Consider the following 92,458-nt stretch of genomic DNA (forward strand, 5'->3'; position numbering starts at 1 on the left):
GCGCTGAATAATGTGCAAAGGCACACCGTCCAGAACAATACGCGCACGGCGAGGCATAAAACTCCCCCATCAAATCCGTTTAATGGAAGCATCACGATATCAGGAAATGGGGTCTAAGAAATGGGGAAATGGGGTCTGTCCCCTTTTTCTCTCTTTTTCTGGCAGGAAATGGGGTCTGTCCCCTTTTTCACCGTCCTTTGGTAAATGGGAAATGGGGTCTGTCCCCTTTTTCTCTCAGGGTCTGCCCCCCCCTTTTTCCTCTTTTAAGGCCCAACACCCGCACTGAGCACACATGAGGTGCTTGCATTCAAATTACAACTAATTCCTGTATCACCCGGCGAAACGGGATACGCCTGAATTTCAGAGTTGACCGACAGATTTGCAATGGTGTTGGCATCTGTAATCCAGTCGCAGGCGGACTCATTAGGTACGGGAATAGCAGCAGTACCATCCGTAACAGCGACCAGCACACTCATGGTATAACCCTTTGCCTCACCCAAGCAGGCATTGTTTGCCGCGCTTGTCACGTAATCCAGATAAGCTGGTAGCGCAATCGCAGCCAGAATACCGATGATTACCACCACAATCATCAGCTCGATTAGTGTAAAACCCTTTGCCCTGTTCATAGCCACCCCCGGCATTTGTGGACATCGGTCAAAGACAAAGAAGCCCCGACAGTGCAGGGCTTCCTCAGGGTCAAATCTACTCTGAGCCTTTTCCCGTTAAAGTCCAGCTTTCAGGCTACAGTTTGCATTTACATCACACTGAATTGCATCTGCATCCTGATCACCAGGTGCATTCGGAGTAGCTGTAAAAGCTGTCATTGCTGTAGCGGCAGCTCCTGGGAAAGTGGCATAAGCCGAGCACGACGCTCCAGCCGGCTGTGGCACAGCATCAGCCTCAGCAATTGCGATCAAAGCCGCATTTGCCGCCCCCTTAGCCTCAGCCAAACAAGCATTGTTTGCCGCCTTACGCGTATAATCCTGATAAGCCGGCAGCGCGATCGCAGCCAAGATACCGATGATCGCTACAACGATCATAAGTTCGATCAGGGTGAAACCCTTCTGATTCATCTGTTTTTTCATGGTTATCTCTCCAGCGAGTTAACATTCCTATAAGAGGTACAGCAGTCGGGCACAACTCCTGTTCCCCCGACGCTGAGTTTGATACTAGGCCAGCCTTTACCCACCTGTCCAGCCTGAACGCCAACTTAACGCAAAATTAAGTTGAGCTGAATCAAACGCACGCCATTTTAGAGGGATCTGTTTACAGTTTGACTGCCGCTGTGCTTTGATTGCCCCTATCATAGCCCACTAGTACGTAAGACAGAGCCTCAGCTTACAGGAGTTCCGGTGTCCAGAGGATCACAACCCCTAACAGGGCTGGCCAAGCGGCTGGTCAATGATGGTGTTTTCTCCGCCGAAGTCGCGCAGGATGCGGTCGTACAGTCTCGTGATGCCAATCAGTCGTTTATCAGCTACATCATTGCCCACCGACTGGTGAGCGCCCACCGGGCAGCCACTGCCGCGTCGGAAGAGTTCGGCCTGCCGCTGCTTGACCTTGACGCTTTCAGTGAAGAGTCGGTACCGAAAGAGCTGATCTCGGATACGCTGATCAGCAAGCACCGGGTGCTGCCACTGATGAAGCGTGAGGGACGGGTATTCGTGGCGCTGGCCGACCCGACCAACATCCAGGCACTGGATGAAATCAAGTTTCATACCGGCACCACCACCGAAGCGGTGATTGCCGAAGAGGACAAGCTCAGCCGCCGGCTGGAGCACTACCTCGATCAGTCCAACAGCGCCATGGAGGAGCTGGAAGACAGCGACCTCGACAATATCGAGCTGGGTGAAGACCAGCCCGAGACCAGTGACAAGGAAACCGCTGAAGAAGCCGCCAACGACACGCCGATTGTGCGCTTTATCAACAAGGTGCTGCTGGATGCGATCAAGAAGGGGGCCTCGGATATCCACTTCGAGCCCTACGAGAAGAGCTACCGGGTGCGCTGCCGTATTGACGGCATATTGCAAGAGGTTCACCGGCCACCGCTGAATCTGGCCTCGCGCCTGTCAGCTCGCCTCAAGGTTATGTCGCGTATGGACATTTCCGAAAAGCGTGTGCCTCAAGATGGACGTATCAAGCTCAAGGTATCGGCCAAGCGTGCCATCGACTTCCGTGTGAATACCCTGCCCACGTTGTGGGGCGAGAAGATCGTGCTGCGTATTCTTGATCCAACCAGCGCCCAGATGGGGGTTGAGGCACTGGGTTTTGAGCCTGACCAGAAAGAGATCTACCTGTCTACACTTGAGCACCCGCAAGGGATGATTCTGGTGACGGGCCCAACTGGCTCGGGTAAAACCGTGACACTGTATACCGGCCTGAATATTCTCAATACCGAAGAGCGCAATATCTCCACGGCGGAAGACCCGGTCGAGATCAACCTTGACGGGGTAAACCAGGTGCATGTGAACCCCAAGGTGGGGCTGACCTTTGCCGAAGCCCTGCGCGCCTTCCTGCGTCAGGACCCTGACGTGGTGATGGTGGGTGAGATTCGTGACCTGGAAACCGCCGAGATCGCGATCAAGGCGGCCCAGACCGGCCATATGGTGCTGTCGACGCTGCACACCAACAGCTCACCTGAAACACTGACACGCCTGCGCAACATGGGCGTGCCAGCCTTCAACATCGCCACCTCGGTCAGCCTGATTATCGCCCAGCGTTTGGGCCGGCGCCTGTGTGAAAGCTGCAAGAAGCCGGTCACCCTGCCCGAAGCCACCCTGCTGGAAGAGGGCTTCACGCCGGATCAGATCCCCAACCTGCACCTGTTTGAAGCCGACCACGAGGGCTGCAACAAGTGCAACCGTGGCTACAAGGGGCGCGTGGGGGTATATGAAATGTTGAAGATGTCAGGCGAGATTGCCGAGTGCATTATGGATAACGGCAACTCGATTGATATACTCAGGGTAGCAAAACAGCAGGGATTCAAAACACTGCGCGAGGCCGCACTGATCAAGGTGGCCAGCGGCGTGACCAGTCTGGAAGAGATGAACCGGGTAATCAAAACCTGACAGGGATAGACTATGGCAACGGCAGCAAAAAAACGGGCGGTTAAAGAGCCCAAGCGCATTACCTTTGTCTGGAAAGGCAAGGACAAGAGCGGCAACGAGAGTAAGGGCAAGATCGAGGCCGAAAACCTGGCGGCGGCCAAGGCACTGTTGCGCAAACAGGGGATCAATCCCGGCAAGATCGGCAAGGAAAACGTGTCGATCTTCAGCGCCAAGAACAAGCCGGTCAAAGCCGTTGATATCGCCTTTTTCATCCGCCAGGAAGCGACGATGATGAAAGCGGGGGTACCGTTGCTGCAGGGGCTTGAGATCGTCGCCCAGGGCGCCGAAAAAACCAAACTCAAAAAACTGATCAATGATATCCGTGACGATGTCAACGCGGGCAGTGACTTCTCGCGTGCGCTGGCCCGCCACCCGGAGCACTTTGATGACCTGGTGGTGTCGTTGGTGCACGCCGGTGAGCAGTCCGGTGCACTGGAGACCATGCTCGACCGTATCGCGACCTACAAGGAAAAGGTCGAGTCCCTGAAGAAAAAGATCAAAAAAGCGATGACCTACCCGATTGCGGTTATCGTGGTGGGTGTACTGGTATCCGCGATTCTGCTGGTCAAGGTTGTACCTCAGTTTGAAAGCGTATTCGGCAGCTTCGGCGCCGACCTGCCCGCTTTCACCATGTGGGTGATCGGCATGTCGGAATGGATGCAGAAATGGTGGTTTATTCTGCTGATAGGCGCCGTTGCTGCGGGCTTCGCCTTCGCCAAGGCGCGGCAAAAATCGCAGAAGTTTTCCAACTTTGTTGACCGCGCCGTACTCAGAATACCCGCCCTTGGGCCCATTCTGCACAAGGCGGCCGTGGCCCGTTTCTCCCGCACACTGGCAACCACCTTCGCTGCCGGTGTGCCACTGGTGGAGGCACTTGATTCGGCGGCCGGCGCGGCCGGTAACGTGGTGTACGAAAACGCCATCATCCAGATTCGTAACGGGGTATCGACCGGCCAGTCGCTGACCAATGCCACCAATATGACCGGGGTGTTCCCGACCATGACGGTGCAGATGATTTCGATCGGCGAAGAGGCCGGCTCGCTCGACATGATGCTCGACAAGGTCGCCTCCTTCTACGAGGAGGATGTGGATAACGCCGTCGACAACCTCTCCAGCCTGCTGGAGCCGATGATCATGGTGGTGCTCGGTGTGCTGGTGGGCGGCTTGGTTATTGCCATGTACCTGCCGATCTTCCAGCTGGGCCAGGTGGTTGGCTGAGGCATGATAGAGTTTCTGGTTACAGAGCCGCTGGTTGCGGCTCTTTTTGCTTTGGTCATCTCGCTGCTGGTGGGCAGCTTTCTTAATGTGGTGATTTACCGCCTGCCGGTGATGATGCAGCGCGAGTGGGATGCGATGCTGCAAGCCGATGCCGTGCCGGGTGAAAACGCGGTTGCAGACCAAGAGCCTCAGGAGCGCTTCAACCTGATGCTGCCACGCTCGCGTTGCGGTCATTGCGGTCACCTGATTCAGTGGTACGAAAACATTCCGGTCATCAGCTGGCTGTTTTTGCGTGGACGCTGCAGTGATTGCGGCACACGCATCTCGGTGCGCTACCCACTGGTCGAGCTGCTCAGCGGTCTGATTGGTGGCTGGCTGATCTGGCAGTTTGGCCTGACACCACAGGGCGTGGCACTGGTAGTGTTGAGCTGGGGGCTGATCGCACTGACGTTTATCGACCTGGACCACCAGTTGCTGCCCGACAGCATCACTCTGCCCCTGCTATGGCTGGGGCTGCTGCTGAACACACAGGGCGTATTTACCTCGCTTGAGAGTGCGGTGTATGGCGCGGCAGCCGGCTATCTGGTGCTGTGGGGCGTGTACTGGCTGTTCAAGCTGGTTACAGGCAAAGAGGGGATGGGCTACGGCGACTTCAAGCTGCTGGCCGCCATCGGCGCCTGGGGGGGTATACAGGTGCTGCCGCTGGTGATTCTGTTGTCATCAGTGGTGGGGGTTGTGCTGGCATTCGGCCTGATTGCATTACGCCGCCATAGCGCGCAAAATCCCCTTCCGTTCGGCCCCTATCTGGCGATTGCCGGATGGGTTGCGCTGGTCTGGGGTGATCAGATCATTTCCGCTTATCTGGGGAGCTTTTGATGCTGGTAGCAGGACTCACAGGTGGAATCGGCAGCGGCAAAAGCGCTGCATCCGACTGTTTTATCTCGCTGGGTGTGCCGGTGATTGATGCCGACCGTGTGGCACGGCTGGTGGTAGAACCTGGCAGCGATGCGCTGGGCAAGATTGCGGCACACTTCGGTGATCACCTGATTCAGCCCGACGGCAGCCTCGACCGCGCCGCCCTGCGCCGCATCGTGTTTGACAAGGAGCGCGAGCGAAACTGGCTCGAAGCGCTGCTGCATCCACTGATTCGCGACCATATTCTCGACACGCTGGAACAGCTGGACGAACAGGGCCACGAATACGCCATTCTGGCTTCCCCTCTGCTGCTTGAAACCGACCAGCACCTGCTGATCAGCAAGGTGATCGTGGTGGACTGCCCTGAAGCGCAGCAGATCAGCCGCACCATGGCACGGGACAAGATCGAAGAAACACAGGTGCGCCAGATACTGGCCGCCCAGATGCAGCGCGACGAACGTCTGAAGCACGCTGATTTTGTACTGGATAACAGCGGCAACGAAGACCAACTGCGCGATGCGGTCAACGCACTGCACCCGCAACTATTGCAGTTGGCGCAGGAGGAAACATAAATGGCTGGCACTCTGCTCGACTGCCCCCAGTGCGGTACACCCACGCTTTACTCCACCGACAACCCGGACCGGCCGTTTTGTTCGAAACGCTGCCGCATGATTGATCTGGGTGAATGGGCCAGTGAAGGGTATCAGATAGCGGCAGAGCCAGAGCTGGATGAGTTCAGTTCGGGGATGATGGATGAGATGGAAGCGGGCCTGTACTCAATGCGCCGTGACCACTGAAATATGCTTACTGAACGCACCATTTGCGCCCTGAAGTGAGTTCTGGATCGACAGCGCCACACATCTCTTCGGTCAGCCTTGCCTGATCAATCAACCCCTTAAGGCGACCTGCCCGGCGACCATCCTGCCGCATGGTAAACTCAAAAGCCTGCCATGCGGCCTGACGCTGTTGTTGATCAAGCTGAGGCCAGGCAATAAAGCTGATCTCGGCCAGTGGCGCCTGCACACGCAACCGTGTCGGGCCAAGCTCATCCGCCCGCTGCAACGCCGCATGAAACTCGCTATCAAACTGCAGCAAACGTAACTTGATGAATGCCAACTGCACCCAGGTATAAGGCCACAGCGGTCGCACCTCGACTGAGGCTCGATAGGCATCCAGAGCCTTCAGACGGCTTTCTGAGGCGGCTTCAGCCCCAAACGGCAGCGCTACATGCCGCCATTCATGAACACGCCCCAAACGATCCAGATATTCGCCCTGCTGCCCGGTTACCGAAAACGAAACCGCACGCTCAGCCGCCTGTGCAGCCACATTCCAGGCCTTTTCAGAGGGGAGTTCGCCCTTCTTGCCCCAGTCATCCAAAAACATGCGGGACTGGCTGGCATAGATTGAAGAGACCAGCGTCATAAACGCGATGACCATCAGCCCCAGCGCCAACAGGGCAAGACCTGCCATAAACGGACGCCGGTAACGCTGAAACATGCCTGTATCTGAAGCCGTGTTCATGAACTGAAATGTACCTGTGCCAGGGTCCAGGGATTGAGTGTTACCAGCTCAGCCGCTTTTTTCTCACCAATAACCGCTGCCGCCGCACGCACACCCTCTTTCAGCTGTGGCGGTCGGTGGCGCGTGTTGTGGGCATCGGTGGCCAGAATGGTCACCTTGTCTTCCTGCAGCAGCTCAAGGGCCACTTCACGCGCGGTTTCACCGAAATGCCCCGCTACTGAAGCGGCCGTGACCTGCAGCAGGCAGCCCTGATCCAGAAAGGGTTTCAGCTTGCTGCGCGAGTTCATGATGCCCTTGTTACGCTCAGGGTGTGCGATCATCGGCTGAATATTGCGCCCGATCAGCCAGGCTGTGAGCTTTTCGGCCCCGAAAGGTACTTCGTTATGGGGAAACTCCAGCAGTAGTACCTTTTTGCCCTGCCACTCCCCCAAAAACGGTAGCGTGCCCATAGCGGCCCACTCCATCAGCTCAAGACCAAAACGCACTTCAGCGGCCCAGGCCACTTTCAGAGCGATGTTGTCAGCCTGAAGGGCCTGCTGAAACTGCTTAAAAGCAGCCTGAATGGTCTGCCGGGTGTTGTCATAACGCCCGGTGTGGATATGCGGTGTGCACACGAGATGGGTGATCCCGTCCTCGACCGCAATCCGTGCCAGCTCGATTGACGTGCTAACATCTTCCGCGCCGTCATCAATGCCGGGCAAAAGATGGTTGTGCAGGTCAATCATACCCATGGGTTATGCCTCTTTTGATTTACTGTCACCGCTGTAGCCATAGTAATCGTAGTAACCACCATAGCTGTAGCCGTACTTTTTCGCCTTTTTGATATCAACCTGGTTCAGTACCACGCCGGTAACCGGTGCATTGTTCTGCAACAGCTGGCCGACACCACGCTTGGCCAGCGGGATCGCCGTAGACTCGGACTTGATCACATAGATCAAGGCGTTGGCGTGGGTCGAGAGCACCAGTGCATCGCTCACCGCCTGGGTAGGTGGCGAGTCGATAATGATGCGATCGAATGTTTTCTCCAGTACGGACAAGACTTTTGCAAAGCGCTGAGATGACAACAGCTCCAGCGGATTCGGCGGTACGGTACCCGCCGGGATAACACTGACATTGTCATCCACAACCTTGATGCAGTCTTCCAACCGCGCAGTGCCCGCGACCAGGTTGGCAAGACCAGGCGTGCCCACCGGGAACTCAAAGCTCTTGGCAACTGTGGGCCGGCGCATATCGGCATCGATCAACAGCACCTTCTCCATCTGGCCCATGGCAAAGGCCAGGTTGGCCGCCACCGAGCTTTTGCCCTCACCGGGAATGGAAGAGGTTACCACCAGCACCTTGTGCGGGTTATCGAGCCCGGACAGCACCACCCCTGTACGGATGGTACGAATGGACTCAACGAAGGACTTGTCATCCCCCTTGGTGAACATTCTGGCCACATCCTTGCGCTCCTTGCCCTTCAGCAGGGGTAAAATGCCCAGTACCGGCAGGTTCAGCTTGTTCTCAACATCTTCAGTGCTTTTGAAGGTGTTATTGAGGAACTCAAGCAGCAGCGCCATGGCGACACCGGCCATCAGCGCCAGAATACCCGCCAGCAATACGATCAGGGACTTCTTCGGCTTGACCGGCACTTCAGGGACAACGGCACGGTCTACAATTCGCGCATTCACGGCTTCAAAGTCAGACGTTGCGGAGGTTTCTTTCAAGCGTGTCATGAAGGTATCGTAAAGCGAGCGGTTGGTGTCGACTTCACGCTGCAGCTCTCGCAGCTTGAATTCCTTGCGCTTGATATCCTGAATTTCAACCTTGTTCTGGTCAAAAGAGCCCTGCAGTGAACGCTCATTGGCGGTCGCCAGCTGGTACTCACGCTCAATGGAGGCTACCACCTGCTCAACCTGAGAGCGCAGGTTGGCTGTTGCCGCCTGAAGCTCGCTCTGGGCTGCAATCATGGTCGGGTGTTTGGGCCCATAGCGGCGTGACAGCTCTTCCACCTTGGCACGGGCGCGGCCTTCATCCGCCTTGAACTGCTGTACCAGCTGGTTACTCAGCACAGCCGGAACGGTTGCCAGTCGCCGCCAGCCGCCATCTTTCATGGCCGCCACCTGGCGATACTGGCTTTCAGCGGCTGCACGGTTACGGCGGGCATCAATCAGACGGTCACCGGTCTGTGACAGTTCGCCACCGGCCACGGTCGTGACCCCTTCAAGGTCAACCAGGTTTTCGCTTTCACGAAACGCCTGCAGCTTGCGTTCTGACTCCTGCAGCTTGTCCTTGAGGCCGCTCAGGCGCTCATTCATCCAGTCGGTAGCGGTCTGGGTCATCTGCAGCTTGGACTCAAGCTGGTTTTCGATATAGGCGTTAGCCAGCGTATTGGCTGCCTGGGCCGCCAGCCGCGAGTCAGCCATTTCGATCTCGACCTTCACCAGCTGGGTTTTCATGACCGGTGAAATGATGGTCCGACTCATGAAGTCACGCACGACCTGGTCGAATATTCTCGCCTCAGTCAGTGCTTCGTTCTGCTCCAGATCATCCGGCGTGGTAAAGGGCACCAGACCACTGCTGGTAATGCGATCCAACATCCCCTTGATGTCAATCAGCGGCTCTGGCTGCTGTCGCGGATCAAATTCGGGGTGTGTCGTCAGATTCAGCTGACGCACGACGCGCTCGGCCAGTTCACGCGATTTCAGCAGCTCAAACTGAGTTTGCAGGTATTCATTGCTGCCACCTTCAAGGCCGTACATATCCTGGATCGATACTGCTTTGGCCGTTTTCTGCTCGATCAGCAGAGTCGATACGGCGCGGTAGATGGGCGTCATGCTCATCACAATCAGCGTTGCCAGCATCATCACTACGATAGTAAGGGTGATAATGCTCCATTTGCGGCGCCAGATGGTGTTCCACAATTGCAGCAGATCAATTTCATCATCAGCCATGCGCTGTGCCAGCGAAGTCCGCTCCGGCTGAGTTGTTGTGTTTTCCATAATCAGAAGAAGCTCTGTTCGATAGTGATGATGTCACCCGGAAAAATCGGGGTGTCCATGGTGGCCTTGAACGTCCGCTTGTTGCCGTTTTCTTCACGGATAACCGAAATCTTGCTTTCGGATGCTCGCTCAGTCAGGCCGCCCGCCAGTGCAACTGCTGTACGCAGGCTCAAGCCGGGCTTGAACGGATAGCCACCTGGGGACTTGACCTCACCGTTAACGAAGAAGTCTCGGTATTCGATGATGCTGACCGAGATTTTCGGGTCGATCAGGTAGTCGCCCTTGAGGCCCTGAATCAGGGTTTGCTCAATGTCCGCCGCACTGCGGCCCTTGGCCCTTACCTCACCCAGAAAAGGATACGAAAACGTGCCCGCGTCATTCAGGCGTACTTTGTCAAAGCTCAGGTCTTCTTCACCGAACACGCTGATGCTGATCATATCGCCCGAACCAAGCCTGTACTGACTATCGCCCGCTGCCCAACCACTTGCAGGCGCCGCCAGCAGAGCCAATAAAAACATCACTGGCGCCAAGATACGCTGAAACATTTCGATACCCTTTAAACTTTTTACACAAAAAAGGGGAGTCTAAGCTCCCCTTCCGGACAACCCGCAGGGGGTTAGAGTCCCATAGTCAGCTTCAGCTGATACAGGCTGCGATCGTAGTTTTCACTGGCAACCGTAGACTCAACATCCTGGTACTTGTAGCCAACACCCACATCCACCCAGCGGCGCAGGTTGTAGTTCAGCCCCAGGCCAAACTCGTCGGTTTCATCGGTACGCGCATCTGCTGTGGTGTACTCGTAATCTTCTTCAATGTAGTTGTAGCTCACATCAGTCGACACACGGTTGCTCCAGGCGTGATTCCAGTTGATACCGTAACGTGTGGTATCGATGGAGTCTTCAGCACCCTGAGAGCCCTCTTCCAGGCTGCGGCGGGTATTCAGGCTAATCATGGAGTAGCTGCGCGGCTGCCAGTTGACACCGATCTCCCAGACATTACCACTTACATCTTCACGACCGGCTGAATCAAACTGCTTGTCGGTATAACCGATTTTGGCCGTACCGCTGGTTTTCGCGGTCGCGTCCCAGGTCACACCCAACAGGTAAGACATCGCATCGCTGTCCAGGTCAGAGGTGGACAGCTTGTAATCATAGTCGCTGTAGCGCAGCTCCAGCAACGCACGGGTCTTCGGTGCCACACGGTAGAATGCAGTAGCACTCAGGCTGGTGGTGTCACGATCCAGATCTTCGTTAATGCCATTATCGTTGTCATAGCGCAGCCACTGCTGGTTGGCACCCAGCTCGAACTGCATGGTGGCAGACTCGGCACCGTAACCGTATACACCACCGATGTTGTAGGTGTGGTACTTGTCGTTGACGCCCGCTGTCTCGGTATCCGCCACGTTCTCGATACGGTCATAGCCGGCATTCAGATCCAGACGGCTGCGCGAGCTGAACTCCATGTGCGCATCAGCATCCAGATGATGATCGGTGTTGTTGTCATCGCTGCTGGAGTGGAAGAAGTCGCTGTTGAACGCGTAGGTCAGCTTGTAGATATTCAGGCGATCCTGCGCGGCCAGCTCGAAGCTCGGGTTGATCGTGGTGATCCAGGTTGACTCTTCATTGATACCGGACGCACGGAAGTTGTCGTCATACGTTTCAGTGAGCTGCAGAGTCGGGGTGAACTTCATGCCACCCAGGTTCATCGATGCTGCTTCAATCGCATAGGTGGCCGAAGCACCACTCATTGCCATGGCAGCCACAAGTGCTTTCAGGGGAAATGTATTACGCATTTGCATAGCCTTTAGTATGTCCAGATTCCAGGCTCGCACACCCAGGCGTGCGAGCGGCACGTGGCGATAGAATTATCAGCTTTCGCTTGCGGAGCTACCGCTGGAGCCGGAGTCGCCACCTGAAGGTACGGATGTGGTGGTTTCGGTGGTGGTTTCACCGCTGCTGTCGCCGGTATTACTGTCACCTTCACCGCTATCGGCTACTGCCTGCTGGACAGCCTGAGTAATGGTATCGGCCTGCAACGGAGCGGCTGCAATCGCCGCGTCGCTGATGGCGGCGGCCTGAGCCGGTGCTGCGGCAGCGGCGGCCCTGGCGATAGCCACTGCAAATGCCTGGTTCTGAGCGACTGCCGCCTGAACGACAGCCTGAACAGCCGCTGTGTTATCACCCAATGAGGCAACAACCGCTGCAACCGCTTCAGCCAGTGCGGCTTCGTCAGTTGTAGCGGCTGCCAGCACCTGCTGCAGTGCGGCTTCGCTTGCCTGTGCGCCCTGAAGTGCATTCACCACAGCGTTGTAGGTGTTCTGGTCGGCCATTACAGAACCAGAGCCCAGCAGTGCGGCCAGTGAAATTGCGGTCAATGTTTTGCGCATGATTACGTCCTCATGATTGTATGTCGGGCGCAGCGGGTTGTGCCGTACGCACGTTATAACTAGCGTCAACGTTTGATTTTATGGCCTTGGCAGGCCTTTTTCCAGTGAAACTAAGTTTGAATGTGCACAATTGTACACATTCCTGACCAAACCTGACCTTAATTGGTCCGGCTGATACCTGTACTGGTCGTTCAAAGACAGTAGAATACGCCTTTATTTTCTGCCCCTTGCCTGAAGGAACACCGGCCCATGACTCAGCCGCGCTCTGTCACCGAGAACAGCCTGATCATCGCGACACTTTTGCTGCTGTGCTGGTTGCCACTGCCTGCCGCCAGTAACACCCAGTGGGCTGGTGCGCTGTTCAGTCTGGCAACCGGGCTGTTAACCTTTGTATGGGCACTGACCCAGGTTGGCAAATCCAGCAGTCATAACCGAGCACTGCCCAAAGCCTTGCCGATGTTTTTCCTGCTGCTGTTCACACAGCTCTGGGTACTGCTGCAGTGGCTTGCGGGCATCACTGCCGATAATGCTGAAACCTTTCATTACCTGATGCTGGGGCTCGGCTACAGCTTTCTGTTTATTCTGATTATTGGCCTGTTTCATACTCGGCGCCGTCTTACGGTGCTGGTCTCGACACTGGTTGTCAGTGCGACGCTACAAGCCTTTTATGGCAGTTTCATGACTTTGTCAGGTATCGAATGGCTTCTGTTCGAGCCCAAAACGGTTAACCGGGGCGTGGTAACCGGCACCTTTATCAACCGTAACCACCTGGCCGGCTACCTGGTGATGACATTGGGCTGCGGCATCGGCCTGATGATGGCACTGCGTGATGGTGCACCACTGCGCTGGAAGACGCTGCTGGAAATGCTGATGGGCCCCAAGGCCCGGCTGCGTCTGGCACTGGTGATTATGGTCATCGCACTGGTGATGACCCGTTCGCGCATGGGCAATACGGCGTTCTTCGCCGCTCTGCTGATCATTGGGGCACTGTTTGTACTGTTAAACAAGGAACACCGCCTGCGTAACAGCCTGATTCTGGCCAGCCTGATTGTGATCGATGTATTGGTGATCAGTCAGTTTTTCGGGCTTGAGCAGTTGCGTGACCGCATTGTGTCGACCCAGTTTGAAGACCATGTGGACGGCGATGTGGTCGTACAGCAGAAAAACGTTATTCGTACCGATGTATTCGGTTACGCCATTGACCAGTTCTACGATCGCCCACTGGTTGGCTTTGGCGCCGGCGCGTTTGAGTCAAGCTTTCAGTCATACCCCGGGGCTGAAATTCGGGGCCATTTTGACCACGCCCACAATGATTATCTGCAGTTTGCGATTGAGTATGGTCTGATCGGGGCCCTGCCACTGGCGGCTTTCGTGCTGCTGGCCCTGTATCATGCCCTGCGTGCGCTCTGGCGTACCGAGTCCTGGTACCGCAGCGGCATCGGTTTTGGGGCTTCAATTGCCATACTGGGCCTGTTGATTCACTCGTTTACCGACTTCAACCTGCAGATACCCGCCAACGCGGCAACCTTTGTCGTGATCTGCGCCATCGCCGTGCAGGCCCGTTACCATCGTAAAACACGCAAGCGAGAACACTGACAAGCTACTGACGGGCCACAAAGCATTTTAACGAGTGCGCCTTCAATTGCTCGCACACCTGATCTGCATCGGCCCGATCATTGAACTGCCCAGTGTGAACGCGATAAATCGCCTTGCCATCTTTCATGCGTGCCGAGGTGATATGAATGCTCAGCCCTCCCAGCACATCGGCTGAACGGCTTTGGAAGCGTTTGCCTGCAACCTGCGCTGCCCCCAGCTCGGAAAAAGACCCAAGCTGGACGGTGTAATAGATCAGCTCATCGCTTTGCAGCGCTTGCATCTGTCCAAGCGCAGCCGTTGCATCGGGGTGACCCACCGCCTGCGCCTTGCGCATCCAGAACAGGGCCTGCTCGGTATCCGCTGGCTGATCACCGCCGTTCAGGTAGAGCAGTGCCAGTTGATAGGCCGCCCCGGCATCGCCCTGCTCTGCGGCTTGCCGCCACCAGTGCCGAGCCTGGTCATAATCGGGCTGACCGGAAGGGTCGAAATAGTACAGTGTACCCAGATTAAACTGGGCCGCCCGATGCCCCAGCTCGGCGGCACGGCGGTAAAAGCGCGCGGCCTGTACTCGATCAGGCGGCATGCCCACACCCTTGCGATAAAACTGCCCCAAATTGAACAGCGCCGTGGCATCGCCCTGCTCGGCCTGATGCAGCCAACGTTCAATCTGTTGCTGCACGCGCTGAGCCATTGGCTCGGCCGATCTGCCATCGAGTGTATCCGCCGGTACCACAGCTGGCAGGCTTAGCAGGCTGCACAGCAGCACCCGCCGTACACAGCCGACAAGGCGGGCCGTGTTGCGTGTAGGGTTCGGCTTAACGACTGACGGGCTCAACAACGGCGTGACCAAGGTTAGCCTCCTGACACAGCAGGTCGACAATTGCAGACTCGGGGTTGTAGCCACTGACCGTATGCAGCAGCAGATCGCGCACTGCCGCATGATCCCACTGGCCCAGCAACTGTTCCAGCCGGTCAAGTCGTGGCAAAAGCTCATCCCAGGGCAGCATCTCTTCGGCAGCCCGCATGATCATGGGGTGCTCGGTACCTTTGACATCCCCACCGATCAGCAGCTCTTCGTAGAGTTTTTCTCCCGGCCTGAGCCCGGTATAACAGATCTCGATATCACCTTCCGGATTGGCCTCATCCCGCACTCGCAGGCCGGCCAGGTGGATCATCTCCCGTGCCAAGTCGGCAATCTTGACCGGCTTGCCCATATCCAGCACGAACACATCACCACTGCTGCCCATGGAACCTGCCTGAATCACCAGTGCGGCCGCCTCAGGAATGGTCATGAAATAGCGTGTGATATCCGGGTGAGTCACCGTCAGCGGCCCACCGGCCTCGATTTGACGTCGAAACAGCGGAATGACCGAACCGGACGAGCCCAGCACATTACCGAACCGTACCATGGCAAAGCGGATATCCTGCCCTTGCTGGCGGGTGCGCTCACTGAGCGCCTGCAACACCATTTCAGCCAGACGCTTACTGGCCCCCATCACATTCGTGGGGCGTACTGCCTTGTCGGTCGAAATCAGTACGAAATTCCTTACCCCTGCGGCGATGGCGGCTTTTGCGGTTTTCAGGGTGCCAAACACATTGTTGCGCAGGCCCGCTGCCATGTTGTATTCCACGATGGGCACATGCTTGTAGGCCGCGGCATGGTACACCGTACCCACTGCATAATGACGCATCACCTGTTGCAGGTGGTCCGCGTCCTGAACCGATCCCAGCACCGGAATCAGATCGACCGTCAGATCATGCCGCGCAATATACTCCGACAGCTCTTTTTCAATCTGATACAACACGTATTCCGACAGTTCAAACAGCACCAGCCGTATGGGCCCCTGCTGCACGATCTGTCGGCACAGCTCTGAACCTATCGACCCGCCCGCACCCGTCACCATCACCACCTGCTGGCGAATGCAGGCACCCAGCAGTGCCCGGTTGGGCTCGACTGCATCGCGCCCCAGCAGGTCAACCACATCCACATCGCGGATATCACTGATCTGCAATTCACCGCTGGCGAGCTCGGTTACGCCGGGTACCACTTTTACGGCGACCGGGTAGGCATCAATCCGCTCAACCAGTATTCGCCGCTCGCTCCGGGTCAGGTTCGAGATCGACAGCAGCACAGACTCAACGCCGTACTTTTCAATCAGATCGGGCAACTCATCCAACGGATACACACGAAGCCCACTGATTTCAGTCCCCTGCTTCTGTGCATCATCATCCACAAAGGCAACGGCACGCATTTCAGAGGAGTTGTTCAACGCCGTCGCCAGCTGGTTGCCTGCACTGCCTGCTCCGAAAAGTACAACGGTTTCAGCATTCTGATACCGGTGCTTGCCACCCGGCAGCACATAGCGAATCAACCAGCGCGCATACAGGCGACTGCCCGCCACCAGTGGCACCGCCGTAAACCAGTAGATGAACAGCACCGAACGGGGTACCGGCACCTCAAGCAGCATGATTACCGCCGTCCAGATCACCACCGACAGCGTCACCGCCTTCACCGACACCCACAGGGTGGTGTGGCTCATGTAACGTATCACCGCCCGGTACAGCCCCAGCTTCGCCATAACCGGCACCGAAATAACAGGCACCAGGAGACACGGCAGCCAGTAGCTTTGCAGCGGTGCCCAGACCTCTCCCAGGCGCAGCGACAACGCCATCCAGCAGGCCATGAACAACATGACCAGATCAGACGCGATCAGAACCGCCTGCTTGCTGCGTCGTGATGCATGAAGAAAAGCATGTACAAAGCGTGAGAACATCAGTGATTCATCAACCTGTTAAAGGGGACAGACCCCTTTAATTATTTATTTCAATCACGTGGAATCTGGTCTTCTGGCAGCTGAGGAGGAGGTGGTGGTGGCAACAGGCCGCCTGACTGTGGCGGCTCATCAAACTCACCCAACGTATGAACACCGGCACCGAAAATCGGCTGTCCGTTAATACCCAGCTCGCCGCCCAGATAAACGAGCTTGCCCCTTACGCCCAGCAGCCCAAACGGCTGCCCCTGCACAAAACTGTAACCGCCACCGGCCTCGCCCTGCCAGTCTTCCTTGCCATACAGCCCCACAAGACGAATCTTGTCGAATGCCCCGGCGGCCAGGTTAAAGCTGACACTGGCACCATAACCATCGGTATCACCACCGCTGTCGACATCGGCGTAGCGGTAACCCAGCTCGATTTCGGGCAAGGCGGACTCACCACCGGTGAACCAGGTAAAGCCAAGAAATACCGCTTCATCTGAATGGCTGGACGGTCCTGCCGGCAGGAACGGCTCTTGTGCGTGACTCAAAGCCGAGGCGGACAACGCGGCGCCAGTACAAAAGGTGCAGCATGTTTCATCAGGTATCCACTCCCTGTCTGATCATGAAGATAGGTTGCAGGCAGAGACCAGCACGTCCATGCGTGCCCGATCACCGGCAGCCAGCCCCATGGCTGATGCCTCGCCTGCATTGATTTCCAAAACGGCCATATCCTGGCCTTCCCCCCGGTGTATATACTCACTGCCCGGTACTGCACGGGAAACTACGCGGCTGATTGTACCGGTTTTGTCCATAAAAATAATATCCAGCGGGATATAGGTGTTGCGCATCCAGACAGCTGCCTGGCCTTCAAATGGGTAGATCAACAGCATGCCATGCCCGCTCGGCAACTCTTGCCGGTACATCAATCCTTCGGAGCGCGATATGGCATCACTGGCCACCTCGACCTGAATTTTGCCGATTATCTTTCCAGCGGACTCAAGTGGCAGAATACAAGCCGCCAGTGCTTGAGTGTGTACGCAAAAGGCTATTAAGAACGCCACTACAGATCTCAGACCCCATACTCCTTTAAAGGGGGACAGACCCCTTTATTACTGTGAAACAGATAGCGCTCACTGCCCAAGGTCCCCAGAAACGGGGCCGGTATCCCCAACGCGCCCACCGTATCCAAGACACCCACAAAATGCACCGGGGTCTAATCGGCGACAGCATACTGGTGACGGAAGCGGGCTGACCGGTCGCTGCTCGGCGAAGAAGCACGGTTGCGGCGGCGGTAATGTGAGTAAGCACTGGCTATTGTGTCGACATGCTCGCGGCGCACAATGCCGCAGTTGCCGATCAAGCCCGCCAGCGAGCGCACGGTATAGGCACCGCGGCTGAAGCCGAACAGATAGAGCTGATCGCCCTCGTCGTAGTTGTGTACCAGAAAGCGGTAACAATCGAGAATGTTCTTGTCGATGCCGCTGCCGGTCACGCCGCCAGACAGCGCATCGCCATCAGAGCCTACGCCCCAGTCGTAAAATACCACCTGCTTGTTGCCGGCGGCATCTTCCGGAGCGATGCCGCGGGCGATGCGAAGGATGTGAGTTGCGCAGTCAGATTCCGGCGACTGCCAGGTGCCATCGGCACAGATGACGATCTTTTTCATGTGAACTCCTTCCGTGGAGTGGGTGGGTTAATTCATTTCACGATCATACACAAGTTGCCCCACCCGCTGAATGTGAGCGATCAGTTCCGGGTTATCAATATGGTGCTTGAGTATCAGATCAAGACTGTAGGGCAACACCCGCTCATCCAGTGACGCCGCCAGCTGCAGAAAGCTTTGAAACGGCAGCTCAGGTGCGTCAAGACAGAGGTCAATATCAGAATTATGCCGATGGGTGCCCATGGCGCGAGACCCAAACAAAATCGCACGCTGTACCTCAGGATAACGTTTCAACTCGGCCTGGAGCGTTTCAAGCATACCCGTTGGCAGCCCCGGTAATGCCCTACTGCTGGTCACGCCGCTGTTCCAACGCCACCAACAGGTCTTTAAGCAGAGGGTGGTAGTGATTGAGAATTTGATCCGCTATCAACCGGGCCGTTTCACGGTTGTACGTATGCGATGTCAGCGTGCGGCTTTTGATCATTGCCATCCAGGACTCTCCCGATTCGATCAAGCCGCGCTCAAAGGCCAGTCGAATGGCATCTCGACTGCCCTGTATGCCGGTTTCACCCTGATTCTGATAAAAGTCCTTGATGGTGTTCCAGGCCAGCTCATAGGTATATTCAAAAGCCTGAATCAGCCCCTGTTCTTCCAGCTTGGACAGGCCTCGCTGGTTGCTTAACGCAACCGCCTCATCCAACTCATTGAATGCAGATCGGTAATTCTGTAAGCGTTGATGCCAACGAACATCATCTGTTTGCGTCATGGTTTGCCTCTGTCTGGGCCCGGGGTATTGCGAGTGCCATCGGCACAGATGACTATCTTCTTCATGTGGACTCCTTCCGTGGAGTGATGGTTATTTAGCCGCTGAACCTATTCCTTACCCGGCACCCGATCTCCTGCACCCTTGCCGGCGACGGTCATGAAAATATACTTGAAATACGCACCCACCGTCAGATTCTGCAGCATGGTCTGATCGGTTTCGGCCAGCAGTTTCGGGGTCGACATATCGATATCATTCACCTGTGCCAGACCGGTAATACCGGGGCGGGCATTCAGTACAGCGCGCTGCTCACGCTCGGCAATTAACTCCTCCTGATTGAACAGGCACGGACGCGGCCCAACCAGACTCATCTCGCCCTTAAGCACGTTCCACAACTGCGGAAGCTCATCCAGCTTGGTCCGGCGCAGAAAGTGACCAAAGGGAGTAATGGCGTCGGCACTGGCAAGATGGCTTGCAACCGAAGCGGTGTCCTTGCGCATCGTGCGAAACTTCACCAGCGTGAACGGTTTTTTATGCCGTCCTACCCGTTCCTGCCGGAAGATGGGCGAGCCGGTATCAAAAAAGCCGATCAACGTCAGCAGCAACAACACTGGAAAACCGCACACCAACCCCAGCAGGGAGAACACAAAATCAAAGATACGAATCACTTAAAACACCTCTTCAAACCTTCTTCCACCGATACTGGCGGCTCCCAGCCCAGCAGACTACGCGCTTTGCTGATATCCACCTGGAGCGAACCCAACAATCGCTGCGCGACTGCCTTTTTACCCAACATTGTGGCACCCAGCTTGAGCATCGATGCCGGTACCGGGATTAACCGAGAAGGCTTGCCCATTGCTTCTGCAACACCTCGCAACAGTTCAGTGGTGGAGAGATCGTGGCCATCTCCCGCCAGAAACACCTGATTGGCGGCCGCAGGGTGATCGATGCAGGTAATAATCAGGTCGACCAGATTATCCACAGCCACCAGCGAGCGTTTGTTGTGGATGGCACCCAGGGGGAGCGGAAGTCCCTTTTTCACAAGACTGATCATACTGGCGAAGTTGCCCTTCACACCCGGACCGTACACCAGAGGCGGGCGGATAATTACCACCTCCATACCGGTTTCAGACGCCAGTTGCTGCAAACCTTGTTCTGCTTCCCACTTTGAAATCCCGTAGGCATCCTCTGGCGCAGGTGTGTCATTAGCCGTGAACGGCTGTCCCAAAGGCGTCTGCTCACCATTTACCTTGATCGAGCTGATAAAGACAAAGCGCTTCACACCTGCCGCAGCTGCCTGACGGGCAAGGTTGAACGTGCCGTCCACATTGACGCGCCGGTATTCCGCCAACGGGTCAGGTACTTCGTCTTTCATGATGTGTGCACGGGCGGCGGCGTGGATGACGGTTTGTTGATTAGTCAGGGCGGTTGACCAGTCGGTGTTGGTATCAAGGCCCTGAACTTCAACAATGTGCGCAGCGGGTATTTCAATAAGACAGCGCACAGCGGCGGTTAGACTTACATCCGGCTTGGAGTTTAAAACCTTGGCAAGTCGGCTACCGAGAAAACCGGTGGCGCCGGTTAAAAGAACATTCATGGTGCCTTATGCCCCACAGTTTGTAAGATGTCGGAGGCCATCTCTCGCATAATGCTTTCCCTGGAAAATGTCTCGACAAATGCCTTACGTGGCTGAGTGTTCAACTCCAAGCTCTCAAACGACTCAATCCCCTGCTGAACGTTACAGGGATGAAATACAGCCGCATTAGTCACATGCTCATGTAAAAATTCAGCAGCAAAGCCTGAGACACCAGCCCAAATCGGTTTCCCAACTGCGGCGTACTCAAAGATTTTCGACGGAAGCACTTTAAGGAATGCATCGTAATCATTCAGGTGCAGAAACAAAACGTCGGCCTGTTGATAAATCTTGATCAATTCACCTCTGCTCACGGGTGCAAGTAACTCAACGTTAGTCACCTTGTGTGCCTGCAAAGCAGCTTCAAGCTGTGATTTACGTCCACCATCGCCCAGTAGCTTGAAGTTCAGCTGACCCTCGTAGTATTTTGCCAACTGTGGAATGATCGAATGCAGCCCCTGTCCTTCTCCAAAATTACCGGCGTAGACCACTTCCGGTATATGCGATTTACCATCGCCGGCAGTTTCAGGTTGTGCATTGATGAACTCCTGATCGATGCCATTAGTGAAGTAGCTAAAGTCTTTTCCAGGATAGCGCGACTCGAAATACTGTCGGAAACCACCTGATACAAGGTTGACCTTTTGCGCACGCTTAACCGCCCATTTCTCGACTGCCGAAAACAGCGGCTTCAACGCCCATACCAATTTGCGTGATAGCACATCCTTAATCGTATCCACGAAAATGTCGCGGATATCGAGATACAAAGGCAGTTTCTTCTTCCGTGCGATCAACGCACCCAAAGCCGCTGTCATCAAACGAGACGAGCTGGCATATATCAAGTCATAGTCTTTTAGCTTAGTCAGTTTCACAGCTTCACGAGCGTAGGTTATAAACGCACGAGACTGGTCAAGCATGCCACTTTTATGCCCTGGCAGCGCGATACGCTTAACCGTTACGCCATCAACTTCTTCATTCTGGGGCGCATCAACGCTGAAACTGGCATAGCGAGACGGCAGTGTGGTTATCACATCAATGTGGCTACCTGCAGGTAACTGGTCTTTCAATTCAGAAACCAGCGCAGTGTTGCGGAAAGATCCGGCAGACAGATCAGGATGATAGTAAAAACTTAAAAACAGGATTCTCAATCAGAACTCCATTCGACTTGAGTCTTCAGTGTATGCCCGGACAGTTTTAGCACCAGTTTTTGATTACTGATCGACTTACCAAAACCGGGATGCCAGGTACTCTCACGCACCTCAACATCGGCACCTGTGATATTAAGGCGGGCTACTTGCCTCTGGGGCAGCTTTAGTTCGAAACATGTATCACTCAGTCGTACCAACCCAATATCGGGATGCAGATGCCAGTAAGCAATAGCATGCGTGTACCGGCCAGCAAGCTCATCCGTGATAGTCAGGCTTGCTGACTCTGCCAACCATTGCCGCTGATGCGTAACCTTACCGGCAAGGCGCCGATAACCATCGTGGGCAGCATTCAAGACGACATGTTCATCGCCTTGGCGCATATCCACATCCAATGGTCTGGCCCGTCTTGCCACACGAAACCCGGCCCACACTTCAGACGAGTTCTCGCCATCCACTTCAAGGGTATTATGTGCAGCGGTCGAACGCTGCCTGTGTCGTTCAGCATCCTCGCCATATTGAGAGATGCCAGAATTGACAAACACACGTTGCCCGAAAAGACTCAACTCACAGCTCAAGGTATCGGCATGCGCATGACCGGGCTGGTAATCGGGACCAACACATGCCAAATCAGCAACCAGCCGATGGTTTGCGGGCCAATCAATCACTGCATACCCACTGGCCACCAGCAGCCTGCCTTGAAGTTGGCTAACTGCCGTTGACACGGGAGCCTCTATTCCCAAGTACTCAGCATAACCGGTAAGGTCACTCAGTGTCGGGGCAATTCCCAGAGTTGCATCATTGAAAAACGACAGATCCTGATCTGGGTGAACCATACTCTGCAGCCACTGCAGCCCGGCAGCAAAACGCTGTTTCCATTCTGCAGATCTTTGCTGAAACCATGGCAGTTTTGTGTTTTGCTGCAAACAGATCAGGTCCGCCAAATCCCAGAGCAAAATCGCGTGATACATCGGCGAAAGCTCATAGTGCGCCCCATCTGCCAGAAACTGCTCAGCCACCTCCTGATCAACCAGCTTCAAACCTTTTTGCAACCAATAATCACCCTGCTGTCCACCAAAGAACACACCGGCAAACACCAGCGCCTTGGCATTAGCAAACAGGTGGTTAGCCAAAATATGATACTCAAGCTGCTGATCAAGGGCATCAACCTGGCTTGCAAGCGATTCAACCCACTCTGGCTTGATCTCTTCAGGTTTTAGGCGGCTTAGCCACTTCACCCAATTAACCACACGCAGAGAGATACAATAAGGCTCCCAACCATTTCCCTGCAGCGGCGGGTTCGCTGTAATCCAGCCATCCACTAACTGCCTGCACAACGCACGGTCCTCTTCTGCGCCTACAGAATTCAGATCATCTTGATAATGCAGGTTATATAGCCAGAGTTTGGGAAACTCGGCTGAATTCCAGTCAGCATTTAACTGTGCAGTCGTTCCTAAAAAGGTGAAGGTTTTACCATCATGCGTAGACGGCACCATAAAGGCGGGCGCAGACCAATCAACTAAAGCGTTACGCTGGTATGGTGCAGGTTTGGTGTATGGTTTCGGTTTACGGAAGCGGTAATAAATACGATACAGCACCTGCCGCGCTTTCAAATAACGAAGCGTATGCAGCAATCTAAAGAATTTTTTCATGAATTCCAGATACGCCCGAAGGCTTATTAACTGACGCCTTTCGGAACTTAGTTAGACCAGCAAAGACGGATGTGTCTGACAAACTCTAATAATGCGATCCATTGCCACACTTTGTGCCACTTCGCCGCGCTCGTATTTTGAGAAGGCATTGCGACCACCACCAAGCATCTCGGCGGCTTTTTCCTAGATCAGGCGAGCACAGCCCTGGCCTGATGAATCTCTTCAGGTGTAAGCAGATGGTCGGCCCTGCGCTTGGCGATAATAACAGCACGATCATTGGCAAGAATCTGCTCAGTCGCCACGAATTCCATTCCGCAGGACTGACACAGGGAATACGCCATATCAACAGCCAGCGACTGCCCCTTATAGCCTATTTGCTCCACTGCACTTAAGACATTTATAGAGCATGACTCACATACATAACATATATTACTTTTATGAGACATGTGAAAAATCCATGACAAATAAAAATATTTATTTTTTGTGTATGTTTTTTATTATTGGGGTTGCATTTGCATCCATAATACACTCCATGGCACGGTCATACATAATCTTTATATTCCAATTTTTCTGCACGTGGGAAAGCACTTGCTGTCTCATTTCAGCTGAATTCTCTGAGCACAACAAAGTATCAACCGCCATGGCTAATGCAGAGTTATCATAATCATTAACGATATAGCCGGTAATGCCATCAATGATTAGATCTTTTTCAGTACCATCAGCTGGCCGACTTACAACCGGCGTACCGAATATCATAGCATGGTTAATAACCAAACCGCCTAATCCAGGTACTACAACAACGTCCGCTACTGAAAAATAGGAGCCCACACCATCAAATACCTTCCCAAAGAATCGAACACGATTATCAAGCCCTCGTTCAACGACCCTACGTTTTAAGTCATTTTCAATAGGGCCAGCCCCTACATACCATAGTTCATAATCACGCTCCAACTTATTGACATGTTGCTCCAACATATCAATCAAATCGGCTGGTCGCTTCGTAGATACTAACGCCCCCACATAAAGAATTACCTTTCTTGAGCCTTTCTTTTTAATTAATGAACTAAGCAAATCTGATTCTACTTCACGCAATGCACGCTCATCATCCATGCTGTTGGGAGCGACAATAATTCTTTCATCTGGAATACCCTTATCAAGGTAATATTTTTTTGCTTGACTATTCCTCGCCATAACACAAGAGGAACGAAATAACAAAAAATTCACAAAAGGGTCTAATAACTTATTTATGACATTCTTTTTTCTCGTGATGACCTTACCCAAACTCCACCATACATATTTTTTATCAAACAGTATACAATAGAGCCAAATTGAGAAATTATTTATAAAATTAATCTCCCCCTCTGTAACTATTACGTCTGGCCTGTCTATAATTAAACGAAAAAACAGGAATGGCGAAAAATAAACCGGATATGGCTGCCCTCTGAACTCAAAAACAAAAGATAACGAGATAAACTTATGAAAATTGAAATCCGCATTATTACCAGTGACAGATTTATCATCTTTTTTACTGGAAAAACCACCATCATAAACTATGATTTCATGCTTAGATTTATTAATGAAGTACTCAAGAAATTGAATTCGCCAATTGGCCATGTAAGGCTGAAAAAATGCAATCTTCATTTATTATCTCAGTAAATATTTTCAAAAAGATCATATATACTACGATCTATAGTTCTAATTATTTTTGCAGGGACGCCAGCAACAATAGAATTATCTGGCACATCTTTAATAACAACAGAATTAGCGCCAATTATAACATTATTGCCAACTTTAATATCGCCAAGTATACGAGAGCCAGCAGATATGTATACATCATTACCTATAGATGGCACACCCCTTGGATCAAGTTGACGTCCAATAGTAACATTTTGTCCTATAATAACATTATCACCTATGACAGTACGGCTATGAATCACGACACCGATCGCACCATAAGCAAACTTACTATTTCTGCCTATAACGACAGAATAAGGAACTACGGAGTTGAAAACAAAAAATATCAAATATTTAAATAATACTGGCAATAAAGGTATTTTTTTTCGATACAAGTAATTGGCTAATCTATAGAAAATTATAGCATTCAAAGTCAAAAATCTCCGAATTAAAATATATGAAAAGACAAATGCGCTAAAACCTTTCTTTAATAAATGAACTTTTCTGAAAAAATACCAGAAAAAAAGATATAACTAAAACAAAGAATAACGGTATAAAACCATTGTAAACGCTCCCCCTAGAAAAAAACAATGCAAAATATATCGATGGCCCAATTATAAATATAGAATGATAACGTGTGATCATTATCAAAACAGATTGTCGTATAAATGCTAAAAAAGCAAAGTAAAGCACGCCAAACCAACTGCCGTCTAGAAAGGCTATGCCATAGGATAATGCATGTAAGCTCCCCCTTATTTCAGATGCACCTATTACATAATCCCATATGAGGTATGCTGTACTTTTAACTTCGCCCGCAAAAGGAAAAATTAAATGTATGAATTTATTGAATTCTGACCAACCACCGCAGTTTTCATACCCTATCATACACATTTCAAAAGCAGATTTTGAGTAAACTATTAATGCAAGATCACCCTGACTGAAAAGAATCGAGTAATGGTATCCTATGAAATCATAAAACGCATCAATATTTAATGAGCCATCCCCACTTGACCATCTGTAGGCCTTTATTAAAATAACCAGTGCTAACAACACCGCTCCTGAAAAAACCAAATATAAATATTTTTTCAAGCCTCCCATACGGATGAATAAATAAAATACAACTGGCATTATCATATATGCAATTGAACCACGACTCTTGAACATTAAAACAAACATGATACATATCAGACAAACAACCCAGAACATGCTTTTTGTGTTGTTATAAAAATAGATGATATAAGATGCAGTAAACATTATTATGTAAACCAATAAGACTGTAATGATTGATCTTTTTGGCGACAGTAATGTCTGCATGTTAGTAAAAACAACTATAGAAAAGGTCAGAACTAGGCAATAAAAAAGAAACTTTGAGACGATTTTATTTTTACTGTCCTCGTAGAACATAAAATTAAAACTAAATTTTCGAGCCCTAATAAGCTTGTCACTTAGATATGATAGTAACGCATATGTCAAATTACAAAAGGTTGCGAAGATTGCAAATTCAAAAATAAAAGAATTCCATTCACTATTGAGATTATACCAGTACAGCATTGGCATAAAAACAAATGGAATATTAAATAACCATATGAAAATAAAAGGATGATTTTTTGACTTATCTATGATGTAACAAAGTAAGTTTGAGAATAGGAAGAGCAACAAAGCTATAAAAACCAAGAAACACCTCTTATAAAAATAAAAATTTAAATAGACTTAAAATAAATCAGAGACTTAATATGGTGTGGTGTTTATACTTTCAACATGAGAATTTGTTAAACCGTGAATGCTCTATTTTATCTCTTTGACTCTTTTTAAGTATATTTCAATTGTTGAAGCTCTAAGAACCTTTCTACTATAATCTAAAATATTGTTATTTAGATGTGGCTGAACCCATTTTTTTACAAGATCATCGTTTGTGAATTTTTTATACTCAGATGTTTCATAATTTAGAAGAGATATCAGTTGATTAGCAATGGATTTATCACGTATCCAAATAGGATAATCTGTATAGCTAATAGTAGACTTTATTCCGATCCTGCTTTTAATGATTCTAAGGCCTTTTCGAACTGCCCTATGTAGGATACCATGCTTACGTATAACTGCTGCTGGCTTCCCAGTTTGTTGCCACGGGATATCGCGGAAGTATTTCGGAAAATATTTCTGCAGCATTACAGAGTACAAGCGATTATTTGCACGGTACTCGTCAGGAATCGAAAAAATAAGTTCCACAAGATTATTATCAAAGAATGGTTTGCGCTGATCCAACCAAGGCAAGGCGTTAACGGAACCATAGGCTGTAAACCGCCGCACCCTATTCATATGCAAATTAGGCTCAACATAATTGATGTTGTAAAATTCACTATCGATATCTGTCAACCCAGCGTAACGTCCGTAAAATGATTTTGCAGTTGCTGCAGTAATTCTCTGATTCCAAGGTACACGGCTCAAAAAGCCTCCACCGATAATAGCATCCCCACAATAACCATTCAGGTTAACAGCCATATGCTGAGACACCTCTGGTAAAAATTCGCTTCCATGCATATGCATCATGTCCTGCATACCATCGGTGTTCCAGATTTTCTCTTTACGTGGCTCGAACCAATTATCTGAACTAAAGTAAAACTTCTCATGCTGCCAGTTTTTTGAGCGCGAGATCACTTGCTCGGCAATGGTAATGTCGTCACAACTGGGAATCCCGAAGGTATAGGCATAGCCTTTGTAATCCGGATAAAGGTGATCAACAGCCGCAAAAATCGCCCGTGAATCCAACCCACCACTAAGGGAAATCCCGATACGTTCGCTTGGGTCGAATCGGCGCCGAACAGCTTCTATGAACCGTTTACCTAATTCATCTACCGCCTCATCAAACGTCAGGTTTGATGGTTTGGTCTCAGACCATTTCCAATAGTGGTGCTGGTTTACTGTGTCGGTCGCCAAATCGTACTCAATAGCGGTTGCCGGTTTAATCAGCTTGATGTGCTCGAACCATGTGTGCTCACCCATCAGGTAGCCAAGGTCCATAAAGCAATCATAACTGGTTGGATCCAGCTCTTTATCTACGCCTTCAACAGCTAGAATGGCTTTAACTTCACTGCCCCAGGCAAATACGCCATTTTTGTGGTACCAGTACAGTAAACGCATGCCGAAGCGATCGGATATTAGCTTAAGTTTCCGAGTTTCTGCGTTGTAAAGCGCTGCACAGAAATAACCATCCAATCTGTTCAGGCACTTATCCAACTGTTGGCTAGTCTCAGCGGCTAGAAGTAAATTAGAAAGACTTGTAGCCTCTAAACCAAGTTCATCAGCAACGCCACTCACATTGTAGGCTTCGCCTTCAATCCACAGTACGTTGTTACCATGCCTTGCGGGAGTTGCTGCTTCACCAACCTGACCGGTATGTACTCTCGAAGCGCCCACATGGTCATCATGGAACAGCGAGTCCTGTATAAAATGGTCATACAGGTACATGGCATCAGCCATTTTATCGAGGTTGGCTTTTGCATTCTTGCTATTTGCTACACCGTAGATTCCAGGCATTTATGAATTTCTCTTAAGCATTTGAAACATTGGCTTTTCGAACAGGTACAGATAGAGGCTATAGAACAGGGCGCAAACCAGGCCCCCAACGAAAATACGGAGTAACGCATGGCTCACGCCGATCAGATCTGTTAGTGATGTACCTAGCCAGCCTATACTCATGACAACAACGAACAGCTTTAAAAAGTGCTTCACAATGGGTCTATATTCAACTTTTGCGATTCGTGCAATCAACATATGCCAGATCATGCCCACTGTTAACGACAAACCCAGAAGAACATAAACAGCGGTATGAGCCGATGGAGAGATCAGCAACCCAATGGTCAGCCCAGTGACTATTGAAATAGCCCAGATAACGTTCCACCAGAAGCCGACATCCGCTCGCCCCAGTGCGAGAATAATGGCACCACCCGGATTGCCCAGGGCTTTCATAATTCCTACCAGCGCAAGCGCGGGCAGCAAATCCGCTGTAGCACTCCACCCCTCACCGAAGACAACTCGCACCACTTCTTGAGAGAAGAACAGCAGAAATGCCAGAAGCGGCATAGTGATAATAGAGAGAGCTTTAACATTGAAACTGTAATAACGATTCAGTGCAGCGGGGTCGTTCTGAAGCTTGGAGTAAACCGGGAAAGCCACTTTATTGACGATCGGGTTGATTTTGGCCAAAGGAAAGATGATCAACTGCCATGCGAGGTTGTAAAAACCTGTCGCATTCATTCCCACCAACTTACCGATCATAAGCTTATCGGCATTGGCGCTGATGTAATTGATCGACCGCTCTCCCATCTGATAAAGACCAAACCCGTAAAAACCGCCCAGCTCAGAATGCCGATAGACCAGAGAAGGTTTGTGATAGTGGCGCAAACCAACCCAGAGAAACAGCGCACTTGCCAACCCTGCCTGAGTAAGCATGGCAACGACCAGTGTGAGCACACCAACGCCTTGAACCGCAAGAGTTATAGCAACTGCAAGTGCAGCGATAGCGGCAACAATATTGATAGTTTCCATAGTGCAGAAATCCAGCTCTTTCTGGCACAACACCCTGTACTGGTTTCCTATTGCCACCAGCACGAACACGCTAGACAGTATGGCCATCAGGCCGGTGATTCTGGGCTCGTCATAAAAGTCCGCCACAAGCGGCGAGATCGCTAGCACAATGAGGCAAAGCACTACACCAGAAGCAATGTTCAACCAGTACAAACTGGAAAGCTGCGTGTGAGTGATGTGCTGGCGCTGTATGATCGCATTACTGATGCCCATATCTTGGAACGCTTGGCTGAAGCCTATAACAACCATCATTACGGCCATTAATCCGAAGTCAGCCGGGTCCAGAAAACGAGCCAATATGGCCATCTGGGCGAACTGAAGTGCAGTAACGATGAACATTGAGGCGGTTGTCCACTTTACTCCGCCCAGGGCTTGTTTTTTAACGCTCACACACTGCCTCTTGGCATACGATTGCTTTTATTTGCAAGGCTCAATGCACGCGCTACAAGCGCCTTTGTACGAGCAATACCGGACTCTCTTGACCAGTAATCACTCACTAACCGCTTATTGCGCTCTTTTTCTTCAGTGGATAGCGGTGTGTCTAACAGTGAAATGTCTTTTTCCAGTTCTTGTACTGATGAAATCTCAACGCCTAAATCTTTAAGAAACGGAAATGTCGGGTTCTCTTCACGCAAGAATACACGCGCACCCAGATACAACATGATTACAATATTACCGACCGCTTGCTGGCGTTTATGATTCATAATCACATAACCACATTGCTTGATAGTAGCTACATAATCTTGAATAGGCATAAAGTCTTTCAACGGATTAAAGTCCGAACCGAAATATTTTTTACCCAGCGCTATAATCTTTTCACCATATACTGTATCGCCATAGCTGAGCGGCGCTATAACTTTACGATTTTCAACACCTATTTTAACCAGGAAATCAAATGTTTCTTTATGATTGCAGGTCAATGAAGCACTATTGCCAACCAGGATTGCATTGCCATCTATCTGCTCGCCTTCAAAACCTTTAATGAGATGATCTTCCATGGTACCGTAATTCCAGCGCGCATGTTCCGGGAAGCTCTGCCAGTTACGGGACCTTAGCACCATGTCGTATTCATTCGGAAGAACGGGTGAAAAAAACGAAAGTCTTTCTATAGCCTTTTCCCTGGACTTGGAAATACCAGCGAATTTAAATGCAACCCGAAGCACCTTACTAATTGTCGATCGAATTATCGATTTATAGCTTTGTGCAGCAACCTTTTTTGTTTCACCCAGCAATAGATTAGTTGGATTATCAATTAAATCATAATAATCATAACCCCACCCAATCCATACTGTTGATAATTCATCAGGAACATTGAATATTTCTGGGTATAACAGATCGCCAAATGAATGGAAAATTACTAAATCATATTTTTTATATTCTGGTTTTCCGACTCGCGGTCTTCTTATCTGCGAGACTGTATACTTTATATGGCTGTATTTTTTTAGCTTGGCATATTTTAGATTTTTTGATTTCGATATGATTATAAAGTTATTACTTTCTGGAAATGCTTTCTCAAAAACTGTATAAGCCTGATCTATAAACTTGTTATCTGAAGCAATATGAAGAATCTTCATTCACTTAATCTTGATATTTATAGACACAAAAATATTTTTACCATCATCTCCCTCAAAAAAAGCATTATCATAACCATCAAATGTCATTGCCCGCAAATAATCTATAGCTTCTTTAAAAGTAACTTTTTTTTGGAGATCTATCTCACAAAGTTTTTTAAAATCGGTGATTGAGTTGTAGTTCCCAACCGAATCCAATTTTTTTTCTTCATATTCAAATCTTATAAGCCTATCGATCCACTTATTAAACAACTTAAACTCTTCAGATAGAACACGATCATAGACTGACTTTGATGTATCCCAATCTCTAACATCTACCTCTACTTGATCTATAACCGGGCCATGGTCTATTTCTTTATCCATTCTGTGCAGTGTAGCACCAACCGGTTTACCATTTATTATTGAGAAAACTTGTGGAAACCAACCTCGATTATGAGGATTTAAGCCAGGATGAAAATTAAAACACGGTATAACACTAACAAGGGCTTCAGGAAAAATCTGCTTACAGTGGCATGAAACCCCCAGGTCAAATTCCTCACAAAGAGATCTATAGCTTGACGTTATGTCCAACTCAGAAATAAGACCGCTATCAATTTCATCTTTGAATAAAGACACCCCTTTCGGGGAACAAAAAATTGCAATTTTTTCCGTCCTTTTTTTTCTCCAAGCGTCTAAAAAACTGAACCACTTCCTGTTGTCAGTTACAAAAAAAACATTCATAAGAAAACCCATATAAATTAGGATCGAACCTCTTATCAAAGACGTGCGTCAAAGACCCAAGCCATTCAAGATCATATTTACAATACTTTTTTGGTCCAACTCGGATAATTCAGCATAAACTGGCAAGCACAGAATGCGACTTGCAATATCACGAGAAACGCACATGGATTTTTCCGAACTAATACCAAGATTTACCTGATCAAGCGACGGGTAAAAATAGCGCCTAGCTGTGATGCCGAATTCACTTAGTCTTTTTTTTACCGCTAATGCCTGTGTCTCTGATTCAAAAACTACCGGCATATAGGCATGGTTTACGCTAGCTTCTGCGTGTCGCTTTTGCCGCTGAAGTGAAGATGGCAAACACTCATCGTAACGAGCTTTTACAGCCGCACGCGCATGGAGGTTAGCCTCTATCTCATCCAGCAAACACAAGCCCATCGCCGCCTGGAATTCATTCATCTTGGCATTAATACCCAGCTCTTCAATGCGTTCCGGGCCGGTAATGCCAAAGTTGATCAGCTTTTTGGCACGCTCAAGGTCTTCTTTGTGCTTGAAAACGATCGCACCGCCTTCGATGGTGTGAAACAGCTTGGTGGCATGAAAACTCAGGGTTGCGGCGTCACCATAGCTAAGCAGGCTCTGTTGTTTAAACCTGACACCAAAGGCGTGCGAGGCGTCATACACCACTTTTAAACTGTGGCGAGCAGCAATACTGTCAATCGCTTCCACATCACAGGCATTACCAAACACATGCACAGGCACAATCGCGCGAGTATTGGGCGTGATTGCCGCTTCGATTTCCACAGGGTTCAGGCACCAGCTTTCCGGGTCAATATCCGCGAAAACCGGTTGCACACCCTCCCATTTAAGTGAGCTTGCGGTCGCTATAAAGGTAAAGGGAGTCGTGATCGCTTCAGGTGTAGAATAACGGTTACTGTCGGCAATACCCAGTGCGCGATATGCAATTTGTAACGCCAAAGTGCCGTTGGACACCAAGAGCAGGTTGTCCACACGCAAGTATTCTTCCAGTCGCCGGGTCAGCTCTTGCACCAACGGGCCATTATTGGTGAGCCACTGTCGCTCATAAATGCCATCCAGATATTTATTTAGCTTTTCCCGATCTGGCAGATAGGGCTTCGTTACAGGAATCACGATTTTTCACCCGCAAGTGCCATCAAATACTGGCCATAGCTATTTTTGCTGAGCGCGGCGCCCTGCTCTTTCAACTGCTCTTTGGTGAGCCATCCGTTGTTAAAGCCGATCTCTTCGAGACAAGCAACCTTGTAGCCTTGTCGCTTTTCGATGGTTTCAACAAACTGCGCGGCTTCCAGCAGGCTTTCATGGGTGCCGGTGTCCAGCCAGGCAAAGCCACGGCCCAGCAGCTCTACGTTCAAATCGCCGCGTTCAAGGTAAGCCTGGTTGACGCTGGTAATTTCCAGCTCGCCACGGTGTGAGGGTTTTACCTGCTTGGCGATTTCCACCACGTCGTTGTCGTAGAAGTAGAGGCCGGTCACGGCATAGTTGGACTTGGGTTGTTCGGGCTTTTCTTCAATGGATATCGCCTTGTTGTTTTCATCGAAAGCGACCACGCCAAAACGTTCAGGGTCTTTAACTTGATAGCCGAATACGGTCGCGCCGGACGTGCGGGCAGCCGCCTGTTTCAGCTTGGGCGAAAAGCCCTGACCGTAGAAGATGTTGTCGCCCAGTACCAGGCATACGCTGTCATCACCGATGAATTCTTCACCGATGATAAAGGCCTGCGCCAAACCGTCCGGGCTGGGCTGTTCGGCGTAGCTGAGTTGAATGCCAAAGTTGCTGCCATCGCCTAGCAGTTTTTCAAAGTTGGGCAGGTCTTCGGGGGTGGAGATGATCAGGATGTCACGGATGCCCGCCAGCATCAGTACCGAGAGCGGGTAATAGATCATCGGCTTGTCGTAGATCGGCAGCAACTGCTTGGACACGCCTTTGGTGATCGGATACAAACGGGTGCCGGAACCACCGGCGAGGATAATGCCTTTCATGGTCTGTCCTTGTGACGGAATGAGTTGCTATCAGAGCTGCCCAAGGCGCTCACGCTGGTAGGTGCCATCCTGCACGCGGCGGCACCATTCCAGGTTGTCGAGATACCACTGCACGGTTTTGCGGATGCCGGACTCGAAGGTTTCTTCCGGTTGCCAGCCCAGCTCGCGCTGGATTTTGCTGGCGTCGATGGCGTAGCGGCGGTCGTGGCCGGGGCGGTCTTGAACGTGCGTGATCAGGTCGCGGTAGCTTGTTTCAGCCGGGGCAAGCTCCTGCAGGATATCGCAGATGGTGTGGACCACTTCGATGTTCTGCTTTTCGTTATGGCCGCCGATGTTGTACGTTTCGCCTACTTTGCCTTCGGTAACCACCTTATACAGTGCGCGCGCGTGGTCTTCCACATAGAGCCAGTCACGGATCTGGTCGCCCTTGCCGTAGACCGGCAGTGGCTTGCCTTCCAGCGCATTGAGGATCATCAACGGCACCAGCTTTTCCGGGAAGTGATACGGCCCGTAGTTGTTGGAGCAGTTGGTCACCAGTACCGGGAAGCCATAGGTGCGCATCCAGGCACGTACCAGATGATCTGAGCTGGCTTTGCTGGCCGAGTATGGGCTGCTGGGGGCATAGGCAGTCGTTTCAGTGAACAGGTGCTGGGTTGCATCATCCGCTTCTGCCGGATGCGGCAGGTCGCCGTAGACTTCATCTGTGCTGATATGGTGGAAGCGGAATGCCTGTTTGCGAACATCGTCCAGCCCTTGCCAATAGCTGCGTGCGACTTCCAGCAAGGTATAAGTGCCGACAATGTTGGTTTCGATGAACGCAGCCGGGCCATCGATGGAGCGGTCTACATGACTTTCAGCGGCCAGGTGCATGATGACATCGGGCTGATGCTCGGCAAACACCCGCTCCAACTCGGTGCGGTTACAAATATCCACCTGCTCGAAATCATAACGGTCAGAACTGACGACTTCACGCAGGTTTTCAAGGTTGCCTGCATAGGTGAGCTTGTCGACATTGACGACGCTATCCTGAGTGTTCTGGATGATGTGGCGGATAACCGCCGAGCCGATAAAGCCGGCACCGCCAGTGACGAGGAGTTTCATCTTAGAAAATTCCTCTTGTATCAATAACTTTGTAGGTTTGATCCAAGCTCGAAGCAGCCTGTTGTTTGAACTCTTGATGATCGACCAGCAGCACTTTAATGGCGGCTGATGCATCTGCCGTCGCACTGGACACCAGTTCAAACTGATCTTTCTGCGTTGCAGGCAACATTTTGATATTAGGTTCAACCGCCAGCACCTTGCCCGGATGCTCTGCTGCAATTTTCTGTGTAATCGCCAGCGCGGGGCTTTCACGCAAATCATCAATATCCGCTTTAAATGCCAAGCCATAGCAAGCAATAGTGACATCCTTGGCTGTTTTATCCGGGTTTTCCTGCAGGTATTCAGCCACTGCCAGTTTGACCTTATTGATCACCCATTCCGGCTTACTGTCATTCACTTCACGGGCAGTGCGAATCAGTCGCGCCTGTTCAGGGGTTTTACTTACAATAAACCAGGGGTCAACGGCTATGCAGTGGCCGCCGACACCGGGACCGGGCTGAAGAATGTTTACACGCGGATGGCGGTTTGCCAGCGCGATCAGCTCCCATACATTGATATCCAGCTCGTCACAAATAATGGAAAGCTCATTGGCAAAGGCGATGTTCACATCGCGGAAGCTGTTTTCCGTCAACTTGGCCATTTCTGCGGTGCGGGCATTGGTCACGACACACTCGCCTTCCACAAAAGTTTTGTAGAGCGCACAGGCCTGCTCTGAGCATTTGGGCGTCATGCCCCCAACCACACGGTCGTTCTGTACCAGCTCACGCAGCACATGGCCTGGCAGTACACGTTCTGGGCAGTGGGCAATACGAATATCCGAGCCTTCACCATGGGTCTGCGGGAAAGTCAGATCCGGGCGTGCTTCTGCCAGCCATTCTGCCATTTTTTCGGTCGCGCCTACGGGCGAAGTGGACTCCAGTATGACGAGGTTTCCAGAGGCTAGCACAGGTGCAATGGCTTTACTGGCCGCCTCGATATATGACAGATCAGGCTCAGGTACCTGCCCTTCCTGTTCGCTGGCTTTTTTGAAAGGGGTGGGTACCGCTATCAAAAACGCCTCTGCAGGCTCTGGCGTGGTTGTAGCCTTCAGGTAACCCTCACTCACCGCCGCATGCACGACCATATCAAGGTCCGGCTCAACAATATGTATTTCACCCCGATTGATGGTATCGACCGCATGCTGATTGACATCGACACCGACGACCTTGATTTTGCGTGAAGCAAATACAGCTGCTGTCGGCAGGCCTATATATCCCAGGCCAATAACGGAGATGGTGTTAAATTGCATGAAGTGTCCTTATAACGCGGTGTGATCGCAAAATTGGTTGGGGCTCAGCCAAGAGCGTTCAGAATACGCTGACAGGCTTGCCCATCGCCGTAAGGGTTATGCGCCTTGCTCATGTGCTGATAGGCGGCTTCATCAGTCAACAGTTGTTTGACTTCCCGGCAAATTCTATCGACATCTGTACCTACCAGTTTGACAGTACCGGCCTGAACCGCTTCTGGGCGCTCTGTAGTCTCTCGCATGACCAGAACCGGCTTGCCCAGTGAGGGGGCCTCTTCCTGGATACCGCCAGAATCAGTCAATATAAGGCTTGCGTGTGTCATCAGGTAGACAAACGGCAGGTAATCCTGCGGCTCAATCAGATGAATGTTATCCACACCCTTGAGCAAACGGTTGACCGGCTCCTGAACATTCGGGTTGAGGTGCACGGGGTAGATGATTTGGCAGTCAGGATGCTCAACCGCAATGCGGCATAGTGCTTCGCAAATACGCTCAAAGCCACCACCGAAGCTTTCACGGCGGTGCCCCGTTACCAGAATCATGCGTTTGGATGGGTCCAGCATTGGGTATTGGCTGGCCAGCGACTGGCTCAGCTCGGCGTCGCTGTTGATTTTGTCACGCACCCAAAACAAGGCATCAATGACCGTGTTGCCGGTGACGCTGATCTGATCCGCCGCAACGTTTTCAGCCAGCAGGTTGGCTTTGGACGTATCCGTAGGGGCAAAGTGATAGCGGGTAATGGCACCTGTCAGTTTGCGGTTTGCCTCTTCAGGCCAGGGTGAATAGATATTGCCGGTTCGCAGCCCTGCTTCCACATGCCCAACAGGAATCTGCTGATAGTAGGCTGCCAACGCCGTAGCAAAGGTGGTAGCCGTATCACCATGAACCAGCACCACATCAGGCTTGAACTCATCCAGTACAGGCTTCATACCGGTCAGAATGGCGGTGGTGACATCGTTCAGGCTCTGTCCCGGCTTCATGATGTTAAGGTCATAGTCGGGTGTGATCTCAAACAGCCCCAACACCTGATCCAGCATTTCGCGGTGTTGGGCGGTAACACAGACTTTGGCATCAAAGCGGTTGTCGGCTGCAAGTGCATGCACCAGCGGTGCCATTTTGATTGCTTCTGGACGGGTGCCGAATACGGTAAGTACTTTCTTGGTCATTGAATCAGTTCACGCGCCTGCGGGCGCTTCCTTTCTTTTGGGCGGGTGTATGGAGTGGGCCGTTATGCAGCGTTGGATAGGCCCACATAGCCGGTGCCGGCGATGGTGATGTTCATGTGTTGGTCCGTAGAAAGCTGGGGCAGAGTAAAATTTACTGCTGGTAACGCTCTGCAAAGTTGCTGACACCCTTCAAGATGACCAGCATCCGCTCGCTTAGCCTGAGAGCTTTATTCAGCAGGCTGGCCTGTATGTCGGACTCTTCGGGGTAGTCGTGCGCAAACTGGTTACGCATTTCTCGCAGTTGCAGCCATTCGTTGGCGGATTCTATGGCGCCAATTTTTTCAAGCCGGTTCAGCTTGTCAATAAATGCACTTAGCTCGCCCTGCTCTTGGGTCAGCTCCAGTACCGCAGGTAGCAGTTTAGCGCCCATGGCATCCTGTAGCTTGGAAAAGCGCACGATGAACTGGTCAACGATGGCCAGTTCCAGTGGTGTCAGTTGCGCCCGCTTTTCCGGTGTCAGCGGGACATGGGGCTTTAGCTCGGTCATGGCCCAATTCAATCGTTCTGCATGAGTGTTGCAGATGTCAAGCGCACCTTTGTAGGCGATATCGGCTTTCACAAGGCGATCCCTGTTTCCTGTGCCACGCGGAATATCGGCAGGCCGGTACTGTGATGGCGGTTGATGACCAGGTCGATTTTCTGTTCACCCAACAGCCTATGCAGTTCAGCCATGGCGTTGAGCCTGGCATCGACCAGCTGGTCTGCATCCGTCATTTCCGGCTCGATGTAGAGATCGATGTCACCACCGCGGGCGTTGTCATCCACACGCGACCCGAACAACAGAATGCGGCTGTCCTGGCCGAAGTAACGGCGCAGCGTGGTGACGATGATCTGTTGCTGATTAGGGGTCAGGCGCATGGGTAAATTGGGGTCAGAGTAGAATTCATCTGCATTGTCATCAGTTCAATGCTGTGGCTTGTTCAACCAACTTGTCAGCAAACCGCTTGAGCATATCGATATTCGCAGCTGCTGTGCTTATGGCATCGTACAGGGTGCGGGCGTTTTCGATGTATTCGTGAATCATCTGATTACGCAGCTGACGCAGTGCTACCCACTGGTCGGTGGATTCAAGCCAACCATATTTTTCGGCTTTGTCCAGGTTGATCAGCAAGGCCCGGTCTGGCTCGCCAAGCGCTTTTAGCAATGCAGGCAGCAATTTATCGCCTAACGTGTCTTGCAGGCGGCAGAAGCGACTGGTGAAGGCTTCAACACGTAATGCAAGCTCCGGTTTTGTATCGAGCGATTCGATCGCTTCATATGTCAGCGCATCGTTAAATACTTGCTGCGCCGCGTAGTCTAGGTGGCGAATTTCTTTGTCGACCACACGGGTCAGAAAGCTCAGTCGTTCCTGCATTGCGCTTGGGGCATTCACAAGGTTATTCCTGTTTCTTCGGCGATCCGGTGAATGGCCGCTTTGGGTGTATCGGGCGTATCCAAAACCACATCGATTTTGCGCTCACCCAGTTGCCTGATAATGCTGGCTTGCAGCCGGGCAACATCCCAGGCGGGGTGTTCGACGGTGTGTGCCACTTTTATCATAAGGTCAATATCACCACCCTTGGCATTGTCATCTGTGCGCGAGCCGAACAGTATGACTTCAGCGTCTGTGCCGAAGATGGCGTTAACGGCGGATTTGATGGCGTGTATGGCGTGTGGGGTTAGGCGCATGGGTGATTGATGTCGGCTTCAAACTCTACTGCATACATGATTTTTTCACTCGCCGGCGTGTGTTTCTGCTGCAGGTGCATCATCTCCTTTGAAAACGATACGACCGTTTTCATCGGTCACGTAGTAGTGACCGAGCTTGCGTTTTTTCTCTAGCTCTTCTTGTACGGCATGCGCCAAACTGGCCAACAGTGTGGATGACGAGTAGGGCTGAGGAGTTGGTGTCAGAGTAGAATTCATTTACTCATCTCTCATCGCCTTCTGGATGTCCAGCGCGTCTTGCCCTGAGAAGCTCTTGATCTCGGTGTTTGAAAAATTGGGACCAGAGTAGAATTCCTTCAGACAGTCCAGCGACTCGGTACTATGCCCTTTACCTGCCAGCAACTCCTGCATGGCAGCGGCAGTTATTTCGTTTGGTTGCGGGGGCCCTTTGAGCATTGCCTCAATGCTGAGGTGGTAGTCGATTGCGGGCCACTCTATGCCGGTGCCGTCACAAATGAAGCAGTAATCACGGATTACCTTTACCGGTGCTGCCTCCAGCTCCGGATACCATTTCATTGGAGTTGAGATGATACGACCGTCTTCAAGCTCAACATGGAGATATGTATCGTCAAAGTGAACGTTTTTACCTGTAAAACCACTCATTTCATACCTCCAGAAAGCCTGGTATTACGGTAGGCATTCCGTTGCCTCTAGTTCAGTGTAAAGGGTTAAGCATCATGCAGAAATTGGAGCAGAAATTGGGGTCAGAGTAAACTTGCCTATCCTATCAAGTGCCGTACAAATGCGAACAGGTCATGATGAAGGCGGCCATTGATTACGTCCATAATCCGCGCTGATTCAATGTTCAGGTAATCGTGCACCAGCGCATTACGCATACCGATCACTTTAGGCCACTCCAGCTTTCCTGCGTCCTCCCCCTGCTGCCGCAACAGATCGAATGCCTGACGCGCATCACTGGGTACTACTTGTCCTTTGCTTTTGATTGCCTGCTTGGCTGTACCGATGCAGGCTTCGATTAGCAGCTGGAGATTCCGTTCGGTCGCGCGATATACCAGAGGCGTAAATCTGTTCGCGGCAGCCAGGGCTTCAATCTCGGTGAACTCTTCCTCCAGCCGGGCCAGGTGTTCACGCATGGCATCGCAGTAGATCTTATCCGTAATGACGCCGGTGGTATTCATGGTCGATCTCCCACATTGAGGTAATCCGGTTTTCTTCCTTGGCCAGGCGCAGACTGTCTTTCACCATTAACGCTTTGCCGGTGGTGATGATGCTCAATGCCAGCGGCAGTGGGACGTGGTTGATGTCTGCAACGGATATCACGCCCTCGGCAACACCCAATTCATCGGCCCATTCCATTGCCAATAGTTCCGGCTGGAGACGGCGAGCCCAGGAGTTTTCCGGGAAGTGGTTGAATGCCACCGCCAAATCATAATCGCTGTTTGCCTGCTCCGTGCCCTTGGCGCGAGAGCCGTAGAGCCACAACACTGCAATGTTGGGGTTTGCACGGGCAAGCTCGATGATGCGGGAAATTGAGGTCAGAGTAGAATTCCTTCAACGTCTGCGCCGAAGATGGCGTGTATGGCGTGTGGGGTTAGGCGCATGGGATCAGACTAGGCTACCTTTTTTGCGTGTGTGTACTCATACAACCTGGCTGGTGACAGTTCCAGGCCATTTGGCCAGCATAAGGCGCCGCAGTCGATAAATAGTCTCTGCGCGTAGGCTGTATCGTACAGCTGCTGCAGCAGCGTACCTTCATGCTCCGACAGGTACTTCTGCAGATCGAAAACAGCCGTTGTGCCATCAGAGAACTCAAGTGTAATCGATGATTGGCTTGTGTAATGGACATTGAGAATTTTAATCATGATCTGCGCCTCTGATGCGTTCAAGAGGTTCAAAGTGCTGTGCCTTCATGTACGAAACTCAGTACCCTTCGGACAAACACCCTGCAACGTTTCTTTCAACGCCTGCTTCGCGCCCTTGTCCCCATGCACCAGCCGTATCTCGCGCGGTTTGTGCCGCATGCCCTTGACGAAGCTAACCAGTCCCTGCTGATCGGCGTGGGCGGAGTAGCCGCCGATGGTTTCGACGCGGGCGCGGATGGTGTAGCGCTCGCCATCGAGTTCAACCCAGCCGCCTTGCGGGCCGTATTGCTGTATATCCCGCCCCGGTGTGCCTTCGGCCTGGTAGCCCACAAATAATACATCGTGGCGTTCGTCGCCCAGCATCGCCTTGAGGTAGTTGACGATGCGACCGGCGTTGCACATGCCGCTGCCGGCGATAACGATGGCCGGGCGGCCGGACTGGGCCAAGTGGTGCACCATTTTCAGGTGTTCGTGGTGGCTGTCGACCGTCAGCAGGGTGTCGAAGGCCAGTGGCTTGCGGCCCTGCTTGAGCCGGGTGTGGGCTTCGTCATCCCAGAAGGGTTTCAGCTCACGGTAGGCGGCGGTGAACCTTGACGCCAGTGGCGAGTCGAGGATGACCGGCAGTTCGCCGTTGAGCAGCTCTTCCAATTCGTACAGCAACTCCTGAGTACGGCCGATGCTGAAGGCCGGGATCAGGACGGTGCCGTTGTTGTGCAGTGCGCGCTCGATCGCTGCCTTGAGCCGGTGTTTGCGCGTGGCGCGGCTCTCGTGGTTACGATCGCCATAGGTGCTTTCAAGCACCAGAATATCGGCTTTGTACGGCGCTTTCGGGGCCGGCAACAGCGGCGTGTGACTCGCGCCCAGATCGCCGGAGAATACGATGCGCCTGCTTTGCTTTGTACTTTCTTTTGTACTTGGCTGGCTGACGTCAACCTCAACATAGGCAGAGCCAAGAATATGCCCGGCGCGCTGCAGCCTGATCTGTACTGTGTGTTCCGGCGTATCCGACAGGGTGAACCACTGCTTGTACGGCAGCGCGATGATGCGTGACTCGATTTCCGTCAGGTAGCGTTCGACTTGTGCCTTGTCGCGGCTGATGCCCAGCTTGAAGGCGTCTTCCAGCACCAGTGGCAGCAGTTTGGCCGAGGGCTGAGAGCAGATGATGGTCCCGTCAAAGCCGGCGGCCAGCAGCCAGGGGATGCGGCCCACATGGTCGATGTGTACGTGGGTGGCGATCAGTGCCCTGACGCGGCTGATATCAAAATCGATGTTGTGACGTTCGCGGCTGTTGCCGTTGCCCGCTTCGCCGCCCTGAAACAGGCCGCAGTCGATCAGCAGGCTGGTGGTGTCATCAATGTGCAGCTGGTGGCATGAGCCGGTGACGCCATCCTGAGCGCCGTGGTGATCAATCTTCATCTGGCAGTTCCTTTTGCCTGTGCATCCTGTACCTACGCACCTTGAGGCGTTTCAGACACGCTACCGCCCGGAGGTTCTCTCGGGCAATCCTCAACACCCCTGCCTTGTTTTGTACCGGCACGCATTATATATGGCGTGGGCTATCATACCGCCCCCCGACAGCTTTGCAATTACAGCCGTCATACAGCCGTTTCAATATAGTGCCTGCTGTTTCGACTCTCCATTGGTAGAATAAAAAACGGTTCAAGCGAGGTGCCCGATGACGGATTTCAGATGGTATGTGGTGCAGTCCAAGCCGGGCCAAGCTGAGCGCGCGGCACAGGAGTTGCAGAATCAGGGCTTTGAGGTGTTTTGCCCCACCATTAAGGTGGAGCGTATACGCGGCGGCAAGCGGGTCGAGAAAGTTGAACCGCTGTTTCCGGGTTATGTGTTTATTGAGTTGTCGGAGCTGACCAGCAACTGGCGGCCGATTCGCTCTACCCGCGGCGTGGCGCGCATTCTGACCTTTGGCGACAAGCCTGCCGTAGTGCCGGATGATGTGATTGAGAACCTGCGTGATCGGATGCGTGTGCAGGCCGAACTGCACAACCTTGAGCCACAGCAACCGGTACGCATTGAAGAAGGCCCATTCAGCAACCTGAATGCGGTATTTTTGGAGTATGACGGCGAGAAACGCGCGTTCCTGTTGCTTGAGCTGCTGGGGCGCTGGCAGAAACTTTCGCTGCCACTGAGCGCCTTTCGCAAGCAGGACTAGCCCGGATCACTGTGCCGGCGGCAGTGCCATTTTGCGCTTGATCCGCCGCAGCAGTGACCCGATCAGCGGCAGCTGCAGGTAAACTGGGGCACTGTCCCAGTAGTCCAGGTGTTCGGCCACCCTGCCCGTTTCATCCAGCCGGATACGGCTGCTGCCTTCCACTTTCAATTCACCAATCACCGGCACCTGAGCGGCAAACTGCCAGCGCAGCCAAGCGCAGCGGTTGGCTTCGTGCCAGCACACTTCCAGCAGTTCAAAGCCGGGCTTGCCGGTGCGCTCGAACATGTCGTTCAACAGCGCCTTGACCGATGCCGGGCCGTAAAGGTCATTGAAAGGGTCACGAAAGTGCACCTCATCCGCCAGCAATGTGCACAGGTAATCCACCCGATCAGGCGTCAAGCCGGCGAAGGTTTCGGCGTAGTGCCGGGCCTGCAGTTCGGCGGCGCCGGTTTCTGTACTGATGGCTTCAGTGTTGGTCAATGCAGTCAAAGCCCCGTGCCGCGTTTGATCAGTTTGAAGTAGAGCCAGTAGGGTAGCATGCGCAACAGTGCCAGCGTACGGGCGAAGCCGCTTGGAAATCGGATTTCAAAGCGGCGACTACCCAGCCCTTTTACCAGCTGGTAGGCGGCCTCTTCCGGGCTGATCAGCTGGGGCATCTCGAATTCGTTCAGGTCTGTCAGCGGGGTACGCACAAAGCCGGGGTTGACCACCTGCAACTGTACCCCACTGCCCTGCATCTCAATCGCCAGCGCCTCACAGGCATTGATCAGCGCCGCCTTGCTGGCGCCATAGGCGGCAGCGGTGGGCAGACCACGGTAGCCCGCGAGTGAAGCGACACAGGCGATTTGCCCCTGCCCCCGCGCGCGCATGCGTGGAATCACCGCCTCCAGCCCCGCCATTACGGCCAGGAAATTGATCTCCATAAGGTCACGGCAGGTTTCGACCGAGAGCTGATCCAGTGGCATCGGCTGGTGGTTGCCGGCATTGAAGATCACCAGATCAGGCAGGCGCCATTGTGCCTCGATCCGGTCCAGCGCCTGCTGGTTGGCACCGAGCTCAGTGACATCCATCGCCAGCGGCAGGATACGCCCGATGTAACCGGCACTTTTGGCGTCATCCGCCACCTGCTGCAACACTTCAAGCCGACGCCCACTGATCACTACATCACTGCCCTGCTCTGCCAGCCTTAGGGCCGTGGCCCGACCAATGCCGGTACCGGCACCGGTAATCCAGACCAGGGGCCAGCGCGGAATTCCGCTGATATTCATGGTGCCTCCTTACGCGCCAAATAGGCCGATTCAGGCTGTAACCGCACACGGATGCGGCTGCCGTCGCGGGCACTGAACTCCATGCCCAGCCAGCGGCCGTTTTGATCGTACCAGCTGTGAGTATCGTCCAGATCACCTCCCAACTGGTAGTGAGTGGCCACTATTGAATCGTTGCCAAACGACAGGGTTTCACGTCCAAGATCGGTAACATTCAGCTGACTGACCTGACCGGTCAATGTGTTCAGCAGCTGTTGTTGTTGCGGCAGGTGTGGGTGCCAATGGTTTGAAGTGAGCAGTTGCTGACCCAGCAGATCACAGCCTGCAGCCTCAACACGGCACAGCTGATTGTTCTGGCGCTCGATGCGATGCTGTGTCCGCTTGCCGTCGTTATCAATGCTGACACTGAGCTGCTGCAGCTGCCCATCGGCCGACCACTGCTCGCTGGCCGTGTATTCAAAGCGGTAGTTAAACAGTGCCAACACCCTTATCTGCAACACCATCTCGACATGCACCTGCAGCTGATCAGGTTGCTGATCGAACTGCAATCGATAATGACCGATGGTTTTACCCTTGCGCTCAACCGTATAGAGCGCCTCAGCGCCGTACAGATCAAGCGGGGTCTGGCCCGCAGGCAAGGCAGCGGCCCGACCGGTTGCTGGCAGCATGCCCAGCAGCAGTATGGCTGATAACAGTATGTAGTGACATGCGCGCATAAAAAATCCCCCGTTGACTGATACGCGCCCAGGGTGTGGGCGGTTCAGTCAACGGGGGATAGATGATTACTGCGGCGCGGGTTATACCCTGAAACGGGATACCAGCTGGTTCAGGCGTGCTTCCAGCTCGCCCATCTGGCTGGCGGTGCCGGCCAGCTCTTCCGCATTGTGCGTGGCCTTGTCAGCGATATCGGCAATCTGCTGTACGCTTTTGCTGATCTCGTCAGCCACGGCAGTCTGCTCTTCCGCTGCACTTGCGATCTGGGTGTTCATTTCGGTGATGGTGCTGACCGAGTGGGTGATCTGCTGCAGCGAGCTGCGCGCCTCATCAGCCCGCTCAATGGTATCGCGACTTTGCGCCTGCGAGCTTTGCATCTCGCTGACTGCACTGCGTGCACCGGACTGCAACCGTTCGATCATGCGCTGAATTTCATCCGTGCTCTGTTGAGTACGGGTTGCCAGGGTGCGCACTTCGTCGGCAACCACCGAGAAACCGCGCCCCTGTTCTCCGGCCCGAGCCGCTTCGATTGCAGCGTTGAGTGCCAGCAGGTTGGTCTGCTCAGCAATGGAGGAGATGACGTTGATCACTGTGCCGATCTGATCGGCATCGGTGCCGAGGCTGGCGATGACGTCTGCCGAGCGGTTTACATCATCCGCCAGACGGTTGATCGATTCGATGGTGTGTTCAACCACATTCTGGCCATTGACCGACTCGCCATCGGCCTCACGGGCGGCATCGGCCGCCTGTGCAGCACTGCCGGCCACCTGCTGTACTGCTGCCGCCATTTCATGAATGGCGGCGGCGGCCTGAGAGGTTTCACCTTTCTGCTTATGGGCATCCTGGTGGGTCTGGCTGACCACATGCTTCATCGATTCTGTGGACTGACTCAATGAGCGCACCGCGGTTTGCACTTCGCGTACCAGCTGCTGGATTTTTTCAACAAAGTCATTAAAGCCCCGCGCCACATCACCGACTTCATCATCCGTTGCAACCGGCAGGCGCTGTGTCAGATCACCTTCACCGCGCGAAATATCCTTCAAAGCCGCCGCGGTTTGCTGCAACGGGCGTACCATACGCTGCGCGACATACAGGGTCACCAGTGATACCAATACCAGCAGGATCAGGGCTGACAGGCCGATAATACCCAGTGTCGCATTGACCGATGAGCGCACCTGGTTTTCAAGCTGTGCCACCGCAGCATCGATATCATCTATATAGAAGCCGGTACCCAGCAGCAGATCACGCCCCGGTACCATCTCGGCATAGCTCAGCTTGGGCGCCTTGGTGCCGGTGTCCGGCTTGTCCCAGACATACTCAACATAGCCGCCACCGTTTTTGGCTTCAGTGACCAGGTCGCGAATCAGGGTGACCCCGTTGGCATCACGGAAATCCAGCATATTGGTGCCGATCAGTTTGGCATTACCCCCATGGATTTTGGTCACACCATCACTGCCGTAGCCGAAGATATAGCCATCGCTGCCGAACCGCATGGCATTCAGCACCTCGGCGGCACGCTCCATCTTTTCGGCCTCACTCAGATCCTGGCGGGAAAACAGCGGCTGAACCGCGCTGATCGCCTGCTCAATGTAATGCCGCAACTCGGTTTGCTTGGTGACCAGCATATCCTGACGGATGCGCTCCACCTCTTCGTCACCCATCGCCAGCATCTGCACCCGAACAATGATCATGATGGCCGCAACCACCAACAACAGGGGCACAAGAGACAGCAGCAGCAGCTTGCCCTTCAGTCTGAGTTTGCTCATCTTTAATCCTTACGTAGGCAGGGGGTTTAAAAATGAGCGTAGTGTACTGCAAAACATTCTGTTGTTCTAATAAACATATGTTTTAGTCTTAGCATTGATCTATCTCAATGCAATATTTATGAAAGACTATGGACACACATCTCACCGAAGCGGAAAACGGTTCAATTGCAGCCGGTACACATTCAGCGTTGTGGTATAAAAATCAGAGAGTCAGGCGTGGATCGTAGTCAAATTCAGTGATTGCTCCGACTTTGATTTTGCTGATATCAGGGTGCGCTGGATTGAGCAGGTAGTTGTACTCGCCATGGATTGCAGCACTGGGAACCTGCATAATCAGCGAGATCTCATCCTTGACCCAATTATCCCCCACATTTCGAACAGCACTTGCCAGCTGGGGGCTGTTCCAGTTATCAGGCAGGTCGTTCAGATCGATATGTGTGACCAGCGCGGCATCAAAGCTGACTTCGAGCTTGGCATACTGCCGCAGAATGTCTGGACGGCGCAGATGCACGAGCAACTCCAGCGCTGCCTGGGCAAGACTGGTACCGAGGTACACAACCCGAACCCCTTTGCTGTTCCAACGACCACCATACAGAAATGCCCCCTCACCAGAAAGCATCGCTTCGGGCGTGCTCGCAAAGGCTGGGTCAGCAATACGCCAACCCGATAGCCTCAACTGAATACCCCATGGCGGATACGCCCAATCAGATCTTCAACATCACGCGCTCCCATTTCTGTACTGGCGTAATACATGGGGGCTTCACCCTGTAACAGGTCATGAGGTGTCTGCAGCCACTCGACTGCAGCCGCATCGTCGCCCTGCATCATTTCAAGCGCAAGGTCCTTGATTCTGGCAAGGCGTACAACGCGATCCGATTCATCAACATGCAGGTAGCCCTCTTTCTGACGCCGCCTCAGGGTTGCAATTGACATGGAAAGACACTTGGCCATCTCTGCCCGAGTAGTTGCATAGGCGTCTTCAAGCATCTGGACTGAAGCGGCAGGCAGACCATCACGAATACGACCAATGATTGCACTGTGGTCGTTATTACAAATACCCGTTACGACGCAGACCAGAGTAGAACCCTGACCTGACCGCGTAACCTTTTGCGCCTGGCGCTGCGAGACAGGCCGAATACTGCCTGCCCTTGGCGCTTTCGCAGTAACAGGCCCTTTTTTCGGAGTTGCGATATGCGCCGCTTCCATTTGATCACCTCGAACTATTCAGATGAACAGCTTAGTCACTACGATGAACGATGGCAAGTCAATGCAATATTCCTAAGGCGCCTGGCATTGGTTACCACGGTGACTGAAGAAAGCGCCATGGCCGCGCCCGCAATGGCCGGATTAAGCAGTAGGCCCAGCAGCGGGTACAACACACCCGCCGCCACCGGAATGGCCAGGCTGTTGTAGATAAAGGCACCAAAAAGGTTCTGTTTGATGTTGCGCACCGTTGCCCGCGAGATGGCGATGGCATCCACCACTGACGTCAGGCTGGAACGCATCAGGGTGACATCGGCGGAGCTGATCGCTACATCAGTGCCTGATCCCATGGCGTAGCCGATATTGGCCTGCGCCAGCGCGGGCGCATCGTTGATGCCATCACCCACCATGGCGACAATCTTGCCCTCTGCCTGCAGGTCTTTGATTACCTGCTGTTTCTGCTCAGGCTTGACCTCGGCGATGACACGGTCGATACCCGCCTGTTTCGCGATCGCGTTGGCGGTGCGCGCGTTATCACCCGACAACATCACCACTTCCAATCCTTGGCGATGGAATTGAGCCACTGCTTCGGCGCTGTCTTCGCGCAGCGGATCGGCTACCGCGAGCAACATTACCGGCTGTTTGTCCACCGCCATCCAGATCAGAGAGCGCCCGGCCTCACTGAAACGCTCGGCGTGGGGCTCAAACTCAGTGGTATCAACCCCCTGCTCTTGCATCCAAAGCTGATTGCCCAGCAGTATGCTGTTGCTTTCGACTTCGGCCTGTACCCCACTGCCGGCGGCGGCTTCAAACGATTGGGTATCTGTCAGCGTAACCGACTTGCTACGGGCATATTCAACCACCGCCTGCGCCAGCGGGTGCTCTGAGTGCTGTTCCACACTGGCGGCCAGCCGCAGCAGCTCGGTTGCATCACCTTCGCAGTGCAGATCAACAACCTTGGGCTTGCCTTCGGTGAGGGTGCCGGTTTTGTCCAGTACCAGCGTGGTGATCGACTGTGCCTGCTGCAGCGCTTCACCGTTGCGGATCAGTACACCGTGTTCAGCTGCTCGCCCCACGCCCACCATCACTGACATCGGCGTTGCCAACCCAAGGGCGCAGGGACAGGCCACGATCAGTACGGTCAGAGCCGCCACAATGGCATAGGGCCAGGCCGGGGCCGGCGCCAGCCAGAGCCAGAGCACGGCAGTCAACAGCGCGATCACGATCACAATCGGAACGAAGATGGCCGAGATACGGTCGGCCAGCCGGCCCAGGGCAGGCTTGGCGTTCTGCGCTTCACGTACGGTGGCCACAATCTGCGCCAGTACGGTTTTCTGCCCCACAGCGCTGACTTCGATCAGCAGACTGCCCTGCCCGTTAACGGTACCGCCCGTGACAAGGTCACCAGGCTCGCGCTTGACCGGTACCGGCTCGCCGGTGAGCATGGACTCATCCACATGACTGCTGCCCTCCAGCACCTTGCCATCGACCGGGACCCGCTCGCCGGGACGAATGCGTACATGATCTTCCGGCAGCAGCATTGCCACCGGTACTGACTTGCTTTCGCCATCGCGTACCCGCATCGCTTCACGCGGCTGCAGATCCAGCAGCTTGCGCAGCGCATCGGTGGTATTGCCGCGCGCGCGGCTTTCCAGTGCCTGTCCCAGCAGGATAAAACCGAGAATCATCACCGCCGCTTCGTAATACAGGTGCATGGCGGCGTCAGGCAATATGCCGGGAGCGATCGCTGTGATGATCAGCAACCCGGTGGAGTAAACCCAGGCGGTGCCGGTACCCAGCGCAATCAGGGTATCCATGTTCAGATCACCCCGGAACAGCCCTTGCCAGGCCCCTCGGTAGATGTGACCTGCGCTGTAGATCATGATTGCCAGCGTGACCACACCCAACGCCACACCCTGTGCCATACCGCCCGCTGTGTTCAGGTCCGGCATCCAGCCGATCAGCATGGCCAGCATCAACACACCGCCTACTGCGAGTGCGACCAGACTTTTACGCAGCGTCAGGCGATAGGCTTCACGCTCATGCTCGGCCCGTTTTTCATAGTCATCCTGATCCTGCATCAAGTCGGCACCGTAGCCGGCCGCTTCCACCGCCTTGATCACCACACTGGGGTCGGCATCGGTCTGCACCGACGCGGTACGGTCAGCAAAATTGATCGCGAAGTCCTGAATGTCTTCGGTACTGTTGAGGGATTTTTCAACACTGCGCACACAGCCGGCGCAGCGCACGTTGTGCAGGGCAAACTGATAGATGGCCATCTTGAACCTCATGTCATGGTGTTCGATGGCTTAAGCATAAACCCTGAAGTGGGGTGTAGGGTCAAGCGGGATATATTGACTGAGCCGATTAGAACAACGTATTTGGCTCATATAAAATCATAAAAGCCATGATTCTGAGCCGAATAAGGCGTTTTAAGCCAACAGATGCTTAAGATCCTTCAGCAGAAGATACAGGTGATACGGGTCAGTGGGGCTTGGCTCAAACTCCCAGGATTTATACCACTGCGCTGCCTCATCGTCCTTTGCGTGAACCAACAGACACCGTATACCCGCAATCTCAGCCGCCTGCGCAGTGCGTAGAAGAGCATCCTTGAGCAGGGCTTGCCCCAGACCTTGACGCTGATGCTCTGTATCGACAGCTAAGCGGGCCAATATCATGACGGGAACCGAATACCGCGCCAAGCCCTTCATAACTCGAGCAGGGGCAATTTCAGGATCAACACTGCCTACCGCCAGACTGTAGAAACCGACTACAACATTACCCCGACAGCAAACATAGGTCTGAGCGCTGTTTGCTTTCTGACTGACCCACGCATACCGCTGTAAAAACTGATTTAAGGCGGCTTGACCACAATCGAACGCATCTACGTGGTCCGTTGCAGCCAGCTTTCGAACGGGTAAATAACGTTCGTTCAATCCAACACTCCGGGCTCACTCAATAGTTTCTTCAGGCGCGGCTTGGATTGCACAGGACGATCCAACGCATCCTGAAATGCCGCCCATTGCTGCTCATCCAGCACAAACTGCCGACGATCCGCCAGTGTTTGCGCAGCGGCCGTCACACCTGCATCGAGTAGAAACTCACTGACGTTTTTGTGGCTCGCTCGAGCAGCTTCCTGCAACAGTTGCTTAACCAACGTACTGGCACGAACATCTATACGCTCTGTTTTTGAATGATTTGTAGCACCCATGATTATTCCCCACGGAAATCTATATAACCCCATTCTAGACGTACTGACATTATCCTGACAAGTGTAACGATGCGCGTAAAAAACCCCAGTCGATATCGAATGGGGTTTTTATATATTATTGACCCTTATTAGAATCAGAACATGTGCAGACCGCCGTTGATGGAGAAGTCAGCGCCTGTGATATAGGCAGATTCTTCTTCCGCCAGGAAGGTGACGATACGGCCGATTTCGTCCGGTTCACCCAGACGCCCTACCGGAATGGTCTTGGCGATTTTTTCCAGAACTGACGCATCGATCTTGGCAACCATCGGCGTCATTACATAGCCCGGTGATACGGTGTTCACGGTAACTCCCTTGGCAGCCACTTCCTGCGCCAGCGCCTTGGTGAAGCCGTGGATACCGGCTTTGGCGGCCGAATAGTTGGTCTGACCGAACTGGCCTTTCTGGGCGTTAACGGAGGAGATGTTGATGACACGTCCCCAACCGTTTTCGATCATCGGATTGATCACCAGGCGCGTCATGTGGAACATGGAGTCCAGGTTGGCGCTGAGCACTTCGTTCCACTGCTCCCAGCTCATTTTCTTGAACTGACCATCACGGGTAATGCCCGCGTTGTTCACCAGTACATCAACATCGCGCCCGGTCAGCTCCTTCACCGTTGCGATACATTCGGCGCAGGATTCGGCGTTGGTGACATCGCCATAGGCCACATCAATTTCATACCCCGCCTTGCGCTGCTCTTCCTGCCAGGCCTTGGCCTTGTCATGGTTACCACCGCTGTTATAGCCGGCCACTACGTGGAAGCCCGCGTCTACCAGCTTGCGACAGATTGGTTCACCCAAACCACCAGTACCGCCGGTTACCAATGCAACTTTCTTAGTCATATTTCACATCCCTTTTCCATTTGTTAGCGCCTGCTCCGCCTCTTGCGAGGCCGGGGGCCGTCAGGCATTTTTGGTGCTGTGTTTTGTTGTTTTTGGCTTTTGAAACGGTGCAGCAATTCATTCCATCATAGTCTGTTTTGACCATGGCAGAAGTATGACTTTGGTGCAAGGAGATTGTAATGCCAGACTATGAAGCGGCGATGACACCGGACTCGGCATCCAGTGTACGCAGATAGCGCCGCACCCAGAAATGGGCCACCATTGCCGTGATGGCATTGGCGATTACCAGCGCGACAAACATGCCGGTGAGGCCAAACAGCAGGTTGCCAAGCCAACCCAGAGGAACGTACATCAGAAACAGCCGAAACAGGCTGATCCGCATGGCACGCATCGGCTGATGCAGGGCGTTAAAGGAGGATGCACTGAGGAAAGTGACCGCCTGAAAACCGAAGCCGGCCGGCACGATCAGCATCCACAGCTGCAGCCAGCGCGCCACTTCGGGGTCATCACTGAACATCCTTGAGATCGGGCCGGACAGCACCACCAGCAAGGCAAAAATCAGCAACTGCCACACCAGCGCAAAGCGAATGGCCCCCCGGTAGGCGGATTTGACGCGCTCCAGCTGCAGGGCACCGAAGTTCTGGCTGATAAACGGTGGCAGTGTCATCGACAGCGCCAGACAGAACAGCAGCGACAGGGATTCTATACGGGCACCGGCACCAAATGCCGCAACCGCCTCGGCACCATGTACCGCAACCAGCGCTGTCAGTACCCCGTTGGCCAGTGGTGTCATCATGTTGGAAAGGGATGCCGGCAGGCTGATCGAGAGCAGTTGGCGCCAGTGCTGCAGCATGGGCTGCCACTGTGGCAACGCCAGCAGCAACATCCCCTTGCGGTGGTACAGCAGGTGCAACGCCAACAGCGTGGTGATCGACCAGGCCAATACACTGGCCATGGCCGCGCCTTCAATGCCGAAGGCCGGCACGGGGCCCCAGCCAAAGATCAGAAGCGGGTCCAGCACCATGTTCAGCAGCGACGAAATCAGCATGATACTGGCCGACAGGCGCGTGTCGCCTGAAGCCCTGAAGGTGCTGTTGCACACCATGTTGAGTACCAGAAACACGGAGCCTGCAAACCAGATCTGCATGTAGCCGCGGATCAGTGGCATCAGCTCAGGCGCGGCGCCCATCAGGCTGAATACGGGCTCGATCAGGAACTGTCCACCTGCCCCGACAACGGCCATCAGTACACAGGTCAGCAGCAGGTTGTCGGTTGCCAGCCGTGCAGCGGTTTCACTACTGCCGCTGCCGATCAGCCGCGCCAGCGTGGCCGAGGTGCCAATACCCAGACCGATCGCCAGGCTGACCACCGAGAATGAAACCGGGAAGGTAAACGCCAGTGCCGCCATCGGCTCGGTGCCAAGGCGGGATACAAACCAGATATCGGCCAGATTGAACAGCATCAGACTGACGATGCCGAACATCATCGGGACCGTCATGCGCACCAGTGTCGGGCGGATGGGCGCGTTGAGCAGGTCGGGACGCCGTGACATGCGATACCTGTCGGGTTAAGTGTATTGGGGCAAGAAAGTGCGAGAGTTTAGCAAAATCGACGCTCCAACGCAGGCAAAAAAAGCCCGGGACAGTGCCCGGGCAAATGTTGACATGATGAGTGAAGGGGTTGGATCAGCGGCCGGAGGCGCGCATGTTCTGCACGCTGAACTTGTCCACCGGGCTCATCTCTGGATCGACGATGCCCTTGAACTGTCCGGTGGTGCAGTGTTGTGCCTGGATATCGATCATGGTGAACGAGTCATCGATCGCGACACCAGTGCCCTTGTTGACCGGCAGGTGGTGATCGGGGTGCGCCTGACCGATGGTCCAGCTCTTCCACATGTCGCCCTTGCGGTCATAGGTGATGTTGCGCGGAATGATGAAGGTCTGCGCATCCATGTAATGCTCACGCTTGCTGATCGGATGGTTCGGATCAACCGGCTCGGACTCAACAACATAGACCTTGCGCAGCTGCCAGGTGATGTTCGGGAAACAGCCACCCTTGCCACCGAAGGCGATTACCTGATAGCCGTCTTCATCCTGGTGGGTCTCGGTATCCAGCTCCATTTCATTGTGATTGTACATCGGCATCAGCAGGTGCTTGGTGCCTTTGTAGGTCCATTTCATGTCGCTGATGCGGCCGTTGTAGCCTTCGAAGTCCTCGATCATGACATCGGTGCCGAGGAAAGCATCGGTGGTCTGACCGGTAGACAGGCGACGCACTCGACGCTGGAAGCCCAGATAGAGGTAGGCGTTATCCACCTTGGTGTCATCTTCGAAGCGGTGGATCAGCAGCTGCGTATCCTTCACGTCGTAGGGCTCCAGCACCTGTACGTAGATGCCACGGAACAGTTCTGACGGGTTGGGCTCAATCTTCGGATAGGGTTCCTGAGAAGTACGGTGGGTGAAGTTCAGGAAGTGGAAGTTCATCTTGATGGTACGTTCTTTCTTCCCGCTGGCCATGTCACGCGTGGTCCAGTAGAACGGCATGATGGCAGCGGAATCACCCCAGTTGTAACCGTACTTGTAGTTCCAGGCCAGCTTTTCACCCGCACGCGGGTCGTCCAGTGATGGCTCCTGCGGGAACGGGCGACCTGCAACCGTGGGCGAAATTTCACCATGACCGGCCCCCAGCTGCACATCAGCCGAGTACTTGCGCGTAGCCTCTACGTAACTCGGGTGCAGCGAAAAATCGGTAGTCTCTCCAACCTTGATTTCGGTGTCACCGTTCTTGACGAACATGTACATGGCCGGGTCCAGTGCATCCTTGAACTGGTCCACGTTGCTCTGGTTGATCGTCATGCCTGGCTGTAGCCCGTTAAAGCTGGGCACGCCTTCCTTGTAGGGGTAGAAGGATTGCTGAATTACCTCTTCCGGAATATCAGCCGCCTGAACACCGGCTGCCATCGTCATGGCGATAGCCGCAGAGAAAAAAGTCTTTTTCAACATGTTAGTATCCTTATTATCGTTGTCGTACATCAGAAGCTGTAACGCACGGTGAACTGGAGTTCGTCTTCCTGATTGGCTACGCCGATCGGGCCGTTGAGGAATCGTGCCAGAGGCTCATACTGCTCCGGTCCGGCAGCACCACCGGTCGGGTTCCAGGGAAACTTCTTGTCGCCACCTGTTTTTACATTCAAACCAACGTTGAACATCCAGTGGTTATCGGGTGTCCAGGACACGCTCGGAGCAAACACCGTGGCTTCGGCAGCAAAGTCATGTGCAACAATGATCTGCGGGCTCAGGCGGTTGTTCTTGTAGAAGCCCTTGAACAGCATGGTGGCGATCCAGTTGTCTTCGTCATTGGGCATATCCGCCACATGGTCAAGAATATGCTCACCGAACAGCTGAGTTGAGAACAGGAAGGCACTGCGGGTACCCAGTTCAGGGATGATGATGTTTTTGTCGAAACCGATGACATAGCGCAGCATGTCGGTTTCCTGATGCCCCCACAGGTCTCGTGGCTGCTCTTCACCCTGGGTGTAGGCCAGCTCAAGACGCCATACGGCATCCATATTCATCGAATAGTAATCGATTGAACCACCCAGCAGGTTTACCCGCGGGAATTCGATATTGAATACACCATCAGCCGAGGGTACGGCCGGGTTGGCATTGCGCCAATGCAGCGACGGCATCTGTTGACGATAGGTCAGGGCATTCAGGGAGAAGGTTGTATCGCCATAGACACCTTCCCACTTCAGACCCAGCTGAGTGTTGGCGAGGCTCCAGTTTGGCTCTTCCACATCATGGATGATCGGAATTCCAGCTCCAACCGGGCCAAGATATGAGCTGAAGAAGCACCCGGCATCCACAATACGATATGACTGACCACAGGTACCCAGGTTGTTGGGGCGGAACTTGTCAAAATTCCACACCATGGACAGGTTGGAGTCATCCAGTATTTCGTTCGGCCCCATGCGCCATTCGGCAGTCAGCATCCATTGCGGAATACGGATATCTTCCAATTCGTCATAGATGTTGTGACGTGAGTAGTCCACCGGGTTGATCACATCGAGTACGCGGAACAGGTCAGTCTTGCCCCACACCACCTGTTGCTTACCCAGACGGAAGGACAGTACGTCCCCGTTCGTCAGTTCCTTGTCGGCACTCAGATAGAGTTCACGGATGAAGTCGAGCTGGTCATTGAAGTCTGGGAACTTCGCATCCCTTTCCTTCTGATCCATGTAACCGTCCAGGTTGTTACACAGTGTCGGATCATTTTCACATGGGAAAGGCACTCCCCCCTGCCCTGCATTCAAAATGGTATTGGATGACAGTGTGGAGTTATCGTGCCAGTTGGCCCCAAGGTAGTCCTCGGTAGCCCCCTTGCCAAACTCGCTGTCATTCAGGTCATACACGCCGTCATAGGTGCCGCGAAAAGTACCGTTCAGCCTGAGTGAACGCAGGCTCTCGGTTTCAAACACGGTTTCAAACTGTGCCTGACCGGTGTTGCGGAACTTGGACAGCCCCACGCCATCACGGAAGTAGGTTGCATTTTCCACATAGCCGGCCCAGGTAGTATCCGCTGCGAAGGCAGGTACCGCCAGTGCGGTACCCAGCGCCGCCGCAACACCGACTGCGAGATGAGAAAATGTCGTTGTTATTGTTTTCGACATGGTTATTGGCCTCTTATGCCTTGGTTGTCATGACACACAGATCCTCTGCCTCCGAGTCGGCGTGGATCACGCCATCCTCGTCGGCATAGGCTTTACAGATAAACTTGGGCTTGAACACCAGTACCCAGCTCGGCACCAGCAGCATGGCGGCCGCGCCGTTGAGCACCACCATCACGATCAGCAGCAGTGCCGCTTCGGCCTGGAAACGCAGGTCCGACAGCACCACCCACATGACGATGCCGGCAATCAGGGTGATGGCGGTGAAACTGATCGCCAGCCCCGTGGTGCGAATGGCACGTTGTACCGCTGCGCTAAGGTCGCCCAGCACCACCATCTCGGCACGGATGCGGTCCATCATGTAGATTGAGTAGTCGATACCGATGCCCACGCCCACCGCGATAATCGGCACAGTATTGGAATTGATCCCCATGCTGCTCAGGCCCATGTAGGCGTACGTCAGCGTGGTGGCAAACAGCATGGCACCAAACATCATCACGCCCGCCATCAGCGAGGTGTAGAAGAAGGTGACCATGGCGAAGATCAGCAGAAATACCAGCGGCAGCACCCAGAGGTTGGTCTCGAAGGCGGCTTCGTTCTGTGAGGCAATCACCCCGATAGTGCCGCCGGCCAGGCGAATGGTCAGACCTTCAACCTTGCCTTCATTCTCGGCTATCCACTGTTTGGCGGTATGAATGGCGCGGCGCAGGGTTTCGCCCTTGTGATCCTTGTAGTAGAACACCAGATTGGCCACGCGCTCATCGCTGTCGACAAACTCCTTCAGCGCACCGGGAATCGGGTTCGACATCATGTAGGTAAACATCAACCCACCCACATATCGCTCGTCATCCGGAATCTGCGCCCAACGCGGGTCATTGTTGTGCAGCAGGCGGTTCACCTGCTTCACCAGATCAGGAATCCCCTTGGAGCCGCCCACACCGGGGTCCAGCATCATGTGACGCTGCAGGTCTGCCAGCGCCGCCAGCACTTCGGGGCGCTTGATCCCCCCCTTCTCATCCGTTTCAGCCACGATGTACATCTCTTCCGAACCGGGGAAGCTGTCATTGATCGCCTTGGATGAGAGGTTGTAGTCATGATCCTGATACAGAATGGGTGAACCCGGCTCCGACTCGCCGATCACCACATGGGATGAGAAATAGAACCCGACTGCCAGCAGCACGGCGGCGATGCCCAATGCTTTTTTGGCCGCCTTTTCACCACTGATCAGGTCCGCGCAGACATAGCCCACCTTACGGAACAGGTTATGCTTGATGGTGGTGTTTTTCGGCTTGGGCAAAATGGACAGCAGCAGCGGCACCGCCAACAGTACAGTCAGTATGATGCTCAGTGCCCAGATGGAGGCGTAGTGCGCCAGCTTGGTGTTAAGGGGAATGGAGCCGATAGCGATCAGCAACAGACCGATGGCATCGGACACAACGCCCAGGCTGCCGGGCCGGAACAGGCTTTCAAACGTGAGCCGAGCCGCCACCTGCTGGTTATCGTGCTCGTTCAGCTCAAGGTAGTAGCGTTCGACCAGCTGGATGCCATGTGACATGGCTCGGGCCGATATCAGGAAGGGAATAACCAGGCTCAGCGGGTCAAGGTTATAGCCGAACAGCGAGATGATACCAACACCCCAGATCGAGGAGATGATCACCCCGGCCAGCGGAATGAAAATACCGTACGCCTTGCGGAAATAGAACACCAGCAGCGCCAGCATGATCAGCGCGGTGAACAGGAAGATCTCGATGATCTGGCCCAGGTACTGGTACGCCCAGCCCACCAGCATTGGCTGACCGGTCACGTGAATCTTCACGCCTTCGGCCGCTTCCATCTTGCGCATCTGCTGGATATGTTCAAAGGTGGCAGCGTAGTCCAGCTGGCCTTCAATCAGCTGAGCCTTGACCAGTGCCATGCTCAGGTCAGGGCTGACCAGCGGGCCCAGCACGCGCGGGTCTGCAGCCACATCCTTGCGCATGACCGCCAGTTCCTGCTCGGCAAGATCGGTATGTTCAGGATTGTAATAGGGCTCCGAGTTAACGTTGCCCTCAGGGGTCAACCACACCTTGCGAGAGTTGCGGTGAGTCACGCTGGTTACGAGGTTGTGATCAACCCCCGGCAATGAGTCGACCGCCTGAGTGATGCGATGGATACGCGCCAGCGCCTCATTGTCGAAGATGTCGTGCTCGGTGAACTCGACGCCAACAATGATCACGTTGGCCCCGCCAAACGACTCTTTTATATCGTTGTGCAACTCGATATAGGGGTGTGTTTGCGGCAGCAGATCCGCAAAGTCCGAGTACATTTTGACACCGGGAATCTGAGCGGCAAAAAACAGCGTAATCGCAAAAATAAGCGACAGAATAACTTTGGGGTGGTTAAACAGTTTCTGGTCAAGATTGTGCAACCAGTGGGTGGCCTTGTGAGCCTTGGCAGATCGTTTATCCATGATAGAACCGTCGAGTTGTTATTATTGGATATCGAGCGAGAGCAGCGTGCCTGCGCCACCTGAAATCAGCAGCTGGCCGTTTTCCTGTTGGGCCGCGTCACGCAGCCATACAGGGATCACGGGAACGTCCAGCGACTGCCACTGCCCCTTGCGACGGCTGAGTACTGTACCGTTCTCGCCCAGCGCCACCAGCTCGCCCCCGGCTTCTACAATGCCGTACAGAGGCGCCGCGACGGGCGTGGGCTCAACCTGCCAGCTCATGCCCGCATCTTCGGTTTGCAGCACCATGCCATCGAGCCCGACTACCCAACCGCGCCAGCGGGTGGTGAAGTGAGCGGCCTGTGGATAGAAATCGTTCGGGATGTAATCGAGCAGTGCCCAGTTACGGCCGGCATCGTCACTGCGGGCCACAATACCAAACTCACCGGTAACGTAGGCTGTACTGTCCGCAAGAAACTGGATGCTGCTGAGCATGGCGTCTTCACCCAGGCTGTTCTCCTCCCAGGTATCGCCACGGTCATGACTGGAAAGCAGTGTTGAGAAGCTGCCTACCGCCCAGTAGCTGCCGTCTGGCGCACAGGCGACATCCAGCAAATTTTCAGGCGTTGGCAGGTCGATCGGCTGCCAGCTGAGGGCGTTGTCATCACTGCGCCAGAGCTGTTGTTCAAAACCAAGCGCAATCAGACTGGTGTCGGGACAGATTTCCACATCGATCAGATTGGGCTGACTTTCGAGAATCTGGCGTTGCCACGGGGAATCACTGCTGGCGCGGTGCAGCACCAGACCATTGCTGCCGACGGCCACTTCAAGGCCCGGAGCCGTGGCGACGGCCTGAATTTGATCCGTACGGCGTACCGGCTCCTGCAGCTGTTGCTCAACACCACTCAGATTGAGCGGCGCTTCACAACCGGCCAACAGAATCAGCCCGGGCACGATACCAAGGCGAAAGGGAAATGAAGATCTTGAGTGCCGTGTACCCGCAGGCTGCACGGCGGTCTGTTCGGTTTTCAGTCTCATCATTTGTTGTTCTTCTGGATGAATGTGGGCACGAAAGTTCGGCTTCATCCGGATAGGGCAACAGCTGTGCCAGAATGCATGTGCATTTTGGCGACAAGGCTGAAACCAGCATGATTACTGGGGTTATAGGATCAAAAAGTTGATATGTAGGGGTAAGTGACTACGTTGCTGAATGAGAATTTGATCAACCCGCTTTGATTAAATCATCAATTCAGCAACAGAGTGTTGAGCAAATGATTAATGTTCCATTTCATCATTCCAGAACACTACACGGTTGCGACCGGTCTGTTTGGCCAGGTACAGCGCCACATCGGCACGCCCTACCAGCTCATCCTGGCCCAGCGACACGCCTGCTTCGACACAGGCCAGACCGATACTGGTGGTGACATTCAGCACCTCATCGTTGATCTGGAATGCCGTATCGGCAATGGCATGGCGCAACCGCTGCGCTATCCTCTCGGCATCGCTCGGATTGGTCTCAGGCAGCAGCACCAGAAACTCCTCGCCGCCATAACGGCCGAGTTGATCTGACTGGCGCAGTTCATTCTGTAAGCGGGATACAAAAGTGATCAGCACCTCATCCCCCATTTGGTGACCGTAACGGTCGTTGATCTGCTTGAAACAGTCGATATCGAGCATCAATACCGCGAGCGTCCCTGAACACTGCTCGGCTGTCTGCTTCAGGTAGCCCAGCTGAGCCAGAATCCAGCGCCGGTTGCGGGCGCCGGTCAATTCATCATGGTGTGCCAGATAGGTCAGCGCCTCTTGAGAACGACGGTGCCGATTGATCTCCTGATTAAGGCTGGAAGTACGATCGACAATGATCGACTCGCGCTCATCACGTTCCTGTTGCAGACTGACCAACAGACGCCGCAAGCCTGACAGCGCCGCCACCCCCGTGACGGAGAGCAACACGAAGGTCACCAGATGAATCAGTATGCTGTCGCGGCGCAGATGAGTGGTCAGGCGCTGGGCGTAGCTGACCGGAAAGGACACACTCAAGCCACCTCGCATGTCACCGATCTCATATCCCATTTTCGCATGGCAGGGCAAACAACTCTGATCGATATGCAGTGGCGCCATATAACGGAAGCGGTCATCGACAATTTCAACAAACGAGGTGTCACCGCTCTCTTCCAACTGAGTCAAGGCGCGCTCTTCCCAAGGGTCGGCCTGATTGTTCGGATTCATCAGCGTATGACTGGTAAGGTGAATCTCAAGTCTTCCGCCTTTCAGCAGCTCGGCAATCTGTCGGGTCATATAGGCCGGATTGAGCTTGGTCAGGACAACACCTTCAGGCGACGTGATGGTCTTTTCCGGTGTTTCAAGCCAGGGGTTTTCAGGGGTCTGATCAGTCAGGGGGGCATAGACGCCGCCGTGGATCGCATTCCAGTGGCGCATGGTCTGGATCAGCTGGAAGGCGACCTCACCCCGCTGCTTGGCCAGGTCGAAGCCGGCATGCTGTAAGGTGCGGTCGTTGTGGTAATAGACAAGCCCCACTACCAGCGCCCAAAAAGGGATGGGGAACAGCAGAGCAAATGGGGACTGTATCAACCGAAGGAGGCGATCACGCACTGCTTTACCCTGCCCTGTAAACACTTGCATAAAAATTCAGCTGAGGATTGTAATAAAAAATGCCTTTTGGCGACAGTTTTGTGAAATCTGTTCTCCTCCTCCCCGTCTATCGTTCCTTGAAAAAAGCATTACGCACCCGCATATTGATGTAATTGACATTACACAACCTGACAGACACACCGGGAGATTTTCATGAATGCACTTTTTCAGCCCCTGCAGGCCGGCGCGCTGCAGTTGCGCAACCGTATCGTGATGGCTCCACTGACGCGATGTCGCTCAGAAACCGGCCGCGTACCCGGTGAGTTGATGGTGGAGTATTACCGCCAGCGTGCCGACGCAGGCCTGATTATCTCAGAAGCCACGTCCGTGACACCCATGGGCGTGGGCTACCCGAACACCCCTGGAATCTGGTCGGATGAGCAGGTAGCCGGCTGGAAGAAAGTAACCGATGCCGTTCATGCCGAAGGGGGGTTGATCGTGCTGCAGCTGTGGCACGTGGGCCGCATTTCTCACCCGAGCTACCTTAATGGTGAGTTGCCGGTGGCACCCAGTGCGATCAAGCCCGCTGGACATGTCAGCCTGATCCGCCCCAAAACCGAGTACCCGACGCCGCGTGCGCTTGAAACCGATGAGATTCCGGCCATTGTCGAGGCGTACCGCAAGGGTGCCGAAAACGCCAAAGCCGCCGGTTTTGATGGGGTCGAAATCCACGGCGCCAACGGTTATCTGCTGGAACAGTTCCTGCTTGACGGCTGCAACCAGCGTACCGACCCGTACGGTGGCTCACTGGAAAACCGCGCTCGCTTGATGTTGGAAGTTACCGATGCGGTGATCGGTGTTTGGGGGGCTGACCGTGTCGGCATGCACCTTTCCCCGCGCGCCGATTCACACGATGTCAGCGTGACCGATCGTGAAGGCACGTACGCTTATGTGGCCGAGCAACTGGGACAGCGCAAGCTGGCATTCATCTGCACCCGCGAGCACGTTGCCGATGACAGCATCAGTCCGATGTTGAAGCAGCGCTTTGGTGGTGTCTATATTGCCAACGAAGCCTTCAACGGTGAGTCTGCCGAGGAGTATGTGGTCAGCGGAACAGCAGATGCTGTGGCATTCGGCAAGGCCTATATCGCCAACCCTGACCTGGCCCGCCGTATCGCAGCCGGGACTGACTGGAACGAACAGGATACCGGCACCTTCTACGCGTCTGGCCCTGAAGGCTATACCGACTACCCTTTCATGACACAGCAAGGCTGACGAGCGAGACACATACCGTGCAAACAGGCCGCCAGTGCGGCCTGTTTGCCCTGAACAGCCAGTACGACCGATCAGTCGTTATTGATAATCACCTTCATCGCATTCTCGCGTGACGCATTACCGAATACCTCATAGGCATCCATGAACTTGTCGAAGCTGAAGCGATGGGTGATCAGCCCTTCCGGCTGCAGCTTGCCCGAGGTGACGGTTTTCAGCAGCATCGGTGTGGTGTTGGTGTTCACCAGCCCGGTGGTGAGGGTGATGTTTTTAATCCACAGATCCTGAATCTGCAGATCCACCTTGGTACCGTGTACACCCACGTTGGCAATGTGCCCGCCCGGGCGTACGACTTGCTGGCAGATGTCGAAGGTGTGCGGAATCCCCACCGCTTCGATCGCCACATCCACCCCATCCTTGGTATGCGCCATGATCTGTGCAACCGTATCGCCACTGCCGCTGTTAATGAGGTCGGTGGCGCCAAAGGTTTTGGCCATTTCCAGGCGCCCATCGTCCAGGTCCACCATGATGATCTTGGCGGGTGAATAGAACTGTGCCGTCAGCAGTGCGCCCATACCCACAGGGCCTGCCCCCACAATCGCAACCGTATCACCGGGTTTGACCGCGCCGTAGAGCACACCGATCTCATGACCGGTGGGCAGGATATCACTGAGCATCACCAACGCCTCTTCATCCGCCCCTTCAGGGATCGGGTAGAGGCTGTTGTCAGCATGAGGGATGCGGACGTACTCGGCCTGAGTGCCGTCGATCAGGTGGCCCAGAATCCAGCCGCCATCCTCACAGTGGGAGTACATCTGCTGCTTGCAGTATTCGCACTTGCCGCAGGAGGTGATGCAGGAGATCAATACCCGATCGCCCGGCTTGAAGTTGCTGACGGCATTACCAACCGATTCAATGATCCCCACGCCTTCATGACCCAGAATGCGTCCCTCGGTCACGGCGGGCACGTCGCCTTTGAGAATGTGCAGATCAGTACCACAAATGGTGGTTTTGACGATTCTGACCACCGCATCGGTGGGTTTCTGCACCTTGGGAACCGGCACGGTATCCAGGGATTTATTGCCCGGGCCGTGGTAGACCACTGCGTGCATGCTTTCCTGTGTCATTTTTGACTCCGTTAAGCGAACATCGGGTTTCACTGTGCCTTACATCCTAGCTGCTTTATAGCGTTTTTCCATCCATACAGAGCCGAACAGCTCTGGCTGGACATTTCGCTACGGCGATTCGATTGCACCTACTATACAAGCGGGTATTTGTTGATACACTCGCGGGTAATAAAAACAATAACACGGTGAATAAAGGAGACACCTTTCAATCACTCGATGGAATATTGAATCTGCCATGGACAATCAAACTCAGGCACCCTGTTTCAAAACAGAGCAACGCTTCATACAAGCACTTGAACAGGCACTGTCACAGGGCCATCTCACCCGGGAACAACAACATCAGTTGCAGCAACTGCTGCAGGAAAACACCGAGAATCACCAAAAAACCGCTCGTATACAACACGAGTGGAAAAGCATTATTGATACTCTTCATTTGCCCCTCTGCCTTGTTGATCACCAGTTTCACATCATTCGCGCCAATCTTGCCTATGCTGCCCTGGCTGAACAGCCGGTCAGCAGTCTGCCTGGGCAGCTGTGCTGGAACCTGTTCCCTCAGCGTGCAGAACCAACTCCCACAAGCCTGGAGGCCGTCCAGAACCGGGCCTGTGGTGAAGAAGAGCTGACCGGCCTGAACGGACGGCTCTTCAAGGTGCGTTACTACCCCGTACATGAAGCCGACACCTACGAGTACCACCTGCTCAGCTTTGATGAAATCACCGCCAGCCGGGAAGCCGAAGACCGATTAAGAGTGATAAGTGATGCCACTCAGGACGCAATCATTATGCTGGATCATGCCGGCTGCATCAGCTTCTGGAACCCGGCGGCACGGCAGATGTTCGGTTACACCGCCGAAGAAGCGATGGGCAATAATCTACATGCACTGCTGACCCCTGAGCGTTATCGCGCCGCAGCCGAGGCAGGCTGGAAAGCCTTTTCGAAAACGGGCACCGGCAAGGCCGTTGGCCAGACGGTCGAGCTTGAAGGCTTGCACAGAGATGGCACGCTGTTCCCTGTTGAGCTGTCCCTGTCCGCCATCCAGTACAAGGGGCACTGGTGTGCGGTGGGAATTATGCGTGATATCTCGGAGCGGATTAATCGCGAAGCCCGACTTGAAGCGGCACTCAGAGCACAGCGCACACTCAGCAGTTGCAACAAGGTGCTGATTCATGCCAGAAGCCCGCAACAACTGCTGCAGCAGATGTGTCGCACGATTATTCGTCAGGGCGGCTATGCTTTTTGCTGGATCGGCCTGACCGCCGAGAATGATCCACAGCTGCTGCTGCAGGCCGCCTGTGCCTCTCTATCAACCCTGCCCTGCGAGCAGGCGTCCAGCTGTGGCTCGCTTGCTCGGGTATCCGGCCCAGCGGCTGACGCATTGCTCAGCGGAAAAATACAGATTCTGCATGATATCCACCAACACCTGGATACGCTTCCCTGTCGCGAGCACCTTCTGCAACAAGGACTCAGCAGCTGTATTACTCTGCCACTGTTGCAGGATCAGCAAACGGCATTGGGTGTGCTGTACATTTTTTCAGGCCGTCACACCGACTTTGGCGCCGAAGAGATCAGTTTACTGGAAGAGCTGGCGGCCGACCTGGCGTTTGGCCTGGCCTCCCTGCAGATGGAAAGCCAGCGCAACCACTTTCAGCAACTGCATCTGCAAACAGCAGAAAACCTTAAGGAGTCACTGATCAGCTCCATCCATGCCATCGCGTTGACTGTTGAGAAACGCGACCCTTACACGGCAGGTCACCAAAGCCGAGTCGCTGATCTTGCGGCGGCGATTGGTGCCGAAATGGGGCTGGAAGAGGGACGTTTGGAAGGGCTCCGTCTGGGCGCCATGATTCATGATATCGGAAAGATATACCTGCCGGCGGAGATCATCAATCGCCCCGGCCGATTGAGCAATGTCGAATTTGAATTGATCAAAACACATGCCCAAGTGGGCTACGACATTATCAAGCATGTAAATTTCCCCTGGCCCGTTGCCGACATGATTCTGCAGCATCACGAACGGCTGGATGGCAGTGGTTACCCACAGGGGTTGAAAGGTGATGAGATTATTACCGAGGCCCGGATTATTGCAGTGGCGGATGTGGTTGAAGCGATCAATTCACATCGCCCGTACCGCCCGGCGGTGGGTCTGGATGCTGCACTGCAGGAGATTGAAGCTCATAAAGGTGTTGTCTATGACACCCGAGTTGTGGAAGCGTGCATTCGGTTGTTTCGTGAGCAGGGCTACAGCCTGCCTCCCCATTGATAAACGGGGCCATCACTACGAAGACAGTGATGGCCCCGGCTCTCTGCTGTGCCTGATCAGGTCAAAACAGTCAGGAAACGCTCGTTGAGCTGACGGTCGTGGTAGAAAATCGCCTTGCCCAGTTGTTCGGCATCCCAGGTCACCGGTTCGTGGTCCGGGTAGTGGTAGTCACCACCGGCGAACACTTCGTTGCGGTTGCCGGAGGGGTCAAAGAAGTAGATGGTCTGGCCATGGGTCAGGCCGTGACGGGTTGGGCCGATATCAATGGAGGTGTCCGTCATGGAGATCAGATCCGCCGCCTTAAGTACATCGTTCCAGGTTTCCAGGAAGAAGGAAGCGTGATGGAACTTGCCCGGTTCCGGGTGTTCGATGAAGGCCACATCGTGTGCTTTCATGCTGGCGGTCATGAAGGCGGCCAACTGCTTGCCTTCAGGGTCAACAACCTGCTCGGCCAGGTCCAGACCCAGCACGTCAGTCAGCAGTTTAGCGGTCGCTGCCACGTCTGTTCCGTACAGCAGACAGTGGTCAAAACGGGTGGCTTTCATGCCCTTCAGGTCACGCGGCCAGGCTTCCGGGTTGCGGTTGCCTACACCCCACTTGCCGGTCTGCTCTTTGGTCGCAAACAGCTCAAAACGGTGGCCGGTCGGCACGGTAAACGCAATGCGGCGACCGCAGTCTTTCAAATCGCCTGCTGCAATCTCTTCGGTTGCAACACCGGCCGCCTGCAGGTCAGCACTGAGACGATCAATGGTGGCCTCATCAAGGCATTTAAAACCGACGAAATCCATACCCGGCTGATCAGCCTGACGCAGTACCAGCGAGTACTTGTCCACTTCGGTCCAGCCCTTGAGATAGACACGGCCCTGAGCATCTCGATCCATCTCGATCATGCCCAGCAGGTTAACGTAGTGGTTCAAAGCTTCATCCATATCCAGAACACGCAGCTGGATATGGCCGGGACGCATTACACCTTTTTTCATAGCCGTTTTCCTTATCGTTATTAGCTTGCTCGATCTGCCGTACCACAGCTGGTGGCGATTTCAGGCGGATCAGGTTCGATAGTCAGATCACTGCGGGCATACACCCGACAGGCCAGTACAGTACCCTCTGCCTCCTGCTCGGGAGACACCCAGGCCCTGCTCATGCGCTTGCTGAAATACTCACCCTTTAAAATCCGAATTCGGCATTTGCCGCACCCGCCACCCCGGCATCCAACCGGAATCAGTGCCTGACCGGCACGCTCCATGGCCACCAGTACACTGTGCTCTGAGCTGGCATTGAAACAGGTCTGTTCGTCTGCCAGTTCGATGCGGTGCCGCTGCGGTGCCTCCGGAGTTGATGCGTTATAGTTGTTATTCATGTTCAGACCTCACGTGATGTCTGATAATCCCGCCTCCGGGCCGGGGTTTCCACCGCCTCGAATGGAAACATGAAATCCCGAAAGCGGTTGAGTCCATCCCTGATTCGGGATCAGATCCGCTTGAACAGCGCCGAGCGGGTTTGCTCCTCAGCACCATCTGCAGCCGTGACAAACCGCTCCATATGGATGTCACGCTCAAACAGGCGCCCCTGCATCAAGGCGGTGATCGCTGCATCAATCATGGGCGGCGGTCCGCACAGATAAGCTTTGTGACCGCTGAAACGGTTATCGAATCGGTCGATGGCCGCTTCATGCACAAAGCCCTTGAAGCCTTCCCATTGATCCTCGTCAAGCGGTTCATTCAAGGCCGGGATGTAATGGAAGTTGTCGTGATCACGGTCCAGTGCTGCAAACAGCTCGCGGTTGTACAGCTCGCTAACGTTGCGTGCGCCCTGGAACAGGTAGATCTGGCGGCTGTCACCCGCTTCCAGCAGGTCCAGAATCATCGACTGCGGACTGGAAAGGCCGGAGCCACCCGCGATGAAGATCACGTCCTGATCATCGGACTTGCGCACGAAGAACTGGCCGTAGGGGCCGGATATATCCAGCGTATCACCCACCTGCAGCTGCTCATGCAGCCAGGTTGTACCGGCACCACCCTGCACCCGACGCACATGCAGCTCGACATGGCGGTCATCACTGGGCTTGTTGGCAATCGAGAAGGCACGAGTGCCTTCGACGCCCGGAATTTTCAGGTTGATGTACTGCCCGGCCTGAAACTCCATCGCACTGTCCAGCTCAAGGGTGATGCCCTTGATGGTGGGTGACAGGTTAACGATGTCGGTGACGGTGCCGACATAGTCCTGTACCGGGTAGCCCAGAAAATCGGGGTCGACGTCGATGTCGGCTTCGATCACCAGATCGCTCTCCGGTGTGGCGCAGCAGACCAGTATCTTGCCCTCTTCACGCTCCATATCCATCAGCGCGAAGGGTGAGGCGTTGCCCAGATCGGCATCGCCTTCCAGTACCTGCACCTTGCAGGTGGCGCAGGTACCGTGACCACAGGCAAACGGCAGCCAGACCCCCTGACGCAGGGCGGCATCCAGAATGGTCTGCCCCTCGTCGACTTCGATCACATCACCGGTCGGTTCGACCCTGACTTCATAACTCATAACGCTCTCCTCAAACGCCCGCGCCCTTGTAACCCTTGAGATCAGGGGTTTGGAAGCGCAACAGGGACTTGTGGCCAATACCCTGATCCTTGAGGGACACATCCAGCTGCGGCTCAAACGGCTGGCCGTCCAGAAGCCAGGTTGCTTTGGACCAGTCGATTTTGGACCACTCGGGGTGCAGTGAAAAACCCTCAGGCATTACCTCATCACGCAGCGCACGGAACGGCGTTTCTGGCGGCAGCGGGTACGCAAAGGCGGCACAGAACATCAGATGATGGTCCCAGCCTACATAGACGATCTGATTGCCGTGGAAGTTTTCAACACGGTCTTTAACATCACCCTTATAATCGGGTGTGATGGCATGTACTGGCATTATTGTTATCCTCAAACTCGTGTAGATACACCGACTTGAGAAGCGGCTGCGTGTGCAGCGCGCCTCTTAGTGACCTCAGGCAACGCCCTTCCACTTCTTCCAGCGCTCTTCGTCCGGAGAGCCCTTGATGTCCATGTTGTCGACGCCGACGTTCATCTGGTAGTAGTCACGCAGGACGTCTTCAACACCCGGACCACCACAGTTGCCCTGGAAGATCTGGTGCACCGGCAGCCACGACTGCACAAACTTCTCCGGTTCATCATCGAAAATGTCCTTACAGCCATCGGAACAGAAGTGATAGCGGTCGCCGTTGTAGACAGAATCCCGGTAGGAGATCTGAGTCGGGTTATCCATTTCAGTAAACAGCATCGGGACCTGACAGGTAGTACATAGCTGAGGCAGCGCCTTGGTATAGAAACGCTCACCGCGGGCTTCCATCTCTTTCGCCAGCTCCCAGCGCGGACGGTAGTATTTGTCGAACGTATCGGGGTACTTCTCGCTCAACCAGTCCAGCTCTTCATCGGTCGGGATCCAGGTGTGGAAGCCGGCCGCATGACCATGGGTATAGAAGGTCCACCAAGCCTGATGAGAAATGTGCTCTTTTTCCTTCTCGATGATGTCGGCGTACTTCGGCATGCGAATGCCGTAGCGGGCCAGATCCTTGAACAGGGCGCCGCCAGCTTCCTCAAAGTACACTTCCCAGGCTTCCTTCCAGCTCATCACCTTATTGGGCAGCATGTAGTCCATCATCATCGCCACGATGGTGAGCAGACGGGTGCCACGCCAGAACCACTTGTCGATCCATTTCTGTACGATCGGCACGTTGTCTTCATGCTGCTCCAGCAGGAACTTGATCACCTCCAGCCCAAGGGTCATGTGGCGCGCTTCGTCGGACTGGGCCGAGAAGCCGAAGGTTACGGTGGCCATATCGCCGTTGTAGGCTGCGCCGGACATGAAGGGTACAAACAGCAGGTTGGTCAGCACGTATTCGAAGCTGAAGCCGATTGCCACCATGAACTCGAACGGACCCGCTGCACGCGCATCGCTGAAGAACGATTTGGGTACAGACAGGTACCACACGCGGTCGTGCATGTGCGACCAGTCCTGCAGGCCGTCGAAGAACTTGTTGTAATGGCTCATGGCATGAACCTGCGTCTGCACGTGGCGCAGTTCATCAATGGACTGCATCTGGCAGGCCACTCGAGCGCCAACACCGCCGAATTGACGACCCGTGTGGGCGAAGCCCTGGAATGCCTGATACTCCAGCGGCGATACCCCGGTGAGGAAGATCTTCAGTGCGTTGACGTAGCGTGGATCAGAAATGTTCAGCTGACCATTGTTCTGAGAAAAGGCATCGAATATGGCGTACAGCTTCTTCTCTTTTTCGGCCTGATACTTCCAGTAGGCGTCCATGGTCAGACGGAAGGGGTCTTCCCATTTTGACCAGTCGGTAATCTTGATCCCTTCAAACTCTTCGAACGGGAATGCCTTCTTGCGATCCTGATAGGAAAACTCCCAATCCAGGTCACGGGTCAGCAGGCGGTATTTGTCTTTAATGTTGAGCTTTTTGGCTGCCATTGGGGTTACCTTCTTGTTATGAGTTCCAGGTCAGGGTGATCTGATCGTCATCTTCATCGACGTTGCCACCGATCGTGATCAGGCTGAGGTGCAACTCCTGCACATCCCAGTCACGTCCCATTTTTTCTTCTACAGTCTCTTTCTTCACCGCGAGAAAGTTCTCGGCTTCGATGCGGATCATGGCCGGCATGTGGATAACGGTTGCTTCAGGGTTATCCTGTTCAATTGCTTCGACGATGTAGCGCGACTCATCGTTATCCTGCAGTGCGATATATACTTTGGACATGAGGCTTTTCCTTGTTGTTATTTGATGCCGGCCTTAGCGACCCGCTTATCCAGTTCTGCCAGCGACTGCGCCAGCGCTTCGTCATTCAGCATTGCCGGTGCCAGCGGAGCCAGGGCTTCTGCTGCCTTGCCACGCCATTTTTCGATCCACTGTTTCAAAAGTGCCTTGTTCTCTTCAGATTCGTTTGCGGTTTCCTTGATGACTGCATCTACCCAGCGTGAAGAGTCCTTGTACCAGAGCTGCATAAACTCGGTCAGCATGGCTACATCCTGGGCACCACTGTCAGCCAGGTACTGGTCAAACTGGCCATATACCAGGTCATATACCAGGGTATCGACCACCAGGTCCTGCGCTACGAATACTTCGAACCAGTCCTCAGTCACCAGCATCTCTTCACAGAGTGCACGGAGTCCCTGCCAAATATCGGCTTCCATCCACTGCCGCTTGGCCTCTTCCAGCGCCTCCCCCGTGTTGCCATCCAGAATCAGGCCAATGCGCGACAGGTACTGCGCGATACCCAGGCGATCCATACCATCAAACAGCAGCGCCTGGGTCACGGCCGTACCATAGCCGTAGGCGGCTCCGTACATGTTGTTCAGATTCGCGGTATGCTCCATATGACGCAGCGGCACGAGGAAGCGAATCACTTCAGCCTGCTGAGCGTCACTCAGGTGCCGAGCCAGATCACGCTTTTCAAAAAACGCATAGTTGCTCTCGGCGTTCTCCTGCATTTTGGCACGCTGTTGGACGTAGGTGCCGTAATAGAACTGGCGCGGGTCTTTCAGCGCGTACCAGTCCGCCATCTCGATGGCAGTACGGCGCGTATCGTTCAGTTCCAGATCCGGCTGCCACAAGGGGCGGTAGTGAAAATTCGTTTCGGACTGAAGGTCGTAAGTGGCTTCCTGATAGCGGGTAGCCGGCTTGTCGCCGAAACGACGCGCGACATTCGCATAGGTATTGCGCACCGGTTCCAGCGTGGCTGTTTTAATTTCGATGGTCATGGACTCTTCCCAGCTGCAGTTGTTGTTATTCGGAATCACGATCATGGTTGTGAGACATGAGCGTATCTTCGCCGTAGCGCCATTTTTCCATTTCGGAATCGACTTCACGGATCTGATCTTCGGTCATGTGCACCACATCGTTGGCGGCACAGAATTCATCAAAGGCGCCTTTTGGCATCACCAGCTCCACAAACAGTGAAGGATCACCAATGGCAAAATCGAACTCGACAAAACGCGATCCAGGCTCACTGCGTACCCGGATGTATTTGGTCAAACGATCAAAAGCCGAGCGTTTGGGCAGGTCATCGTTGCGTGAGTGCAGTGTGAGTTTTGTCATTGTTATCCTCTGCTCTTCGGCGGATGCATTCATCAATGCATGAGAGCAACTGCTGTGCCAGATTGGCGAAACAGCATCAAAACAGACACAAGACAAAAGCCAAGCAATTGATTTAAAAGAAATAATTAAAAGCCAGATCATGTTGCTATTCACGCAACAAAGCGTTGCGCACATAGCACCCAGGCACTGATGAAATAATCATTTCATGAAAAATCAGGCTTTTTTTTGATGAAATGGTCACTTTCAGTTGTATTGAGACCAACCACCCTCATACTACTTTAGTATTAGTTTCTATGGTTTCGCTTCCAAATCATCATCAAATATCTCAACAATGAAATAAGGGCTACGGGCCTGCTCACTGAACATCGCTCACACAAAGCCGGTATAAAAACAATTATGGCCACCACACAAGAACTGGAGTTTCCGGGCAGCGGAGACTTGCTCTCACAAATTCGTTTTGAAAGTGACAAGGGCAAAATCTGGCTCAACGAACAGCGCATGCTGATGATTCATTCCAGCGTTATGGGCCTGTTGCGCAAGGAGCTGATTGAAACCCTGGGTATCAACCGTGCCAAGGGATTCCTGATGCGGTTTGGATACCACTCCGGGTGGAAAGACGCCGAGTTGGTCGCCAAGGTCAGACCGGATATGTCAAAGGAAGATGCTTTCTTTGTCGGACCTCAGCTGCACTGCATCAAAGGCATGGTCAACGTAAAACCCGTTTCACTGAATATCGACCTTGATAATGACGTTTTTCAGGGAGAATTCGACTGGTTCGATTCATATGAGGCCGATGTGCACCTGCACGACTTTGGCCCTTCGGAAGACCCCATTTGCTGGACCCTCATTGGTTACGCCAGCGGCTACACCACCTATTTCATGGGACAGCCGGTCATCTTCAAGGAAACGCAATGTGTCGGTATGGGACATGAGCATTGCCATATCGTCGGCAAACCGGCCGAGGAGTGGGATGACCAGGCCGAACTGGAACGCTATCTGTTGCCGGATCCCATTGCGGAAGAGCTGTTCTCGCTGCAGAGCCAGCTGAGCGATCTGCGCGACAACTTCCGAAACTCTGACCAGAGTGAAGACCTGCTGTTCAACTCGGTGGGGCGGTCGGGTGCCTTCAAGCATGTCTGTCAGCTGATCCGTCGCGCGTCATCCAGTCGTGTCACGGTATTGCTGCAGGGCGAAACCGGCGTCGGCAAGGAGATCGTCGCCCGCGGCCTGCACCTCAGCTCAGACCGCGCCGACAAGGCGTTCGTGGCGGTCAACTGTGCCTGTATTCCTCCGGACCTGATTGAAGCCGAGCTGTTCGGGGTTGAGAAGGGAGCCTTTACCGGTGCGGTTCAGTCCCGCGAAGGCAAATTCGAGCGCGCTCACGGCGGCACAATCTTCCTGGATGAAGTGATCGAGCTATCACCGCGCGCCCAGGCCAGTCTGTTACGCGTGCTGCAGGAAAGCGAAATGGAGCGGGTGGGCGATACCCGTACCCGCCGCATCGATGTGCGTGTGGTGGCTGCTGCCAACGAAGATCTTGAAGAGGCGGTTCGCAACGGCAAATTCCGCCCTGACCTGTTCTATCGACTCAATGTGTATCCGGTGCATATTCCACCATTGCGAGACCGCACAGAGGATATTCCGCTGTTGATTGAGCATTTTCTCGAGAAGTATCACACCCTGTACAACAAGCGCACGCTGGGTGTATCCGATCTGGCAATGCAGGCCCTGATGAACTACAAGTGGCCCGGTAATATCCGCGAGCTGGAAAACATGATCGAACGCGGTGTAATTCTGACCGATAACAATCACACTATCGATCTGGATGCGTTTTTCCCCTCATTATCGGAGCCGACTCATCCGCTTAACAGTATCAAGCGCAATGGAACCCTGGGGGCCGAGCGCCTGCCGCTGGACCGCCAGCCGCTGCAATCAGACAGCGGCATGCTGCCGCAGGACCTGCTGTGCGATCAATTATTGAGCGAAGAGTTCAGCCTGGAAGCAATGGAAGAGCAACTGATCCGAACCGCGATGGACCGCGTTGAGGGCAACGTTTCAAAGGCGGCTCGTCTGCTGGGGATGACTCGGCCGCAGCTGGCCTATCGATTGAAAAAACTGGATAGTGATTGAACACTGACCCCGGTCCGGCAGGGATGCTATGATCGCCGGTTTTCAGCCTGCATGATGAAACTACCGTGAACCTGATTCTGCTGTATACCTCAGACTTTATCGGGCCGCACCGAGTCCGCCTCGACGGCCGCCGCTTGCGCCACTTGCAGGAGGTTCACCGTGGACAGGTTGGTGAACATTTCCGGGTGGGAGTTCTCAATGGCTTGATCGGGCAGGGAACACTGATCCACCTGGATCAGCACAGTGCGGAACTTGAGGTGAGACTGAATCAGGCTCCGCCTCCTGTACTGCCTCTGCGACTTGTAATGGCCCTGCCAAGACCGAAAATGCTCAAGCGCTGCATCGAGACGATCGCTACTTTGGGGGTCAAGGAGCTGTGGCTGATCAACTCCTACCGTGTCGATAAAAGCTACTGGTCCACCCCCCTGCTGCACCCCGAACGCCTGCATGAACACCTGCTGCTGGGGCTGGAGCAGTCCGGTGACACCCGCCTGCCCCGGGTGGAGGTTCGCAAGCGGTTCAAACCCTTTGTGGAAGATGAATTGCCCACACTGGCCCACAATACCCGCGCACTGGTGGCTCACCCCTACAACGCGGCACCTTGCCCGGCTCCGATGGATACACCAACCACTCTGGCTATTGGTCCTGAAGGCGGATTTATCGCTTATGAGGTGGAAAAGCTGGAGCAGGCTGGCCTGCAAGCCATTCATCTGGGGCCACGCATTTTACGGGTTGAAACCGCTGTCCCCGTTCTACTGTCGCGTCTGTTTCCGCTGCCGGTATGATCTGCCTCAATATATGCTCTCCCTTTACATCTATATACTATTTTAATCTCTAGCGGAAACAAGAATCAGATGCACTAGCATTGACTTGAACGCAAACAGTGATAATAATTCGCATTAAGTTTTTGATATTCGGACTACATGGCTCACGCCACAACCGATGGAGATGTACATGAACGCGAAACACGCCCTTCTTGCTGGTCTGGCCTTTTCTACCTTTGGCGCCGTTGCGCAGGCAGCCGATGAGGTCAACATCTACTCCTATCGGCAAGAGTTCCTGATCAAGCCTCTGCTGGAGGCGTTCACCGCCGAAACCGGCATCAAGGCCAATGTCATCTTCTCCAAAAGCGGCCTGCTGGAACGACTGGAGCACGAGGGTGCCAACTCTCCAGCCGATGTCATTCTGACCTCGGATGTCGGCCCACTGCACGATGCGGTCGAGCGTCAACTGGTTGCGCCGATCAATAGCAGCACCGTAGAAGAAAACGTACCGGCTCAGTACCGCTCGAAGGATGACCTTTGGGTTGGTCTGACGGCACGCTCTCGTATCATCTACACATCAAAGGATCGTGTGGAGCCGGGTGAGATCCAGACCTATGAAGACCTGGCCGATCCGAAATGGAAAGGCCGTGTCTGCACCCGCAGTGGCAAACACTCCTACAACCTGTCCCTGATCGGATCAATCATTGAACATAAGGGCGAAGAGCAGGCCGAGCAGTGGCTCAGCGCCGTGAAGGATAATCTGGCACGCCGCCCACAGGGTAATGACCGCGGCCAGGTCAAGGCGGTTATGGAAGGACAGTGCGATGTTGCGCTGGGCAATACCTACTACTATGGCAAGATGCTGACCAACCAGGAAGAGCCGGAGCAGATCGAGTGGGCCAAATCGGTCAATCTGCTGTTCCCGAACCAGGATGGTCGCGGTGCGCACATGAGCATCTCTGGTGCGGCACTGGCCAAGCATGCGCCCAACCCTGAAGCTGCCATCAAGCTGATCGAGTTCCTGACCAGCGAGCAGGCCCAGAAAATGTACGCGGAAGTAAACTACGAGTTCCCGGTGCGTCCCGGCATCGAGTGGTCTGCCCTGCTCAAGGAGCACATGGGTGAATTCAAGGCTGATGACATCAACCTGGGTGATGTAGTCAAACACCGCGCAACAGCATCACGACTGGTTGACAAGGTCGGCTTTGACAACTGATTCGCGCCTGACAATCGACAGCTGCGACCTGAAGCGGTAGTCTTCCCGGCTACCGTTTCTGTGCGTTCACCGTCCTATGTCTGAAACCGCTACCGCAACTGCCCCGCTGGTTGATACCCGCAAGCCGCGCCGCTACATGCCCGGCTGGTATTCCATTGCCTGGGGCAGCGCTCTGCTGGTGATGCTGCCGGTTCTGGCCGTTCTGTGGCTGGCGCTTTTTCCCACCGAAAACATCTGGCCCCATCTGGTCGATACCATACTGCCGGTTTACATCCGCTCTACCCTGCTGTTGCTGGCCGGTGTCGGCAGCCTGTCAGTCGTAATCGGTGTCAGTACCGCCTGGCTTGTGACCATGTGTCATTTCCCTGGTCGGCGCCTGTTTGAGTGGGCCCTGTTGCTTCCGTTCGCCATGCCCGCGTATGTGATCGCATACCTCTACACCGATCTGCTGGAATATGCAGGCCCGGTACAAAGCACATTGCGTGAGCTGTTCGGTTGGCAAACTGCGCGCGACTACTGGTTTCCCGATATTCGAAGCCTTGGCGGCGCCATCGCCATGCTGACGCTGGTCCTCTACCCCTATGTGTATCTGCTGGCTCGCGCCAGCTTCCTTGAACAGTCGATGAGCATTCGGGATGCCAGCCGCATCTTTGGCTGCACTCCGCTGCAGAGCTTTCTGCGCATCTCGCTGCCCATTGCTCGGCCCTCCATCGCTGTGGGCCTTGCACTGGTATCCATGGAAACCCTGAACGACTTTGGCACGGTTGATTATTTCGCGGTCAAAAGTCTGTCTGCCGGTATCTATGATGCCTGGCTGAACATGGGCAACCTCGGAGCCGCCGCCCAGATTGCCAGCCTGATGATGCTGTTTGTAGTACTGCTGATTTCACTTGAGCGCATTGCACGCGCCCGTCAGCGTCAGTTCAGCGGCTCCGACCGGTTCCGTTCAATTGAACGCTTCCGCCTCAGCCCCGCACGACAACTGATGGCGACACTGGCTTGCGCCCTGCCGGTCGTGCTCGGTTTTGCAATTCCTTTTATCGTGCTCGGAAGCTATGCACTGCGGCGGCTGGACCAGTTCGCCGAGCCCGGCTTTATTGCCAATGCAGTGCACAGCTTTACCCTTTCCGCTCTGGCTGCTGCACTGACAGTCGTGATAGCAGTTGTACTGGCCTACAGTAAGCGACTTTATCCGCAGCAACGCTCGCTTACAGTGGCCGCTCGCTTCAGCAGCCTGGGCTATGCCTTGCCAGGTGCAGTTCTTGCGATCGGTGTCATTATTCCTCTGGCGGCTTTCGACAACAGCGTCGACGCGTTCATGCAACGTCACTTCGGCTTTGGTACGGGCCTGCTACTGAGCGGTACACCCTTCGCCATCGTATTTGCCTATTCCGTGCGCTTTCTGGCGGTATCAACCGGCAGCGTGGAGTCATCACTGGCCAAAGTTACACCCAGCATGGACATGGCATCACGCTCTCTAGGCCTTAACCCACTGCAAACCCTCCGGCGCGTCCACCTGCCACTGATCCGAGGCGGATTGTTAACGGCCGTTCTGGTAGTTTTTGTCGACTCCATGAAGGAATTGCCGGCCACTCTGATTCTGCGACCGTTCAATTACGATACGCTGGCAACCTATGTGTACCAGTATGCGTCAGATGAAATGCTGGAAACCAGTGCACTGTCTGCGATGCTGATTGTGCTGGTTGGAATTGTGCCGGTCATTCTGCTCAGTCGCACTATCACGGCGACCCGGCAGGGCAAGTAGGCCACCGTCTAAAACAGGAACAGGCCTTAGCGCCTTATCGCGACATAGAGTCCTTCCAGACGCATGCAGACCTGACCATTGCAGATGACCTCTACCACCAACGCCAGCTTACCCTTGCCCCGCTCCACTACACGCTCGACCAAGGCATCAGAAGCGGCGGTGTCGATCAGCTCAACTTGTGTCACAAAATCCGCCGTAACCGGCTTGAGGTATTGGAGATGGCTGTCAGCGATCACCACGTCACACTCCAGCCCGCGCTCCTTGAGACACAGGGTCGTCAGGCACCACCCCGCTACAGTGGCGATCGCCGCCTGAGAACCGCCAAAACCGGTTCCCTTGTCGTTTACATTGGGTGCCAGCGGCGTGGGGATCTTCAGCGTTTGACCATCCCATGTCAGCTGTGAAATACCCAGGTGTTCCAGCAGTGGAATCTGGGTCTTGAGCCAACCAAGGAATTCAACCGTATCGGTCTTCATCAGCCCTCCCAGCGAGTCACGAACTCGCCAAGATCCAGCATCGGAGCCTCGCGCTCGCGACAGCGCTGGCCCAGATAGATAAAGCCAACTACCTGCTCATGTTCGGCCAGCTCCAGCCCTGACCGCACATGCGAGTTATGGGTCATTTCACCGGTGCGCCACATCGCCCCAAGGCCCTGCGCGAAAGCCGCTTGGGTGATGGCATGAGCCGCACATCCTGCCGAGATTAACTGTTCGTCCAGCGGGACTTTGGGATGCTCTCGAGTGACAGCAACTACCGTGATGATCATTGGCGCCCGCAGCGGCATTTGCAGGCATTTGTCATACCTTGCCTGCGGCAACGCCGGATCAGCCTTCAAAGCGGCACGGGCAAACAGCTCACCCATGCGTACCAGACCTTCGCCTTCCGTAATAATAAAGCGCCAAGGGCGCAGCGATCCATGATCCGGCGCTCTCAGAGCTGCACGCAACATCAGGTCAAGCTGTTCCGGCGTTGGAGCCGGGCCTTCCAGGCGGGGGCATGAGGTACGGTTGATCAGGGCGTCGAGTGCATCCATGAGACTATCCTTTTACTGGCGTGACAGGCGCAGGTTCTGCGGCTCGTCGTTGATACTGGAGCGGTAGGGGTTGATATCCAGACCACCGCGACGGACATAGCGCGCATAGACACTGAGCTTCTGCGGTCGGCAGCGCTGCCAGATATCCATGAAGATATTTTCGACACACTGCTCGTGAAAGTCGCCGTGTTCACGATAGGAGATCAGATAGGCCAGCAGCCCTTTGTGATCGATCTGAGCCCCCTTGTAGCGGATCTGCACACTGGCCCAATCAGGCTGCCCGGTGACGGGGCAGTTGGACTTGAGCAAGTGACTGACCAGAGTTTCCTCGGTAACAGGACCTGAGGCGTTCAGCAACTCAGGGGCCGGCGAGTAGTGCTCGACCTGAAGTGGCAGATCATCCAGGCATCGCCCCTTGAGCTGGCTCACTTCAACAGCCTGAGTCAGCGGGATCAATTTGACCTGCACCGGCGCACCTGCAGCCGCCGACAGATCCGCCTGCATCCGCTCGCGCACCTCGCTTTCCTGTGCAAAGCGACTCAGGTTGAAAGAGTTCAGGTACAGTTTGAACGACTTGGATTCAATGATGCAGGGTGAGCTGGCCGGTATACGAAATTCAGCCAGCCGTACCACCGGCTTGCCGCCGGCGTCCAGCCAAGAAACCTCATAGGCATTCCATATATCCAGTCCGCGAAACGGCAGGCTACTGCGTTTTACGCCCTTGACCTCCCAGTTCAGGTCACGCCGAATCGGGTACAGCAACGAGGCGTCGTACTCATTGACGTAGACCGTGTCCTGCCCCAGCGGGGATGCCTTTACCTGATCATGTTCGCTCATTCTCGAATCCCCTTGCCAGTATTCAGCAAATGAATGGCAACGCCTCCCAACACGACAATAAACCCAATAATCATGGCGAAGGCAAAACCGATATCGATGTCACTGACGCCCAAAATGCCATAACGGAAGCTGTTCACCATATACAGAATCGGGTTCAGCTGTGACACCCCCTGCCAGAATCCCGGCAACAGCTGGATGCTGTAGAACACGCCACCCAGATAGGTCAGCGGGGTCAGGATGAAGGTAGGTACGATCGCGATATCATCAAAGGTTTTGGCGTACACGGCATTGATGAAACCACCTAACGAAAACAGAATCGCGGTCAGCAATACCACAGTAATAGTGATGAAGAGGTGGTTGATCTGCAACTTTGTGAAAAACAGTGACAGCAGGGTCACGATAAAGCCTACCATCAACCCTCGTGTGGCGCCGCCAATCACATAGCCGGCTAGGATAATCCAATTGGGCACCGGCGAGACCAGCAGTTCCTCGATATTGCGCTGAAACTTGGTGCCGAAGAAAGAGGACACCACGTTACCGTAGGAGTTGGTGATAACTGACATCATGATCAGGCCCGGAACGATATATTCCATGTAATCGAAGCCACCCATGTCACCAATGCGAGAGCCGATCAGGTTACCGAAAATAATGAAATAGAGCGTCATGGTGATCGCTGGCGGCAGCAGGGTCTGAACCCAGATACGGGTAAAGCGACGGATTTCCTTGACGACGATAGTGACGAACGCGGTCCATAGCAGCCGGGAATTCATTTTGACTCCTGTTTCAAATTCTTGTCGACCAGCGACACAAACAGTTCTTCCAGCCGGTTGGCCTTGTTGCGCATGCTGCTCACCTCCAGCCCCTGCTCGGCCAAGTGGCTGAACAGCGCATTGAGCCCTGCCGCTTTTGGCACATCGACCTCAAGGGTATGTGCATCACGCGGCCGGATCACGTACCCATCAAGTTTGGGCAGCTCGGTAAAATCCTGGCGCAGATCCAGAATGAAGGTTTCCGTATCCAGCTTCTGCAGCAGTGCTTTCATACTGGTGTTCTGGATAATGCTGCCATGATCGATGATGGCGATATTGCGACACAGGCTTTCAGCTTCTTCCAGATAGTGTGTGGTGAGGATAATGGTTGTCCCTGCAGCGTTTATTTCACTCAGGAAGTCCCACATGGAACGGCGCAGCTCGATATCGACCCCTGCAGTCGGCTCGTCCAGAATCAACAACTTGGGTTCATGCACCAACGCACGGGCAATCATCAGGCGGCGCTTCATTCCACCGGACAGCATGCGAGCACGCTCATCGCGCTTTTCCCAAAGCCCAAGTTTGCCCAGGTAAATTTCAGCACGCTGCAACGCCTGCCTGCGCGGAATACCGTAATACCCAGCCTGAGTGACAACGATATCCACTACTTTTTCAAACGGGTTGAAGTTGAACTCCTGCGGTACAACCCCAAGGCACTGCTTGGCCTGCGCCAGCTGGGTATCAATATCGTAACCAAACACACTGACCTTGCCGGCCGTTTTGTTGACCAGCGAGGAAACGATCCCCAGCGTTGTTGATTTGCCGGCACCATTTGGGCCCAACAGGGCAAAGAAATCTCCCTGCTGCACGTCCAGAGAGATCCCTTTGAGAGCCTCGAAGCCGTTACCGTATACCTTTCTTAAATCCTGTATCGAAAGCGCCGTTGTCATGCCTTGCCTTTGAATGGAGTGTAGATGTGGGTAGATGCGGCCGGGGATTGAAATTTCAACCGCCGCCCCCCATTGTACCCGTTTGCGCGGACATCCGATGCCCGCTCCCGTGACTGCAACAACCGGAGTACCCCGTGACCGATCGCCACAGCTTTCATCTGAACCTGCTCAAGATCGCCTATAACAACTTGATTCAGCAGCCAACCTTCAAGGACGCCGAGGCCAGCGAGGAGCTTGAGTTTCTGGACCAGTTTGCCGCAGTGGTGGATGATTTCGAACATCATCGCCCAGAAGCATACGAAGATGGCCAAACCCTGCTGGTCCGACTGGTACGTGGCTACCCACAATTCGTACCACTATTGGCACGTGACCTCTTCTGGCTGTTTGGCGGCGAGTGTCTGCACTTTATGAGCGACGAGGAGATCGAGCAGTTCCAGCAGCTTGATGAAACACAGGCTGAGCTTGAGGCCAGCAACACCCCTGTAGATTACCTGTCACTGCGACAGAGCATTCTTGGGGATGCATCGGACACCCGACACTGAAGACACTCTTGTACCTATGCCGGGCCATCCCCTCTGCGCGAGGCATGCCCGGCCTGAGGTTTTGCTTTACGGAACCAATGTACAGACCATGAAACGAAAAAAACCATGCAGCTTTCGCCGGATGGTTATCGTATTAAACACTGTGTGCTGACAATCTGTACTGAATTTGGAGCGGGAAACGAGACTCGAACTCGCGACCCCGACCTTGGCAAGGTCGTGCTCTACCAACTGAGCTATTCCCGCATGTTTCTTTCAGAGATTTTACTATAGCATCTCTGTCAGAGAGTGGCGTCCCATAGGGGGTTCGAACCCCTGTTACCGCCGTGAAAGGGCGGTGTCCTAGGCCACTAGACGAATGGGACGCAGCCTGCAAAAACGTTTGGAGCGGGAAACGAGACTCGAACTCGCGACCCCGACCTTGGCAAGGTCGTGCTCTACCAACTGAGCTATTCCCGCTTTACTCTCAAAACTATCACTCACGAGTGAGTGGCATCCCGTAGGGGGTTCGAACCCCTGTTACCGCCGTGAAAGGGCGGTGTCCTGGACCACTAGACGAACGGGACACAGTCTTGAGCGCTTTCGCTTTCCTCATCGAGGAGGCGCATATATTACGTATGGGCCTTTTAGTGGTCAACCCCCTTTCGACAGTTTTTTTCTATACCGTCCATTAGCTGCCCCAGCCACTCCTCGGCAGGCGATGGCTTGTGAAGCAAATAGCCCTGCAACAGCTCACAGCCATGGGCGACAAGAAAGTCAGCCTGAGCAGACGTTTCAACACCTTCTGCTACAACTCTAAGTCTTAACTGGCGAGCGATCGAGATAATCGAAAGCACAATGGCCCGGTTATCTTCATCCTGCGGTAAACCATCCACAAAACTCTTATCGATCTTGAGCTCACTCAAGTGCAAACGTTTCAGATAGGCCAGATTGGAGTACCCTGTACCGAAGTCGTCCAATGAAAAGGCAAACCCCAGCTCCGCCAGCCGCGCCATGTTCCGCAACAAGTCCGGATGAGTATCGATAAACAGGCTTTCGGTAATTTCAAGCATCAACGCGTCAGGTGTTACAACACTATCAGCCACCAGATCGACCAGTGCATCGATCAGCGCACTATCACGGAACAGATCCGAACTGAGATTGATTGACAGCGGAATTCGCAAGCCGGCAGCCTTGAGTTGCGCCGCAATCTCAAGCGCCTGCCTGAACACCGTCAATGTCAGAGGCTTGATGAGACCGGAAGCTTCTGCCACCGGAATAAACTCAGCAGGCGACACCGGAACGCCTTCCGGACCGCGCAACCAGCGCACCAGAACCTCGGCCCCCCGAATATCGCCAGCGGGCCCGAACTGTGACTGTACAGCAAGGCTGAGTTCATCCCGCAGAATCGTGAGGCGAAGTGATTCTTCAAGCCTTACCCTGCGTTGAGCCGCCACGTTCAGCTCCGCCGTGAACGTGGCGTAGCCTCCCTTACCATCTGCCTTGGCCTTGTACAGAGCAAGATCGGCATTGCGTTGCAGGGTTACAAAGCTGCGACCATGTTGCGGAATTCTGGCAACACCAATGCTGCCGGCAAGCAGTAGTGTTTCACCATCAATGTTGAGTGGTCTGGCCAACTGTTGGCTCAAGGCCTCCAGTCTCCAGATCAGGTCAGACTCGGCATCTGTTGTTCGGCCGCACAAAAGCACGCCAAACTCATCACCCCCAAGGCGAGCGACCAATTCGCTCTCACTTAACAGCTGTTTTTGCAGACGAGAGCCGATTTTCTGCAGCACTCGATCGCCAAATCCATGACCATGCGCATCGTTGATCCGTTTGAAATCATCCAGATCTATCAGCAACAGTGCAGCTGACGGGGCAATGAGTGGTGCATGGAGCAATGCTTCGACCCTCTGCTGCAGCAGGCGACGGTTGGGCATCTGAGTCACGGGGTCGTGGTAGGCCAAATACTCCAGTTGAGACAGGGCCTCCTTTTCCGCCGTAATATCCTGCTCGACCGACAGGAAATGGCTGATGTTTCCTTCCATATTACGCACCGGTGAAACTACGGCGCGCTTGACCACGCGATGTCCCTGTTTATGCCGATTAACGAACTCACCTCGCCAGGGCAAACCACTATCCAGACGGTCCCAGAAAGCCCTCTTTTCAACCTCACTTTTAGGTTCCCAGGCCCGAAAGCCGGGGGTTCGCCCCAAAACATCGTCACGACTGTAGCCGGAGTTGATTTCAAAGCCATTATTAACGTAGGTAATATGCCCACTGTTGTCAGTAATAATGACGCTGGAAGGACTTTGGTCGATCGCCTGGCGAAACAGCAGCAGATCGGATTCAATGCGCTTGCGTGAGGTAATATCACTTTGGGTACTGACAAAGTGAGTGAGCTGCCCGCTGTCATCAAAAAGAGGCACTATGCTGATGCCGATCCAATACGCATCACCACTGCTGGTATAATTCAGCAACTCTTCGCGCACCCTTTCACCGCGGCGCAAGGCATTGCCGATTCGATTCAACGCTTCTCTACAGGTATCTTTTCCCTGAAACAGACGCGGGCTGGCGCCTATCAACCGTTCACGGTCATAGCCCGTACGCTCAATAACGGCCTGATTGACATAGACAATACGCGGACCTGGGGGCGTCAGGTCCGCATCCGTCACCACCACAAGATCAGAAAGATGTTCAAGACTCGCCTGCATGATGCGCAACTGCTCATCAACGGAGGTGTTAAGGCTGGTCGTTTGTGGGGGCACAGATTCCCTCGGCATTGTAAACGGCACATCCTTGCTGGCAAGCGCCTTTTATATAAGCAATTTCTTAAGCACGCGATTGTAGAGATTTATGACAGCTTCGTGAATACTTAACGCCGATAGTCTGTAATCGATTTAGGCTTGAACTTGTCTTCTTTTGCTGCCTCTTCGGCCCGCTTACGCTCCTCTTCCGCTTCGCGCAGCAGACGTTCACGCTCAACAAGCGCCTGGAGTTTATCCATATGCGCACTTAGCTCATAGATCTGGCGATCCAATTGCTGGGTCTGATTGAGCCGTTGCAACTTGCCTGCTGCCGTACGATAGCGCGGCAAGGCTGGGGCCGGTCCTCTTTGCTGCTCGACTTCAAGCGCTTCCATGATCTCAACATCAATGCGTGTACGAGTATAGGCTTCCTTCACCTGGTAAATAACATCCCGCGTTATGGCCGGAGGCAGAAGCCCGCCGTTCTGCAGCTCTGTCAAAAACTGGAACAGCTCCCGCAACAGAGCCGCAGTGCGTTGAGCATGATTACGATCAGTGTGCAACGTCATGGAACCGGGTGGATGTTCAACCACAGGTAAAGGTTGAGCGGCGAAGGCTTCCATCTCAGACAGTTTCTGTCGATTTTCAGGTGTGTTTTCCAGCTCCATCACCTGCTTCCAGCGATTCTGCAGATATCTGACCAGCACATCGCGAATCTCACGGGTGATGTAATGCTCAGGCAAAGTGTGCAGCAGATGATCAGCCCGGCGAATCTGGTCTTTCAGCATAAGCAGGCGCATGCGACGTTCACGACGTTGATTTTCGACCGTCTGAATACTGAAGGCTATCATCGCCATCACCACCACTACAGCCACGATGATTAGGCCGGTTTCAGTCGGGCTCATCGGCACATGTCCATCCGAGTTAAACAGAAGACTTTGATTCTATAACAAAAAACGAAAGAAAACGCTTGACCGGAAAAATCTCTGTTATTAATATTCGCACCGCTGTCAGGCACAGTCTGATTGTACCGCGTCCCGTTCGTCTAGTGGTCCAGGACACCGCCCTTTCACGGCGGTAACAGGGGTTCGAACCCCCTACGGGATGCCATCCAAATGCGGGAATAGCTCAGTTGGTAGAGCACGACCTTGCCAAGGTCGGGGTCGCGAGTTCGAGTCTCGTTTCCCGCTCCAATTTCTAGTTCAAATTACGTCAAATTGCCTTTCTGTCTTCATATCGTTCAAAGATCTGAGGCAGACATTCAGCCGGCTGCGGTTTCGCGATGTAATACCCCTGCACTACATCGGCTCCCGATTCAGCCAGAATGTCGAGTTGCTCTTCCAGTTCAACCCCCTCGGCAATCACTTCCATGTGCAGTCCCCTGGCCATCCAGATAATCGCCTGACACAGCGTTGCAGCGTCTTGATCCATATGAATATCTCGCACGAATTGGCGATCAATCTTGAGAATATCTACAGGAAAACGCTTCAGGTAACCCAGAGCCGAGAACCCCGTACCAAAGTCATCAATCGACAGGCGTACACCAAGACTTCTCAATTGTTTTAATGTCTCAATAGTACGGCTTTCTGCTTCAATATCGAGAAAAATAGACTCGGTAATTTCAAGCTCCAGGCTGCCTGGCGTCAGCTCATGAATAATCAACAGCTGTTTAACCTGCTGCACAAAATCGGGCTGCTGAATCTGTCGGGGAGAAATATTCACTGCGATATTCAGCTTCAGCCCCATCTGTCTTTGCCAACTGGCTGCCTGACGAATGGCCTCGGCCAGTACCCAGTGTCCGAGTGGCAAAATCTGACCGCTTTCTTCAGCCCTTGGAATAAATTCGTCCGGTGGAACCAGCCCGTAACCCGGACGATGCCAGCGCACAAGTGCCTCAACACCTGTAATGCGGCGGGTTTTCAGATCAAGCAGTGGCTGATACCAGAGTACAAATTCGTTTCGCTCCAGTGCATCATGCAGCGCCTGCTCCATCTCCAGTGAGCGCCGAGCATGCTCATTCATTTCTTCCAGGAAGAAGCAGTAACCTGACTCCTTGCGCATACGCACCTGCTGCATTGCCGCATCGGCATGGCGCAGCAGCATATCCGCATGTGATCCATCATCAGGATACAGGGCAATACCAATACAGGCCGGAACACGGACTTCAGCCTCATTGAGCTGGAAAGGGGCATCAAACTGCTTCAGAAGACAACGACTGAGATTTTCGATCGCCTGCAATCGCGTCACCTCTGGCACGACTACCACAAACTCATCACTGCCAATCCGACCGAGGCTTTCCAGAGGCGAAAGCGCTTGCTGCAGGCGCCGAGCGGCCTGACGCAGCAGTTCATCTCCCGCCTGGTGACCCTGAACTTCATTCACTCGACGGAACTGCAACAGGTTGATGAACAGCACTGCAACCTGGTGGTGCTGTGCTTCGGCCATTTCAAGTGCCTGCTGCAAACGATCCTGAATCAGTTCTCTATTTGGAAGGTCCGTCAGCGCATCATAGTTGCTGCGGCGAAAGAGTTGCTCTTCATAACTTTTGCGCAGCGAAATGTCTTCCTGAATGGCCAGGTAACGGTCCGGCTCGCCCTGCTCGTCACGCAGGACGGAAATGGTAGCCGCCACCCAGAACTGCTCACCATTCTTGCGCTGGTTGAGCAGCTCACCATGCCACTCCCCCTTGCCGCTCAGTGAGCCCCAAAGCTGACCAAAGGTGTCTGCATGGGTTGAAGAGGACTTAAGCAGGCTGACTGGCTTTCCCTTCACTTCAGCAAAGGTATAACCGGTAACCCTGCAAAACCCCGGATTCACATACTGAATAAAGCCTTGAAGATCCGTGATAATAATACAGGCCGGGCTTTGCTCCAGTGCTGCCGACAGCTGGCGCAGTTCGCGACTGCTGTCCCTGAGTGCCTCCTCACGTTCATTCAGCGCCGTCACCATCGTATTGAATGACGATGCCAGGCGACCCAGGTCACTTTTTTGATCAAACCCCTCAATACGCTGATAGTGGCCTTCCTTCAGGTTCTGTACCGCAAGCGACAGCTTGCCAAGCGGACGCGTAATCACCCGACTGATGAACCAGCCTCCCAACGGCGTAAATCCGACCAACGCCAGCAGCAAAAGCAACAGCATCGACTGCCCAAGCGTCTCAAGCTCATGACCCAGGCTTTGAACCGGCACCGCAAAGATCAGACGCGCCTCAATGCCCGACTCCGCAAACGTGATAACACCGTAATACTCATCATCGGTGCCGACCCAGCCTTGCTGACTCTGTTCAAGCTGCTGCAGACGTTGCAATGAAAGTCGCGACTCGAACCCCTGTCCGACACTGAGTTCTTCAGCCTGCAACAGCAGTGGATATTCAAGCCGGTGTGCCAAACGGCCTACTGCATCGCCACTGAGTTTAACCCCGCCCTGTAACCGAGCACCATCCGGCATTCTATGCCAGCCGAGTAAATATAATTGGTCCCGTGTCCGCGTAATGATGGGCTCGGGTTGATTGGAGGGTGACAGTCGCTGCAGGTCATATGGAAGAAAGTGACTCTGGTAGGAAGGCTCATCATCTGACGGCCGTATACGGAACCCGATACGCCCCAAAGGGCGGGTATTATAGGCGTAAAGGCGGTCACCTCCCTGACACCGGCAGGCCATGACCTGCAATTGCCCCCGTTCATCATGGATGGCGAGGTAGTCCAAACCACGAACCTCGAGCCGGCGCAGTAGTCTCTGTGCCAGCAACTCCAGTTCGGCTTCAGCTGCATGCCCCACGTTTTGATCCGGTAATTCAGATAAAACAAGCCCGGGCTGGCCAGCCAATTGTTCAAGCTGCTCATGCACAACCTGCCGGGTGGCGTCCCAGCGCCCAGTCAGGAAATGGCGTGCCTGCTCCAGCTCATGGAGTGATTGCTGCTCTCGCGTATGCCCAAGCAGCAGTGTGAATATCAGGCCAACAAACAGCAGCGCCCCAGCGAGGGAGAGCAACCAGAGCAACAGCAGTTTGTGGTGCAAGCGTGAGAAAAACACAGGTCGCGTCCTGCTTTTTTGTAGTTATTTTTCATGAGCTTGCCACAAGCCGCTGCAACAGCAAAGTTATGTTTTGGTATAAGAACATCTCATGACTGCAGCTCGGCGCGCGCAGCACTAAGAGACTCAGACTGAATGACGTCTCCCATATTCAGACCTTCTGCGTAAACGGTTTGCACATCCTTGAGGCCAACAAAGCCCAGAAACTGTTTCACAAATGGAATCTGAAAGTCCTGTCCTCCATCCCGATACTGACCACCCCGCGTTGCAATCAATACCACTGGCTTGTCTTCAAGCAAGCCAACAGGACCCTGATCCGTATACTGGAATGTCACGCCACTTCGAGCAAGCAGGTCAAACCAGGCCTTCATCTGCACCGGAATACCAAAGTTATACATTGGGACACCGATCAGGATCTGATCAGCCGAACGCATTTCGGCCAGCAGTCGATCCGCCAAATCCACGATAGACTGCTGCTTAGCAGTACGGTTGTCAGCTGAGCTCATCAAGGCCGATACAACCTCTGCATCCAACTGTGGCAAAGGATCTGAAATCAGGTCACGCGTAATAATTTCCGCCTTATCATGGCGCAACTGCCACTGAGCAATGAAATCATTGGCCAGCGCGGTCGACTGACCAGTGTCACCAAAAATACTGCTGCGAATATGAAGAAGGGTTGCCATTGTTAATCTCCAGCCTTGATCATCAATTAAAGCAACATTTTCGTATCAACATGGTCTATATAAAACAGTAAAATCATGCTTGTTTTGAACAATAAAATAGATCGTTCGAGGGTTTATGCAGATATCACTGGAGCAGTGGCAGGCAATGCTTGCGGTAGTGGATGCGGGCGGGTACGCGAAGGCTGCCGAACGCCTTGGCAAAAGCCAGTCCGCTATCAGCTATTCGGTACAAAAGCTGGAGTCAGGCCTGAATGTACGTGTGTTTCGCCTTGAGGGGCGCCGTGCGGTCCTTACCGAGGCAGGCGAAGCCTTATGTCATCATGCACGGCGTCTGCTTGAACAGGCCGCGCAGGCAGAACAACTGGCAGAACAGTTCGGGATGGGCTACGAAGCACAAATTCATATCGCAATGGATACCATTTTCCCGAAGGAATTGATGCTCGACACCCTCGCAAATTACGCATCCACCCACCCACAGACACGGATTACTCTGCTTGAAACCGTGCTCAGCGGCAGTGATGAAGCGGTGCTCAAGCGGGATGTGGACATGGCAATCAGCGGCCGGCTACCACCTGGTTTTCTGGGTGAACGTTTGCTACAGATCCGCTTTCTCGCATGCGCACACCCTGAACACGCCCTGCATCAACTGAACCGACCCCTGAGCCTGGACGATTTACGCCAGTACCGACAACTGGTGGTGCGTGACTCCGGCAGCCGTAATGATGACGCTGGCTGGCTAGGAGCCGACCAGCGCTGGACACTGAGTGATGTTGCCACGTCAATAAAGGCAGCATCCAAGGGCATCGGATACGCATGGTATCCAATGACTCATGCAGCCGATGCGATTGAAGCCGGCCTGCTTAAGCCTCTGCAGCTTGAAACCGGTGCCGAACGATACGCTGACCTTTACCTGATTCTGACTGATGGCGAGCTCGCAAGGCCCGGGGTTAAAAAACTTGCCGCCATGATCAAGGAAGCCGTTCATGGAGCACAGCGGCAGGACCGGTTAGAATGGGGGTCATTTTAACGGAGTCGATGATGAGCGATAAACCGACACCACCTGCAGATGGAGAGTGCTGCGAAAATGGCTGCGAGCCCTGCGTGTGGGACACCTACTATGAAGCGTTACGACAGTGGCAGGAAGAGCAGTCACGAAGAGAGAAGGAATCCGAAGATGCTGAATAAAGTCATTATTCCTGTCGCCGGGCTTGGGACTCGAGTTTTGCCAGCCAGCAAAGCGATTCCAAAAGAGATGCTGCCTGTTGTCGATAAACCCGTCATACAATATGTGGTTGAAGAAGCGGTTGCTGCAGGTTTCACTCAGATCATTCTGGTCACGCGCAGCGGCAAGGCATCCATAGAGGATCACTTCGATCGTAATGCGGAACTGGATGAGGTTTTGGCTACGAAGGGCAAAGACGAACTGCTGCATGCCGTGCGCAATACGCTGCCTGCCGGTGCACAGCTCATCTCAGTACGCCAGGATCAGGCCCTTGGGTTGGGTCATGCTGTTCTCTGTGCGGCGGAGCTGATTCGGGACGAGGAAGATTTTGCCGTTATGTTGCCGGATATGCTGATCGACTCTGACAGCCAATTCAGCGATCTGAAGCAAATGGTAGCGCATTATCATGAGCATCAGTGTGGTCAGATCATGGTCGAATCCGTGCCCGAGGACCAGGTGGAACGCTACGGTATCGTTGACTGCGGTGGTATGCCACCTGCAGTCGGCACAAGTTCGAAGCTGCACAATCTGGTTGAAAAGCCCGGGCGATCAGAAGCGCCTTCCAATCTTGCCATAGTCGGTCGCTATATTCTGCCGGGCAAGATCATGCAGCTGTTGCGCACAACCCAAGCTGGTGCCGGTGGCGAGATACAGTTGACTGATGCAATCAAGTCACTGGTCGCGTCAGGGGATCTCCTGCACGCTTTTACCATGTCAGGTGAGCTATACGACTGCGGCAACAAATCAGGCCTTCTACAGGCCAACCTCGCCCTCGGGCTGAAGCATTCGGAGACATCTGCCGATATGAAGCAATTCATTGAGACAATACTGAACAACGGCACGTTGTTGTCAAAATAGAGTAACCGGGCAACAGCCGCTGACAGGGAAGTCAGTGACAGGGCCCGCCGCAGGGAGAGCGCCGGGCCCTTTCTTTTGCCTGGGGTTTATCCGTCTTGTCGTGACGCTGCTGCTGCGCTCCGCCCCAATGCAAAAACCCCGGCCTCAATGAGACCGGGGTTTCTGGTATTAAGTGCCTGGCGATGACCTACTCTCACATGGGGAAGCCCCACACTACCATCGGCGATGACGCGTTTCACTGCTG

At 53.8% G+C, this 92,458-nt stretch carries 93 protein-coding genes, 6 tRNA genes and 1 pseudogene; 19 read left to right on the top strand and 81 right to left on the bottom strand.

What is annotated here, in order from left to right:
* Nucleotides 1-263: 263 nt before the first annotated feature.
* Entirely contained in the window at nucleotides 264-626 is a 363-nt protein-coding gene (locus ABIE60_RS15250; protein WP_354470378.1) for a prepilin-type N-terminal cleavage/methylation domain-containing protein, read from the bottom strand.
* 339 nt (nucleotides 627-965) lie between these two features.
* Nucleotides 966-1,073 (bottom strand): annotated as a pseudogene (locus ABIE60_RS15255) (prepilin-type N-terminal cleavage/methylation domain-containing protein); the annotation flags it as partial.
* Nucleotides 1,074-1,352: 279 nt separating this feature from the next.
* Here ABIE60_RS15255 and pilB point away from each other — a divergent pair.
* Genes pilB through ABIE60_RS15280 form a run of 5 tightly spaced genes read left to right on the top strand, consistent with a single transcriptional unit; the run spans nucleotide 1,353 to nucleotide 6,037 of the window.
* On the top strand, nucleotides 1,353-3,068 hold the full coding sequence (gene pilB / locus ABIE60_RS15260; protein ID WP_354470379.1) for a type IV-A pilus assembly ATPase PilB: 1,716 nt from the start codon (nucleotides 1,353-1,355) through the stop codon (nucleotides 3,066-3,068).
* Between the two features lie 12 nt (nucleotides 3,069-3,080).
* The gene (locus ABIE60_RS15265; protein ID WP_354470380.1) at nucleotides 3,081-4,325 is read left to right on the top strand and encodes a type II secretion system F family protein; all 1,245 of its coding nucleotides are present in this window, start codon (nucleotides 3,081-3,083) and stop codon (nucleotides 4,323-4,325) included.
* A 3-nt stretch (nucleotides 4,326-4,328) separates the two neighbouring features.
* Complete coding sequence (locus ABIE60_RS15270) at nucleotides 4,329-5,201, top strand: prepilin peptidase (RefSeq protein WP_354470381.1); 873 nt, start codon at nucleotides 4,329-4,331, stop codon at nucleotides 5,199-5,201.
* A complete protein-coding gene (gene coaE, locus ABIE60_RS15275) occupies nucleotides 5,201-5,812 on the top strand; it encodes a dephospho-CoA kinase (RefSeq protein ID WP_354470382.1) in 612 nt (203 codons plus the stop codon). Before ABIE60_RS15270 ends, coaE begins: the two co-directional genes overlap by 1 nt.
* A complete protein-coding gene (locus ABIE60_RS15280) occupies nucleotides 5,813-6,037 on the top strand; it encodes a DNA gyrase inhibitor YacG (protein WP_354470383.1) in 225 nt (74 codons plus the stop codon).
* Between the two features lie 7 nt (nucleotides 6,038-6,044).
* Here the strand turns inward: ABIE60_RS15280 and ABIE60_RS15285 are convergent, their stop codons facing one another.
* The 6 genes from ABIE60_RS15285 to ABIE60_RS15310 all read right to left on the bottom strand — a co-directional run bounded on the left by ABIE60_RS15285 (nucleotide 6,045) and on the right by ABIE60_RS15310 (nucleotide 12,128).
* Nucleotides 6,045-6,761: a hypothetical protein gene (locus ABIE60_RS15285; protein WP_354470384.1), complete on the bottom strand. Its 717-nt coding sequence runs from the start codon at nucleotides 6,759-6,761 to the stop codon at nucleotides 6,045-6,047.
* On the bottom strand, nucleotides 6,758-7,492 hold the full coding sequence (locus ABIE60_RS15290; RefSeq protein WP_354470385.1) for a tyrosine-protein phosphatase: 735 nt from the start codon (nucleotides 7,490-7,492) through the stop codon (nucleotides 6,758-6,760). The genes ABIE60_RS15285 and ABIE60_RS15290 overlap by 4 nt, the downstream gene beginning before the upstream one ends.
* 3 nt (nucleotides 7,493-7,495) lie before the next feature.
* Nucleotides 7,496-9,742, bottom strand: a complete 2,247-nt coding sequence (locus ABIE60_RS15295) for a GumC family protein (RefSeq protein WP_354470386.1) — start codon at nucleotides 9,740-9,742, stop codon at nucleotides 7,496-7,498.
* A gap of 2 nt (nucleotides 9,743-9,744) precedes the next feature.
* Nucleotides 9,745-10,287 (bottom strand): polysaccharide biosynthesis/export family protein, encoded by a 543-nt coding sequence (locus ABIE60_RS15300; RefSeq protein ID WP_354470387.1) that lies wholly within the window; start codon nucleotides 10,285-10,287, stop codon nucleotides 9,745-9,747.
* A gap of 71 nt (nucleotides 10,288-10,358) precedes the next feature.
* A complete protein-coding gene (locus ABIE60_RS15305) occupies nucleotides 10,359-11,534 on the bottom strand; it encodes an outer membrane beta-barrel protein (RefSeq protein WP_354470388.1) in 1,176 nt (391 codons plus the stop codon).
* Between the two features lie 75 nt (nucleotides 11,535-11,609).
* Nucleotides 11,610-12,128 carry a hypothetical protein gene (locus ABIE60_RS15310; RefSeq protein ID WP_354470389.1) on the bottom strand — a complete coding sequence of 173 codons (519 nt, stop codon included), beginning with the start codon at nucleotides 12,126-12,128 and terminating at the stop codon, nucleotides 11,610-11,612.
* Nucleotides 12,129-12,377: 249 nt separating this feature from the next.
* Here ABIE60_RS15310 and ABIE60_RS15315 point away from each other — a divergent pair, with 249 nt between their 5' ends.
* Nucleotides 12,378-13,724, top strand: a complete 1,347-nt coding sequence (locus tag ABIE60_RS15315) for an O-antigen ligase family protein (RefSeq protein ID WP_354470390.1) — start codon at nucleotides 12,378-12,380, stop codon at nucleotides 13,722-13,724.
* A gap of 4 nt (nucleotides 13,725-13,728) precedes the next feature.
* Here the strand turns inward: ABIE60_RS15315 and ABIE60_RS15320 are convergent, their stop codons facing one another.
* From ABIE60_RS15320 to ABIE60_RS15490, 35 genes are all read right to left on the bottom strand, one after another.
* Complete coding sequence (locus tag ABIE60_RS15320; RefSeq protein ID WP_354470391.1) at nucleotides 13,729-14,574, bottom strand: SPOR domain-containing protein; 846 nt, start codon at nucleotides 14,572-14,574, stop codon at nucleotides 13,729-13,731.
* A complete protein-coding gene (locus ABIE60_RS15325) occupies nucleotides 14,540-16,498 on the bottom strand; it encodes a polysaccharide biosynthesis protein (RefSeq protein ID WP_354470392.1) in 1,959 nt (652 codons plus the stop codon). Before ABIE60_RS15325 ends, ABIE60_RS15320 begins: the two co-directional genes overlap by 35 nt.
* Nucleotides 16,499-16,548: 50 nt before the next feature.
* Nucleotides 16,549-17,028: a hypothetical protein gene (locus ABIE60_RS15330; RefSeq protein WP_354470393.1), complete on the bottom strand. Its 480-nt coding sequence runs from the start codon at nucleotides 17,026-17,028 to the stop codon at nucleotides 16,549-16,551.
* 72 nt (nucleotides 17,029-17,100) lie between these two features.
* The gene (locus ABIE60_RS15335) at nucleotides 17,101-17,541 is read right to left on the bottom strand and encodes a DUF192 domain-containing protein (protein WP_354470394.1); all 441 of its coding nucleotides are present in this window, start codon (nucleotides 17,539-17,541) and stop codon (nucleotides 17,101-17,103) included.
* 152 nt (nucleotides 17,542-17,693) lie between these two features.
* A complete protein-coding gene (locus tag ABIE60_RS15340) occupies nucleotides 17,694-18,146 on the bottom strand; it encodes a phospholipase effector Tle1 domain-containing protein (RefSeq protein ID WP_354470395.1) in 453 nt (150 codons plus the stop codon).
* Nucleotides 18,147-18,173: 27 nt separating this feature from the next.
* Complete coding sequence (locus ABIE60_RS15345) at nucleotides 18,174-18,461, bottom strand: nucleotidyltransferase domain-containing protein (protein WP_354470396.1); 288 nt, start codon at nucleotides 18,459-18,461, stop codon at nucleotides 18,174-18,176.
* A gap of 25 nt (nucleotides 18,462-18,486) precedes the next feature.
* A complete protein-coding gene (locus ABIE60_RS15350) occupies nucleotides 18,487-18,909 on the bottom strand; it encodes a nucleotidyltransferase substrate binding protein (protein WP_354470397.1) in 423 nt (140 codons plus the stop codon).
* 107 nt (nucleotides 18,910-19,016) lie between these two features.
* Complete coding sequence (locus ABIE60_RS15355; protein ID WP_354470398.1) at nucleotides 19,017-19,574, bottom strand: sugar transferase; 558 nt, start codon at nucleotides 19,572-19,574, stop codon at nucleotides 19,017-19,019.
* Complete coding sequence (locus ABIE60_RS15360; RefSeq protein ID WP_354470399.1) at nucleotides 19,571-20,503, bottom strand: UDP-glucose 4-epimerase family protein; 933 nt, start codon at nucleotides 20,501-20,503, stop codon at nucleotides 19,571-19,573. The genes ABIE60_RS15355 and ABIE60_RS15360 overlap by 4 nt, the downstream gene beginning before the upstream one ends.
* Nucleotides 20,500-21,684, bottom strand: a complete 1,185-nt coding sequence (locus tag ABIE60_RS15365) for a glycosyltransferase family 4 protein (RefSeq protein ID WP_354470400.1) — start codon at nucleotides 21,682-21,684, stop codon at nucleotides 20,500-20,502. The genes ABIE60_RS15360 and ABIE60_RS15365 overlap by 4 nt, the downstream gene beginning before the upstream one ends.
* Nucleotides 21,681-23,333 (bottom strand): heparinase II/III family protein, encoded by a 1,653-nt coding sequence (locus ABIE60_RS15370; RefSeq protein ID WP_354470401.1) that lies wholly within the window; start codon nucleotides 23,331-23,333, stop codon nucleotides 21,681-21,683. Before ABIE60_RS15370 ends, ABIE60_RS15365 begins: the two co-directional genes overlap by 4 nt.
* 51 nt (nucleotides 23,334-23,384) lie before the next feature.
* The gene (locus ABIE60_RS15375) at nucleotides 23,385-23,501 is read right to left on the bottom strand and encodes a type II toxin-antitoxin system MqsA family antitoxin (protein WP_354470402.1); all 117 of its coding nucleotides are present in this window, start codon (nucleotides 23,499-23,501) and stop codon (nucleotides 23,385-23,387) included.
* Between the two features lie 20 nt (nucleotides 23,502-23,521).
* A complete protein-coding gene (locus ABIE60_RS15380) occupies nucleotides 23,522-23,674 on the bottom strand; it encodes a hypothetical protein (protein WP_354470403.1) in 153 nt (50 codons plus the stop codon).
* 133 nt (nucleotides 23,675-23,807) lie between these two features.
* Nucleotides 23,808-24,974 carry a glycosyltransferase gene (locus tag ABIE60_RS15385; RefSeq protein ID WP_354470404.1) on the bottom strand — a complete coding sequence of 389 codons (1,167 nt, stop codon included), beginning with the start codon at nucleotides 24,972-24,974 and terminating at the stop codon, nucleotides 23,808-23,810.
* A gap of 8 nt (nucleotides 24,975-24,982) precedes the next feature.
* Nucleotides 24,983-25,438: a serine O-acetyltransferase gene (locus ABIE60_RS15390; RefSeq protein WP_354470405.1), complete on the bottom strand. Its 456-nt coding sequence runs from the start codon at nucleotides 25,436-25,438 to the stop codon at nucleotides 24,983-24,985.
* Between the two features lie 43 nt (nucleotides 25,439-25,481).
* Nucleotides 25,482-26,171, bottom strand: a complete 690-nt coding sequence (locus ABIE60_RS15395; protein WP_354470406.1) for a hypothetical protein — start codon at nucleotides 26,169-26,171, stop codon at nucleotides 25,482-25,484.
* Nucleotides 26,172-26,792: 621 nt separating this feature from the next.
* Entirely contained in the window at nucleotides 26,793-28,541 is a 1,749-nt protein-coding gene (locus ABIE60_RS15400) for an asparagine synthase-related protein (RefSeq protein ID WP_354470407.1), read from the bottom strand.
* Nucleotides 28,542-29,981 carry an MOP flippase family protein gene (locus ABIE60_RS15405; RefSeq protein WP_354470408.1) on the bottom strand — a complete coding sequence of 480 codons (1,440 nt, stop codon included), beginning with the start codon at nucleotides 29,979-29,981 and terminating at the stop codon, nucleotides 28,542-28,544.
* Nucleotides 29,978-31,165, bottom strand: a complete 1,188-nt coding sequence (locus ABIE60_RS15410; RefSeq protein ID WP_354470409.1) for a TDP-N-acetylfucosamine:lipid II N-acetylfucosaminyltransferase family protein — start codon at nucleotides 31,163-31,165, stop codon at nucleotides 29,978-29,980. Before ABIE60_RS15410 ends, ABIE60_RS15405 begins: the two co-directional genes overlap by 4 nt.
* Nucleotides 31,166-31,882 (bottom strand): dTDP-4-amino-4,6-dideoxyglucose formyltransferase, encoded by a 717-nt coding sequence (locus ABIE60_RS15415; RefSeq protein ID WP_354470410.1) that lies wholly within the window; start codon nucleotides 31,880-31,882, stop codon nucleotides 31,166-31,168.
* Between the two features lie 48 nt (nucleotides 31,883-31,930).
* On the bottom strand, nucleotides 31,931-33,034 hold the full coding sequence (locus tag ABIE60_RS15420; RefSeq protein ID WP_354470411.1) for a DegT/DnrJ/EryC1/StrS family aminotransferase: 1,104 nt from the start codon (nucleotides 33,032-33,034) through the stop codon (nucleotides 31,931-31,933).
* A complete protein-coding gene (rfbA, locus tag ABIE60_RS15425; RefSeq protein WP_354470412.1) occupies nucleotides 33,031-33,903 on the bottom strand; it encodes a glucose-1-phosphate thymidylyltransferase RfbA in 873 nt (290 codons plus the stop codon). The genes ABIE60_RS15420 and rfbA overlap by 4 nt, the downstream gene beginning before the upstream one ends.
* Nucleotides 33,904-33,933: 30 nt before the next feature.
* Nucleotides 33,934-35,004 carry a dTDP-glucose 4,6-dehydratase gene (gene rfbB, locus ABIE60_RS15430; protein ID WP_354470413.1) on the bottom strand — a complete coding sequence of 357 codons (1,071 nt, stop codon included), beginning with the start codon at nucleotides 35,002-35,004 and terminating at the stop codon, nucleotides 33,934-33,936.
* Nucleotide 35,005: 1 nt separating this feature from the next.
* A complete protein-coding gene (gene wecC / locus ABIE60_RS15435) occupies nucleotides 35,006-36,292 on the bottom strand; it encodes a UDP-N-acetyl-D-mannosamine dehydrogenase (protein ID WP_354470414.1) in 1,287 nt (428 codons plus the stop codon).
* 44 nt (nucleotides 36,293-36,336) lie between these two features.
* The gene (gene wecB / locus ABIE60_RS15440; RefSeq protein WP_354470415.1) at nucleotides 36,337-37,455 is read right to left on the bottom strand and encodes a non-hydrolyzing UDP-N-acetylglucosamine 2-epimerase; all 1,119 of its coding nucleotides are present in this window, start codon (nucleotides 37,453-37,455) and stop codon (nucleotides 36,337-36,339) included.
* A gap of 151 nt (nucleotides 37,456-37,606) precedes the next feature.
* Nucleotides 37,607-38,074 carry a hypothetical protein gene (locus tag ABIE60_RS15445; protein ID WP_354470416.1) on the bottom strand — a complete coding sequence of 156 codons (468 nt, stop codon included), beginning with the start codon at nucleotides 38,072-38,074 and terminating at the stop codon, nucleotides 37,607-37,609.
* Nucleotides 38,071-38,373 (bottom strand): nucleotidyltransferase domain-containing protein, encoded by a 303-nt coding sequence (locus tag ABIE60_RS15450; protein ID WP_354470417.1) that lies wholly within the window; start codon nucleotides 38,371-38,373, stop codon nucleotides 38,071-38,073. Before ABIE60_RS15450 ends, ABIE60_RS15445 begins: the two co-directional genes overlap by 4 nt.
* A 40-nt stretch (nucleotides 38,374-38,413) precedes the next feature.
* Nucleotides 38,414-38,887 (bottom strand): hypothetical protein, encoded by a 474-nt coding sequence (locus ABIE60_RS15455; protein ID WP_354470418.1) that lies wholly within the window; start codon nucleotides 38,885-38,887, stop codon nucleotides 38,414-38,416.
* Nucleotides 38,884-39,183 (bottom strand): nucleotidyltransferase domain-containing protein, encoded by a 300-nt coding sequence (locus ABIE60_RS15460; protein ID WP_354470419.1) that lies wholly within the window; start codon nucleotides 39,181-39,183, stop codon nucleotides 38,884-38,886. The genes ABIE60_RS15455 and ABIE60_RS15460 overlap by 4 nt, the downstream gene beginning before the upstream one ends.
* 45 nt (nucleotides 39,184-39,228) lie before the next feature.
* Nucleotides 39,229-39,420, bottom strand: coding sequence for a hypothetical protein (locus tag ABIE60_RS15465; protein WP_354470420.1), 192 nt, complete (start codon nucleotides 39,418-39,420; stop codon nucleotides 39,229-39,231).
* Nucleotides 39,421-39,825: a DUF2442 domain-containing protein gene (locus ABIE60_RS15470; RefSeq protein ID WP_354470421.1), complete on the bottom strand. Its 405-nt coding sequence runs from the start codon at nucleotides 39,823-39,825 to the stop codon at nucleotides 39,421-39,423.
* A gap of 116 nt (nucleotides 39,826-39,941) precedes the next feature.
* The gene (hepT, locus tag ABIE60_RS15475; RefSeq protein ID WP_354470422.1) at nucleotides 39,942-40,361 is read right to left on the bottom strand and encodes a type VII toxin-antitoxin system HepT family RNase toxin; all 420 of its coding nucleotides are present in this window, start codon (nucleotides 40,359-40,361) and stop codon (nucleotides 39,942-39,944) included.
* Entirely contained in the window at nucleotides 40,333-40,722 is a 390-nt protein-coding gene (mntA, locus tag ABIE60_RS15480; RefSeq protein WP_354470454.1) for a type VII toxin-antitoxin system MntA family adenylyltransferase antitoxin, read from the bottom strand. The genes hepT and mntA overlap by 29 nt, the downstream gene beginning before the upstream one ends.
* Nucleotides 40,723-40,793: 71 nt before the next feature.
* Entirely contained in the window at nucleotides 40,794-41,045 is a 252-nt protein-coding gene (locus ABIE60_RS15485) for a DUF2442 domain-containing protein (protein WP_354470423.1), read from the bottom strand.
* Between the two features lie 45 nt (nucleotides 41,046-41,090).
* A complete protein-coding gene (locus tag ABIE60_RS15490; RefSeq protein WP_354470424.1) occupies nucleotides 41,091-42,461 on the bottom strand; it encodes an MBL fold metallo-hydrolase RNA specificity domain-containing protein in 1,371 nt (456 codons plus the stop codon).
* A gap of 259 nt (nucleotides 42,462-42,720) precedes the next feature.
* Here ABIE60_RS15490 and rfaH point away from each other — a divergent pair, with 259 nt between their 5' ends.
* Nucleotides 42,721-43,215: a transcription/translation regulatory transformer protein RfaH gene (gene rfaH, locus ABIE60_RS15495; protein WP_354470425.1), complete on the top strand. Its 495-nt coding sequence runs from the start codon at nucleotides 42,721-42,723 to the stop codon at nucleotides 43,213-43,215.
* 6 nt (nucleotides 43,216-43,221) lie between these two features.
* On the opposite strand, the gene ABIE60_RS15500 is transcribed toward rfaH, so the two are convergent.
* The 16 genes from ABIE60_RS15500 to ABIE60_RS15575 form a co-directional block, all read right to left on the bottom strand.
* Nucleotides 43,222-43,695, bottom strand: coding sequence for a nuclear transport factor 2 family protein (locus tag ABIE60_RS15500; protein ID WP_354470426.1), 474 nt, complete (start codon nucleotides 43,693-43,695; stop codon nucleotides 43,222-43,224).
* A 5-nt stretch (nucleotides 43,696-43,700) separates the two neighbouring features.
* A complete protein-coding gene (locus tag ABIE60_RS15505) occupies nucleotides 43,701-44,483 on the bottom strand; it encodes an SDR family NAD(P)-dependent oxidoreductase (protein ID WP_354470427.1) in 783 nt (260 codons plus the stop codon).
* Nucleotides 44,480-45,196 carry a DUF6134 family protein gene (locus tag ABIE60_RS15510; RefSeq protein ID WP_354470428.1) on the bottom strand — a complete coding sequence of 239 codons (717 nt, stop codon included), beginning with the start codon at nucleotides 45,194-45,196 and terminating at the stop codon, nucleotides 44,480-44,482. The genes ABIE60_RS15505 and ABIE60_RS15510 overlap by 4 nt, the downstream gene beginning before the upstream one ends.
* 81 nt (nucleotides 45,197-45,277) lie before the next feature.
* A complete protein-coding gene (locus ABIE60_RS15515; RefSeq protein WP_354470429.1) occupies nucleotides 45,278-46,960 on the bottom strand; it encodes a methyl-accepting chemotaxis protein in 1,683 nt (560 codons plus the stop codon).
* Between the two features lie 202 nt (nucleotides 46,961-47,162).
* A complete protein-coding gene (locus ABIE60_RS15520; protein WP_354470430.1) occupies nucleotides 47,163-47,636 on the bottom strand; it encodes an RES family NAD+ phosphorylase in 474 nt (157 codons plus the stop codon).
* Nucleotides 47,633-48,166 (bottom strand): Xre family toxin-antitoxin system antitoxin, encoded by a 534-nt coding sequence (locus ABIE60_RS15525; protein WP_354470431.1) that lies wholly within the window; start codon nucleotides 48,164-48,166, stop codon nucleotides 47,633-47,635. The genes ABIE60_RS15520 and ABIE60_RS15525 overlap by 4 nt, the downstream gene beginning before the upstream one ends.
* A 38-nt stretch (nucleotides 48,167-48,204) precedes the next feature.
* A complete protein-coding gene (locus tag ABIE60_RS15530) occupies nucleotides 48,205-50,442 on the bottom strand; it encodes a heavy metal translocating P-type ATPase (RefSeq protein ID WP_354470432.1) in 2,238 nt (745 codons plus the stop codon).
* Nucleotides 50,443-50,595: 153 nt separating this feature from the next.
* Nucleotides 50,596-51,099 (bottom strand): GNAT family N-acetyltransferase, encoded by a 504-nt coding sequence (locus ABIE60_RS15535; RefSeq protein WP_354470433.1) that lies wholly within the window; start codon nucleotides 51,097-51,099, stop codon nucleotides 50,596-50,598.
* Complete coding sequence (locus tag ABIE60_RS15540; protein WP_354470434.1) at nucleotides 51,096-51,374, bottom strand: type II toxin-antitoxin system TacA family antitoxin; 279 nt, start codon at nucleotides 51,372-51,374, stop codon at nucleotides 51,096-51,098. Before ABIE60_RS15540 ends, ABIE60_RS15535 begins: the two co-directional genes overlap by 4 nt.
* A 134-nt stretch (nucleotides 51,375-51,508) precedes the next feature.
* Complete coding sequence (gene phbB / locus ABIE60_RS15545) at nucleotides 51,509-52,258, bottom strand: acetoacetyl-CoA reductase (RefSeq protein ID WP_354470435.1); 750 nt, start codon at nucleotides 52,256-52,258, stop codon at nucleotides 51,509-51,511.
* Between the two features lie 187 nt (nucleotides 52,259-52,445).
* Nucleotides 52,446-53,810 carry an MATE family efflux transporter gene (locus tag ABIE60_RS15550; RefSeq protein ID WP_354470436.1) on the bottom strand — a complete coding sequence of 455 codons (1,365 nt, stop codon included), beginning with the start codon at nucleotides 53,808-53,810 and terminating at the stop codon, nucleotides 52,446-52,448.
* A gap of 133 nt (nucleotides 53,811-53,943) precedes the next feature.
* Nucleotides 53,944-55,260, bottom strand: coding sequence for a DUF1329 domain-containing protein (locus tag ABIE60_RS15555; protein ID WP_354470437.1), 1,317 nt, complete (start codon nucleotides 55,258-55,260; stop codon nucleotides 53,944-53,946).
* A gap of 29 nt (nucleotides 55,261-55,289) precedes the next feature.
* The gene (locus ABIE60_RS15560; protein WP_354470438.1) at nucleotides 55,290-56,927 is read right to left on the bottom strand and encodes a DUF1302 family protein; all 1,638 of its coding nucleotides are present in this window, start codon (nucleotides 56,925-56,927) and stop codon (nucleotides 55,290-55,292) included.
* Between the two features lie 13 nt (nucleotides 56,928-56,940).
* The gene (locus ABIE60_RS15565) at nucleotides 56,941-59,373 is read right to left on the bottom strand and encodes an efflux RND transporter permease subunit (protein WP_354470439.1); all 2,433 of its coding nucleotides are present in this window, start codon (nucleotides 59,371-59,373) and stop codon (nucleotides 56,941-56,943) included.
* Between the two features lie 21 nt (nucleotides 59,374-59,394).
* Nucleotides 59,395-60,393: a WD40/YVTN/BNR-like repeat-containing protein gene (locus ABIE60_RS15570; protein WP_354470440.1), complete on the bottom strand. Its 999-nt coding sequence runs from the start codon at nucleotides 60,391-60,393 to the stop codon at nucleotides 59,395-59,397.
* A 234-nt stretch (nucleotides 60,394-60,627) separates the two neighbouring features.
* Nucleotides 60,628-61,965 carry a diguanylate cyclase gene (locus tag ABIE60_RS15575; protein WP_354470441.1) on the bottom strand — a complete coding sequence of 446 codons (1,338 nt, stop codon included), beginning with the start codon at nucleotides 61,963-61,965 and terminating at the stop codon, nucleotides 60,628-60,630.
* Nucleotides 61,966-62,157: 192 nt separating this feature from the next.
* Here ABIE60_RS15575 and ABIE60_RS15580 point away from each other — a divergent pair, with 192 nt between their 5' ends.
* The gene (locus ABIE60_RS15580) at nucleotides 62,158-63,219 is read left to right on the top strand and encodes an alkene reductase (RefSeq protein WP_354470442.1); all 1,062 of its coding nucleotides are present in this window, start codon (nucleotides 62,158-62,160) and stop codon (nucleotides 63,217-63,219) included.
* Nucleotides 63,220-63,290: 71 nt separating this feature from the next.
* Here ABIE60_RS15580 and ABIE60_RS15585 read toward each other — a convergent pair whose 3' ends face one another.
* Nucleotides 63,291-64,343, bottom strand: a complete 1,053-nt coding sequence (locus ABIE60_RS15585) for a zinc-dependent alcohol dehydrogenase family protein (protein WP_354470443.1) — start codon at nucleotides 64,341-64,343, stop codon at nucleotides 63,291-63,293.
* Between the two features lie 235 nt (nucleotides 64,344-64,578).
* On the opposite strand from ABIE60_RS15585, the gene ABIE60_RS15590 reads away from it, so the two are divergent.
* Complete coding sequence (locus ABIE60_RS15590; RefSeq protein ID WP_354470444.1) at nucleotides 64,579-66,603, top strand: HD domain-containing phosphohydrolase; 2,025 nt, start codon at nucleotides 64,579-64,581, stop codon at nucleotides 66,601-66,603.
* Nucleotides 66,604-66,659: 56 nt separating this feature from the next.
* On the opposite strand, the gene ABIE60_RS15595 is transcribed toward ABIE60_RS15590, so the two are convergent.
* The 8 genes from ABIE60_RS15595 to ABIE60_RS15630 form a co-directional block, all read right to left on the bottom strand.
* A complete protein-coding gene (locus ABIE60_RS15595) occupies nucleotides 66,660-67,583 on the bottom strand; it encodes a catechol 2,3-dioxygenase (protein WP_354467388.1) in 924 nt (307 codons plus the stop codon).
* 20 nt (nucleotides 67,584-67,603) lie between these two features.
* The gene (locus ABIE60_RS15600) at nucleotides 67,604-67,963 is read right to left on the bottom strand and encodes a 2Fe-2S iron-sulfur cluster binding domain-containing protein (protein ID WP_354467389.1); all 360 of its coding nucleotides are present in this window, start codon (nucleotides 67,961-67,963) and stop codon (nucleotides 67,604-67,606) included.
* Between the two features lie 110 nt (nucleotides 67,964-68,073).
* On the bottom strand, nucleotides 68,074-69,135 hold the full coding sequence (locus ABIE60_RS15605; protein WP_354470445.1) for an NADH:ubiquinone reductase (Na(+)-transporting) subunit F: 1,062 nt from the start codon (nucleotides 69,133-69,135) through the stop codon (nucleotides 68,074-68,076).
* Nucleotides 69,136-69,145: 10 nt separating this feature from the next.
* Complete coding sequence (locus ABIE60_RS15610; RefSeq protein WP_206835480.1) at nucleotides 69,146-69,508, bottom strand: phenol hydroxylase subunit P4; 363 nt, start codon at nucleotides 69,506-69,508, stop codon at nucleotides 69,146-69,148.
* Nucleotides 69,509-69,583: 75 nt separating this feature from the next.
* A complete protein-coding gene (locus tag ABIE60_RS15615; protein WP_354406859.1) occupies nucleotides 69,584-71,086 on the bottom strand; it encodes an aromatic/alkene/methane monooxygenase hydroxylase/oxygenase subunit alpha in 1,503 nt (500 codons plus the stop codon).
* A gap of 16 nt (nucleotides 71,087-71,102) precedes the next feature.
* Complete coding sequence (locus ABIE60_RS15620) at nucleotides 71,103-71,372, bottom strand: MmoB/DmpM family protein (RefSeq protein WP_354406857.1); 270 nt, start codon at nucleotides 71,370-71,372, stop codon at nucleotides 71,103-71,105.
* A gap of 17 nt (nucleotides 71,373-71,389) precedes the next feature.
* Complete coding sequence (locus tag ABIE60_RS15625; protein ID WP_354406854.1) at nucleotides 71,390-72,373, bottom strand: aromatic/alkene monooxygenase hydroxylase subunit beta; 984 nt, start codon at nucleotides 72,371-72,373, stop codon at nucleotides 71,390-71,392.
* Between the two features lie 25 nt (nucleotides 72,374-72,398).
* Nucleotides 72,399-72,710: a phenol hydroxylase subunit gene (locus ABIE60_RS15630; protein ID WP_354406852.1), complete on the bottom strand. Its 312-nt coding sequence runs from the start codon at nucleotides 72,708-72,710 to the stop codon at nucleotides 72,399-72,401.
* Nucleotides 72,711-73,106: 396 nt separating this feature from the next.
* Here ABIE60_RS15630 and ABIE60_RS15635 point away from each other — a divergent pair, with 396 nt between their 5' ends.
* The 4 genes from ABIE60_RS15635 (at nucleotide 73,107) to ABIE60_RS15650 (ending at nucleotide 78,585) form a co-directional block, all read left to right on the top strand.
* Nucleotides 73,107-74,840 (top strand): sigma 54-interacting transcriptional regulator, encoded by a 1,734-nt coding sequence (locus tag ABIE60_RS15635; RefSeq protein WP_354406849.1) that lies wholly within the window; start codon nucleotides 73,107-73,109, stop codon nucleotides 74,838-74,840.
* 65 nt (nucleotides 74,841-74,905) lie between these two features.
* Nucleotides 74,906-75,625 carry a 16S rRNA (uracil(1498)-N(3))-methyltransferase gene (locus ABIE60_RS15640; RefSeq protein WP_091824624.1) on the top strand — a complete coding sequence of 240 codons (720 nt, stop codon included), beginning with the start codon at nucleotides 74,906-74,908 and terminating at the stop codon, nucleotides 75,623-75,625.
* Nucleotides 75,626-75,794: 169 nt separating this feature from the next.
* Nucleotides 75,795-76,820 carry a Fe(3+) ABC transporter substrate-binding protein gene (locus ABIE60_RS15645; RefSeq protein ID WP_091824621.1) on the top strand — a complete coding sequence of 342 codons (1,026 nt, stop codon included), beginning with the start codon at nucleotides 75,795-75,797 and terminating at the stop codon, nucleotides 76,818-76,820.
* A gap of 76 nt (nucleotides 76,821-76,896) precedes the next feature.
* A complete protein-coding gene (locus ABIE60_RS15650; protein WP_354406846.1) occupies nucleotides 76,897-78,585 on the top strand; it encodes an ABC transporter permease in 1,689 nt (562 codons plus the stop codon).
* A gap of 26 nt (nucleotides 78,586-78,611) precedes the next feature.
* On the opposite strand, the gene ABIE60_RS15655 is transcribed toward ABIE60_RS15650, so the two are convergent.
* From ABIE60_RS15655 to ABIE60_RS15675, 5 genes are read right to left on the bottom strand one after another with little or no spacing between them, the layout of a single operon-like run.
* Entirely contained in the window at nucleotides 78,612-79,061 is a 450-nt protein-coding gene (locus tag ABIE60_RS15655) for a YiiD C-terminal domain-containing protein (protein ID WP_354406844.1), read from the bottom strand.
* Nucleotides 79,061-79,618: an NAD(P)H nitroreductase gene (locus ABIE60_RS15660; protein ID WP_354470446.1), complete on the bottom strand. Its 558-nt coding sequence runs from the start codon at nucleotides 79,616-79,618 to the stop codon at nucleotides 79,061-79,063. The genes ABIE60_RS15655 and ABIE60_RS15660 overlap by 1 nt, the downstream gene beginning before the upstream one ends.
* A 12-nt stretch (nucleotides 79,619-79,630) precedes the next feature.
* Nucleotides 79,631-80,455 carry an NADPH-dependent 7-cyano-7-deazaguanine reductase QueF gene (gene queF, locus ABIE60_RS15665; protein ID WP_091824610.1) on the bottom strand — a complete coding sequence of 275 codons (825 nt, stop codon included), beginning with the start codon at nucleotides 80,453-80,455 and terminating at the stop codon, nucleotides 79,631-79,633.
* Entirely contained in the window at nucleotides 80,452-81,225 is a 774-nt protein-coding gene (locus tag ABIE60_RS15670) for an ABC transporter permease (RefSeq protein WP_091824608.1), read from the bottom strand. Before ABIE60_RS15670 ends, queF begins: the two co-directional genes overlap by 4 nt.
* Nucleotides 81,222-82,154: an ABC transporter ATP-binding protein gene (locus tag ABIE60_RS15675; protein ID WP_091824605.1), complete on the bottom strand. Its 933-nt coding sequence runs from the start codon at nucleotides 82,152-82,154 to the stop codon at nucleotides 81,222-81,224. The genes ABIE60_RS15670 and ABIE60_RS15675 overlap by 4 nt, the downstream gene beginning before the upstream one ends.
* A gap of 134 nt (nucleotides 82,155-82,288) precedes the next feature.
* Here ABIE60_RS15675 and ABIE60_RS15680 point away from each other — a divergent pair, with 134 nt between their 5' ends.
* A complete protein-coding gene (locus ABIE60_RS15680) occupies nucleotides 82,289-82,696 on the top strand; it encodes a PA2817 family protein (RefSeq protein WP_354470447.1) in 408 nt (135 codons plus the stop codon).
* A 167-nt stretch (nucleotides 82,697-82,863) separates the two neighbouring features.
* Here the strand turns inward: ABIE60_RS15680 and ABIE60_RS15685 are convergent.
* From ABIE60_RS15685 to ABIE60_RS15710, 6 genes are all read right to left on the bottom strand, one after another.
* Nucleotides 82,864-82,939 (bottom strand) — tRNA-Gly (locus tag ABIE60_RS15685).
* A gap of 43 nt (nucleotides 82,940-82,982) precedes the next feature.
* Nucleotides 82,983-83,058, bottom strand: a tRNA-Glu gene (locus ABIE60_RS15690).
* Between the two features lie 18 nt (nucleotides 83,059-83,076).
* Nucleotides 83,077-83,152, bottom strand: a tRNA-Gly gene (locus ABIE60_RS15695).
* A 31-nt stretch (nucleotides 83,153-83,183) separates the two neighbouring features.
* Nucleotides 83,184-83,259: transfer RNA gene (locus ABIE60_RS15700), tRNA-Glu, on the bottom strand.
* A 60-nt stretch (nucleotides 83,260-83,319) separates the two neighbouring features.
* The gene (locus ABIE60_RS15705) at nucleotides 83,320-85,455 is read right to left on the bottom strand and encodes a putative bifunctional diguanylate cyclase/phosphodiesterase (protein ID WP_206835519.1); all 2,136 of its coding nucleotides are present in this window, start codon (nucleotides 85,453-85,455) and stop codon (nucleotides 83,320-83,322) included.
* Nucleotides 85,456-85,547: 92 nt separating this feature from the next.
* Nucleotides 85,548-86,324: a hypothetical protein gene (locus tag ABIE60_RS15710; protein WP_354470448.1), complete on the bottom strand. Its 777-nt coding sequence runs from the start codon at nucleotides 86,322-86,324 to the stop codon at nucleotides 85,548-85,550.
* A gap of 129 nt (nucleotides 86,325-86,453) precedes the next feature.
* Between ABIE60_RS15710 and ABIE60_RS15715 the strand changes: the two genes are divergently transcribed.
* A tRNA-Glu gene (locus ABIE60_RS15715) sits at nucleotides 86,454-86,529 on the top strand.
* Nucleotides 86,530-86,536: 7 nt separating this feature from the next.
* Nucleotides 86,537-86,612, top strand: a tRNA-Gly gene (locus ABIE60_RS15720).
* 19 nt (nucleotides 86,613-86,631) lie between these two features.
* On the opposite strand, the gene ABIE60_RS15725 is transcribed toward ABIE60_RS15720, so the two are convergent.
* Both ABIE60_RS15725 and ABIE60_RS15730 read right to left on the bottom strand, forming a co-directional pair.
* Nucleotides 86,632-89,451: a putative bifunctional diguanylate cyclase/phosphodiesterase gene (locus ABIE60_RS15725; RefSeq protein WP_354470449.1), complete on the bottom strand. Its 2,820-nt coding sequence runs from the start codon at nucleotides 89,449-89,451 to the stop codon at nucleotides 86,632-86,634.
* Between the two features lie 89 nt (nucleotides 89,452-89,540).
* The gene (locus ABIE60_RS15730; RefSeq protein ID WP_354470450.1) at nucleotides 89,541-90,134 is read right to left on the bottom strand and encodes an FMN-dependent NADH-azoreductase; all 594 of its coding nucleotides are present in this window, start codon (nucleotides 90,132-90,134) and stop codon (nucleotides 89,541-89,543) included.
* A 115-nt stretch (nucleotides 90,135-90,249) separates the two neighbouring features.
* Between ABIE60_RS15730 and ABIE60_RS15735 the strand changes: the two genes are divergently transcribed.
* The 3 genes from ABIE60_RS15735 to galU are packed head-to-tail and all read left to right on the top strand — an operon-like array spanning nucleotide 90,250 to nucleotide 92,214.
* The gene (locus tag ABIE60_RS15735; protein WP_354470451.1) at nucleotides 90,250-91,161 is read left to right on the top strand and encodes a LysR family transcriptional regulator; all 912 of its coding nucleotides are present in this window, start codon (nucleotides 90,250-90,252) and stop codon (nucleotides 91,159-91,161) included.
* A gap of 11 nt (nucleotides 91,162-91,172) precedes the next feature.
* Nucleotides 91,173-91,319 (top strand): oxidoreductase-like domain-containing protein, encoded by a 147-nt coding sequence (locus ABIE60_RS15740; RefSeq protein ID WP_354470452.1) that lies wholly within the window; start codon nucleotides 91,173-91,175, stop codon nucleotides 91,317-91,319.
* The gene (gene galU / locus ABIE60_RS15745) at nucleotides 91,252-92,214 is read left to right on the top strand and encodes a UTP--glucose-1-phosphate uridylyltransferase GalU (protein WP_354470453.1); all 963 of its coding nucleotides are present in this window, start codon (nucleotides 91,252-91,254) and stop codon (nucleotides 92,212-92,214) included. Before ABIE60_RS15740 ends, galU begins: the two co-directional genes overlap by 68 nt.
* The last annotated feature ends 244 nt before the right edge of the window (nucleotides 92,215-92,458 follow it).

This window comes from Marinobacterium sp. MBR-109 (assembly GCF_040547565.1).
Classification (GTDB): domain Bacteria; phylum Pseudomonadota; class Gammaproteobacteria; order Pseudomonadales; family Balneatricaceae; genus Marinobacterium.

Bases quoted from the DNA above. Each gene is read 5' to 3' on its own strand.
- ABIE60_RS15250 (WP_354470378.1), bottom strand. From the start codon at position 626: ATGAACAGGGCAAAGGGTTTTACACTAATCGAGCTGATGATTGTGGTG.
- ABIE60_RS15265 (WP_354470380.1), top strand. From the start codon at position 3,081: ATGGCAACGGCAGCAAAAAAACGGGCGGTTAAAGAGCCCAAGCGCATT.
- ABIE60_RS15270 (WP_354470381.1), top strand. From the start codon at position 4,329: ATGATAGAGTTTCTGGTTACAGAGCCGCTGGTTGCGGCTCTTTTTGCT.
- coaE (WP_354470382.1), top strand. From the start codon at position 5,201: ATGCTGGTAGCAGGACTCACAGGTGGAATCGGCAGCGGCAAAAGCGCT.
- ABIE60_RS15280 (WP_354470383.1), top strand. From the start codon at position 5,813: ATGGCTGGCACTCTGCTCGACTGCCCCCAGTGCGGTACACCCACGCTT.
- ABIE60_RS15285 (WP_354470384.1), bottom strand. From the start codon at position 6,761: ATGAACACGGCTTCAGATACAGGCATGTTTCAGCGTTACCGGCGTCCG.
- ABIE60_RS15290 (WP_354470385.1), bottom strand. From the start codon at position 7,492: ATGGGTATGATTGACCTGCACAACCATCTTTTGCCCGGCATTGATGAC.
- ABIE60_RS15295 (WP_354470386.1), bottom strand. From the start codon at position 9,742: ATGGAAAACACAACAACTCAGCCGGAGCGGACTTCGCTGGCACAGCGC.
- ABIE60_RS15300 (WP_354470387.1), bottom strand. From the start codon at position 10,287: ATGTTTCAGCGTATCTTGGCGCCAGTGATGTTTTTATTGGCTCTGCTG.
- ABIE60_RS15305 (WP_354470388.1), bottom strand. From the start codon at position 11,534: ATGCGTAATACATTTCCCCTGAAAGCACTTGTGGCTGCCATGGCAATG.
- ABIE60_RS15310 (WP_354470389.1), bottom strand. From the start codon at position 12,128: ATGCGCAAAACATTGACCGCAATTTCACTGGCCGCACTGCTGGGCTCT.
- ABIE60_RS15315 (WP_354470390.1), top strand. From the start codon at position 12,378: ATGACTCAGCCGCGCTCTGTCACCGAGAACAGCCTGATCATCGCGACA.
- ABIE60_RS15325 (WP_354470392.1), bottom strand. From the start codon at position 16,498: ATGTTCTCACGCTTTGTACATGCTTTTCTTCATGCATCACGACGCAGC.
- ABIE60_RS15340 (WP_354470395.1), bottom strand. From the start codon at position 18,146: ATGAAAAAGATCGTCATCTGTGCCGATGGCACCTGGCAGTCGCCGGAA.
- ABIE60_RS15345 (WP_354470396.1), bottom strand. From the start codon at position 18,461: ATGCTTGAAACGCTCCAGGCCGAGTTGAAACGTTATCCTGAGGTACAG.
- ABIE60_RS15350 (WP_354470397.1), bottom strand. From the start codon at position 18,909: ATGACGCAAACAGATGATGTTCGTTGGCATCAACGCTTACAGAATTAC.
- ABIE60_RS15360 (WP_354470399.1), bottom strand. From the start codon at position 20,503: ATGAATGTTCTTTTAACCGGCGCCACCGGTTTTCTCGGTAGCCGACTT.
- ABIE60_RS15370 (WP_354470401.1), bottom strand. From the start codon at position 23,333: ATGAAAAAATTCTTTAGATTGCTGCATACGCTTCGTTATTTGAAAGCG.
- ABIE60_RS15375 (WP_354470402.1), bottom strand. From the start codon at position 23,501: ATGCTTGGTGGTGGTCGCAATGCCTTCTCAAAATACGAGCGCGGCGAA.
- ABIE60_RS15380 (WP_354470403.1), bottom strand. From the start codon at position 23,674: ATGGCGTATTCCCTGTGTCAGTCCTGCGGAATGGAATTCGTGGCGACT.
- ABIE60_RS15385 (WP_354470404.1), bottom strand. From the start codon at position 24,974: ATGAAGATTGCATTTTTTCAGCCTTACATGGCCAATTGGCGAATTCAA.
- ABIE60_RS15395 (WP_354470406.1), bottom strand. From the start codon at position 26,171: ATGTTCAAGAGTCGTGGTTCAATTGCATATATGATAATGCCAGTTGTA.
- ABIE60_RS15400 (WP_354470407.1), bottom strand. From the start codon at position 28,541: ATGCCTGGAATCTACGGTGTAGCAAATAGCAAGAATGCAAAAGCCAAC.
- ABIE60_RS15410 (WP_354470409.1), bottom strand. From the start codon at position 31,165: ATGAAGATTCTTCATATTGCTTCAGATAACAAGTTTATAGATCAGGCT.
- ABIE60_RS15415 (WP_354470410.1), bottom strand. From the start codon at position 31,882: ATGAATGTTTTTTTTGTAACTGACAACAGGAAGTGGTTCAGTTTTTTA.
- rfbA (WP_354470412.1), bottom strand. From the start codon at position 33,903: ATGAAAGGCATTATCCTCGCCGGTGGTTCCGGCACCCGTTTGTATCCG.
- rfbB (WP_354470413.1), bottom strand. From the start codon at position 35,004: ATGAAACTCCTCGTCACTGGCGGTGCCGGCTTTATCGGCTCGGCGGTT.
- wecC (WP_354470414.1), bottom strand. From the start codon at position 36,292: ATGCAATTTAACACCATCTCCGTTATTGGCCTGGGATATATAGGCCTG.
- wecB (WP_354470415.1), bottom strand. From the start codon at position 37,455: ATGACCAAGAAAGTACTTACCGTATTCGGCACCCGTCCAGAAGCAATC.
- ABIE60_RS15450 (WP_354470417.1), bottom strand. From the start codon at position 38,373: ATGCGCCTGACCCCTAATCAGCAACAGATCATCGTCACCACGCTGCGC.
- ABIE60_RS15460 (WP_354470419.1), bottom strand. From the start codon at position 39,183: ATGCGCCTAACCCCACACGCCATACACGCCATCAAATCCGCCGTTAAC.
- ABIE60_RS15465 (WP_354470420.1), bottom strand. From the start codon at position 39,420: ATGAATTCTACTCTGACACCAACTCCTCAGCCCTACTCGTCATCCACA.
- ABIE60_RS15470 (WP_354470421.1), bottom strand. From the start codon at position 39,825: ATGAGTGGTTTTACAGGTAAAAACGTTCACTTTGACGATACATATCTC.
- hepT (WP_354470422.1), bottom strand. From the start codon at position 40,361: ATGAATACCACCGGCGTCATTACGGATAAGATCTACTGCGATGCCATG.
- ABIE60_RS15485 (WP_354470423.1), bottom strand. From the start codon at position 41,045: ATGATTAAAATTCTCAATGTCCATTACACAAGCCAATCATCGATTACA.
- ABIE60_RS15490 (WP_354470424.1), bottom strand. From the start codon at position 42,461: ATGAAGATTGATCACCACGGCGCTCAGGATGGCGTCACCGGCTCATGC.
- rfaH (WP_354470425.1), top strand. From the start codon at position 42,721: ATGACGGATTTCAGATGGTATGTGGTGCAGTCCAAGCCGGGCCAAGCT.
- ABIE60_RS15505 (WP_354470427.1), bottom strand. From the start codon at position 44,483: ATGAATATCAGCGGAATTCCGCGCTGGCCCCTGGTCTGGATTACCGGT.
- ABIE60_RS15510 (WP_354470428.1), bottom strand. From the start codon at position 45,196: ATGCGCGCATGTCACTACATACTGTTATCAGCCATACTGCTGCTGGGC.
- ABIE60_RS15515 (WP_354470429.1), bottom strand. From the start codon at position 46,960: ATGAGCAAACTCAGACTGAAGGGCAAGCTGCTGCTGCTGTCTCTTGTG.
- ABIE60_RS15525 (WP_354470431.1), bottom strand. From the start codon at position 48,166: ATGGAAGCGGCGCATATCGCAACTCCGAAAAAAGGGCCTGTTACTGCG.
- ABIE60_RS15530 (WP_354470432.1), bottom strand. From the start codon at position 50,442: ATGGCCATCTATCAGTTTGCCCTGCACAACGTGCGCTGCGCCGGCTGT.
- ABIE60_RS15540 (WP_354470434.1), bottom strand. From the start codon at position 51,374: ATGGGTGCTACAAATCATTCAAAAACAGAGCGTATAGATGTTCGTGCC.
- phbB (WP_354470435.1), bottom strand. From the start codon at position 52,258: ATGACTAAGAAAGTTGCATTGGTAACCGGCGGTACTGGTGGTTTGGGT.
- ABIE60_RS15550 (WP_354470436.1), bottom strand. From the start codon at position 53,810: ATGTCACGGCGTCCCGACCTGCTCAACGCGCCCATCCGCCCGACACTG.
- ABIE60_RS15555 (WP_354470437.1), bottom strand. From the start codon at position 55,260: ATGTTGAAAAAGACTTTTTTCTCTGCGGCTATCGCCATGACGATGGCA.
- ABIE60_RS15560 (WP_354470438.1), bottom strand. From the start codon at position 56,927: ATGTCGAAAACAATAACAACGACATTTTCTCATCTCGCAGTCGGTGTT.
- ABIE60_RS15565 (WP_354470439.1), bottom strand. From the start codon at position 59,373: ATGGATAAACGATCTGCCAAGGCTCACAAGGCCACCCACTGGTTGCAC.
- ABIE60_RS15570 (WP_354470440.1), bottom strand. From the start codon at position 60,393: ATGATGAGACTGAAAACCGAACAGACCGCCGTGCAGCCTGCGGGTACA.
- ABIE60_RS15580 (WP_354470442.1), top strand. From the start codon at position 62,158: ATGAATGCACTTTTTCAGCCCCTGCAGGCCGGCGCGCTGCAGTTGCGC.
- ABIE60_RS15585 (WP_354470443.1), bottom strand. From the start codon at position 64,343: ATGACACAGGAAAGCATGCACGCAGTGGTCTACCACGGCCCGGGCAAT.
- ABIE60_RS15590 (WP_354470444.1), top strand. From the start codon at position 64,579: ATGGACAATCAAACTCAGGCACCCTGTTTCAAAACAGAGCAACGCTTC.
- ABIE60_RS15595 (WP_354467388.1), bottom strand. From the start codon at position 67,583: ATGAAAAAAGGTGTAATGCGTCCCGGCCATATCCAGCTGCGTGTTCTG.
- ABIE60_RS15600 (WP_354467389.1), bottom strand. From the start codon at position 67,963: ATGAATAACAACTATAACGCATCAACTCCGGAGGCACCGCAGCGGCAC.
- ABIE60_RS15605 (WP_354470445.1), bottom strand. From the start codon at position 69,135: ATGAGTTATGAAGTCAGGGTCGAACCGACCGGTGATGTGATCGAAGTC.
- ABIE60_RS15610 (WP_206835480.1), bottom strand. From the start codon at position 69,508: ATGCCAGTACATGCCATCACACCCGATTATAAGGGTGATGTTAAAGAC.
- ABIE60_RS15615 (WP_354406859.1), bottom strand. From the start codon at position 71,086: ATGGCAGCCAAAAAGCTCAACATTAAAGACAAATACCGCCTGCTGACC.
- ABIE60_RS15620 (WP_354406857.1), bottom strand. From the start codon at position 71,372: ATGTCCAAAGTATATATCGCACTGCAGGATAACGATGAGTCGCGCTAC.
- ABIE60_RS15625 (WP_354406854.1), bottom strand. From the start codon at position 72,373: ATGACCATCGAAATTAAAACAGCCACGCTGGAACCGGTGCGCAATACC.
- ABIE60_RS15630 (WP_354406852.1), bottom strand. From the start codon at position 72,710: ATGACAAAACTCACACTGCACTCACGCAACGATGACCTGCCCAAACGC.
- ABIE60_RS15635 (WP_354406849.1), top strand. From the start codon at position 73,107: ATGGCCACCACACAAGAACTGGAGTTTCCGGGCAGCGGAGACTTGCTC.
- ABIE60_RS15645 (WP_091824621.1), top strand. From the start codon at position 75,795: ATGAACGCGAAACACGCCCTTCTTGCTGGTCTGGCCTTTTCTACCTTT.
- ABIE60_RS15650 (WP_354406846.1), top strand. From the start codon at position 76,897: ATGTCTGAAACCGCTACCGCAACTGCCCCGCTGGTTGATACCCGCAAG.
- ABIE60_RS15655 (WP_354406844.1), bottom strand. From the start codon at position 79,061: ATGAAGACCGATACGGTTGAATTCCTTGGTTGGCTCAAGACCCAGATT.
- ABIE60_RS15660 (WP_354470446.1), bottom strand. From the start codon at position 79,618: ATGGATGCACTCGACGCCCTGATCAACCGTACCTCATGCCCCCGCCTG.
- queF (WP_091824610.1), bottom strand. From the start codon at position 80,455: ATGAGCGAACATGATCAGGTAAAGGCATCCCCGCTGGGGCAGGACACG.
- ABIE60_RS15670 (WP_091824608.1), bottom strand. From the start codon at position 81,225: ATGAATTCCCGGCTGCTATGGACCGCGTTCGTCACTATCGTCGTCAAG.
- ABIE60_RS15675 (WP_091824605.1), bottom strand. From the start codon at position 82,154: ATGACAACGGCGCTTTCGATACAGGATTTAAGAAAGGTATACGGTAAC.
- ABIE60_RS15705 (WP_206835519.1), bottom strand. From the start codon at position 85,455: ATGCCGAGGGAATCTGTGCCCCCACAAACGACCAGCCTTAACACCTCC.
- ABIE60_RS15710 (WP_354470448.1), bottom strand. From the start codon at position 86,324: ATGAGCCCGACTGAAACCGGCCTAATCATCGTGGCTGTAGTGGTGGTG.
- ABIE60_RS15730 (WP_354470450.1), bottom strand. From the start codon at position 90,134: ATGGCAACCCTTCTTCATATTCGCAGCAGTATTTTTGGTGACACTGGT.
- ABIE60_RS15735 (WP_354470451.1), top strand. From the start codon at position 90,250: ATGCAGATATCACTGGAGCAGTGGCAGGCAATGCTTGCGGTAGTGGAT.
- ABIE60_RS15740 (WP_354470452.1), top strand. From the start codon at position 91,173: ATGAGCGATAAACCGACACCACCTGCAGATGGAGAGTGCTGCGAAAAT.
- galU (WP_354470453.1), top strand. From the start codon at position 91,252: ATGAAGCGTTACGACAGTGGCAGGAAGAGCAGTCACGAAGAGAGAAGG.